General features: G+C 50.5%; 108 protein-coding genes, 2 tRNA genes and 1 other RNA gene (2 of these 111 cut by a window edge). 50 read left to right on the top strand and 61 right to left on the bottom strand.

Features of this window, described 5'->3' with window-relative positions:
- The 5 genes from ACJHW7_RS08795 to ydiK form a co-directional block, all read right to left on the bottom strand.
- Positions 1-1,234, bottom strand: the 5' portion of a protein-coding gene (locus ACJHW7_RS08795; protein WP_001297389.1) for an MFS transporter. The gene continues 32 nt to the left of window position 1, outside the view; only the first 1,234 of its 1,266 coding nucleotides appear in the window; its start codon is at positions 1,232-1,234; its stop codon lies beyond the left edge, outside the window.
- A gap of 226 nt (positions 1,235-1,460) precedes the next feature.
- Positions 1,461-2,675 carry an MFS transporter gene (locus tag ACJHW7_RS08790; protein ID WP_000795599.1) on the bottom strand — a complete coding sequence of 405 codons (1,215 nt, stop codon included), beginning with the start codon at positions 2,673-2,675 and terminating at the stop codon, positions 1,461-1,463.
- A 99-nt stretch (positions 2,676-2,774) separates the two neighbouring features.
- Positions 2,775-3,131: a YdiL family protein gene (locus tag ACJHW7_RS08785; protein ID WP_001310864.1), complete on the bottom strand. Its 357-nt coding sequence runs from the start codon at positions 3,129-3,131 to the stop codon at positions 2,775-2,777.
- Between the two features lie 135 nt (positions 3,132-3,266).
- An RNA gene (gene rprA, locus ACJHW7_RS08780) (antisense sRNA RprA) lies at positions 3,267-3,374 on the bottom strand.
- Between the two features lie 185 nt (positions 3,375-3,559).
- Positions 3,560-4,672 carry an AI-2E family transporter YdiK gene (gene ydiK, locus ACJHW7_RS08775; RefSeq protein WP_000248636.1) on the bottom strand — a complete coding sequence of 371 codons (1,113 nt, stop codon included), beginning with the start codon at positions 4,670-4,672 and terminating at the stop codon, positions 3,560-3,562.
- A gap of 388 nt (positions 4,673-5,060) precedes the next feature.
- Between ydiK and ACJHW7_RS08770 the strand changes: the two genes are divergently transcribed.
- The 10 genes from ACJHW7_RS08770 (at position 5,061) to ldtE (ending at position 16,026) form a co-directional block, all read left to right on the top strand.
- The gene (locus tag ACJHW7_RS08770; protein WP_021556857.1) at positions 5,061-8,117 is read left to right on the top strand and encodes an FAD-binding and (Fe-S)-binding domain-containing protein; all 3,057 of its coding nucleotides are present in this window, start codon (positions 5,061-5,063) and stop codon (positions 8,115-8,117) included.
- On the top strand, positions 8,114-8,524 hold the full coding sequence (gene menI, locus ACJHW7_RS08765; RefSeq protein WP_021556856.1) for a 1,4-dihydroxy-2-naphthoyl-CoA hydrolase: 411 nt from the start codon (positions 8,114-8,116) through the stop codon (positions 8,522-8,524). Before ACJHW7_RS08770 ends, menI begins: the two co-directional genes overlap by 4 nt.
- A gap of 99 nt (positions 8,525-8,623) precedes the next feature.
- Positions 8,624-8,812, top strand: coding sequence for a YdiH family protein (locus ACJHW7_RS08760; RefSeq protein WP_001296104.1), 189 nt, complete (start codon positions 8,624-8,626; stop codon positions 8,810-8,812).
- 548 nt (positions 8,813-9,360) lie between these two features.
- Positions 9,361-9,729 carry a Fe-S cluster assembly scaffold SufA gene (sufA, locus tag ACJHW7_RS08755; protein ID WP_000367160.1) on the top strand — a complete coding sequence of 123 codons (369 nt, stop codon included), beginning with the start codon at positions 9,361-9,363 and terminating at the stop codon, positions 9,727-9,729.
- Between the two features lie 8 nt (positions 9,730-9,737).
- Positions 9,738-11,225 carry a Fe-S cluster assembly protein SufB gene (gene sufB / locus ACJHW7_RS08750; RefSeq protein WP_000089364.1) on the top strand — a complete coding sequence of 496 codons (1,488 nt, stop codon included), beginning with the start codon at positions 9,738-9,740 and terminating at the stop codon, positions 11,223-11,225.
- Positions 11,226-11,234: 9 nt separating this feature from the next.
- Complete coding sequence (sufC, locus tag ACJHW7_RS08745; RefSeq protein ID WP_021556855.1) at positions 11,235-11,981, top strand: Fe-S cluster assembly ATPase SufC; 747 nt, start codon at positions 11,235-11,237, stop codon at positions 11,979-11,981.
- Positions 11,956-13,227: a Fe-S cluster assembly protein SufD gene (sufD, locus tag ACJHW7_RS08740; protein ID WP_021556854.1), complete on the top strand. Its 1,272-nt coding sequence runs from the start codon at positions 11,956-11,958 to the stop codon at positions 13,225-13,227. The genes sufC and sufD overlap by 26 nt, the downstream gene beginning before the upstream one ends.
- Positions 13,224-14,444, top strand: a complete 1,221-nt coding sequence (gene sufS / locus ACJHW7_RS08735; protein ID WP_000144556.1) for a cysteine desulfurase SufS — start codon at positions 13,224-13,226, stop codon at positions 14,442-14,444. The genes sufD and sufS overlap by 4 nt, the downstream gene beginning before the upstream one ends.
- 12 nt (positions 14,445-14,456) lie before the next feature.
- Positions 14,457-14,873, top strand: coding sequence for a cysteine desulfuration protein SufE (gene sufE, locus ACJHW7_RS08730; protein ID WP_000279734.1), 417 nt, complete (start codon positions 14,457-14,459; stop codon positions 14,871-14,873).
- A 148-nt stretch (positions 14,874-15,021) separates the two neighbouring features.
- Complete coding sequence (ldtE, locus tag ACJHW7_RS08725) at positions 15,022-16,026, top strand: L,D-transpeptidase LdtE (RefSeq protein WP_021556853.1); 1,005 nt, start codon at positions 15,022-15,024, stop codon at positions 16,024-16,026.
- A gap of 63 nt (positions 16,027-16,089) precedes the next feature.
- Here the strand turns inward: ldtE and lpp are convergent, their stop codons facing one another.
- The 3 genes from lpp to ACJHW7_RS08710 all read right to left on the bottom strand — a co-directional run bounded on the left by lpp (position 16,090) and on the right by ACJHW7_RS08710 (position 18,251).
- Positions 16,090-16,326, bottom strand: a complete 237-nt coding sequence (lpp, locus tag ACJHW7_RS08720) for a murein lipoprotein Lpp (protein ID WP_000648420.1) — start codon at positions 16,324-16,326, stop codon at positions 16,090-16,092.
- A 310-nt stretch (positions 16,327-16,636) separates the two neighbouring features.
- Positions 16,637-18,049: a pyruvate kinase PykF gene (gene pykF, locus ACJHW7_RS08715; RefSeq protein WP_001295403.1), complete on the bottom strand. Its 1,413-nt coding sequence runs from the start codon at positions 18,047-18,049 to the stop codon at positions 16,637-16,639.
- 7 nt (positions 18,050-18,056) lie between these two features.
- The gene (locus tag ACJHW7_RS08710) at positions 18,057-18,251 is read right to left on the bottom strand and encodes a protein YnhH (RefSeq protein WP_240806354.1); all 195 of its coding nucleotides are present in this window, start codon (positions 18,249-18,251) and stop codon (positions 18,057-18,059) included.
- A 354-nt stretch (positions 18,252-18,605) separates the two neighbouring features.
- On the opposite strand from ACJHW7_RS08710, the gene fumD reads away from it, so the two are divergent.
- The 7 genes from fumD to ydhT all read left to right on the top strand — a co-directional run bounded on the left by fumD (position 18,606) and on the right by ydhT (position 25,001).
- Positions 18,606-18,815, top strand: coding sequence for a fumarate hydratase FumD (gene fumD, locus ACJHW7_RS08705; RefSeq protein WP_000528342.1), 210 nt, complete (start codon positions 18,606-18,608; stop codon positions 18,813-18,815).
- Between the two features lie 455 nt (positions 18,816-19,270).
- A complete protein-coding gene (locus tag ACJHW7_RS08700) occupies positions 19,271-19,897 on the top strand; it encodes a ferredoxin-like protein (RefSeq protein ID WP_001070230.1) in 627 nt (208 codons plus the stop codon).
- 20 nt (positions 19,898-19,917) lie between these two features.
- Entirely contained in the window at positions 19,918-22,020 is a 2,103-nt protein-coding gene (locus ACJHW7_RS08695) for an aldehyde ferredoxin oxidoreductase (protein ID WP_001273527.1), read from the top strand.
- A 12-nt stretch (positions 22,021-22,032) separates the two neighbouring features.
- Complete coding sequence (locus ACJHW7_RS08690; protein WP_021556852.1) at positions 22,033-22,671, top strand: YdhW family putative oxidoreductase system protein; 639 nt, start codon at positions 22,033-22,035, stop codon at positions 22,669-22,671.
- Between the two features lie 63 nt (positions 22,672-22,734).
- Positions 22,735-23,403 carry a 4Fe-4S dicluster domain-containing protein gene (locus tag ACJHW7_RS08685; RefSeq protein ID WP_001349911.1) on the top strand — a complete coding sequence of 223 codons (669 nt, stop codon included), beginning with the start codon at positions 22,735-22,737 and terminating at the stop codon, positions 23,401-23,403.
- The gene (gene phsC, locus ACJHW7_RS08680) at positions 23,400-24,185 is read left to right on the top strand and encodes a thiosulfate reductase cytochrome B subunit (protein ID WP_021556851.1); all 786 of its coding nucleotides are present in this window, start codon (positions 23,400-23,402) and stop codon (positions 24,183-24,185) included. Before ACJHW7_RS08685 ends, phsC begins: the two co-directional genes overlap by 4 nt.
- Positions 24,186-24,188: 3 nt before the next feature.
- Positions 24,189-25,001 carry a protein YdhT gene (ydhT, locus tag ACJHW7_RS08675; RefSeq protein WP_024181999.1) on the top strand — a complete coding sequence of 271 codons (813 nt, stop codon included), beginning with the start codon at positions 24,189-24,191 and terminating at the stop codon, positions 24,999-25,001.
- 11 nt (positions 25,002-25,012) lie between these two features.
- Here the strand turns inward: ydhT and ACJHW7_RS08670 are convergent, their stop codons facing one another.
- The 4 genes from ACJHW7_RS08670 to ACJHW7_RS08655 form a co-directional block, all read right to left on the bottom strand.
- Positions 25,013-26,617: an FAD-NAD(P)-binding protein gene (locus ACJHW7_RS08670; RefSeq protein ID WP_021556849.1), complete on the bottom strand. Its 1,605-nt coding sequence runs from the start codon at positions 26,615-26,617 to the stop codon at positions 25,013-25,015.
- A gap of 125 nt (positions 26,618-26,742) precedes the next feature.
- On the bottom strand, positions 26,743-27,048 hold the full coding sequence (locus tag ACJHW7_RS08665; protein WP_000212657.1) for a monooxygenase: 306 nt from the start codon (positions 27,046-27,048) through the stop codon (positions 26,743-26,745).
- A gap of 107 nt (positions 27,049-27,155) precedes the next feature.
- A tRNA-Val gene (locus ACJHW7_RS08660) sits at positions 27,156-27,232 on the bottom strand.
- A gap of 4 nt (positions 27,233-27,236) precedes the next feature.
- Positions 27,237-27,313, bottom strand: a tRNA-Val gene (locus tag ACJHW7_RS08655).
- Between the two features lie 307 nt (positions 27,314-27,620).
- Here ACJHW7_RS08655 and ACJHW7_RS08650 point away from each other — a divergent pair.
- The gene (locus ACJHW7_RS08650; protein WP_021556848.1) at positions 27,621-28,877 is read left to right on the top strand and encodes an AIDA repeat-containing protein; all 1,257 of its coding nucleotides are present in this window, start codon (positions 27,621-27,623) and stop codon (positions 28,875-28,877) included.
- A gap of 40 nt (positions 28,878-28,917) precedes the next feature.
- Here ACJHW7_RS08650 and mdtK read toward each other — a convergent pair whose 3' ends face one another.
- Entirely contained in the window at positions 28,918-30,291 is a 1,374-nt protein-coding gene (mdtK, locus tag ACJHW7_RS08645) for a multidrug efflux MATE transporter MdtK (RefSeq protein WP_001174943.1), read from the bottom strand.
- A gap of 214 nt (positions 30,292-30,505) precedes the next feature.
- Between mdtK and ribE the strand changes: the two genes are divergently transcribed.
- Positions 30,506-31,147, top strand: a complete 642-nt coding sequence (gene ribE / locus ACJHW7_RS08640) for a riboflavin synthase (RefSeq protein ID WP_000493947.1) — start codon at positions 30,506-30,508, stop codon at positions 31,145-31,147.
- A 39-nt stretch (positions 31,148-31,186) separates the two neighbouring features.
- Here the strand turns inward: ribE and cfa are convergent, their stop codons facing one another.
- Together cfa and punC are read right to left on the bottom strand one after the other, a co-directional pair.
- Positions 31,187-32,335, bottom strand: a complete 1,149-nt coding sequence (cfa, locus tag ACJHW7_RS08635) for a cyclopropane fatty acyl phospholipid synthase (RefSeq protein ID WP_000098896.1) — start codon at positions 32,333-32,335, stop codon at positions 31,187-31,189.
- A 290-nt stretch (positions 32,336-32,625) separates the two neighbouring features.
- Positions 32,626-33,837, bottom strand: a complete 1,212-nt coding sequence (gene punC, locus ACJHW7_RS08630; protein WP_001182346.1) for a purine nucleoside transporter PunC — start codon at positions 33,835-33,837, stop codon at positions 32,626-32,628.
- A gap of 112 nt (positions 33,838-33,949) precedes the next feature.
- On the opposite strand from punC, the gene punR reads away from it, so the two are divergent.
- Positions 33,950-34,882 (top strand): DNA-binding transcriptional activator PunR, encoded by a 933-nt coding sequence (punR, locus tag ACJHW7_RS08625; RefSeq protein ID WP_000269493.1) that lies wholly within the window; start codon positions 33,950-33,952, stop codon positions 34,880-34,882.
- Here the strand turns inward: punR and purR are convergent.
- Positions 34,879-35,904: an HTH-type transcriptional repressor PurR gene (purR, locus tag ACJHW7_RS08620; protein WP_000190982.1), complete on the bottom strand. Its 1,026-nt coding sequence runs from the start codon at positions 35,902-35,904 to the stop codon at positions 34,879-34,881. The genes punR and purR overlap by 4 nt on opposite strands.
- 298 nt (positions 35,905-36,202) lie before the next feature.
- Between purR and cydH the strand changes: the two genes are divergently transcribed.
- Positions 36,203-36,292, top strand: a complete 90-nt coding sequence (cydH, locus tag ACJHW7_RS08615; protein ID WP_000102278.1) for a cytochrome bd-I accessory subunit CydH — start codon at positions 36,203-36,205, stop codon at positions 36,290-36,292.
- Between the two features lie 165 nt (positions 36,293-36,457).
- The gene (locus ACJHW7_RS08610) at positions 36,458-37,627 is read left to right on the top strand and encodes an MFS transporter (protein WP_021556847.1); all 1,170 of its coding nucleotides are present in this window, start codon (positions 36,458-36,460) and stop codon (positions 37,625-37,627) included.
- Between the two features lie 145 nt (positions 37,628-37,772).
- On the opposite strand, the gene sodB is transcribed toward ACJHW7_RS08610, so the two are convergent.
- Positions 37,773-38,354, bottom strand: coding sequence for a superoxide dismutase [Fe] (sodB, locus tag ACJHW7_RS08605; RefSeq protein WP_000007283.1), 582 nt, complete (start codon positions 38,352-38,354; stop codon positions 37,773-37,775).
- A 127-nt stretch (positions 38,355-38,481) separates the two neighbouring features.
- Positions 38,482-39,309 (bottom strand): peptidoglycan DD-endopeptidase MepH, encoded by an 828-nt coding sequence (gene mepH, locus ACJHW7_RS08600; RefSeq protein WP_000101183.1) that lies wholly within the window; start codon positions 39,307-39,309, stop codon positions 38,482-38,484.
- 334 nt (positions 39,310-39,643) lie between these two features.
- Between mepH and grxD the strand changes: the two genes are divergently transcribed.
- Complete coding sequence (gene grxD / locus ACJHW7_RS08595; protein ID WP_000108172.1) at positions 39,644-39,991, top strand: monothiol glutaredoxin 4; 348 nt, start codon at positions 39,644-39,646, stop codon at positions 39,989-39,991.
- Between the two features lie 50 nt (positions 39,992-40,041).
- On the opposite strand, the gene ACJHW7_RS08590 is transcribed toward grxD, so the two are convergent.
- The 5 genes from ACJHW7_RS08590 to nemR all read right to left on the bottom strand — a co-directional run bounded on the left by ACJHW7_RS08590 (position 40,042) and on the right by nemR (position 47,723).
- Positions 40,042-44,658, bottom strand: coding sequence for an ATP-dependent helicase (locus ACJHW7_RS08590; RefSeq protein ID WP_040234726.1), 4,617 nt, complete (start codon positions 44,656-44,658; stop codon positions 40,042-40,044).
- Positions 44,659-44,750: 92 nt separating this feature from the next.
- The gene (rnt, locus tag ACJHW7_RS08585) at positions 44,751-45,398 is read right to left on the bottom strand and encodes a ribonuclease T (protein ID WP_001282281.1); all 648 of its coding nucleotides are present in this window, start codon (positions 45,396-45,398) and stop codon (positions 44,751-44,753) included.
- A gap of 102 nt (positions 45,399-45,500) precedes the next feature.
- Entirely contained in the window at positions 45,501-45,908 is a 408-nt protein-coding gene (gene gloA / locus ACJHW7_RS08580; RefSeq protein ID WP_001237796.1) for a lactoylglutathione lyase, read from the bottom strand.
- Positions 45,909-45,988: 80 nt separating this feature from the next.
- Positions 45,989-47,086 (bottom strand): N-ethylmaleimide reductase, encoded by a 1,098-nt coding sequence (nemA, locus tag ACJHW7_RS08575; RefSeq protein ID WP_001536941.1) that lies wholly within the window; start codon positions 47,084-47,086, stop codon positions 45,989-45,991.
- 37 nt (positions 47,087-47,123) lie between these two features.
- Positions 47,124-47,723 (bottom strand): DNA-binding transcriptional regulator NemR, encoded by a 600-nt coding sequence (gene nemR, locus ACJHW7_RS08570; protein WP_001536940.1) that lies wholly within the window; start codon positions 47,721-47,723, stop codon positions 47,124-47,126.
- Between the two features lie 102 nt (positions 47,724-47,825).
- Between nemR and ACJHW7_RS08565 the strand changes: the two genes are divergently transcribed.
- The 3 genes from ACJHW7_RS08565 to sodC all read left to right on the top strand — a co-directional run bounded on the left by ACJHW7_RS08565 (position 47,826) and on the right by sodC (position 49,612).
- Positions 47,826-48,065 carry a DUF1289 domain-containing protein gene (locus ACJHW7_RS08565; protein WP_000840481.1) on the top strand — a complete coding sequence of 80 codons (240 nt, stop codon included), beginning with the start codon at positions 47,826-47,828 and terminating at the stop codon, positions 48,063-48,065.
- A 48-nt stretch (positions 48,066-48,113) separates the two neighbouring features.
- A complete protein-coding gene (locus tag ACJHW7_RS08560) occupies positions 48,114-49,010 on the top strand; it encodes an aldo/keto reductase family oxidoreductase (protein ID WP_000250656.1) in 897 nt (298 codons plus the stop codon).
- Between the two features lie 80 nt (positions 49,011-49,090).
- Positions 49,091-49,612 (top strand): superoxide dismutase [Cu-Zn] SodC, encoded by a 522-nt coding sequence (gene sodC / locus ACJHW7_RS08555; protein WP_001296937.1) that lies wholly within the window; start codon positions 49,091-49,093, stop codon positions 49,610-49,612.
- Here the strand turns inward: sodC and ACJHW7_RS08550 are convergent, their stop codons facing one another.
- Genes ACJHW7_RS08550 through ACJHW7_RS08540 form a run of 3 tightly spaced genes read right to left on the bottom strand, consistent with a single transcriptional unit; the run spans position 49,613 to position 52,721 of the window.
- A complete protein-coding gene (locus tag ACJHW7_RS08550) occupies positions 49,613-51,625 on the bottom strand; it encodes an FUSC family protein (protein ID WP_000994333.1) in 2,013 nt (670 codons plus the stop codon).
- A complete protein-coding gene (locus tag ACJHW7_RS08545) occupies positions 51,625-52,482 on the bottom strand; it encodes an HlyD family secretion protein (RefSeq protein ID WP_001383209.1) in 858 nt (285 codons plus the stop codon). Before ACJHW7_RS08545 ends, ACJHW7_RS08550 begins: the two co-directional genes overlap by 1 nt.
- Positions 52,483-52,484: 2 nt before the next feature.
- Positions 52,485-52,721 carry a DUF1656 domain-containing protein gene (locus tag ACJHW7_RS08540; RefSeq protein WP_000670998.1) on the bottom strand — a complete coding sequence of 79 codons (237 nt, stop codon included), beginning with the start codon at positions 52,719-52,721 and terminating at the stop codon, positions 52,485-52,487.
- A gap of 200 nt (positions 52,722-52,921) precedes the next feature.
- Here ACJHW7_RS08540 and slyA point away from each other — a divergent pair, with 200 nt between their 5' ends.
- Positions 52,922-53,356, top strand: coding sequence for a transcriptional regulator SlyA (gene slyA / locus ACJHW7_RS08535; protein WP_001296943.1), 435 nt, complete (start codon positions 52,922-52,924; stop codon positions 53,354-53,356).
- Positions 53,357-53,402: 46 nt separating this feature from the next.
- Here slyA and slyB read toward each other — a convergent pair whose 3' ends face one another.
- Positions 53,403-53,870: an outer membrane lipoprotein SlyB gene (gene slyB / locus ACJHW7_RS08530; RefSeq protein ID WP_000597196.1), complete on the bottom strand. Its 468-nt coding sequence runs from the start codon at positions 53,868-53,870 to the stop codon at positions 53,403-53,405.
- A gap of 273 nt (positions 53,871-54,143) precedes the next feature.
- Here slyB and anmK point away from each other — a divergent pair, with 273 nt between their 5' ends.
- The 5 genes from anmK to pdxY all read left to right on the top strand — a co-directional run bounded on the left by anmK (position 54,144) and on the right by pdxY (position 58,720).
- On the top strand, positions 54,144-55,253 hold the full coding sequence (gene anmK, locus ACJHW7_RS08525; protein ID WP_000835077.1) for an anhydro-N-acetylmuramic acid kinase: 1,110 nt from the start codon (positions 54,144-54,146) through the stop codon (positions 55,251-55,253).
- 97 nt (positions 55,254-55,350) lie between these two features.
- Positions 55,351-55,680 carry a C-type lysozyme inhibitor gene (mliC, locus tag ACJHW7_RS08520; protein WP_000061976.1) on the top strand — a complete coding sequence of 110 codons (330 nt, stop codon included), beginning with the start codon at positions 55,351-55,353 and terminating at the stop codon, positions 55,678-55,680.
- 58 nt (positions 55,681-55,738) lie between these two features.
- The gene (pdxH, locus tag ACJHW7_RS08515) at positions 55,739-56,395 is read left to right on the top strand and encodes a pyridoxamine 5'-phosphate oxidase (protein WP_001282319.1); all 657 of its coding nucleotides are present in this window, start codon (positions 55,739-55,741) and stop codon (positions 56,393-56,395) included.
- Between the two features lie 128 nt (positions 56,396-56,523).
- On the top strand, positions 56,524-57,798 hold the full coding sequence (tyrS, locus tag ACJHW7_RS08510; RefSeq protein ID WP_001295400.1) for a tyrosine--tRNA ligase: 1,275 nt from the start codon (positions 56,524-56,526) through the stop codon (positions 57,796-57,798).
- A gap of 58 nt (positions 57,799-57,856) precedes the next feature.
- Entirely contained in the window at positions 57,857-58,720 is an 864-nt protein-coding gene (pdxY, locus tag ACJHW7_RS08505; protein WP_001307229.1) for a pyridoxal kinase, read from the top strand.
- 43 nt (positions 58,721-58,763) lie between these two features.
- Here the strand turns inward: pdxY and gstA are convergent, their stop codons facing one another.
- The 12 genes from gstA to blr form a co-directional block, all read right to left on the bottom strand.
- Positions 58,764-59,369, bottom strand: a complete 606-nt coding sequence (gstA, locus tag ACJHW7_RS08500; protein WP_000765749.1) for a glutathione transferase GstA — start codon at positions 59,367-59,369, stop codon at positions 58,764-58,766.
- Positions 59,370-59,474: 105 nt separating this feature from the next.
- On the bottom strand, positions 59,475-60,977 hold the full coding sequence (gene dtpA, locus ACJHW7_RS08495; RefSeq protein ID WP_000100937.1) for a dipeptide/tripeptide permease DtpA: 1,503 nt from the start codon (positions 60,975-60,977) through the stop codon (positions 59,475-59,477).
- A gap of 609 nt (positions 60,978-61,586) precedes the next feature.
- Positions 61,587-62,222 carry an endonuclease III gene (nth, locus tag ACJHW7_RS08490; protein ID WP_001030339.1) on the bottom strand — a complete coding sequence of 212 codons (636 nt, stop codon included), beginning with the start codon at positions 62,220-62,222 and terminating at the stop codon, positions 61,587-61,589.
- A complete protein-coding gene (gene rsxE / locus ACJHW7_RS08485) occupies positions 62,222-62,917 on the bottom strand; it encodes an electron transport complex subunit RsxE (protein WP_021556845.1) in 696 nt (231 codons plus the stop codon). Before rsxE ends, nth begins: the two co-directional genes overlap by 1 nt.
- Positions 62,918-62,920: 3 nt before the next feature.
- On the bottom strand, positions 62,921-63,541 hold the full coding sequence (gene rsxG, locus ACJHW7_RS08480) for an electron transport complex subunit RsxG (RefSeq protein ID WP_000920784.1): 621 nt from the start codon (positions 63,539-63,541) through the stop codon (positions 62,921-62,923).
- A gap of 3 nt (positions 63,542-63,544) precedes the next feature.
- The gene (gene rsxD / locus ACJHW7_RS08475; protein ID WP_021556844.1) at positions 63,545-64,603 is read right to left on the bottom strand and encodes an electron transport complex subunit RsxD; all 1,059 of its coding nucleotides are present in this window, start codon (positions 64,601-64,603) and stop codon (positions 63,545-63,547) included.
- Positions 64,604-66,922 carry an electron transport complex subunit RsxC gene (gene rsxC, locus ACJHW7_RS08470; protein ID WP_040234724.1) on the bottom strand — a complete coding sequence of 773 codons (2,319 nt, stop codon included), beginning with the start codon at positions 66,920-66,922 and terminating at the stop codon, positions 64,604-64,606.
- A complete protein-coding gene (rsxB, locus tag ACJHW7_RS08465; RefSeq protein WP_000991809.1) occupies positions 66,915-67,493 on the bottom strand; it encodes an electron transport complex subunit RsxB in 579 nt (192 codons plus the stop codon). Before rsxB ends, rsxC begins: the two co-directional genes overlap by 8 nt.
- On the bottom strand, positions 67,493-68,074 hold the full coding sequence (gene rsxA / locus ACJHW7_RS08460; protein WP_000133193.1) for an electron transport complex subunit RsxA: 582 nt from the start codon (positions 68,072-68,074) through the stop codon (positions 67,493-67,495). The genes rsxB and rsxA overlap by 1 nt, the downstream gene beginning before the upstream one ends.
- Positions 68,075-68,150: 76 nt before the next feature.
- Positions 68,151-68,591, bottom strand: coding sequence for a DUF2569 domain-containing protein (locus tag ACJHW7_RS08455; RefSeq protein ID WP_001302052.1), 441 nt, complete (start codon positions 68,589-68,591; stop codon positions 68,151-68,153).
- Between the two features lie 85 nt (positions 68,592-68,676).
- On the bottom strand, positions 68,677-68,892 hold the full coding sequence (gene ydgT / locus ACJHW7_RS08450; RefSeq protein WP_000217950.1) for a transcription modulator YdgT: 216 nt from the start codon (positions 68,890-68,892) through the stop codon (positions 68,677-68,679).
- A gap of 272 nt (positions 68,893-69,164) precedes the next feature.
- Entirely contained in the window at positions 69,165-69,290 is a 126-nt protein-coding gene (blr, locus tag ACJHW7_RS08445; RefSeq protein ID WP_001296096.1) for a division septum protein Blr, read from the bottom strand.
- Between the two features lie 242 nt (positions 69,291-69,532).
- On the opposite strand from blr, the gene ACJHW7_RS08440 reads away from it, so the two are divergent.
- Positions 69,533-70,573 (top strand): oxidoreductase, encoded by a 1,041-nt coding sequence (locus ACJHW7_RS08440; protein WP_001282520.1) that lies wholly within the window; start codon positions 69,533-69,535, stop codon positions 70,571-70,573.
- 34 nt (positions 70,574-70,607) lie between these two features.
- Here the strand turns inward: ACJHW7_RS08440 and add are convergent, their stop codons facing one another.
- From add to malX, 3 genes are all read right to left on the bottom strand, one after another.
- Positions 70,608-71,609: an adenosine deaminase gene (gene add, locus ACJHW7_RS08435; RefSeq protein ID WP_001536923.1), complete on the bottom strand. Its 1,002-nt coding sequence runs from the start codon at positions 71,607-71,609 to the stop codon at positions 70,608-70,610.
- Positions 71,610-71,712: 103 nt separating this feature from the next.
- Complete coding sequence (gene malY / locus ACJHW7_RS08430) at positions 71,713-72,885, bottom strand: bifunctional maltose regulon transcriptional repressor/cystathionine beta-lyase MalY (RefSeq protein ID WP_001536922.1); 1,173 nt, start codon at positions 72,883-72,885, stop codon at positions 71,713-71,715.
- Positions 72,886-72,894: 9 nt separating this feature from the next.
- Positions 72,895-74,487: a PTS maltose transporter subunit IICB gene (gene malX / locus ACJHW7_RS08425; protein WP_021556840.1), complete on the bottom strand. Its 1,593-nt coding sequence runs from the start codon at positions 74,485-74,487 to the stop codon at positions 72,895-72,897.
- A gap of 174 nt (positions 74,488-74,661) precedes the next feature.
- Between malX and malI the strand changes: the two genes are divergently transcribed.
- The 6 genes from malI (at position 74,662) to uidC (ending at position 82,264) form a co-directional block, all read left to right on the top strand.
- The gene (gene malI, locus ACJHW7_RS08420) at positions 74,662-75,690 is read left to right on the top strand and encodes a mal regulon transcriptional regulator MalI (protein ID WP_000179513.1); all 1,029 of its coding nucleotides are present in this window, start codon (positions 74,662-74,664) and stop codon (positions 75,688-75,690) included.
- A gap of 111 nt (positions 75,691-75,801) precedes the next feature.
- Positions 75,802-76,569, top strand: coding sequence for a 7-alpha-hydroxysteroid dehydrogenase (gene hdhA, locus ACJHW7_RS08415; protein ID WP_000483353.1), 768 nt, complete (start codon positions 75,802-75,804; stop codon positions 76,567-76,569).
- A 228-nt stretch (positions 76,570-76,797) separates the two neighbouring features.
- Positions 76,798-77,388: a DNA-binding transcriptional regulator UidR gene (gene uidR / locus ACJHW7_RS08410; protein ID WP_000969092.1), complete on the top strand. Its 591-nt coding sequence runs from the start codon at positions 76,798-76,800 to the stop codon at positions 77,386-77,388.
- Positions 77,389-77,778: 390 nt separating this feature from the next.
- Positions 77,779-79,590, top strand: coding sequence for a beta-glucuronidase (gene uidA / locus ACJHW7_RS08405; protein WP_000945913.1), 1,812 nt, complete (start codon positions 77,779-77,781; stop codon positions 79,588-79,590).
- Positions 79,587-80,960: a glucuronide transporter gene (gene uidB / locus ACJHW7_RS08400; protein ID WP_021556839.1), complete on the top strand. Its 1,374-nt coding sequence runs from the start codon at positions 79,587-79,589 to the stop codon at positions 80,958-80,960. Before uidA ends, uidB begins: the two co-directional genes overlap by 4 nt.
- A 38-nt stretch (positions 80,961-80,998) precedes the next feature.
- The gene (uidC, locus tag ACJHW7_RS08395; protein ID WP_001227017.1) at positions 80,999-82,264 is read left to right on the top strand and encodes a glucuronide uptake porin UidC; all 1,266 of its coding nucleotides are present in this window, start codon (positions 80,999-81,001) and stop codon (positions 82,262-82,264) included.
- Between the two features lie 44 nt (positions 82,265-82,308).
- Here the strand turns inward: uidC and ACJHW7_RS08390 are convergent, their stop codons facing one another.
- The gene (locus tag ACJHW7_RS08390; RefSeq protein ID WP_021556838.1) at positions 82,309-83,817 is read right to left on the bottom strand and encodes a YdgA family protein; all 1,509 of its coding nucleotides are present in this window, start codon (positions 83,815-83,817) and stop codon (positions 82,309-82,311) included.
- A 100-nt stretch (positions 83,818-83,917) separates the two neighbouring features.
- Positions 83,918-85,093, bottom strand: coding sequence for a mannose-6-phosphate isomerase (gene manA, locus ACJHW7_RS08385; protein WP_021556837.1), 1,176 nt, complete (start codon positions 85,091-85,093; stop codon positions 83,918-83,920).
- Between the two features lie 198 nt (positions 85,094-85,291).
- On the opposite strand from manA, the gene fumB reads away from it, so the two are divergent.
- Complete coding sequence (gene fumB, locus ACJHW7_RS08380; protein ID WP_000066628.1) at positions 85,292-86,938, top strand: class I fumarate hydratase; 1,647 nt, start codon at positions 85,292-85,294, stop codon at positions 86,936-86,938.
- A gap of 142 nt (positions 86,939-87,080) precedes the next feature.
- Positions 87,081-88,484, top strand: a complete 1,404-nt coding sequence (fumC, locus tag ACJHW7_RS08375; RefSeq protein WP_001099108.1) for a class II fumarate hydratase — start codon at positions 87,081-87,083, stop codon at positions 88,482-88,484.
- Here the strand turns inward: fumC and tus are convergent.
- From tus to rstA, 3 genes are all read right to left on the bottom strand, one after another.
- The gene (gene tus / locus ACJHW7_RS08370; RefSeq protein WP_000135186.1) at positions 88,481-89,410 is read right to left on the bottom strand and encodes a DNA replication terminus site-binding protein; all 930 of its coding nucleotides are present in this window, start codon (positions 89,408-89,410) and stop codon (positions 88,481-88,483) included. The genes fumC and tus overlap by 4 nt on opposite strands.
- Positions 89,411-89,485: 75 nt before the next feature.
- Positions 89,486-90,787, bottom strand: a complete 1,302-nt coding sequence (gene rstB, locus ACJHW7_RS08365) for a two-component system sensor histidine kinase RstB (RefSeq protein ID WP_040234723.1) — start codon at positions 90,785-90,787, stop codon at positions 89,486-89,488.
- A 3-nt stretch (positions 90,788-90,790) separates the two neighbouring features.
- The gene (gene rstA / locus ACJHW7_RS08360) at positions 90,791-91,510 is read right to left on the bottom strand and encodes a two-component system response regulator RstA (protein ID WP_001092519.1); all 720 of its coding nucleotides are present in this window, start codon (positions 91,508-91,510) and stop codon (positions 90,791-90,793) included.
- A gap of 128 nt (positions 91,511-91,638) precedes the next feature.
- Between rstA and ACJHW7_RS08355 the strand changes: the two genes are divergently transcribed.
- Complete coding sequence (locus tag ACJHW7_RS08355; RefSeq protein ID WP_000524868.1) at positions 91,639-91,974, top strand: GlpM family protein; 336 nt, start codon at positions 91,639-91,641, stop codon at positions 91,972-91,974.
- Here ACJHW7_RS08355 and folM read toward each other — a convergent pair.
- The 3 genes from folM to ydgH all read right to left on the bottom strand — a co-directional run bounded on the left by folM (position 91,971) and on the right by ydgH (position 95,242).
- Complete coding sequence (folM, locus tag ACJHW7_RS08350; protein WP_000513673.1) at positions 91,971-92,693, bottom strand: dihydromonapterin reductase; 723 nt, start codon at positions 92,691-92,693, stop codon at positions 91,971-91,973. The two genes, ACJHW7_RS08355 and folM, sit on opposite strands and share 4 nt — an antisense overlap.
- 36 nt (positions 92,694-92,729) lie before the next feature.
- A complete protein-coding gene (locus ACJHW7_RS08345) occupies positions 92,730-94,112 on the bottom strand; it encodes an amino acid permease (protein WP_000412379.1) in 1,383 nt (460 codons plus the stop codon).
- A 185-nt stretch (positions 94,113-94,297) separates the two neighbouring features.
- A complete protein-coding gene (gene ydgH / locus ACJHW7_RS08340; protein ID WP_000769322.1) occupies positions 94,298-95,242 on the bottom strand; it encodes a DUF1471 family protein YdgH in 945 nt (314 codons plus the stop codon).
- A 523-nt stretch (positions 95,243-95,765) separates the two neighbouring features.
- On the opposite strand from ydgH, the gene pntA reads away from it, so the two are divergent.
- Both pntA and pntB read left to right on the top strand, forming a co-directional pair.
- Positions 95,766-97,298 (top strand): Re/Si-specific NAD(P)(+) transhydrogenase subunit alpha, encoded by a 1,533-nt coding sequence (pntA, locus tag ACJHW7_RS08335; protein ID WP_001295398.1) that lies wholly within the window; start codon positions 95,766-95,768, stop codon positions 97,296-97,298.
- 10 nt (positions 97,299-97,308) lie between these two features.
- The gene (pntB, locus tag ACJHW7_RS08330) at positions 97,309-98,697 is read left to right on the top strand and encodes a Re/Si-specific NAD(P)(+) transhydrogenase subunit beta (RefSeq protein WP_000014036.1); all 1,389 of its coding nucleotides are present in this window, start codon (positions 97,309-97,311) and stop codon (positions 98,695-98,697) included.
- Between the two features lie 24 nt (positions 98,698-98,721).
- Here the strand turns inward: pntB and tqsA are convergent, their stop codons facing one another.
- The gene (gene tqsA, locus ACJHW7_RS08325; protein WP_001118241.1) at positions 98,722-99,756 is read right to left on the bottom strand and encodes an AI-2 transporter TqsA; all 1,035 of its coding nucleotides are present in this window, start codon (positions 99,754-99,756) and stop codon (positions 98,722-98,724) included.
- 411 nt (positions 99,757-100,167) lie between these two features.
- Between tqsA and mdtJ the strand changes: the two genes are divergently transcribed.
- A complete protein-coding gene (gene mdtJ, locus ACJHW7_RS08320; RefSeq protein ID WP_000276149.1) occupies positions 100,168-100,533 on the top strand; it encodes a multidrug/spermidine efflux SMR transporter subunit MdtJ in 366 nt (121 codons plus the stop codon).
- Positions 100,520-100,849 (top strand): multidrug/spermidine efflux SMR transporter subunit MdtI, encoded by a 330-nt coding sequence (mdtI, locus tag ACJHW7_RS08315; protein WP_000046661.1) that lies wholly within the window; start codon positions 100,520-100,522, stop codon positions 100,847-100,849. Before mdtJ ends, mdtI begins: the two co-directional genes overlap by 14 nt.
- Before the next feature lie 38 nt (positions 100,850-100,887).
- On the opposite strand, the gene ACJHW7_RS08310 is transcribed toward mdtI, so the two are convergent.
- The 3 genes from ACJHW7_RS08310 to asr all read right to left on the bottom strand — a co-directional run bounded on the left by ACJHW7_RS08310 (position 100,888) and on the right by asr (position 102,293).
- Positions 100,888-101,709, bottom strand: a complete 822-nt coding sequence (locus ACJHW7_RS08310) for a trypsin-like serine peptidase (RefSeq protein ID WP_001260840.1) — start codon at positions 101,707-101,709, stop codon at positions 100,888-100,890.
- Positions 101,710-101,808: 99 nt separating this feature from the next.
- Positions 101,809-101,892 carry a hypothetical protein gene (locus tag ACJHW7_RS08305; RefSeq protein WP_000233090.1) on the bottom strand — a complete coding sequence of 28 codons (84 nt, stop codon included), beginning with the start codon at positions 101,890-101,892 and terminating at the stop codon, positions 101,809-101,811.
- Between the two features lie 92 nt (positions 101,893-101,984).
- The gene (asr, locus tag ACJHW7_RS08300; RefSeq protein WP_001342195.1) at positions 101,985-102,293 is read right to left on the bottom strand and encodes an acid resistance repetitive basic protein Asr; all 309 of its coding nucleotides are present in this window, start codon (positions 102,291-102,293) and stop codon (positions 101,985-101,987) included.
- A gap of 255 nt (positions 102,294-102,548) precedes the next feature.
- Between asr and ACJHW7_RS08295 the strand changes: the two genes are divergently transcribed.
- Positions 102,549-102,668 (top strand): KPN_01571 family protein, encoded by a 120-nt coding sequence (locus ACJHW7_RS08295; protein ID WP_001299090.1) that lies wholly within the window; start codon positions 102,549-102,551, stop codon positions 102,666-102,668.
- Positions 102,669-102,716: 48 nt separating this feature from the next.
- On the opposite strand, the gene ACJHW7_RS08290 is transcribed toward ACJHW7_RS08295, so the two are convergent.
- Positions 102,717-103,970 (bottom strand): MFS transporter, encoded by a 1,254-nt coding sequence (locus tag ACJHW7_RS08290; protein WP_000091840.1) that lies wholly within the window; start codon positions 103,968-103,970, stop codon positions 102,717-102,719.
- Between the two features lie 106 nt (positions 103,971-104,076).
- Between ACJHW7_RS08290 and ACJHW7_RS08285 the strand changes: the two genes are divergently transcribed.
- The 3 genes from ACJHW7_RS08285 (at position 104,077) to bioD (ending at position 107,145) form a co-directional block, all read left to right on the top strand.
- Complete coding sequence (locus ACJHW7_RS08285; protein ID WP_001019527.1) at positions 104,077-104,970, top strand: LysR family transcriptional regulator; 894 nt, start codon at positions 104,077-104,079, stop codon at positions 104,968-104,970.
- 134 nt (positions 104,971-105,104) lie between these two features.
- Entirely contained in the window at positions 105,105-106,325 is a 1,221-nt protein-coding gene (gene mlc, locus ACJHW7_RS08280) for a sugar metabolism global transcriptional regulator Mlc (RefSeq protein WP_000225276.1), read from the top strand.
- A 124-nt stretch (positions 106,326-106,449) separates the two neighbouring features.
- Positions 106,450-107,145: a dethiobiotin synthase gene (gene bioD, locus ACJHW7_RS08275; protein ID WP_000919231.1), complete on the top strand. Its 696-nt coding sequence runs from the start codon at positions 106,450-106,452 to the stop codon at positions 107,143-107,145.
- Here bioD and clcB read toward each other — a convergent pair.
- The 6 genes from clcB to ynfE form a co-directional block, all read right to left on the bottom strand.
- On the bottom strand, positions 107,098-108,390 hold the full coding sequence (gene clcB, locus ACJHW7_RS08270; protein ID WP_001315626.1) for a voltage-gated ClC-type chloride channel ClcB: 1,293 nt from the start codon (positions 108,388-108,390) through the stop codon (positions 107,098-107,100). The two genes, bioD and clcB, sit on opposite strands and share 48 nt — an antisense overlap.
- Before the next feature lie 159 nt (positions 108,391-108,549).
- Positions 108,550-109,164, bottom strand: a complete 615-nt coding sequence (dmsD, locus tag ACJHW7_RS08265) for a Tat proofreading chaperone DmsD (RefSeq protein WP_000148710.1) — start codon at positions 109,162-109,164, stop codon at positions 108,550-108,552.
- A gap of 42 nt (positions 109,165-109,206) precedes the next feature.
- Positions 109,207-110,061 carry a selenate reductase membrane anchor subunit YnfH gene (gene ynfH / locus ACJHW7_RS08260; protein WP_000526492.1) on the bottom strand — a complete coding sequence of 285 codons (855 nt, stop codon included), beginning with the start codon at positions 110,059-110,061 and terminating at the stop codon, positions 109,207-109,209.
- A gap of 1 nt (position 110,062) precedes the next feature.
- Complete coding sequence (ynfG, locus tag ACJHW7_RS08255; RefSeq protein WP_000213028.1) at positions 110,063-110,680, bottom strand: DMSO reductase like molybdoenzyme iron-sulfur subunit YnfG; 618 nt, start codon at positions 110,678-110,680, stop codon at positions 110,063-110,065.
- 10 nt (positions 110,681-110,690) lie between these two features.
- Positions 110,691-113,114 carry a selenate/tellurate reductase subunit YnfF gene (ynfF, locus tag ACJHW7_RS08250; protein ID WP_001340362.1) on the bottom strand — a complete coding sequence of 808 codons (2,424 nt, stop codon included), beginning with the start codon at positions 113,112-113,114 and terminating at the stop codon, positions 110,691-110,693.
- A gap of 60 nt (positions 113,115-113,174) precedes the next feature.
- A protein-coding gene (gene ynfE / locus ACJHW7_RS08245) for a selenate/tellurate reductase subunit YnfE (protein ID WP_000041534.1) crosses the window boundary here: on the bottom strand, positions 113,175-114,938 show its 3' portion. The gene runs 663 nt beyond the window's last position; 1,764 of the gene's 2,427 nt are visible here — the last part of the coding sequence; its start codon lies off the right edge, out of view; its stop codon occupies positions 113,175-113,177.

Here is a 114,938-nt window from a genome sequence, read left to right as displayed (position 1 = left end):
TGCTAAATTTGCGCTCGCCAAACCGCACATCATTCTCAGGAATAATAAAAACGCGGTAATAGCGGATAAAAACAATAATTGCGGTAATCAGGGCCAGCAGCGCGAAAGTAAAATCGAGAACAATGATATATTGCAGGCCGATGTTCGACAGATAACCGGTAATCAGCGGAATAACAAAGTTAGCCAGTCCACCCATCATCATATAAATACTGGTGACTTTGGCTTTGCTTTTTGGGAAAAACTCTGACATGACCGAAACACCGAGCTGTAAAATGCCGCCAGCTGCTGAGAAACCGATAACAAAGGCGCCGGCATTACACACCAGTGGAGAAGGGTACAGGTAGATAATGGCTGCTGTTATTGTTGCCAGTGCAGAGTTAAATACATTAGCCCAGATGGGCCGGACCATTTTTTTCAGTAGTGCGGCAAAAATAAAGACACAGACCAACGAGCCCATACTGTAATAAGAGATGGTTTTTAATGCCTCAGCTTCTGACATACCAGCAAAAGCCATCGCATATTTGGGCATCCACACCACAATCACATAAAAGGTCGAGAATGCGGCTACACCGAACAGTACCGATGAAACACCTTCCAGCCAGACTAACGGTTTGCTGTTCATTTGCGGTAATTCATTAGCTACGCTGGCGTCCACCAACTGGCTGGGGAATTTGCTTTTCAACAGCATCAGCGTGATCAGTACAAACAGAATACCCGGAATAATCAGCCCATAGCCGTACCAGATATTATTGAGCAACATATAGCTCACCAGCATTGGGTAGAACATTTGCCCAAATGACACCATCGCTTTAACCAGTATGACCGCCGAACCAGAGGCTTTCGGAAAGCATTCCATGAGCGCGGGGTAGCCACCCGTATCCAGCGCTGAGTTAGCGATACCTACGCACACTGCCAGACCGTAGGCGAGAGTTAAATTCGGGCAAGCGGGAATACCAAAGAAGAATAGCAGATACATTATTACTGCCATTAATATCACCGCCCGACGACCAAACTTATCGGAGATCACTCCGAAGAATAAAATACTGATCAATCGCCCCAAACCGATACCGGAAATTAAGTAGGCAATGCCCGCGTTGTCAGTGGAAAACTTTTCCGCCAGAGATGACATATTTTGGGCAAGTGTAATAACACTAATGCCGTGCAGGAAGTAGCTGAAGTAAATACAAAGAACAGCCAGGATAAATGGCGTGCTGAAAGCCTTATTTTGAGACATTTTCACAGCTCCTTGCTGAAAGATAATTTCGTTACCGTACGTATTGTTCTCCGACGGTTTACATAATTACTATACTGAAGATGATTTTCCCTGGGTACATGGCATAAAGTTTATGTTTCCAGGAATATTGCATGTCATAGTTTGTTTTTGATCGCGATTTTCCTTAGTTAGCGCAGAAAGAGTTATTTATCCGAAAGATCTTGCATGACCTGAAAAGAATATTGCATTACCCACCCGGAGCGACATTTTCCTTTAGCGAGTGATGCCGCGTTTTTTTGCGGCTGCGTAAGCCGATAAACAGTGCCAGTAAAAAACCGATGGCAGCGATGGCGGTATCGAACCACATAATATCGGCAATACTTCTTTGGGACAGATGAGCCGTAATCAACGGAATAGTAAAGGTCGCAATACTGCCCGCACTGTAATAGATCCCTGTAGCTTTACCTTTAGCGTAAGGGAAACGTTCAGCCATTAACGTCAAGCCAATTTGCACAACACCTCCAGCAGAGGTAAAACCAATGACAAAAGCAAATATTATCACCACATAAAATGTGGGATGCAGGCAGACGGTAAACAGAGCAATAAATGAGATAAAGGTGTACAGCATCAGTAATGTTGTTGGGCGAACGGTATTACGAATGAGTGGAGCGGTAATAAATACACAAAGCAGCGAACCCACGGTGTAGATACTGAGTAGTTTGATCGACATAGTGTATGACATGCCTGCAACAAATTGTCCGTACTGTGCCAGCCACTGGCTAACCAGATAAAACGTTGCCATTGAGATATAGCCATATAAGGTATAACTGGCTAAATCGATAATTGAACAGCGATGTTCCGTAGAGCTGGTGGTTTTCTTTATGACAGGTAAGCGACGACCCGGATGGGGTGGGAACGTACAACGGTATAAAAACAGAGCGTTAATAAACATAATGCCTGCAGCAATCATAAAGGACCAACCGAACCACAGTTCAGCCCACACTAACAGGCTAATGATTAGCGGTAATAAAAATTGTCCGCTGGAAACAAATGCTTTAATTAAAATATTGGCTGTCCCAGGTGAGCGTGGAAAAGCTTCCATCAAACTGGGATAAGTGCCTGCATCGAGAAAACTGTTTGCCATTCCCGCCAGAAAGCCAAAAACATAAGCGATAATGATGTTATTGGTCTGCAGGATGCCAAAAAAGAAGGCCATATAGCAGCACATCCCGAGCATGATAAAAGGGCGGCGACCAAAGCGATCGGATAATAATCCTGCAAAAAGCAAGACACTTAATCGACCAATGCCCAGCGATGAGATAACTATCGAGACACCCGCGGCATTAGTCTGCCAAAGTGTCTCCAGCGAGGCCATATTCAGGCTCATCAAAATGACGCCCATACCATGCACCAGGTAATTAAAATACAACCCAAGTGCGGTAGGGTAATAGGGATTTTTCATAGGTTCTACTTAGCAAAGGTGCTTTAAAAAGTGTAGCGATGTTGTGTCAGTATCCATTCATTATTGTTGTAACAACGACAATTCCTTTCTGTGGAAAAATTAACAAAGCCGCTCCAGATCGTGTGCATATAATTCAGCGGCTACCGATTGATAGATCTTCCAGTCAATAAAATTGCCATCAGGGTAGACTCGTTGAAATGCGGTTAAGTCGGGGAAAAAACGCATGGTGTTGTTGCCGATGCGGTTATTTATTTTCTCTATGATGGCATGAAGATGTTTTTTTCGTTGCTGACGCATAGCCAACAGTTGCTCGACTACACGATCAGGAATGGCGCATTTGCCATTTTCCCACTGACGCCAGCTTTCACTGTCACCGGTCTGGGCAATCCAGGTCGCGCATTCATCAATAGTCATGGCAAAAATATGGCGGAGTGCCTGGAGTTCATAAGCGTTCATCGTGTAATGGCTGCATGAAATAAACAATAAAATATAAATAACATTATCAGCCTGCTGACGGCTTGAAGAGAGTCACAGTATCTTGTGCAACATTATTGGAAAGAGTGAGGGGCGAGGTAGCGAAGCGGAAAAATGTTAAAAAAAAGCCCATCGTGGGAGATGGGCAAAGACTACACACAGCAATTCGTTGTTTCACTCAGGGGATTTCCATGCTTATAAATCAATATGTTGATTTATAACCGTGAGCTAATAGTAGGCATACGGACTTTTTGCGTCGATCAGATTCGTCTCATTAGTTTAAAAACTGTAAAGAATTTGCGACAGGTACTACCAGCTGAATGGCGGTAAGCAGGAAAATATGGGGAAGAGCAAGCAAATATCAATTAGCGGTGGTTAACAATCAGGCGGCAGAGCCGCCTGATGAGAAATTACTTATTCGGTTTCTCGATTTCGCCAAGTTCTTCGAGAATTTCTTCCGGTTGGTCCGTCGGCGGCGGGACTTCTTCCACCCACGCGGCAAACAGACGCCAGGAAACGGCTAACAGAACCGGACCAATAAACAGACCGATCATCCCGAAAGCAATCAAACCACCAATAACGCCAGAGAGGATCAGGATCAGCGGTAAATCGGCACCCATGCGAATTAACATTGGGCGGATGACGTTATCCAGCGTGCCAACCACACCGCTCCACACTAACAATACCGTTCCCCAGGTGGTATCGCCGGTCCAGTAGAGCCAGATAATCGCCGGAATCAGTACCGGCAACGGGCCAAGCTGGACAAGGCAGGAGAGGATCATTAACACCGTTAGCAACGTTGCATAAGGTACGCCGGATACGGCGAGGCCGATACCGCCAAGCACTGCCTGTACTAACGCCGTCACCACCACACCCAGCGCCACCGCGCGGATAGCCTGTGCCGCCAGCAGTACGGCGGCATCTCCGCGAACGCCTGCCAGACGGGTCGCAAAATGGCGAATGCCTTGTGCCACCTGTTCACCGCGCCAGTACAGCAGGGCACTGAAGAGAAGCATCAGCGCACAATGCACCATAAAGCGCCCGATATGCGCCGCTTGCCCAACGAACCAGGTGGTGGTGGTGCCAATATAAGGGCGGACTTTCGCCATGATCGCCGTCCCCCCCATATCCAGCAAGTTGTGCCAGCCTGCATACAGCTTCGCGCCAATCACCGGAATGGTATTAAGCCACGCCAGATCGGGTAACGTCATGTCACCGCTGGAAATGGCTTTAATTAGCGGGCCGCTGCCGTCGACGATACTGTTAACCAGCAAAGCAATAGGGATGATAAACACCATCACTAATAACAGCGTCATCACCAGAACGGCGAGAGAGCGGCGGCCAAACATGATCTTTTGCAAACGTAACAATACCGGCCAGGTGGCGATAACCACCGTACCGGCCCATGCAAAGCCGAGAATAAAGGGTTGAACAATCCACAGACATGCCACAATCATGATGGCTAAAAACAGCACCGAAAGCAGAATTTGTGCGACATCCCTGGGCTGACGAACATTTACCATAACTACTTTTCACCTTTTTTGTGCGTCAAATCGTCGACGCGACGTGAACACGCGAAACTCACCTGCATAATGATGAGCAATTTCAGCGGTTTTTAACAGGCCGATTCTGCCCTTAATTCTGATGGGCGTGTTAGAAAAAAATGTGGTACAACAACTCAGGCAACACGCAAACGATTTACTCGTCGTATTTCAAGTTGCATATGCTGCGGCTACGTTCGTTCACCCCAGTTACTTACTGTTGTAAGCTCCTGGAGTTCACTCGCTTGCCGCCTTCCTGCAACTCGAAATCCATAGAGTAAATAAACATCACCTTTCTGTGCGCTATTGCAGCCGCCTGAAAGAACAGTGTATCGACCTACATCACAGACCGCAGGAAAGGGTCAATATAATGATTCCACAGATTTCCCAGGCACCCGGCGTCGTTCAACTGGTGCTTAATTTTTTGCAAGAGCTGGAGCAACAAGGTTTTACCGGCGATACGGCGACAAGTTATGCCGATCGTCTGACAATGTCGACCGACAACAGTATTTACCAACTTCTCCCCGATGCGGTGGTATTTCCGCGTTCAACCGCAGATGTGGCGCTGATCGCCCGTCTTGCCGCGCAGGAACGCTATTCATCGCTGATCTTTACCCCCCGCGGCGGCGGCACCGGCACTAACGGTCAGGCGCTCAACCAGGGCATTATTGTTGATATGTCCCGCCATATGAACCGCATCATCGAAATTAACCCTGAAGAGGGCTGGGTGCGCGTTGAGGCCGGGGTGATAAAAGACCAACTCAATCAGTACCTGAAACCGTTCGGCTACTTTTTTGCGCCGGAACTTTCGACCAGCAACCGGGCAACGCTCGGTGGGATGATCAATACCGATGCATCCGGTCAGGGATCGCTGGTCTATGGCAAAACGTCAGATCACGTACTTGGCGTACGCGCGGTGTTGTTGGGGGGCGATATTCTCGATACGCAACCTTTACCCGTCGAGCTGGCGGAAACGCTGGGTAAATCCAATACCACAATCGGGCGAATTTATAACACGGTTTATCAACGTTGCCGTCAGCAACGCCAGTTAATCATCGACAACTTCCCCAAACTTAACCGCTTTCTTACCGGTTACGATCTGCGTCATGTCTTTAACGATGAGATGACCGAGTTCGACCTGACGCGCATTCTGACGGGTTCAGAAGGGACGCTGGCCTTTATTACCGAAGCGCGGCTGGATATTACGCGCTTGCCTAAAGTGCGCCGTCTGGTGAATGTCAAATATGACTCTTTTGACTCTGCGCTGCGTAACGCGCCGTTTATGGTTGAGGCGCGGGCGCTTTCGGTAGAGACGGTGGACTCAAAAGTGCTGAATCTGGCGCGGGAAGATATTGTCTGGCATTCCGTCAGCGAGTTGATTACCGATGTGCCTGACAAAGAGATGCTCGGGCTGAACATTGTGGAATTTGCTGGTGATGATGAGGCGCTGATTGACGAGCGGGTAAATGCACTCTGTGCGCGGTTGGATGAGCTGATCGCCAGTCATCAAGCAGGTGTCATCGGCTGGCAGGTGTGCCGTGAGCTGGCGGGGGTTGAACGTATCTATGCAATGCGCAAAAAAGCCGTTGGTCTGCTTGGCAATGCCAAAGGTGCCGCTAAGCCAATTCCGTTTGCTGAGGATACCTGCGTACCGCCGGAACATCTGGCCGATTATATTGCTGAATTTCGCGCGCTGCTCGACAGCCACGGCTTAAGTTATGGCATGTTTGGTCATGTCGACGCAGGTGTCTTGCACGTCCGTCCGGCACTGGATATGTGCGATCCGCAACAAGAGATTTTGATGAAGCAAATCTCTGATGACGTGGTGGCGCTGACTGCGAAATACGGTGGTTTGTTGTGGGGCGAGCACGGCAAAGGTTTTCGCGCTGAATACAGCCCGGCGTTTTTCGGTGAGGAACTTTTTGCAGAACTGCGCAAAGTGAAAGCGGCATTTGACCCGCATAACCGACTCAACCCAGGGAAGATTTGCCCGCCAGAAGGTCTCGATGCGCCGATGATGAAAGTGGACGCGGTGAAGCGCGGTACATTCGATCGGCAGATCCCCATTGCGGTACGCCAGCAGTGGCGCGGTGCGATGGAGTGTAACGGCAACGGTTTATGCTTCAACTTTGATGCCCGTAGTCCGATGTGTCCGTCGATGAAGATCACCCAGAACCGGATTCATTCACCGAAAGGGCGCGCAACGCTAGTGCGTGAATGGCTGCGTTTGTTGGCGGATCGCGGCGTTGATCCACTCAAACTGGAACAAGAACTGCCTGAATCCGGCGTCAGTTTGCGGACGTTAATTGCCCGCACGCGCAATAGCTGGCATGCGAATAAAGGCGAATATGACTTCTCACACGAAGTCAAAGAGGCGATGTCGGGCTGTCTGGCCTGTAAAGCTTGTTCGACCCAGTGCCCCATCAAAATTGATGTGCCGGAGTTTCGCTCTCGTTTCCTGCAGCTATATCACACCCGTTATTTACGCCCGCTGCGCGACCACCTCGTCGCTACGGTCGAGAGCTACGCGCCGCTGATGGCACGCGCGCCGAAAACCTTTAACTTCTTCATTAACCAGCCGCTGGTGCGCAAACTCTCGGAAAAACATATCGGCATGGTTGATTTGCCGCTGCTGTCGGTCCCCTCGCTACAACAACAAATGGTGGGGCATCGCTCGGCAAACATGACGCTGGAACAGCTTGAATCTCTCAATGCAGAGCAGAAAGCGCGCACAGTGTTGGTGGTGCAGGACCCCTTTACCAGCTATTACGATGCGCAAGTGGTGGCGGATTTTGTCCGTCTGGTCGAAAAATTAGGTTTCCAGCCAGTGTTACTGCCATTTTCGCCAAATGGCAAAGCCCAGCATATTAAAGGTTTTCTTAATCGTTTTGCGAAGACGGCGAAAAAGACGGCGGATTTCCTCAACCGTATGGCGAAGCTGGGTATGCCAATGGTGGGCGTCGATCCGGCGCTGGTACTTTGTTATCGCGATGAATATAAACTGGCGCTGGGCAAGGAGCGTGGCGAGTTTAACGTCTTACTGGCGAATGAATGGCTGGCAAGCGCACTTGAGTCACAGCCAGTGGCTACAGTCAGCGGTGAATCATGGTATTTCTTTGGTCACTGTACCGAAGTTACCGCCTTGCCGGGTGCGCCAGCACAATGGGCCGCGATATTTGCCCGTTTTGGCGCGAAACTGGAAAATGTCAGCGTGGGTTGCTGCGGCATGGCAGGGACTTACGGACATGAAGCGAAAAACCATAAAAATTCGCTCGGGATCTATGAGTTATCCTGGCATCAGGCTATGCAGCGACTGCCGCGTAACCGCTGTCTGGCGACCGGATATTCCTGCCGTAGTCAGGTCAAACGGGTTGAAGGCACGGGGGTACGCCATCCTGTGCAGGCTTTACTGGAGATTATTAAATGATATGGAAACGAAAAATCACCCTGGAAGCACTGAATGCTATGGGTGAAGGAAACATGGTGGGGTTACTGGATATTCGCTTTGAACATATTGGTTATGACACCCTTGAAGCGACAATGCCAGTAGACTCGCGGACAAAGCAGCCTTTCGGGTTGCTACATGGAGGTGCATCCGTGGTACTGGCCGAAAGTATCGGTTCCGTTGCCGGTTATTTATGTACCGAAGGTGAGCAAAAAGTGGTTGGTCTGGAAATCAATGCTAACCACGTCCGCTCGGCACGAGAAGGGCGGGTGCGCGGCGTATGCAAACCGTTGCATCTCGGTTCGCGTCACCAGGTCTGGCAGATTGAAATCTTCGATGAGAAAGGGCGTTTGTGCTGTTCGTCACGATTGACGACCGCCATTTTGTGACGTTGTCACCAGAAAAGTGTGACGCATATTGCTTTTGGTCATTATCTGCACAGTAAACGGTGGTATACTGTGCAGGTCTTGTCTAAAAGCGAGGATGCTATGTCTACTCAACTTGATCCCACCCAGCTGGCCATTGAATTTTTACGCCGTGACCAGAGCAATCTTTCACCTGCCCAATATCTCAAACGTCTGAAACAACTAGAACTTGAATTTGCTGACCTGCTTACTCTCTCTTCTGCTGAATTAAAAGAAGAAATCTACTTTGCCTGGCGTCTGGGCGTGCATTGATCCTGACTTAATGCCGCAAGTTCGCCAAATCGACCTGGATTAACCTCCGTCCAGGTTCGATGACCTTCTTAATACTGCTTATCTACCCGCCTGATATTGTTCAAAAATAATACTAATCGCAGTTTGTGTTAAAACGGCGGGTTAGTTTTATGAGATTATTCTTATCGCCCCTTCAAGAGCTAAGCCACTGAGAGTGCCGGAGATAAGCGCCGGATGGGGTAGAAACCCTTAAGCCTGTGTCGCACAGGCTTAAGGGTTTTCTTATTTCTGAACGCTGCACTTTTTTACCTATCTCTTAAATAGTCATTTTCAATGCAACTTTTTCTTTTTCATCACAGCCTTAATGCTCCTTAGATAATAACCATTATCTAACAATGAGATACCTAATTCTTAGCGTGCCTGTTAACCCACACATCAGGGTCTATGCTTATTAAAAGCAGGCAAAAAGCATGTTTTACGGTAAAGCCCCTGCGTTTGCTGGGTTGAACTGATAATCATTATCACTAACATGCTGTTATACGCTGAAAGCGATGAAGTGAGGTAAATAGATGGACATGCATTCAGGAACCTTTAACCCACAGGATTTCGCCTGGCAAGGCTTAACGCTGACACCCGCAGCGGCGATACACATCCGCGAGCTGGTGGCAAAGCAGCCAGGTATGGTCGGCGTGCGCTTAGGTGTGAAGCAAACGGGCTGCGCGGGCTTTGGCTATGTGCTCGACAGTGTTAGCGAGCCGGACAAAGACGATCTGCTGTTTGAACACGACGGCGCGAAGCTGTTTGTCCCGCTGCAAGCGATGCCGTTTATTGATGGCACGGAAGTCGATTTCGTTCGTGAAGGACTTAATCAGATATTCAAATTTCACAACCCTAAAGCCCAGAATGAATGTGGCTGTGGCGAAAGCTTTGGGGTATAGGCGGTACTATGTCTCGTAATACTGAAGCAACTGACGATGTCAAAACCTGGACCGGCGGCCCGCTGAATTATAAAGAAGGATTCTTCACCCAGTTAGCCACCGATGAGCTGGCAAAGGGGATAAACGAAGAGGTGGTGCGCGCAATTTCGGCGAAGCGTAATGAGCCGGAGTGGATGCTGGAGTTTCGTCTAAACGCCTATCGCGCATGGCTGGAGATGGAAGAACCGCACTGGTTGAAAGCGCACTACGACAAGCTGAATTATCAGGATTACAGCTACTACTCAGCACCATCGTGCGGTAATTGTGACGACACTTGCGCGTCTGAACCTGGCGCGGTGCAGCAAACTGGCGCGAACGCCTTTTTAAGTAAAGAGGTGGAGGCGGCGTTTGAGCAGTTGGGCGTTCCCGTGCGGGAAGGCAAAGAGGTGGCGGTGGATGCCATTTTCGACTCAGTTTCGGTTGCCACTACTTATCGCGAAAAACTGGCGGAGCAGGGAATTATTTTCTGTTCCTTTGGTGAGGCGATCCACGATCACCCGGAACTGGTGCGTAAATATCTCGGCACCGTGGTGCCGGGGAATGACAACTTCTTTGCCGCGCTTAATGCGGCGGTAGCCTCTGACGGTACGTTTATTTATGTGCCTAAAGGCGTGCGCTGCCCGATGGAACTTTCCACCTATTTTCGCATTAACGCGGAAAAAACCGGGCAGTTTGAGCGCACCATTCTGGTGGCCGACGAAGACAGCTACGTCAGCTACATTGAAGGCTGTTCCGCTCCGGTGCGTGACAGCTATCAGTTGCACGCGGCAGTGGTGGAAGTCATCATCCATAAAAACGCCGAGGTGAAATATTCCACGGTACAAAACTGGTTCCCTGGCGATAACAACACCGGCGGTATTCTCAACTTCGTCACCAAGCGTGCTTTGTGCGAAGGCGAAAACAGCAAAATGTCATGGACGCAATCAGAAACCGGGTCAGCGATTACGTGGAAATATCCCAGCTGCATTTTGCGCGGCGATAACTCCATTGGTGAGTTTTACTCAGTGGCGCTGACCAGCGGTCATCAGCAAGCTGATACCGGCACCAAGATGATCCACATCGGTAAAAACACCAAATCGACCATTATCTCGAAAGGGATCTCTGCCGGACATAGTCAGAACAGTTATCGCGGCTTAGTGAAAATCATGCCGACGGCAACCAATGCGCGCAATTTCACTCAGTGCGACTCAATGCTGATTGGCGCTAATTGTGGGGCGCATACCTTCCCGTATGTCGAATGTCGCAATAACAGCGCACAACTGGAGCACGAGGCAACGACATCACGTATTGGTGAAGATCAACTGTTTTACTGCCTGCAACGCGGGATCAGCGAAGAAGACGCCATCTCGATGATTGTTAACGGTTTCTGCAAAGACGTGTTCTCAGAACTGCCGCTGGAATTTGCCGTTGAAGCACAAAAACTCCTCGCCATCAGTCTTGAACACAGCGTCGGATAAGGAATAAACATGTTAAGTATTAAAGATTTACACGTCAGCGTGGAAGATAAAGCTATCCTGCGTGGATTAAGCCTCGACGTTCGTCCCGGCGAAGTTCACGCCATTATGGGGCCAAACGGTTCGGGCAAAAGTACCTTATCGGCAACGCTTGCCGGGCGAGAAGATTATGAAGTGACGGGCGGCACGGTTGAGTTTAAAGGCAAAGATTTGCTTGAGCTGTCGCCGGAAGATCGCGCGGGCGAAGGCATCTTTATGGCCTTCCAGTATCCGGTGGAAATTCCCGGCGTCAGTAACCAGTTTTTCCTGCAAACGGCACTTAATGCGGTGCGCAGCTATCGCGGCCAGGAAACGCTCGACCGCTTTGATTTTCAGGATTTGATGGAAGAGAAAATCGCTCTCCTGAAGATGCCGGAAGATTTATTAACCCGTTCGGTAAACGTTGGTTTTTCCGGCGGCGAGAAAAAGCGCAACGATATTTTGCAAATGGCGGTGCTGGAACCGGAGTTATGCATTCTTGATGAGTCGGACTCCGGGCTGGATATCGACGCATTAAAAGTGGTTGCCGATGGCGTGAACTCGCTGCGTGACGGCAAGCGTTCATTCATCATTGTTACGCACTACCAACGCATTCTCGACTACATCAAGCCTGATTACGTCCATGTGCTATATCAGGGACGAATTGTGAAATCCGGCGATTTCACGTTGGTCAAACAACTGGAGGAGCAGGGTTATGGCTGGCTTACCGAACAGCAGTAACGCACTGCAACAGTGGCATCATTTGTTTGAAGCTGAAGAGGTGAAACGTTCCCCGCAAGCACAACAGCATTTACAACAATTGCTGCGTACCGGACTGCCGACACGTAAACATGAAAACTGGAAATATACGCCGCTGGAAGGGCTGACCAATAGTCAGTTTGTCAGCATTGCGGGAGAGATATCCCCACAGCAGCGAGATGCCTTAGCGTTAACGTTAGACGCTGTGCGACTGGTATTTGTCGATGGACGTTACGTGCCTGCGCTGAGCGATGCGACTGAAGGCAGCGGGTATGAAGTGAGCATTAACGACGACCGTCAGGGGTTACCCGATGCTATTCAGGCGGAAGTGTTTCTGCATTTGACGGAAAGCCTGGCACAAAGCGTGACGCATATCGCCGTGAAGCGCGGTCAACGGCCGGCAAAGCCATTGCTGTTAATGCATATTACCCAAGGCGTGGCAGGTGAAGAGGTCAACACTGCCCATTACCGACATCATCTGGAGCTGGCGGAAGGTGCCGAAGCAACGGTGATCGAACATTTTGTCAGCCTTAATGATGCTCGTCACTTCACCGGCGCACGGTTCACTATCAATGTCGCAGCGAACGCCCACTTGCAGCATATCAAGCTGGCGTTTGAAAACCCGGTCAGTCACCACTTTGCCCATAACGATTTGTTGCTGGCTGACGATGCCACCGCATTTAGCCACAGTTTCCTGCTGGGTGGCGCAGTGTTACGACACAACACCAGTACGCAACTCAATGGCGAAAACAGCATGTTGCGGATCAATAGCCTGGCGATGCCGGTGAAAAACGAGGTGTGTGATACCCGTACCTGGCTGGAACACAATAAAGGTTTTTGTAACAGCCGACAGTTGCACAAAACTATCGTCAGCGACAAAGGCCGCGCGGTATTTAACGGTTTGATCAACGTCGCGCAGCACGCCATCAAAACGGATGGTCAGATGACCAACAATAATCTGCTGATGGGCAAACTGGCGGAAGTGGATACGAAACCGCAGCTGGAAATCTATGCAGATGATGTGAAATGCAGCCACGGCGCGACGGTGGGGCGTATTGATGATGAACAGATGTTCTATCTGCGCTCGCGCGGGATCAATCAGCAGGATGCCCAGCAGATGATCATTTACGCCTTTGCTGCCGAACTGACGGAAGCACTGCGTGATGAGGGGCTTAAACAGCAGGTGCTGGCCCGAATCGGTCAACGGCTGCCAGGAGGTGCAAGATGACTTTTTCCGTCGACAAAGTGCGGGCCGACTTTCCGGTGCTTTCGCGTGAGGTAAACGGTTTGCCGCTGGCTTATCTCGACAGCGCCGCCAGTGCGCAGAAACCGAGCCAGGTGATTGACGCCGAGGCCGAGTTTTATCGTCATGGCTACGCGGCGGTGCATCGCGGTATTCATACCTTAAGCGCCCAGGCGACCGAGAAAATGGAGAACGTGCGCAAGCGGGCATCGCTGTTTATTAATGCCCGTTCGGCGGAAGAGCTGGTGTTCGTCCGCGGCACGACGGAAGGGATCAATCTGGTCGCCAATAGCTGGGGAAACAGCAACGTGCGGGCGGGCGATAACATCATCATAAGTCAGATGGAGCACCACGCTAACATTGTTCCATGGCAGATGCTTTGCGCACGCGTTGGCGCAGAGCTGCGTGTGATCCCGCTCAATCCCGACGGTACGTTGCAACTGGAGATGCTACCTAATCTGTTCGATGAGAAAACTCGCCTGCTGGCAATTACTCATGTCTCCAACGTGCTTGGCACAGAAAATCCACTGGCGGAAATGATCACGCTTGCGCACCAGCATGGCGCAAAAGTGCTGGTGGATGGCGCTCAGGCGGTGATGCATCATCCGGTGGATGTTCAGGCGCTGGATTGCGACTTTTACGTGTTCTCCGGGCATAAACTGTATGGCCCCACCGGAATTGGCATTCTTTATGTGAAAGAAGCCTTGTTGCAGGAGATGCCGCCGTGGGAAGGGGGCGGTTCTATGATCGCCACCGTCAGCCTGAGTGAAGGCACTACCTGGACCAAAGCACCATGGCGGTTTGAAGCCGGTACACCCAATACCGGGGGCATCATTGGTCTTGGCGCGGCGCTGGAGTATGTTTCGGCGCTGGGGCTTAATAACATAGCCGAGTATGAACAGAATCTGATGCACTACGCGCTATCACAGTTGGAATCTGTACCGGATCTCACTCTCTATGGCCCACAAAACAGGCTTGGCGTTATTGCTTTTAATCTCGGTAAACACCACGCCTATGATGTTGGCAGTTTTCTCGATAATTACGGCATTGCTGTGCGTACCGGACATCACTGCGCTATGCCATTAATGGCCTATTACAACGTCCCTGCGATGTGTCGGGCGTCGCTGGCCATGTATAACACCCATGAAGAAGTGGATCGTCTGGTGACCGGATTGCAACGTATTCACCGTCTGCTGGGATAACAGGGAGGCACTATGGCTGTATTGCCGGATAAAGAAAAATTGCTGCGTAATTTTTTACGCTGCGCCAACTGGGAAGAGAAATATCTCTACATTATTGAGCTGGGCCAGCGTCTGCCAGAATTACGCGACGAAGACAGAAGCCCACAAAATAGCATTCAGGGCTGCCAGAGTCAGGTGTGGATTGTCATGCGCCAGAATGCGCAGGGAATTATTGAATTGCAGGGCGACAGCGATGCGGCGATTGTGAAAGGGCTTATTGCGGTCGTCTTTATTCTCTACGATCAGATGACGCCGCAGGATATTGTCAATTTCGATGTGCGTCCGTGGTTTGAAAAAATGGCGCTCACCCAACATCTCACCCCATCTCGTTCACAAGGTCTGGAAGCGATGATTCGCGCAATTCGCGCCAAAGCCGCTGCACTTAGCTAAACTAAAGGGACAGCTTTCATCCGGTTGGCTCACATTGCCGGATGGTCAATGTTTACACTGACCTGCACAGGAGTGTTTCGGTTTCAGGTGAACATAAGCGCCATCCGACGTTTCAGCGTGAGTCTCCGGCAAATACAGGAGGTTTACAATGAAACGCGCGTCTTTGCTTACACTCACGCTTATCGGCGCTTTTAGCGCCATCCAGGCTGCCTGGGCGGTTGATTATCCGCTACCACCAACTGGAAGCCGACTGGTTGGGCAAAATCAAACGTATACGGTGCAGGAAGGGGATAAAAACCTTCAGGCCATCGCCCGACGTTTTGATACTGCGGCAATGTTGATCCTTGAAGCCAATAACACTATCGCCCCGGTGCCAAAACCCGGTACGACGATAACTATTCCTTCGCAACTGTTATTACCTGATGCGCCGCGTCAGGGGATTATCGTTAACCTTGCAGAGCTGCGCCTTTATTATTATCCGCCGGGAGAAAATATCGTGCAGGTTTATCCGATAGGTATTGGCTTGCAGGGGCTGGAAACGCCGGTGATGGAAACGCGTGTGGGGCAGAAAATCCCTAACCCAACCTGGACGCCTACGGCAGGCATTCGTCAACGTTCGCTGGAGCGTGGCATTAAATTACCGCCAGTCGTTCCTGCCGGACCAAATAACCCGCTAGGACGTTACGCACTGCGACTCGCGCATGGTAATGGCGAATACCTCATTCATGGCACCAGTGCGCCGGACAGCGTCGGTTTGCGCGTCAGTTCAGGGTGTATTCGCATGAATGCACCGGATATTAAAGCCTTGTTCTCCAGTGTGCGGACGGGAACGCCGGTGAAAGTGATCAACGAACCGGTGAAATATTCCGTGGAGCTTAACGGGATGCGTTATGTTGAAGTACATCGACCACTATCGGCAGAAGAACAGCAGAACGTTCAGACAATGCCATACACACTGCCAGCAGGCTTTACGCAATTTAAAGACAATAAGGCTGTAGATCAGAAGTTAGTCGATAAAGCGTTGTATCGTCGGGCAGGGTATCCGGTTGCGGTGAGCAGTGGAGCAACTCCCACAGCCAGCAATGCGCCTTCAGTAGAGTCAGCGCAGAATGGTGAACCAGAGCAAGGGAATATGTTACGCGCGACGCAGTAGTGGTAAATAGCAGACAAAAAAAATGGCGCACAATGTGCGCCATTTTTCACTTCACAGGTACTATTACTTGCGGTATTTAGTAGCCATGTTGTCCAGACGCTGGTTAGCACGAGCTGCGTCATCTTTAGCAGCCTGAACGTCGGAACGCATTGCGTTCACGTCGTTGCTCAGCTGGTCAACTTTAGCGTTCAGAGTCTGAACGTCAGAAGACAGCTGATCGATTTTAGCGTTGCTGGAGCAACCTGCCAGCAGAGTAGAACCCAGGATTACCGCGCCCAGTACCAGTTTAGTAGCTTTCATTATTAATACCCTCTAGATTGAGTTAATCTCCATGTAGCGTTACAAGTATTACACAAAGTTTTTTATGTTGAGAATATTTTTTTGATGGGAAGGCACTTATTTTTGATCGTTCGCTCAAAGAAGCATCGAACGCTGGGTTTTAGATAAAAAAATTGAGAGAAAACAGGATGCTTCCATCGGATTCATCTTAGATAAAGTGAGATTATATAGTGAAATCCGATTTGATTTTTTATTGCTTCTGGTTATCGATTAAATAAAAAAAGCGCCCATCAGGGCGCTTCGATATACAAATTAATTCACAAAAGCAATATTACAGGACGTGAACAGATGCGGTGTTAGTAGTGCCGCTCGGTACCAGTGCACCAGAAACCATAACTACAACGTCACCTTTGTGTGCCAGACCGCTCTGCAGAGCCAGTTCTTTACCCAGACGGTAGAAATCATCAGTAGAAGTGATCTCTTTAACCAGCTGCGGCACAACGCCTTTGCTCAGTACCAACTGATGAGCCGTTTTTTCGTTGGTGGTCAGTGCCAGGATGGTGGCATCAGGGAAGTATTTACGTACTGCGCGAGCAGATTTACCGCCCTGGGTAGCAACCACGATCAGCGGAGCATCCAGTTTTTCAGCAGTTTCAACGGCACCACGGCATACCGCTTCGGTAATGCGCAGTTTACGGTTGTCATTGTTGAACTCAAGACGGCTGTTCATCACGCGGTCGGTACGTTCGCAGATGGTCGCCATGATAGAAACCGCTTCCAGCGGGTATTTACCTTTTGCGGATTCACCAGACAGCATCACTGCGTCAGTACCGTCGAGGATGGCGTTTGCAACGTCACCGGCTTCTGCGCGAGTCGGGCGTGGGTTTTTGATCATGGAATCCAGCATCTGGGTCGCAGTGATAACGACTTTACGTGCACGGATACATTTTTCGATCATCATCTTCTGGGCGAAGATAACTTCTTCTACCGGGATTTCTACACCCAGGTCGCCACGCGCAACCATGATGCCGTCAGAGGCTTCGAGGATTTCGTCGAAGTTGTTGAGGCCTTCCTGGTTTTCGATTTTGGAGATGATGTGGATGTTTTCGCCGCCGTGCGCTTTCAGGTGCTCACGGATTTCGATAACGTCAGAACGCTTACGAATAAAGGAAGCAGCAACAAAGTCTACGCCTTGTTCGCAACCAAAGATCAGGTCCTGTTTGTCTTTTTCAGCCAGTGCTGGCAGGGCAATGGAAACGCCAGGCAGGTTCACACCTTTGTTTTCACCCAGGTCGCCGTTGTTCAGCACTTTACAGATAACTTTGTTACCTTCAATGGCAGTAACTTCCATACCGATCAGACCATCGTCAACCAGTACGGTGTTGCCAACAGACAGGTCAGTTGTGAAACCTTCATACGTTACCGCAACCATTTCGCTGTTGCCGATAACAGATTTATCAGTAGTGAAAGTAAAGGTCTGACCAGCTTTCAGAGAAACGTCGTTACCGCCTTCCAGTTTCATGGTGCGGATTTCCGGACCTTTGGTATCAAGCAGGATAGCGGCGGTTTTACCAGTTTTGCTCATCACGTTGCGCAGATTCTGAATGCGCTGACCGTGTTCTGCATAGTCACCATGAGAGAAGTTCAGACGCATAACGTTCATGCCAGCGTCCAGCATTTTAGCTAACATCTCTTCAGATTCGGTTTTCGGTCCGATGGTGCAAACAATTTTGGTCTTTTTCATGACAGTCTTAGTCTTTAAGTTGAGAAGGATGGGAGAAACTTGCTTTCTGGGCGCACTGCCGGAAAGCGAATCCGGTATTACGAAAGTGGTGGTGCCTCGCTCTAAGGATAGGTGACATCGAAAAAGCGTGCAGAGGAATGTGTGCTTGTGTCTCAGCCCAACGTGAGTGCCTGTTTTTGAGTCGTTGAGTTCTACAGTCCAAAGTGCTGAAACCATTCAAGAGTCAATTGGCGCGCATTATACGCTGAAATTAATCCAAAAGGAAAACAAAAACAGCGTTTCAAAAAATATACAACTTGTTAGACAATAAATTGTTATCAAAGATTTAACGTTCCAGGGAAAAGGTTACGCAAAAACTTCGCTGTTTGCGCAACGTCTGGTGCCGGGGTTGTCAGTGTGAGGATAAGCGAAAGTTCATCCGGTGTATAAATACATCATCGCTCAATTGCTACAGTTAAAATAATTTATCGCGTTATTTGTCTGATTTTGTTTGATTTTTGTCTAATTGGTTAGATTGATATATGCTGATAGTTGGCATGATAAATAGGTATAAAGAATGGGAAATCGGACAAAAGAGGATGAACTGTACCGAGAAATGTGCAGAGTTGTCGGTAAAGTTGTGCTGGAAATGCGCGATCTGGGGCAGGAACCAAAGCATATTGTTATCGCAGGCGTATTACGTACAGCATTAGCCAATAAACGCATTCAGCGCAGTGAGCTGGAAAAGCAGGCGATGGAAACCGTCATTAACGCACTGGTAAAATGACCATTCAGGATGAGGCGGTAAGCTTCATCCTGATATTCTTGCTTCAGTTGCGGTCCAGTTAATCATTCTAAATAACAACTGCTGAAATTATACGAATTTCGGTATGTATTTTAATTTATAGCGATAATGTTATTTTTATTTTCTGCAATGAACGTCACAAATAATTGTCGCTTAAGTTAAATTTATTTCAAATGATAATAAATATCAGTTCACTTATAATTTCTTGCTTTGTAATTTTAATTGATAATGATCAATGTTAAGAGCCCAGAATAACCACATTATTTTTTCTCCTAACCATAAAGGATTAGTTTATCGGCGTTAAATCTTTTCTCATACACTATCGGGTTAGGGAAAATATCTGGTGTTGGGGACAGAGTCAGCAGCGTATTAGTTGAATGCTTAATATCAGGCTGCTGAATTGTCAGCACTGTGTTTGCGAAGAGGATGCGAAATAAATGAACCCGGTTGATCGTCCACTATTAGATATTGGCTTAACGCGATTAGAATTCTTGCGTATATCAGGAAAAGGCCTTGCTGGTCTAACAATTGCCCCTGCGTTACTGTCACTTTTGGGTTGCAAACAGGAAGATATTGATAGCGGCACAGTAGGGTTGATAAATACACCCAAAGGGGTGCTGGTGACCCAGCGAGCGCGATGCACGGGTTGCCACCGCTGTGAAATCTCTTGTACCAACTTCAACGATGGCTCAGTAGGGACATTCTTCTCCCGTATCAAAATCCATCGCAATTATTTCTTTGGCGACAACGGGGTTGGCTCTGGCGGCGGCCTGTATGGCGATCTCAACTATACCGCGGACACCTGCCGTCAATGCAAAGAGCCGCAATGCATGAACGTCTGCCCGATTGGTGCGATTACCTGGCAGCAGAAAGAAGGCTGTATTACCGTCGATCATAAACGTTGTATTGGCTGTAGCGCCTGTACTACGGCATGCCCGTGGATGATGGCCACCGTAAATACCGAAAGTAAAAAATCCTCGAAATGTGTGTTATGCGGTGAATGCGCAAACGCCTGCCCAACAGGGGCGTTAAAAATTATCGAGTGGAAAGATATTACTGTGTGAATCTTGCAAAGGAAAAAATCATGGCTAACGGTTGGACAGGTAATATATTAAGAGTCAATCTCACGACAGGAAATATTACCCTCGAAGATTCCAGTAAGTTTAAAAGTTTTGTCGGTGGCATGGGCTTCGGCTACAAAATTATGTATGACGAAGTACCGCCAGGCACGAAACCTTTCGATGAAGCGAATAAATTAGTCTTTGCTACCGGCCCATTAACTGGATCTGGTGCCCCCTGTAGTTCTCGCGTAAATATCACCTCACTTTCTACTTTTACCAAAGGAAATTTAGTCGTCGATGCCCATATGGGTGGCTTTTTTGCAGCGCAAATGAAATTCGCTGGATACGACGTCATTATTATCGAAGGGAAGGCGAAATCACCGGTATGGCTGAAAATTAAAGATGACAAAGTTAGCCTGGAAAAAGCAGATTTCTTATGGGGAAAAGGGACGCGCGCAACGACGGAAGAAATTTGTCGATTGACCAGTCCGGAAACCTGTGTGGCGGCTATTGGTCAGGCTGGGGAAAATCTTGTTCCTCTCTCTGGCATGTTGAATAGCCGTAACCACAGCGGTGGTGCGGGAACTGGCGCAATAATGGGTTCGAAAAACCTGAAAGCGATTGCGGTTGAAGGGACGAAAGGGGTCAACATTGCCGATCGTCAGGAGATGAAGCGTCTCAACGATTACATGATGACTGAACTTATCGGTGCGAATAACAACCATGTCGTGCCAAGTACGCCGCAATCGTGGGCAGAGTATTCAGATCCCAAGTCACGCTGGACAGCACGTAAAGGGCTGTTTTGGGGCGCGGCTGAAGGTGGTCCGATTGAAACGGGTGAGATTCCGCCAGGCAATCAGAACACGGTCGGCTTTCGTACCTATAAATCCGTTTTTGACTTAGGTCCGGCAGCAGAGAAATACACAGTAAAAATGAGCGGCTGCCACTCTTGCCCGATCCGTTGTATGACCCAAATGAATATTCCTCGGGTGAAAGAGTTTGGCGTGCCCAGCACAGGTGGTAACACTTGTGTAGCAAACTTTGTCCATACCACCATCTTCCCGAACGGGCCGAAAGATTTTGAAGATAAAGACGATGGTCGTGTGATTGGTAACCTGGTTGGTCTGAATCTGTTCGATGACTACGGCCTATGGTGTAACTACGGGCAGCTGCATCGCGACTTTACCTACTGTTACAGCAAAGGGGTGTTCAAGCGTGTTCTGCCAGCTGAAGAGTATGCGGAAATTCGCTGGGATCAACTGGAAGCGGGTGACGTTAACTTCATTAAAGATTTTTACTACCGTCTGGCGCATCGTGTGGGTGAGCTGAGCCACCTGGCTGATGGTTCATATGCCATCGCAGAACGCTGGAATTTGGGTGAAGAGTACTGGGGCTACGCGAAAAATAAACTCTGGTCGCCGTTTGGCTATCCGGTTCACCATGCCAATGAAGCGTCAGCGCAGGTCGGTTCCATTGTTAACTGTATGTTCAACCGTGACTGCATGACGCATACCCATATCAACTTTATTGGTTCCGGCTTGCCATTGAAACTGCAACGTGAAGTGGCGAAAGAACTTTTTGGTTCTGAAGATGCTTACGATGAAACCAAAAACTACACGCCAATCAATGACGCAAAAATTAAATATGCTAAGTGGTCGCTGTTGCGGGTCTGTTTGCATAACGCCGTCACCCTGTGCAACTGGGTCTGGCCAATGACCGTTTCGCCGCTGAAAAGCCGTAATTACCGGGGCGATCTGGCGCTTGAAGCCAAATTCTTCAAAGCGATCACTGGCGAAGAGATGACTCAGGAAAAATTAGATTTAGCTGCAGAGCGTATCTTTACATTGCATCGTGCCTACACGGTGAAACTGATGCAAACCAAAGATATGCGTAATGAACACGATCTTATCTGTTCCTGGGTATTCGACAAGGATCCGCAGATCCCGGTCTTTACTGAAGGTACTGACAAAATGGATCGTGACGATATGCATGCTTCGCTCACGATGTTCTACAAAGAAATGGGCTGGGACCCACAGCTTGGTTGCCCAACCCGCGAAACATTGCAGCGTCTGGGGCTGGAAGATATTGCCGCCGATCTGGCAGCACACAATCTACTGCCTGCGTAAGGAATGGGTGAGATGAACCATCGGGATGAATTGCCGTTAGCGAAAGTCAGCGAAGTTGACGAGGCGAAGCGGCAATGGTTACAGGGGATGCGTCACCCCGTTGATATGGTAACGGAACCAGAACCGGCTGAAATCCTGGCAGAGTTCATTCGCCAGCATTCTGCGGCTGGGCAGCTGGTGGCGCGCGCCGTGTTTCTCTCGCCACCCTATTCGGTTGCAGAAGAGGAACTGTCAGTTTTGCTGGAAAGCATTAAGCAGAACGGAGACTACGCGGATATCGCTTGTATGACGGGAAGTCAGGATGATTACTATTACTCAACGCAGGCCATGAGTGAAAACTACGCGGCGATGTCTTTGCAAGTTGTGGAGCAGGACATTTGTCGCGCCATTGCACACGCCGTTCGTTTTGAGTGCCAGACGTATCCTCGTCCTTACAAAGTCGCCATGCTGATGCAAGCGCCATATTACTTCCAGGAAGCGCAGATTGAAGCCGCGATCGCCGCGATGGATGTTGCACCTGAATATGCCGATATACGGCAGGTGGAGTCATCGACGGCGGTGTTGTACTTGTTTAGCGAGAGATTTATGACCTATGGCAAGGCTTATGGCTTATGCGAATGGTTCGAGGTAGAGCAGTTTCAGAACCCCTGAAATTTCAGGGAGATGTCATGGATAGGGTGGACAGTTGCAGCCACTGCATTAGGGGATAATCAGATGTCCTTCACTCGACGCAAATTTGTTCTGGGGATGGGAACAGTAATCTTTTTTACTGGTTCTGCGTCTTCTCTGTTAGCGAACACGAGGCAAGAAAAGGAAGTTCGGTATGCCATGATTCATGACGAGTCACGGTGCAATGGCTGTAATATTTGCGCCCGCGCATGCCGTAAAACTAACCACGTCCCCGCTCAGGGAAGCCGTTTATCGATAGCACACATTCCAGTCACCGATAACGACAACGAAACGCAGTATCACTTTTTTCGCCAGTCATGTCAGCACTGCGAAGATGCTCCGTGCATCGACGTATGCCCGACAGGGGCGTCGTGGCGTGATGAGCAGGGGATCGTGCGGGTAGAAAAATCGCAGTGCATCGGCTGCAGTTATTGCATTGGCGCTTGTCCGTACCAGGTCCGCTACCTTAACCCTGTCACTAAAGTGGCAGATAAATGTGATTTCTGCGCTGAGTCCCGACTGGCAAAAGGCTTTCCGCCCATTTGCGTCAGCGCCTGCCCGGAACACGCATTGATCTTTGGTCGCGAAGATAGCCCAGAAATTCAGGCGTGGTTGCAGGATAATAAATACTATCAATATCAGCTACCTGGTGCCGGGAAACCGCATCTGTATCGCCGGTTCGGTCAACATTTGATTAAAAAGGAAAATGTATGAACCCGTCGCAACATGCTGAACAGTTTCAGAGCCAGTTAGCGAACTATGTGCCACAGTTCACTCCCGAATTTTGGCCGGTGTGGTTGATCATTGCCGGAGTATTGCTGGTTGGGATGTGGTTGGTGCTGGGGCTGCACGCCTTGCTTCGTGCTCGTGGCGTGAAGAAATCAGCCACCGATCATGGTGAGAGGATTTATCTTTACAGCAAAGCGGTCAGATTATGGCACTGGTCGAATGCGTTACTCTTTGTATTGTTGCTGGCAAGTGGGCTGATAAATCACTTTGCGCTGGTGGGCGCAACTGCGGTTAAAAGTCTGGTTGCGGTGCATGAAGTTTGCGGATTTTTGTTACTGGCATGCTGGCTCGGCTTTGTTCTGATCAATGCCGTTGGGGGTAATGGTCACCACTATCGCATTCGTCGTCAGGGGTGGCTGGAGCGAGCGGCAAAACAAACGCGATTTTATTTGTTTGGCATTATGCAGGGGGAAGAACATCCTTTCCCGGCAACAAGCCAGTCTAAATTTAATCCCTTACAGCAGATTGCCTATATTGGTGTCATGTATGGATTGCTGCCGTTGTTACTATTGACGGGGCTGCTGTGTCTCTATCCGCAAGCCGTGGGAGATGTGTTTCCTGGCGTAAGATACTGGTTATTGCAGGCGCATTTTGCTCTGGCATTTATAAGCCTCTTTTTTATCTTCGGTCATCTTTATCTTTGCACCACGGGGCGTACGCCACACGAAACCTTTAAAAGCATGGTCGATGGCTATCACCGGCACTAACGAATGATCATTACACGAGCAGACCTGCGAGAATGGCGTATCGGAGCGGTGATGTATCGCTGGTTCCTGCGCCATTTCCCACGCGGCGGTAGTTATGCCGATATTCATCATGCACTGATTGAGGAAGGATATACGGACTGGGCGGAGAGTCTTGTTGAGTATGCGTGGAAAAAATGGCTGGCGGATGAAAACTTCGCGCATCAGGAAGTTTCCTCTATGCAAAAACTGGCCACAGACCCCGGAGAGATACCATTTTGCAGTCAGTTTGCCCGCAGCGACGATCATGCTCGCATCGGCTGTTGTGAGGATAACGTCCGAATCGCAACCGCTGGGTATGCCGTGCAAATTGCGAGTATGGGTTATAGCGTGCGGATTGGAAGTGTCGGCTTTAACAGTCACATTGGCAGCTCCGGTGAACGCGCACGGGTTGCTGTAACCGGCAATTCTTCGCGGATAAGCAGCGCTGGAGATAGCAGTCGGATTGCGAATACCGGAATGCGAGTACGCGTTTGTACATTGGGTGAACGATGTCATGTCGCCAGTAATGGTGACCTGGTGCAAATCGCCAGCTTTGGCGCAAACGCCAGAATTGCCAACAGCGGCGACAATGTACACATCATTGCCAGCGGTGAAAATTCAACGGTAGTGAGCACGGGCGTGGTCGACTCAATTATTCTCGGGCCAGGAGGAAGCGCCGCACTGGCATATCATGACGGCGAAAGAGTTCGTTTCGCCGTCGCCATTGAAGGTGAAAACAATATTCGAGCCGGAGTCCGCTATCGTCTTAATGAACAGCATCAGTTTGTTGAGTGCTGATAGCTTTACCTTTAATCAAACGAAAGACGCCGACGTGCACGGGAGGCAGGTTTTACGACCGCCCGAGCCATCGCCTCACCAATTTCTGCACATGCCGTAAGTCCCTGAACGAAAGGCTGGTCGTGCATTAACCAGGGCAACGCGCCGAACGCTACGCGCCCACGAATATCTTCGGGTTGCTGTAACGTATAATCTTCACCAACATCAGGGATTTCATCCCCTGTTTTCTGTAATTGTTCGCGTAGTCCAGGGAAAGGAATATCTTTCACTTTAAGCGGACGCTGCCCGCGGGCATCAATAAAAACGTCAAACGAGTAGCTGTTGTCTTCCGTTTTCAGGACGGTGCGCGACTCGTTAATTTCCATTTTGTAGTCTTCACCGAGAGCGAGAATATGAATGATTCCCGCTTCACGTAAGGCCAGCAGCCGACGAATAGACTCTGAAGGGATTGCGGCATAATTATCTATGAAAACCCGGGCAAGGCCTTTACTGAACCGTTTATGGTCGTGTTCATTCAGATGTGGAACAATTTCCTGTACTGCTTCATGCAGGCGCAGAATGACATAACGCCAGGGAACAGTATGTTTTTCTCGTTTATTGTGTTCGACTTCCTGGAGATTTTTTTCTGCCCAGTCAAATGGGTCGCGTTGTTTGCGCTCGGCAAACCAGGCTTGAGCAAAGGAATCGACATTCAGGCTCTCTAAGGCTATGCGTTGGCTCCAGTCTGGATCAGCAAACTTGATTTCCTCTACTATCAATCTAAATACCCGATCCAAAAGGCCATATTCGCCTTTTTGAATCTCAGCATTTAATGCCTGATCGGTGACGATGTGTAAGGGCTCGTAGGGAATAGGGCAATAGAAATCGGCTTCGGGTAAAATACCCGTGCGCGACATCAACGTGATATTTAGCTTTTCACTTGCGTTATCGCGGTGAAAAACGACGTGTTGTTTATCATCTTCAATGAACGAACCATGCTGAATAGCCACTGCCATTGCCGCATCCAGTCCGCTCAAGGATGTTCCCATAATACCCACGTTACACGCATCGACCTTTGCTTCCATCAGGCCTGACCACGGGCTGGGAAAATACGTTCGGGTTGCTTCTTCTTCATCAGGCCAGACGTGACCCGTGGCAATCATCGCTAAATCAAACGTCTCGCTGGGTAAATCCTGATTTGTAGCGAGCATGACGCCAGCATTTGTAATTTGCAGATCGGTAACCTGGCATGATTCATAAACAGCCACTGCAAATTTTTGCTTTCGTGCCTGGTCTACTAATCGTAAAAATTGATCGCGGAAATATTCGCCCAGCAGAATTCGCGGTAAAAACTGACGATCGTGCAAGGTTTCTTTTTTAACGCCATAACGCTGGAGATGGCTGGCTTCTTGCTTTTGTAGCCATTCGAGATACGTACAATAAATCGGTGGTATTTCAATACTGGCAATATTTGCCAGCATCATTTTTGAGTTTTCCTCATCACTGTATGGCATCCCGACACCGGCCTCGTCAGCCTGCTCGAAGATAGAAATAGAAAGTGGAGTTTGTTGCTGTAGAAGCGAGAATAAGGTGTAGATCCCCGTAGGCCCGGCACCCACAATAGCAATTTTTTTCATTGTTACTTACCTGTACGCATTCTTTCGAATTTAGTGTTATCAGATAAGTTTGGTTGAGATTTTTAGAATTTGAGAAATTTCAGACAGGGATGAAAAGGGCGCTAACCGCCCTTGATTAAATTCTGTCAGGCGAGTTTTGCCTGATTGATTTGACTCAGTGGCTCATTGACATCGAAAACTTTGGCGACAACTTCCTCAACGCCGAGATTTTTCAGTCGGGCAGTGTGTTTTTCCAGATAGGCAAGGGCGCTTTTTTCATCAGTGAAAAGGTAGATCCCGCCGGCTTCGTGGTTCTTTTCACTTTCTGTCCATACCTTCCACAGAAAACCAGGTTCCTGATTAATCGACTCAGCAAGTGGTTTAAGCTGCTCAGCCATTGCGTCGCCAAATGGGCCATTAAAAGCAAAATGAAGTTGTAACAAAGTTGCCATAGCGATTCTCCTTCTGATAACGCATACGAAGACAGTGTAAATCTTTTAACGTATTGGATACAGAGAAGAAGCAGAGGGAAAAAGGAGAAGACCAGATTAAGAAAATCTGGTGCGTCCGAGTGGACTCGAACCACCGACCCCCACCATGTCAAGGTGGTGCTCTAACCAACTGAGCTACGGACGCAGGATGGTGCGTTCAATTGGACTCGAACCAACGACCCCCACCATGTCAAGGTGGTGCTCTAACCAACTGAGCTATGAACGCAACGTTGTAGGTGACAACGGGGACGAATATTAGCGGCAGAGTGGGAAGGTGGCAAGAGGCAAAACGTAATTTTCTGCGCTATTTCGACCGTTTGCAGAGCTTTTAAGCAAATTGGCTATATTTTGTTGATTTGCAAGGGCGATTTTTATTCAGGATCGCATTTACATCTGATACAACCCAATAATTCGTGTATCAGAGTTTAAACAGAGTTGTTTGCCACCATCTCAAATCTGTCGTGGATAAATCCTCCGTAGCCTTTACACTTAGGTAGCAATAAAGGCACACAGATGCAGCAAAGGAATAAATCATGGGATCTGATGCGAAAAACTTGATGAGCGACGGGAATGTGCAAATTGTTAAGACCGGCGAGGTCATTGGCGCGACGCAACTTACTGAAGGCGAGTTGATTGTTGAAGCTGGCGGAAGAGCCGAAAATACCGTGGTCACGGGGGCTGGCTGGTTGAAAGTGGCAACCGGTGGGATCGCCAAATGCACACAGTACGGTAACAATGGCACGCTATCGGTCAGCGACGGTGCCATTGCCACAGATATTGTTCAGTCCGAGGGAGGCGCAATTAGTCTCTCTACGCTCGCTACGGTTAATGGCCGCCATCCCGAAGGTGAATTCAGCGTTGATAAAGGTTATGCCTGCGGTTTGTTGCTGGAAAATGGCGGTAACCTGCGTGTACTGGAAGGACATCGCGCGGAAAAAATTATTCTCGATCAAGAAGGCGGCCTGTTGGTCAATGGGACAACCTCAGCGGTCGTGGTAGATGAAGGTGGTGAATTGTTGGTGTATCCAGGTGGGGAAGCCAGCAATTGTGAGATTAATCAGGGCGGCGTTTTTATGCTGGCGGGGAAAGCCAGTGATACGTTGCTTGCTGGTGGCACCATGAATAATCTCGGTGGTGAAGACTCTGACACTATTGTTGAGAATGGAGCCATCTATCGTCTGGGGACAGATGGTCTTCAGCTCTACAGTTCCGGTAAGACGCAAAACCTGTCCGTTAATGTGGGTGGTCGGGCTGAAGTGCATGCCGGTACGCTGGAAAATGCGGTAATACAAGGTGGAACAGTGATCCTGTTGTCACCCACCAGCGCGGACGAAAATTTTGTCGTAGAGGAAGATCGCGCACCGGTTGAACTGACCGGGAGTGTTGCATTACTGGACGGCGCTTCAATGATTATTGGCTATGGCGCAGATCTGCAACAATCAACGATTACTGTACAGCAGGGCGGTGTATTGATTCTCGACGGCAGTACGGTAAAAGGTGACGGTGTCACTTTCAGTATTGGTAACATCAATCTGAATGGCGGAAAACTGTGGCTGATCACTGGTGCGGCAACGCATGTGCAACTGAAAGTGAAACGCCTGCGCGGAGAGGGAGCGATTTGCCTGCAAACCAGTGCGAAAGAAATTTCACCTGACTTCATCAATGTGAAAGGGGAAGTTACCGGGGATATACGCGTTGAGATAACAGATGCCAGTCGGCAAACTCTATGTAATGCACTGAAACTACAGCCAGACGAAGACGGGATTGGCGCAACGCTCCAGCCTGCGTAAAAATACAGGCGCAACCCGCGAAGGTTGCGCCTTGTCTTTATTAGCGGGACGCTCGTTGCAGAATGATGGCTGACGGCATACGTTGCAGGAACCGCATACGCAGCATCATCATAATGGCTGCCGACGTCAGGCCAATAATAAAGCCTATCCAGAAGCCTGCTGGCCCCATAGGTTCAACGACCAGATCGGTCAGTGCCAGAATATAGCCGCTTGGCAAGCCCAGCACCCAGTAAGCCGTAAAGGTGATATAGAAAATGGAACGCGTATCTTTATAACCACGCAAAATCCCACTGCCAATCACCTGGATTGAGTCAGAAATCTGATATACCGCCGCCAGCAACATCAAATGCGCAGCCAGCGTTACAACCTCGGGATTGTCGTTGTACAACAGGGCGATTTGCTCCCGCAGTGAAACCGTGAATATGGCCGTCAGGGTTGCCATACAGACACCCACCATAAGCCCGGTCCGCGCAGCGGTTTGCGCATCCAGCGTTGAGCCCTGACCCAGACGATAACCTACGCGGATAGTTACCGCTGCCGCCAGCGACATTGGAAGCACGAACATTAGTGAACTAAAGTTCAGGGCAATCTGGTGTCCTGCGACATCAACAATACCGAGCGGAGACACTAACAGAGCCACGACGGCAAACAGTGTCACTTCAAAGAATAGTGCCAGCGCAATCGGCAAACCGAGTTGAATCAGTCGTTTCATAACCGCAGGATCGGGTTTCGCGGTGCCTTTTTCGTTACGAATATCGCGCATGGAGCGGGCGCGTTTAATGTAAGAAACCATGGCAAGGAACATGACCCAATACACCGCCGCAGTAGCCACGCCACAACCAACGCCACCGAGCTCAGGCATACCGAAATGACCATAAATAAAGATATAGTTCACCGGGATGTTCACCAGCAGGCCGATAAAGCCCATTACCATACCCGGCTTGGTTTTTGCCAGACCTTCACACTGGTTACGGGCAACCTGGAAGAACAGATATCCCGGCGCGCCCCACAACAACGCACGCAGATAACCCACGGCTTTGTCCGCCAGAGCCGGATCGATGTTTTCCATGGAGCGGATAATGTAACCTGCATTCCACAGCACCAGCATAATGAGAACGGAAACAAAACCTGCCAGCCAGAAACCTTGTCGCACCTGATGCGCAATGCGCTCACGTCGACCGGAACCATTTAATTGCGCGATAACCGGCGTTAATGCCAGCAGCAGTCCGTGACCAAAGAGGATCGCCGGAAGCCAGATAGAAGTACCGATAGCGACCGCCGCCATGTCGGTGGCACTGTAGCCGCCCGCCATCACGGTATCGACAAAACCCATCGCAGTTTGGGCGATTTGCGCGAGAATCACCGGGATTGCTAATGCTAATAACAGACGCGCTTCACTGATATACTTCTGCACGTGAACACCTTTTATTTGTAGTTATATGAGAGACTAAAAAGCCGCCTGAATGGGCAGCAAAAAGAAGAAGCAGGGGAAATTCAGTCTATTGTAGCGAGGATTTATTAATTCTCCAGTGAAAAAATAGTCATTCTTACCCCTTCACTGGTAAGGGCGTTTGCCACCTGCTATTGTGCTGAACAGAATGTCTTAACTGATTTCAGGAGTTGTAAGTATGTTTACGGGGATTGTACAGGGCACCGCAAAACTGGTGTCGATTGACGAGAAACCAAATTTTCGTACGCATGTGGTGGAGTTACCCGACCACATGCTGGACGGCCTGGAAACCGGTGCGTCCGTGGCGCATAACGGTTGCTGCCTGACCGTGACGGAAATTAACGGCAACCATGTCAGTTTTGACCTGATGAAAGAAACGTTACGCATTACCAATCTTGGCGATTTAAAAGTGGGGGATTGGGTAAACGTTGAGCGTGCGGCGAAATTCAGTGATGAAATTGGCGGACACTTAATGTCAGGTCATATTATGACCACCGCTGAAGTGGCGAAAATATTAACCTCGGAAAATAATCGCCAGATCTGGTTTAAAGTCCAGGATAGTCAGTTGATGAAATATATCCTGTACAAAGGATTTATTGGCATCGACGGTATTAGCCTGACCGTCGGCGAAGTCACGCCAACGCGTTTTTGCGTCCATTTAATTCCGGAAACACTGGAACGCACGACTCTTGGGAAGAAAAAACTTGGCGCACGCGTCAACATTGAAATCGATCCACAAACTCAGGCAGTGGTAGATACGGTAGAACGTGTGCTGGCGGCACGAGAAAATGCCATGAATCAACCAGGTACAGAAGCCTGATCTGAAATCGCCCCCGGAGCGGGGGCGATAGAATAGCCTTTAGCGAGCGACTCGAAGGCCGTTTTCAACACCGCGTGAGAACACCACCTGCCAGAGCTGAATATCACGGGCGCGGAAAGCACCTGCGCAGGCATTCAGATAATAGGTAAACATTCGTTTAAAGCGTTCACTGTAGTTATCCGCAATTTCTGGCCATGCGGCGAGGAATCGTTCATACCACGCCATCAACGTAGTATCGTAATCAGCACCGAAGTTATGCCAGTCTTCCATCACAAAGTGGGGTTCGCTGGATTGAGCAATCTGGCGTACAGAGGGCAGGCAACCGTTCGGAAAAATATATTTGTTAATCCAGGGATCAACATTCAGATCGGTTTTTTTCGAACCGATAGTATGGAGCAGGAATATACCTTCCGGTTTCAAATTACGATCCACCACCGCAAAATAGGTATCGTAATTTTTCGGTCCGACGTGCTCGAACATCCCCACAGAAACAATACGATCAAACTGGTCGTTCAGGTCACGATAATCTTGCAGCAAAATGGTGACATCCAGGCCTTCACAGCGTTCCTGAGCCATTTTTTGCTGTTCGGCAGAAATGGTGACGCCAACCACGCTTACGTCATAATTAGACGCCATGTAGTGCGCCAGTCCGCCCCAGCCGCAGCCAATATCCAGTACGCGCATCCCTGGTTTTAACTGCAATTTTTCACAAATCATTTTGAGCTTCGCCTGCTGGGCAGATTCCAGATTATCGGCATCTTTCCAGTAAGCGCAGGAATATTGCATGAAGGGATCAAGCATGCGGCTGAACAAGTCATTACCCAAATCATAATGCTCTTTGCCGACTATCCAGGCACGTTTTTTACTCTGCAGATTGAAGAGACGAGCGCCGGCAATACGCAGCGTGTCTTTGAAATGATGGGGGAGTTGGTTCTCGAGACCTGCGCGTAAGACTTTGCTAAAAAACATATCCAGTCGGTCACATTCCCACCAGCCATCCATATAACTTTCGCCTAACCCCAAAGAGCCTTCTTGCAGAACGCGTTTAAAAAAATCGGGGTTTTTCACACGAATATCCGCCGGGGCAGAACCGTTAATGGCTATACCGGCACGGCTAAGTAATTCGTTGGCGATACGGTACCAGTTGTCATCCGGTACACTGACTTCTTCTATACACGATGAACTCATAGTTTCTCCATCACTGGTCGGTGATCAGAACCTTAAAACAGCGTAGACGCTTTTTGGGCTTTGTGAGAAATCTCGCAGAAAAAACCGCGAGTCTATAATCCGACGTAGAACAGAGGGAAAGGAGGAACCCTTGCCGAAATGACCATCCATAGTGAGTAGGGAACGATCCTGTCCCCGTAAAAACATAATATTTATCGTAGCTTTAACAACTCGAAATTAGTATAGGCCGCTAATTTCAATCATACAACAAAATTTTGTTAGCAGCCTAAGTATAAGTATATCGATATAGATCAGTGTGATTCGCTATGAGCGACTTCGGCATTGCCATGATTCTGGCAGCCAACTTCTTCACAACGTTGCATCATGTAACCCAGCGCGACCAGCACTACTGTTGATAACATCACGCTGGTGGTGGTGAGCAATGGCGTGCTGATACTGATCAGCCAGGAAACTACCAGACTTGCGAGGAAGCACAGACCCAGTTGTAGAGTGTTCTGCAACGCTGCGGCGCGACCAGTTGCGTGTGGGAAGGGACGCAGCGCCTGGGCGACAACAATAGGGTAGATCGCGCCATTGGCAATCGCCATCACACAGAATGGGATCAGGATTTCGACCAGCGACACATGGCTAATGAAGCCCGCAGCCCAGGTCGCAATGACGCTGACAGCAAACAGCACCAGCAACCACGGTAATAACTGCTTGCCTTGCCATTTCTGCAGCGCGGCGCGACAGCCATAACCACCAATCAGAAACGCGATAGTTTGCGGGACATAACTTAAACCAATAACTGCCGGGCTGTAGCCCATTTCACTAAGGATGAACGGTGAACCGGTCAGCCATGCAAAAAAACTGGCTGAACAGGCCGCGTATATCAGCACGTTGCCGCGATAGGTTTTAGAACGTAGCAGGTCGGTAAAGGTCAGACCATCCTGACTATTGTTACGGGCCTTCGTCGTGGGTTTGAGCCAGAAAATAGGCAGAATCAGCACCACGGTAATGGCAAAAAGGGTGGCGAAAATCGCCTGCCAGGAAAAATGGACCAGCAGCCAGCTTCCTAACAGAGGAGCCAGGGCCGGAGATAGACCCACCAGCGGCATGATGGTCGCAAAAATTCGGTTAACTTTCTGTGAAGGATAATAATCCGTCACTAACGCTTGCCAGATAACCGCCGCGGCGCAGACACCCACAGCTTGTACAAAACGCAATACCAGCAGCATAGCGGCGTTTTCTACCCACAGCATCCCCAGACTACCTAACGCAAAAATTGTCAGGCCGATTAATAATACCGGTTTACGACCATAACGGTCGGAAAGCGGCCCCCACAGAAGCTGGGCTGCGGCAAAACCGGCAAGGAACAGACTAAGGCTGGCACTAACAGCAGACGCAGGCGTTTGCAGATCGGCCTGTATGGCGGCGAAAGCAGGCAGGTACATATCGGTTGCCAGAAAACCGAGTACGCTCAAACCCGCCAGCCAGACTAAAAATCTTTTCCCAGGTTGCATGTATATTCTCTAAATCTCTCAATTAAACACCGCCGCAAAGTGTAGGGAGTGAAATTAGTGTTGTGAAACGGTAATATTTGATGACTGGTTTCAAAAATTTTGCAGGCAGACTATGTGGTCAGAATATTCACTCGAAGTTGTTGATGCGGTAGCGCGTAATGGTAGTTTTAGTGCCGCAGCCCAGGAGTTGCATCGCGTTCCTTCTGCGGTCAGCTATACCGTACGTCAGCTGGAAGAGTGGCTGGCGGTGCCGCTGTTTGAACGACGTCACCGTGATGTGGAACTGACCGCTGCCGGGGCGTGGTTTCTCAAAGAAGGTCGCTCTGTTGTCAAAAAAATGCAGATCACCCGCCAGCAATGTCAGCAGATAGCGAACGGCTGGCGTGGTCAGTTAGCTATTGCAGTGGATAATATTGTCAGGCCAGAACGTACACGGCAGATGATCGTTGATTTTTATCGCCATTTTGATGATGTCGAACTTCTTGTCTTTCAGGAAGTGTTCAACGGTGTCTGGGATGCGCTTTCCGACGGGCGCGTGGAACTGGCGATTGGCGCAACACGCGCGATTCCGGTAGGCGGTCGTTATGCCTTCCGGGATATGGGGATGCTAAGCTGGAGTTGCGTTGTTGCCAGCCATCACCCGCTGGCGTTGATGGATGGCCCGTTCAGCGATGATACGTTGCGCAACTGGCCGTCGTTGGTGCGCGAAGACACCTCGCGAACGCTACCTAAGCGTATTACCTGGTTGCTGGATAACCAAAAAAGACTTGTCGTGCCTGACTGGGAATCATCGGCAACCTGTATCTCGGCAGGATTATGCATAGGGATGGTGCCAACACATTTCGCCAAACCGTGGCTTAATGAGGGGAAGTGGGTAGCATTAGAACTGGAAAACCCCTTTCCGGATTCGGCATGTTGTCTGACATGGCAGCAAAATGATATGTCGCCTGCGTTAACCTGGTTGCTTGAGTATCTCGGCGATAGTGAGACGCTGAATAAGGAGTGGCTGCGGGAGCCGGAAGAGACTCCCGCAACGGGTGATTAACGACGATAGTCGCGGAACGGGCCGTCAGCCACGGAGCGGCGTTCAATCAAGCGCGGATGCACTTCAATGGACTGCGGTTCTTCACGTTTGTTGACGATACGATCCAACAGCATGTTGAACGCTGTTTCACCCAGCGAGTCTTTTGGCTGATGGATCGTGGTCAGCGCCGGCGTAAAATAGCGGGCGTTGCGCACGTTATCATAACCGATCAGCGAAACATCCTGCGGGACGCGCAGCCCCATTTCATCAGCAGCACAAAGTGCGCCCATTGCCATGATATCGCCACCACAGAAGACGGCAGTAGGGCGATGCGGCTGCGACAGGATTTGCTGCATGGCGCGATAACCGGATTCAGGTTCAAAATCACCCTGCACAATCCAGCTTTCCGGCACCTTGATCATCGCTTCTTCCATCGCCTTCATAAAACCGGCAAGGCGGCCTGCGCCGGTGTTACGTTCCAGCGGGCCGGGGATAACGCCGATTTCGCGATGGCCGCGTTCTATCAGATAACGCCCGGCCATGTAGCCGCCTTCGAACGCGTTATCAATGACCGCATCGGTGAAGTCAGCTTTTGCTTCACCCCAGTCCATCACCACCATTGGGATATGGCGATACTCTTCCAGCATCGCCAGCAACGGCTCTGGGTACTCAGAACACATTACCAGCAGACCATCGACGCGTTTTTGCGCCATCATCGACAGATAAGCCCGCTGTTTCTCAAGATTATTCCACGCATTGCCCAGAATCAGGGTGTAACCTTTCTGGAAGCAATTTTTTTCAACTGCTTCAATGATCTCGGCAAAATAGGCCGCTTCGCTGCTGGTCGCCAGCAAACCGATAGACTTGGTGTGGTTAACCTTCAGGCTACGCGCCACCGCGCTAGGGGAGTAGTGTAATTCTTTAATCGCTGCCCACACGGCGTTGCGCGTTTCTTCAGCGACGAAACGTGTTTTGTTGATCACGTGTGACACAGTTGTAGTGGAAACGTTTGCTCGTTTCGCTACATCTTTTATTGTTGCCATTCCATTTCACTCCAGACCCTAACTTCAGCTCCTGCAAAATCGCAAGGTAAACGTTTGCCTTTACACACCTTACGCACAACAAAAGTGTTGCGGTACGCCGGAAAAACGACACGGAGCGTCAGGAAGGGGTCAATGGCCAGTACGCAAATAGTGTAAGCGTGGAATTTTGGCCGATCTTGACGAAAAGGGGAAGTGGTAAAAACACTTATCATTATAAATGACGGGAGATTTTTTCATCACAGTGTGTAAAAATGCGTAATATCACTTTTTGTGTGGTAATAAAAAAGGAGAAAACTTGATGAGCACCGACCTTAAATTTTCACTGGTAACAACGATTATCGTCCTCGGTTTGATCGTAGCCGTGGGTTTGACTGCCGCGCTGCACTGATTTCCTCTCGAGGGAGCGCGTTCTCCCTCGCATCTCCTTCCTGTTTGTTAGCAAAATGGCAAAAGTGTTTTCTCTTTTTGTTATTTTCATTTTTTTGTGATTGCTGTCATGCTTTCGCCACTTTAATGAATATCGCGTAATGACGCGAAGAGGTGGAGATAAGGCATGAAAATTAACTATCCGTTGCTGGCGCTGGCGATTGGCGCGTTTGGTATCGGGACAACGGAGTTCTCGCCAATGGGCTTGTTGCCCGTCATTGCGCGCGGTGTGGATGTCTCGATTCCCGCTGCCGGAATGTTAATCAGTGCCTATGCAGTTGGCGTAATGGTTGGCGCGCCGCTGATGACGCTTCTACTTTCTCATCGTGCCCGCCGCAGTGCGTTGATTTTCCTGATGGCAATTTTCACGCTCGGCAACGTACTTTCCGCCATCGCGCCGGATTATATGACCCTGATGCTTTCATGCATTTTGACCAGCCTGAATCATGGAGCATTTTTTGGTTTGGGTTCAGTCGTGGCTGCAAGCGTGGTGCCAAAACATAAACAGGCCAGCGCAGTTGCCACTATGTTTATGGGGTTAACCCTGGCAAATATCGGTGGCGTGCCGGCGGCGACCTGGTTGGGTGAAACCATCGGCTGGCGGATGTCATTTCTGGCAACGGCGGGGCTGGGAGTGATTTCAATGGTAAGTCTGTTCTTCTCATTACCTAAAGGTGGTGCAGGGGCACGACCTGAAGTGAAAAAAGAGCTGGCGGTATTAATGCGTCCGCAGGTGCTGTCTGCATTGCTGACGACGGTACTGGGAGCTGGTGCAATGTTTACTCTCTACACCTATATCTCTCCGGTACTGCAAAGTATTACCCACGCAACACCGGTGTTCGTCACGGCAATGCTGGTGCTGATTGGTGTCGGATTCTCTATCGGTAACTATCTCGGCGGCAAACTGGCAGATCGTTCAGTTAACGGCACGTTGAAAGGCTTTTTGTTGCTGCTGATGGTGATTATGCTGGCAATCCCGTTCCTGGCCCGCAATGAGTTCGGCGCAGCTATTAGCATGGTGGTGTGGGGCGCTGCAACCTTTGCGGTCGTACCGCCGTTACAGATGCGCGTGATGCGTGTCGCCAGTGAAGCGCCAGGTCTGTCTTCATCAGTCAATATTGGTGCCTTTAATCTTGGAAATGCGCTGGGAGCAGCCGCTGGTGGTGCGGTAATTTCCGCTGGGCTGGGATACAGCTTTGTGCCGGTGATGGGGGCGATTGTCGCGGGACTGGCATTATTGCTGGTGTTTATGTCAGCCAGAAAACAACCTGAAACAGTTTGCGTTGCTAACAGCTAATTAAACAAAAGCGCAGAAGGATAACCTTCTGCGTTACAGTTGCTGACAACGTGCGATTTATCTTGCCGAATGCGCTGTTAACGCCTCATCCGCGTTGGCATGGTAAGCGAAGCGCATCAGGCAATGCTGCATTTGCCATCAGTTATTATGCAGCGAGATTTTTCGCTACGAATTCCCAGTTCACCAGCGCCCAGAAGTGCTCCAGATAGCCAGGACGTGCATTGCGATAATCGATGTAATATGCGTGTTCCCAGACATCAACGGTCAGCAGCGGAGTCGCATCGGTGGTCAGTGGAGTACCCGCGTTAGAGGTTGAAACGATAGCCAGTTTGCCATCGCTGTTTTTCACCAGCCAGGTCCAGCCAGAACCAAAGTTTTTGATCGCTGCATCAGTAAACTGAGCTTTGAAATCGGCAAAGCTGCCAAAAGATGCGGCGATAGCTTCAGCGACTTTTCCAGTCGGTTCGCCACCGGCGTTCGGTGCCAGGCAGTTCCAGTAGAAAGTATGGTTCCAGACCTGAGCTGCGTTGTTGAATACGCCACCTTCAGAGCTGCGAATAATCTCTTCCAGTGATTTACCTTCAAACGCGGTACCTTTAATCAGGTTGTTCAGGTTAGTGACATAAGTCTGATGATGCTTGCCGTAGTGATACTCGATAGTTTCCGCAGAAATGTGCGGTGCCAGAGCATCTTTAGCATATGGTAGTGCAGGTAATTCGAATGACATTGCTACTCTCCTTTATTATTAATTTGCATACGTACAATAGCCTTATTGTGCGTATGGATAGGGTAGCAAATTAAAAGGTGAGACAAAAGATGAACTTACCCTGTTGCCGTAACAACAGGGTAAAGTTTTAGCGAAGTGTTTTTGGGGTCATTACCCGACGAGCGCCAACATAGTGGCGCTGCCAGTAGTCTTCACTGAGAGAAGTGATTTGAATTTCCTGACCCGTACGCGGTGACTGAATAAATTTGCCGTTGCCGACATACACACCGACATGATCGGCTGTACCGCGTCCCTGAGTACGGAAAAAGACCAGGTCGCCGTTTTTCAGTTCACTACGTTCGATTGGCGCTGCATCGCGCAGGTGATACATTTCATTCGCCGTACGCGGAATACGAATTTTTACCAAATCTTTATAAGCGTAATAAACCAGGCCGCTGCAATCAAAACCGGTACGCGGTGAGCTGCCACCCCAACGATATGGCTTACCAATTTGCTGCATCAGTTTATTCATTGCCACTTTCGTAGCTTTTTGCACCTTCGCTTTGTGCGCGTCGGCAAGAGTTCCTGACGCGGCATTTTTGACTTTCACACAATGCGATTTATAGCCCTTACGTTTGGTACACTTTTCGGTAAAGCTGGCTGAGGCCGTTTTATTGACGGCGTGTTTGCTGCGAGTTTTGGCGTTTTTAGAAGCGGTAATGGAAGATTTTTTAACGGAAGAAGCGGTTTTGCTTTTGGTCGTACTTTTACTGGCGGCTTTTTTCGCTGTTTTCTGGCTGGCTTTCTGGGTCTTTTTGGTGGTTGCCGTGCTTTTCTTTTTATCTGCTTTTTTGGTGATATGAGTGGTAGCAGAACTCTCCCTGGCTTGCTTTGAAGCATGGGCCATAGGCGTTAAAGGCAGGGTGGTAAAAAGTAAAGCACAGAGCGTGATCGAAATACGGTTTATCCGCGCCACTGAGCGTCCCTCTGTTAAGGCAGGTCTATCATGCCTGCGTCTGATTTACAAAACTTGATGATTCTAATGCATAGAAGAAGAGAAAGTTAATAGCTTTTATTGTTAAAAAATACGTTTCGTTGGCGAGCGCAAAAAAATGCAGCAGTGAAAGCTAAAAATGGTTATAAATACGCCAGTTTGCCGCGCATCAGAGAAGAAACGAATATTTGAAATGCAACAAATAGAGCAAAGGGATAAAATAGCTAAAGCGTGATGAAAATGTTATTTTCCGATGCTGCACTGACCCGCTACAATGTCAGATTACTGCCGTAAAGAAGTTTGAGGAAGCAAGACAATGAGCACCACTATCGAAAAAATCCAACGCCAGATTGCTGAAAACCCGATCCTGCTGTACATGAAAGGTTCACCGAAACTGCCGAGCTGCGGTTTCTCTGCCCAGGCAGTCCAGGCGCTTGCCGCATGTGGCGAACGTTTTGCCTATGTTGATATTCTGCAGAATCCGGACATTCGTGCGGAACTGCCGAAATATGCTAACTGGCCGACCTTCCCGCAACTGTGGGTTGACGGCGAGCTGGTCGGCGGTTGTGATATCGTGATCGAAATGTATCAGCGTGGCGAACTGCAGCAGCTGATCAAAGAAACTGCCGCTAAATACAAGTCTGAAGAGCCGGACGCGGAATAATCCGTCCTGCAATACTGACGGATGCGAACGGGCATCCGTCAGTCCTTTCTCTATCCCCAATCCAGCCCTTGTGGCGAACTTGAAAATCCCGCCTCACGCAGCAGCGTAAACATCGGCGTTTGCCGGACCGGTAGATCATTCACTTCTGTTAGCGTAAAGCGCAGCCGTGGTTCGCGACGCAGTGCGGTAGTCAGCGCGTGGAAAACCTCTGGGGCGAGTAATTCCTCTTTTTCCTGCCAGACCAGCATTTTTTTGCCACCTTGCGCCAGATAGAGTAACAATTTGCCGCCAGAAACGACCACCAGCGCACCCGCCCGACGCGTTGGTACCAGCGTTGCCGGATGTGCAGGCCAGGGCAGAAGATTTCCCCACACATTAGCCGGATCGTTGGCGGAGAGCGCCACTGGTGTATAGTGGCGCGTTTGCGCGGCTTGTGTCGCCAGGTCGCGCAAGCGGTCAATAGTCAGACGTTCAGCGAATTGCGCGCCACCCAGACCTTCTACAAAACGACCTCGCATAATTCGCCCGGAATCTTCCATACTTCGACAAAGCGTTTGCATCGATGGAAACCCGCCAGGGATATTTTCGGCTATCACCGCCTGACGACTGATGATGCCGTAGCGGTCGAGCATATTTTCCGCCAGCGCCAGCATCCTTTCGGTATCGTTTAGTGGCTCCACCTGCAATAACGACCAGCGTCCAGCCAGATTTGGTGTGTTGTAAGATACCCGCGGCGAGACGGGTTGTGCATAGACAGGACGCCCACGACGAGCCCGGTGACTGCGGCGAGTTGAGGTGCGTGCGTTGGAACTGCTGCGGGTGAGGGCGCGTAACGGTGCCCAAATATCGCTGGTGATGACGCCTTGCCAGACCAGCGCCCATAACGCCTCTTGCAGTGCCGAGGGATCAACCGATTCGCCGATTTTGTCGCGTATCCGTTGGCTGATTTGTTGTGCAAACCAGGCTCCTCCGTCAGCCAGAACAGCGACTATCGCTTGTTGCAGCGCCGAACGATTCGCCTGATCCGCTTCAGCGGGAGTGAACGATTCTGCAGCATATTCCTGTAGATGCAGTGCCACCAGGCCGTCATCTTCACCCAGTTTTTTTTGCCCCGACCAGATAACCGCACCGGTTGCCAGTAATTCATCGAGCATTTCTGGCGAATAGTCGCGTACGCGGGCAGGCAGGATCTGGCTTTCCCAGAGTGAGGCGGGTAAACCGACTCCGGCAAGCTGTTCGATCACCCGCATCACGCCATCCACGCCCTCATAAACGCCTGGCGATGTTGAGGCAAAGAGCGCCGGGCTACCATCGGTGGCGGGTAATACGCCCTGACGTTCCAGCAGCAATCGCGCATAGGTCGTGGCCGCAACGGGACGCGTCGCTTCTCTGGCGGCTTGCAGCGAGCGCAAACGCAGACGACGAAATACTTCATCGCTCACCCAGATGTCTTGTTGCAGATTCATCACCAGACCCTGTTCGCGCAGTTGCTGAAGCTGCTCTTCGACAATGGCAATACCGAGACTAAACTCATGAGCCAGTTGTTCAGCCGTGACCAGAGCATGAGCCCGGAGATAGCGCAGAAAGAGGTCGCGAAGCGGGTAACTGACTCTATGCAAATAAATCTCTGGCAGAGACTCTGGTAGTTGTACGCCGAGGGCATCGCGCAGCCTGGCGGCATCATCCATACAGGCAAGACGCTCCTGTCCGCTAATCATCGCCGGGAAGATGCGTTTTACTGTAAGAAGATTTTCCAGATACGACGCAATCTCTTCACTGCTGCCTGTATGCCGTTGCGCCAGGTCTTCAACGGTCATTGGCCCCAGTTCGCGCAGCAGGTCGAACAATCCTTCTTCACCTTTCGCTCTTCTGCCAGGAGCCAGTCGTTGCAACTCTTCTTCCACCTGGCGAATGACCTGCGGGTCGAGTAATTCCCCCGGATCGACCTGCCCGAGTAGATTGCGCAGTAACTCGCTGTCCAGTGACAGTACGGATGCCCGGCGCTCTGCCAGCGGGGCGTCGCTCTGGTACATAAATTCCGCGACATAGCCGAACAATAAACTGGTGGCGAAAGGCGAGGGCGTAGTAGTCGTTACATCGGATATTTGAATTTCGCCACCGTTCAGGCGACGCATCAAACGTTCCAGTGCGGGAAGATCATAAACATCTTGCAGACATTCGCGTAGGGTTTCGAGAATGACCGGAAAATCCGGATATCCCTGAGCGATTTCCAGCAACTGACTGGCGCGCAGCCGTTGTTGCCAGAGCGGGGTGCGATGGCCCGGCGTGCGGCCCGGCATTAATAACGCCCGCGCGGCGCATTCGCGAAAACGGGCGGCGAAAAGTGCTGAGCTGCCTACCGCCTCGCGGGCAATTTGCAGCAACTTTTCTGGTTCAAACAAAAGAATCGCGGCGTCGGGCAATTTACCATCAGTGTCAGGAATGCGCGCAACAATGCCGTCATCACTGGCGACCACAGACGCGTCAGCGCCCCATAGCGCATGTATTCGCCCGGCAATCGCCAGCGCCCAGGGTTCATGCACCCGTCTTCCATAGGGAGAGTGCAAAATAATACGCCAGTCGCCAATTTCATCACGGCACCGTTCGAGGACCAGATGACGACTCCCCGGAACAATACCCGTCGCGTTGCGCTGCTCGTCAATCAACCCCTGAATATTGGCGATCGTATTTTCTTCTGCCAGCCACGGGGGAATAGTCCCGGAAAAGAACGCGCCATCCGCCAGTAAATGAAGAAAATCGCCGATCATCTCGCCTAATTCAGCCGGACGTCCGTTACCTTCACCACGCCAAAAGGGAAGCCGGGCAGAACGACCCGGAGCAGGAGTCACAATCACCTGATCGCGGGTGATTTGCTGGATCCGCCATGAGGTAGCGCCGAGAGTGATAATATCGTTCACCCGCGACTCATATACCATCTCCTCATCCAGTTCACCCACCCGCCGCGAACCGGCCTGTTCTTCACCTTCGGGTAATAACACGCTATACATGCCACGATCCGGAATGGTGCCACCGCTGGTAACCGCCAACAGCTGAGCGCCAGGTCGGGCGGACAATATCCCGGTCTCCCGGTTCCAGACCAGTTTTGGTCGAAAAGCAGAAAAATCGCCAGAGGGATAGCGCCCGGAAAGCATATCCAGCGTGGCGTCAAAAACACGTCTTGGCAGATCTTTCCACGGTGTGGCACGGCGTACGCGGGAGTACCATTCGTCTACCTGTAATGCATCCATCGCCGCGGCGGCAACGGTGTGCTGCGCAAGGACGTCGAGTGGATTATGCGGTGGTGTCAGGTTTTCCAGCCTGCCTGCGAACATACACTCTACAATGACTGCGGAATCGACTAAGTCACGCCGGGTTCGGGGGAAAAACAGCCCTTTAGATACACCGCCAACCTGATGTCCGGCGCGACCAATGCGTTGTAACCCACTGGCAACAGAAAGCGGCGTTGCCACTTGAATCACCAGATCCACAGCGCCCATATCAATCCCCAGTTCGAGACTGGAGGTTGCGACTACGCAGCGTAATTCACCCGATTTCAGCGCCTGTTCGGTGATTGCTCGTTGTTCTTTAGAGACGGAGCCGTGGTGTGAGCGGGCAATAAAAATGTCGCTACTTTGCACACGGTTAGAGGTTGCGCCGGAGGTCGACTCGAAATGGGCCACATCAACGGCGATAGAAGGGGAACGCTGTAAGCGTGCGGCGTAAAGCTCATTTAATCGTGCCGTCAGTTTTTCCGCCAGCCCCCGCGAATTAGTAAAGACAATGGTCGAGCGATGGCGCAACACTTCATCAAGGATACCCGTTTCAATATATGGCCAGATGGAGCCTTCCCGGCCGGCATGGCTGTCTTCGCCAGTGCCGCTGGCGACCGATGAGACATCATCCATATTGGCGACCGGTACGACAATCCGTATCTGCGGATGGCGCATTGCGGGCGGGTTGACTACCGTAACCGGGCGATCGCCGCCAAGAAATGCTGCCACATCGCTGGCTGAGCGCACAGTGGCAGAAAGGCCAATTCGCTGTGCTGAGGTGTGGAGCAGCGCATCGAGCCGCTCCAGACTTAACGCCAGATGCGCACCACGTTTACTGCCCGCTACCGCGTGGACTTCATCAATAATTACCGTTTCGACGCCGCGTAGCGTTTCGCGCGCGCGGGAGGTCAGCATCAGATAGAGTGATTCGGGTGTGGTGATCAGAATATCCGGTGGATTACGGGTGAGTTTGCTGCGTTCCTGTGCAGGCGTATCGCCAGTACGGATCCCCACGCGAAGATTGACTTCCGTTTCGCCGCGCCGCCGCCGTTCATCGGCAATACCCTTCAACGGGATCTGCAAGTTGCGCTGAACGTCGGTGCCCAGGGCTTTTATCGGTGAAATATAGAGAATGCGTGAGGTTTTACGCTTATGCGCCTCGCGGGTATCTTCGCCGCCTTCGCGGAAGAGCCGATCGAGGGCGTAGAGAAATGCTGCCAGCGTTTTCCCGGAGCCGGTCGGTGCAATCACCAGCGCATGTTCGCCTCGCGCCGCCACATGCCAGGTTTGCGACTGGACAGCGGTCGGCTGTTTAAAGGCGCTAAGAAACCAGTCGCGGGTCGCCGGTGAAAACACGTCCGGCAGGGGCGATGAAAGGTTTGGATTATCTGCCATTAACGCTATTCCCCGTGAATATCATGCATGATGCGTGGAATAGCCTCACTATAGATGCCTGAATCATTGCATGTCATCAGGCATCGACTCGATTACACCTCTTCGGCGGCAGGTAGCGGCCAGCCTCCCAGACGTTTCCAGCGGTTGACGATTTCACAAAACAGCACCGCAGTGCGTTCGGTGTCGTACAGCGCGGAGTGAGCTTGGGTGCTGTCGAAGTCCATGCCAGCGGTCTGGCAAGCCTTTGACAATACGGTTTGTCCGAGTGCCAGCCCGGCCAGTGCAGCAGTGTCAAAAGTGGCGAAAGGGTGGAACGGGTTACGTTTCAGTGAGGCGCGTTCAGCGGCGGCCATCATAAAGCTGTGATCGAAATTGGCGTTGTGCGCCACCATAATGGCGCGGTTACAGCCGCTCGCTTTAATACCTTTACGTACAACTTTAAAAATTTCGTGCAGCGCCTCGTATTCGCTGACCGCGCCGCGATCGGGATCGTTCGGGTCAATGCCGTTGAAGGCAAGGGCTTCTGGTTGCAAATTTGCGCCGACAAATGGTTCGACGTGGAAATGTAATGTGGTGTCCGGCATCAGCCAGCCTTGTTCATCCATTTTCAGGGTGATGGCGGCAATCTCAAGCAGCGCATCGGTTTTGGCGTTAAATCCGGCTGTTTCAACATCGATCACAACAGGATAAAAACCACGAAAACGGTCGCACAGACCGGTAAGTTGAGCGTTATCGGACATCTGATTCTCTTAATACGGATAAATTGCAGCGCGCATTATGACAAATATTACTTGTCGATGCAGTAAAGATGCGGGCGCGATGAGTTCGCGCCCGGCAGGAGATTAGTTGCCCAGACCGCGACCGGCGTCTTTCTCTTCGATTAACTCAATTTTGTAACCGTCCGGATCTTCCACAAACGCGATAACCGTAGTACCGCCTTTTACCGGACCCGCTTCACGGGTCACGTTACCCCCGTTTTGACGGATTTTTTCGCACGCTTCAGCGGCATTATCTACGCTAAGCGCGATGTGACCATAAGCAGTGCCGAGTTCGTATTTATCCACGCCCCAGTTGTAGGTCAGTTCAATCACCGCTTCTTCGGTTTCCGGGCCGTAGCCAACAAACGCCAGTGAGTATTTGTATTCCGGGTTTTCGCTGGTACGCAGCAGTTTCATGCCCAGAACTTTGGTATAAAAATCGATGGAGCGTTGCAAATCGCCAACGCGTAGCATGGTATGAAGAAGACGCATCTTTATATCCTCAAAATGGCTAACAGATTCAAAATGTTGTTTTAGTATAGCGGCGGCTTTGCGCCGCTCGCAATGTTGGATTACAGCGTCGGGTAATCAGTGTAGCCTTCCGCACCACCGCCATAGAAGCTTTCAGCACGCTGTGGGTTAAGTCCGGCTTTGCGCTGCAAGCGGGTAACCAGATCAGGGTTCGCAATCCAGTCACGACCAAATGCCACCGCATCAATTAACCCTTTGCCGATCAGCGTTTCAGCTTTTTCTACTGTGTATGCACCTGCGCCGATAATCGGACCGTGGAAACGGGTGCGTACTTTTTCGCGGAACGCATCAGTATACGGTTCACCTCCCGCCCAATCCGGTTCTGACATATGCAGATAAGCAATGCCGCGTTTACCCAGTTGTTCAATCAGGTACAGCGCATCGGCTTCTTCATTTGGGCCATTATCCGTGTTCTGGAAAGTACCGATTGGCGAAACGCGAATGCCAATGCGATCGGCACCCCATTCTTCAATGCCTGCATCGACCACTTCCAGCACCAGACGTGCGCGATTTTCCACGCTACCGCCGTACTGATCGGTACGATGGTTCGAAGAAGGCGAAAGAAACTGATGCAGCAAATAACCGTGAGCAGAGTGGAGCTCGACCAGATCAAAACCGGCTTCGCGGGCGTTGGCTATGGCCTGGCGGAAATCGTTGACGATACCAGGAATCTCTTCCAGTTCAAGCGCACGCGGCATGGATGTTTCAACACGGATCGCCTGACCATTTTCATCGCGCAGAGAAGTGCGTGTTCCCGCGCTAAGTGCTGAAGGTGCTACCGGTGCCTGACCGCCAGGTTGCAGGCTGGCGTGAGAAATACGTCCGGTATGCCACAGTTGCACGGCAATATGACCATTTTCAGCATGAACGCCAGCGGTGATTTTTTTCCACGCGGCAATTTGCTCCTGGCTATGGATGCCAGGCGCACCAGCATACCCTTTTGCCTGGGCAGAAATTTGCGTGGCTTCGCTAATAATCAAACCAGCACTGGCACGTTGGCGATAGTATTCCGCCATCAACGGGGTAGGGATGTCACCCGGTTCAATACTGCGCAGACGCGTCAGCGGTGCCATAAAAATACGGTTTGCCGCCGTGATCGCGCCCACTTGCAGTGGGGAATACAGTTTTTCAGATGACATAAAGGCTCCCGGTCGTCTGGTGATAAAAAAATGCCTGCTAAACGGCAGACGTCGCAATAATGGTTTTTACATGTGCCAGCGCGTTTTCAAGTGGCTCGAAACTGCGCGAAATTTTGGCTTGCAGATTCGCACCCAGCCACAGCGCGTAAAGCACTTGCGCCTGTTGTAGCGGTTCGCCGCAAAAGGTTAAACAATGGCTATTACGACCATTTTCCAGCGCCTGAGAGAGCAGGGCGATCACGCCGCGAGCACCTTTATCCATTGCGCTGCGCATATCTTCTGACAGATCGCACACTTCGGCAGAGAGTTTTACTGTCAGGCAACCACTGATGGTTCCATGTTGGCAAAACTGGTTCAGTGTTTGCTGGTAATAAGCCAGTATGCGGTCGCGGTAGTTACCTTCTCCGGATTGCAGCAACTCCGTCAGTCGCTGGTGATATGCGGCGTAATGGCGCTCAAGCATGGCAACGCCAAACGCTTCTTTAGAGCGAAAGTAGTGATAGAAGGACCCTTTCGGCACTTCAGCGGTTTTTAGTAATTCGCTTAGCCCCATCCCGGTGAATCCACGTTGCAGGCAAAGTTGCTCGCCCGTCGCCAGGAGATGTTCACGAGTATCATGTTCGGTGTGTTTGTTCATGTGTTGGAGTGTAGTAGACCAGTCGGTCTAGCGCAAGCAAAGTTGCTACTTTGGACATTAACAGCTTCAATAATGGTAATAATCTTATCTGAGGAGGGCGAAGTGGCGGAGCAATTAGAGTTCTTTCCCGTCCAGAGCCCGTGCCGGGGAATTTGCCAGTCTGACGAACGCGGGTTTTGTCGCGGCTGTTTTCGAAGCCGGGATGAGCGTTTTAACTGGAATAAAATGAGCGATGGCGAAAAACAAGAGGTGCTGCGCCTTTGTCGGCAGCGATTAATGCGCAAATTACGTGCAAATAAGCCAGCGTCATCAGACGAACCGGAGCAACCATCACTCTTTTGAGCCTAATCTTGCGTATACTCCTCTCATATCTGATAAGAGGAAGCGAATATGGTTCAGCGTATTACTATTGCGCCGCAAGGCCCGGAGTTTTCCCGTTTTGTGATGGGCTACTGGCGATTGATGGACTGGAATATGTCCGCCCGCCAGCTGGTCAGTTTTATTGAAGAGCATCTGGATCTCGGCGTGACCACCGTGGACCATGCTGATATTTATGGTGGCTATCAGTGCGAAGCGGCGTTTGGCGAGGCGCTGAAACTGGCCCCACATCTGCGTGAACGGATGGAAATCGTCAGCAAATGTGGCATTGCTACGACTGCGCGTGAAGAAAACGTCATTGGCCATTACATCACTGACCGCGACCATATTATTAAAAGCGCCGAACAGTCGCTGATTAATCTCGCGACCGATCATCTGGATCTGCTGTTAATCCACCGCCCGGACCCGTTAATGGATGCCGATGAAGTGGCGGACGCGTTCAAACATCTGCATCAGAGCGGCAAAGTGCGTCATTTTGGCGTATCCAACTTCACGCCCGCGCAATTTGCCCTGTTGCAATCACGCCTGCCGTTTACCCTTGCCACTAATCAGGTGGAAATATCCCCGGTACATCAGCCGTTACTGCTGGATGGCACGCTCGACCAACTGCAACAACTGCGTGTTCGTCCGATGGCGTGGTCCTGCCTTGGTGGTGGTCGTCTGTTTAATGATGATTATTTCCAGCCGCTACGTGATGAACTGGCTGTGGTGGCGGAGGAGTTAAACGCGGGCTCGATTGAACAGGTGGTTTACGCCTGGGTATTACGTTTACCGTCGCAGCCGCTGCCAATTATCGGCTCAGGTAAAATTGAGCGCGTACGGGCAGCTGTCGAAGCAGAAACACTGAAAATGACCCGTCAACAATGGTTTCGTATCCGTAAAGCGGCACTGGGGTACGACGTACCGTAAGCACTTTTAGGAATAGCCGCCGTTCAAAAATGTGTCACTGGTTTACACTTATTCAGGAATGCACAATGAACGGAGGTCCTATGAAACGTTTTAGTCTGGCTATTCTGGCGCTGGTTGTTGCAACCGGCGCACAAGCTGCCAGTGAAAAAGTCGAGATGAACCTCGTCACGTCGCAAGGGGTTGGGCAGTCAATTGGTAGCGTCACCATTACTGAAACCGATAAAGGTCTGGAGTTTTCGCCCGATCTGAAAGCATTACCCCCCGGTGAACATGGCTTCCATATTCATGCCAAAGGAAGCTGCCAGCCAGCCACCAAAGATGGCAAAGCCAGCGCCGCGGAATCCGCAGGCGGGCATCTTGATCCACAAAATACCGGCAAACATGAAGGGCCAGAAGGTGCCGGGCATTTAGGCGATCTGCCTGCACTGGTAGTCAATAATGACGGCAAAGCTACCGATGCCGTCATCGCGCCTCGTCTGAAATCACTGGATGAAATCAAAGACAAAGCGCTGATGGTCCACGTTGGCGGCGATAATATGTCCGATCAACCTAAACCGCTGGGCGGTGGCGGTGAACGCTATGCCTGTGGTGTAATTAAGTAATTAAGAGGCCAGCGTACCTTGCGGTGGTGCTTGCTCAAGTTGCGAAAGCGAGCAGTACAGCCGCCAGACAATTGCCGCCAGCTCACGGGCGGCAGGTTGATGATGACGGGCAAGGCTGTCGCAAATCCGCTGTAATTCTTCAAGTGTGGCCGCCAGTGATTTTTGCTGAACGCCACGCTCACTCATCACTCCCCGCAACAGTGAAATACAGTTATCCCGTACTCGCGATAACGGATCGGAACGCGATTCCCAGTCGCGTAATTGCCAGACAACATGAGAACAGTTCAGCAGCACTACACCCCAGCGTAATAACCAACGGCGAGCCAGCGCATCCTGGCTGTTACTCAACTGACTGACGTGATGATAAGTGAGCGATTCAAATTCGCTTTCACTCAGTGTTGGATGGCGGCTTAGTTGATCGACAAAATCCCGACGCAGCGCGCGAATATGGCGACGGCTTTTACGAGCATCCGATCCTGGACGCAGAATGGCGAACGCTAACCACGCCAACGCGACGCCAACGATTTTCGCCAGATTATCGTTAAGAAAATCAGCAAAATCATACACCGGGGGATTAGTGACAGCGATAAACGAACCCATAAAAACAATCAGTTGCCCCCACAGTGCGGCAAATTTTGGCATCTGCAATTTAAGAAGCTGCATCGTCGCCAGCAGTGGAAAGAGAAACAGCAAAAATTGCCACAGATCACTAATCTGGACCATCAGGCCAAATTTGACCACAAAGCTGAATAGCGAAAGTAACACCAGCGTGCGCATCAGCAGTGACAACGACTTAAACGGTGCTGCGACGGCGGAGTAGAGTACGCAGCTAATTGCTGCCAGCGTTAATGCATTGGCACCGGCATCCCATTGCGAAGCAATACTCCATGCGCCAATCATCATCAACGTACAAAATGTACGCAGCCCGCTCCACATAGCTTCGGCGTTATCGGTATGACGAGCCAGGCCGGATGTCCGTGGGAGTCTGGTATGATCATCTACACCGCTTTGCAGACGATGTAATTCCTGACTACTTTGCAGATAAAGGCGGCAAAAATAACGTAGTCGCTGCCAGAAGGCGACGTGCCGATAGTCGGCGACGTTGGTCGGGCGTAGCGGGGCGATAATACGTGCGACGGTGTAAACATCTGTTTGCGAACTGGCGAGCGCCGTCAGCAACTGTTCGAGAATTTCTCGTGTGGCACCTGGCGGTGAGGGCCAGTTGAGCAACATACGTCGCAGGCTGGAGATGACACTGGTCATACGTAATTGCTGGTGGAGCAGCGCATTAAGGCGCGCGTTTTGCTGGCGAAAACGATAGTGGCTCCAGAAAGCCTGGATACGCAGCAAATTCATGGTCAGTATCTGCCCAATCACCCCTTCATGTGCTGCACGAATGGCATCGGTTGTTTCAGGCTGCCAGAGTAAACTGGCATGTTCCAGTAATCGGGCGTGCATGTTTTTCAATGCGGTTAAAAGGGCAGTAGCATCGGAACTGCTCGGCAGGATCATCATCATCATGCCGCCGCACAAAATACCGACAATCACCTCGCAAACGCGCGCCTGAGCGATATCCCACAGCTGGCTGGCCTCAGTAATATTAACCATCGGAAAGGCGATGATGGCAGCCGTGTAGCCCGCCAGTTGAAATGCATACGCGACGTTATTCGTGAAGTGCGCACAGGCCCAGGTACAAAAGCCAAGCCACGCCGACATGCTCAATAGAAAAAACCACGGCTCATTGAGCGTATGTCCGGCAAGAAGCAGTGCCGCAATGGCTCCCAGTAAACTGCCAGCGATGCGTCCGAGGCTTTTGCTGATGACACCGCCAACGGTGGGAAAGCTAACCACTGCAGCCGAGGTCATCGCCCAATAGGGTTCATCCAGATTCAAATAATAGGCAACCGTCAGCGCCAGACACATAGCAATGGTATTGCGTAACGCATAACGCCATTGCGCCAGCGTGGCCCTGAACCAGGGCAAATTGCGCAAGGACCATGACGATGCGTTCATTATTGACCTACGGCAATGCTACAGGTGGTGCCCGACACCAGCGTGACATCGCCTGGAACTTTATCCAGCGCAAAGCGGACGGGAACGCGTTGGGCGAGACGAACCCAGGGGACGTTAGGTTTCACATCCGGAATAAGGCTTGAGTCACTTTCAACGCTCTGATCATAAATCGCCCGACCGATACTGAAAACGTGACCCTGTAACGTTTTGTTATCACTATAGAGGGTAATTTGTGCTGGTGCACCTTCGCGGATATGGCGCAACTTGGTTTCTTCAAAATAACCAATGACGTAAAACGAGTGGCTGTCGACAAGGGCAAACAGCGGTTTCCCGGTGTCAGCGTAATCGCCGATGCGGGTAGTGAGGTTAGTCACCCATCCACTCACCGGGGCGCGAATTTCCGTTTGCGCCAGTTGCCATTGTGTCTGTTTCAGCGTCGCCTGTGCGGCATCAACACTGGCCTGCATCGCTTTAACATTGAGGTTAGCGGTATCGAGTTCTTCGGCAGAAATAAAATTTTGTGAGAGATGACGACGACGATTCGCTTCGTTATTGGCTTTTGCGAGGTCAGATTGCGCTTTCGCCAGCTGTGCCTGTGCGTTCAGCTCGGCGATCTGAAAGGGCGTTTTATCGATCGTGAGCAGAAGATCCCCCGCGTTAACCAGCTGGTTGTCTTTTATATTCAGCTCAACAATACGTCCCGACACCTGTGGGGTGATAGAAACCTGTTCTGCGCGTATTTTCCCGTCGCGTGTCCACGGAGATTGCATGTAATAATTCCACAGCCACCATCCGGCAAGAACCGCAACTACCGCTACAATGATTGTTGAGAAATACTTAATTGTTTTAATTGACATAGTTACCACGCAATCAGTATTGCCAGAGCAAGGCAAACGCAAATCGCAAACAGCGATAAATCCATTAACAAGGGATGCCAGATGTCACCGGCGTAGATCCAGCCACGAAGCAGGCGGTGTACGACAAGCCAGATGACGAATCCAAACGCGAATGCTTTGAAAAACGGAGGAAAGTAGACGGACGCACCGAACACCAGATCTTGTAAGGGCAATCCTGTTGCATTGAGCATAAACTTCACAAAGTAGATTCCTTTACGACCGAATATATTGCGTTAGATTAATAAATATTCTTTAAGTGCGAAAAATTTACGCGCAATTTCTGAAAAATATGTCTGACGGTAACCAAATGCAGCAATACATTTGTTTTAGCAATACAATTGCTGCACACTATTCTAAAAGCCGCATAATATCTTAGCAAGCTAATTATAAGGAGATGAAATTGGAATCGCCACTAGGTTCTGATCTGGCACGGTTGGTGCGCATATGGCGTGCTCTGATAGACCATCGCCTGAAACCGCTGGAGTTAACACAAACCCATTGGGTTACGTTACACAATATCCATCAGTTACCTCCAGACCAGTCGCAAATTCAACTGGCAAAAGCGATTGGCATCGAGCAGCCATCACTGGTCCGTACTCTGGACCAACTGGAAGAAAAAGGGTTAATTTCGCGTCAAACTTGTGCCAGCGATCGTCGGGCTAAACGTATTAAACTGACGGAAAAGGCAGAGCCGCTGATCAGCGAAATGGAAGCTGTTATTAACAAAACCCGCGCGGAAATCTTACATGGCATCTCCGCAGAGGAACTGGAACAACTGATTACGCTCATCGCAAAACTTGAGCATAATATCATTGAGTTACAGGCCAAAGGGTGAAATGAAGGGGGCGTGTGGTCAGTAACCTGACCACACGCAAACTTATTTAGCGCGGAGAAACGGTCACCTGACTGCCATTGCTGGCCAGTACGACACGTTGGCCCGGAGAGAAACGAGTGTTGCCTTGTTTCTGTACCACCATGATGGTATTACCATCGTCTTTACGAATTTCCAGCTCGACACCTTGCGTTTTGTTCATTGCACTCTGTACGCCCTGACCAGCTACGCCACCTGCAACAGCGCCTGCTGCAGTAGCCAGAGAACGCCCGGTTCCGCCACCAACAGTATTTCCCAGGAAACCACCAAGAACAGCACCGCCAATTGCACCGATAACGTTGGAATCATCACCGCCCTGAATCTGTACCGGACGTACGTTAACGATGGTTCCATAGCTGACATTCTGTACTTGTTTCGCTTCAGAAGCGGTATAAACATCCCCTGACAGGGTGTCGTTATTAACACAACCGACAAGAGACAGACCTACCATTGAAACAACCAATACGCGTTTAATCATTGAAAAATCTCCTGTTCACCATGAAACGCCACGCAAGCATCCCTCATGGTCAAAGTATATGGCATATGTGAATCCATGGTTACATGTTCTACCAAATATGAGCAAATCATAATGAAAGTAGGATCAACCAATTATAAACAAAACATTCATGATGATTATTGATTTGAAGATAATGTTTTACTACCAACGGTAAAAATCGGTCATTCCGCATGGTATTCACGAAAAGTTTATGTTTGAGTGGTGCGCAAACGTCAGATTGAAAAAGGATGAACTATGAAATCGGGCCGCTTTATTGGCGTTATGTCAGGCACCAGCCTTGATGGTGTTGATGTTGTGTTGGCGACAATTGATGAACACCGGGTCGCACAGCTGGCAAGTTTGAGCTGGCCGATCCCGGTGTCTCTGAAACAGGCTGTACTGGATATTTGCCAGGGCCAGCAGCTTACACTTTCGCAGTTTGGACAGCTTGATACTCAACTCGGGCGACTTTTTGCTGATGCGGTCAATGCCTTGCTTAAGGAACAAAACCTGCAGGCGAGAGATATAGTTGCGATCGGCTGTCACGGTCAAACCGTCTGGCATGAACCGACGGGCGTGGCACCACACACTTTACAGATTGGCGATAACAATCAAATTGTGGCACGCACCGGAATTACGGTTGTCGGTGATTTTCGCCGTCGCGATATTGCCTTGGGAGGACAAGGCGCACCGCTGGTACCTGCGTTCCATCATGCCTTGCTGGCTCACCCAACCGAGCGACGAATGGTGCTCAATATTGGCGGCATCGCCAATCTGTCACTGCTCATTCCTGGGCAGCCGGTTGGCGGCTACGATACCGGTCCTGGTAACATGCTGATGGATGCCTGGATCTGGCGTCAGGCCGGTAAACCTTACGATAAAGATGCCGAGTGGGCACGGGCGGGTAAAGTTATTCTCCCACTGCTGCAAAATATGCTCAGCGACCCATATTTCTCGCAACCTGCACCGAAAAGCACCGGACGCGAATACTTTAACTACGGCTGGCTGGAGCGCCATTTACGCCATTTTCCGGGTGTTGATCCCCGTGATGTTCAGGCCACACTGGCAGAACTCACCGCCGTGACCATTTCTGAACAAGTTTTGTTGAGCGGTGGCTGCGAACGATTGATGGTATGTGGTGGAGGTAGTCGTAATCCGCTACTCATGGCGCGTCTGGCGGCATTACTGCCAGGCACAGAAGTCACCACCACCGATGCCGTTGGCATTAGTGGCGATGACATGGAAGCATTGGCTTTCGCCTGGCTTGCCTGGCGGACGCTGGCGGGATTACCAGGAAATCTGCCTTCCGTCACTGGCGCAAGCCAGGAGACGGTACTGGGGGCTATTTTCCCGGCTAACCCGTGATATCAGAGTTAACTGAATTTTTCTTACCGCGTCTGCCGTTACACTTGGAACGTTAGGGAGGGCGTATTGCCCTCCAGACCAGGAAAGTCTTCGGGAAATGTCTATGAAAAAACTGTTACTGATCTGTTTGCCGGTGCTTCTCACCGGCTGTAGCGCGTTCAATCAACTGGTTGAGCGCATGCAAACCGATACGCTGGAATACCAGTGTGATGAAAAACCGTTGACGGTCAAACTGAATAATCCGCGCCAGGAAGTCAGTTTTGTTTACGATAATCAACTACTGCATCTCAAACAGGGCATTTCAGCCTCTGGTGCACGTTACACTGACGGAATCTATGTTTTCTGGTCGAAAGGCGAGGAAGCGACTGTCTATAAACGCGACCGCATCGTCTTGAATAACTGTCAGTTACAAAATTCACGGCGTTGAGATTTTTCCAGGGGCGGCGCACAATAGCGTCACCCACTGACAATCCGTAAAGAAAACCATGTCTGATAACGACGAATTGCAGCAAATCGCGCATCTGCGCCGTGAATACACCAAAGGCGGGTTACGCCGCCGCGATCTTCCCGCCGATCCATTAACCCTTTTTGAACGTTGGCTCTCTCAGGCTTGTGAAGCCAAACTGGCGGACCCTACCGCGATGGTGGTCGCTACCGTGGATGAACATGGTCAGCCTTATCAGCGCATCGTTTTACTCAAACATTACGACGAAAAAGGCATGGTGTTTTACACCAACCTCGGTAGCCGTAAAGCACATCAAATTGAAAATAATCCGCGCGTTAGCCTGCTGTTCCCGTGGCATACCCTTGAACGCCAGGTGATGGTGATCGGTAAAGCAGAACGACTTTCGACTCTCGAAGTGATGAAATATTTTCATAGCCGCCCGCGTGATAGCCAGATTGGTGCATGGGTTTCGAAGCAGTCCAGTCGCATTTCTGCCCGCGGTATCCTTGAAAGTAAATTCCTGGAGCTGAAGCAGAAGTTTCAACAGGGCGAAGTGCCATTGCCGAGCTTTTGGGGCGGTTTTCGCGTCAGCCTTGAACAGATTGAGTTCTGGCAGGGCGGTGAGCATCGCCTGCATGACCGCTTTTTGTACCAGCGTGAAAATGATGCGTGGAAGATTGATCGTCTTGCACCCTGAAAAGATGCAAAAATCTTGCTTTAATCGCTGGTACTCCTGATTCTGGCACTTTATTCTATGTCTCTTTCGCATCTGGCGAAAAGTCGTGTACCGGCAAAGGTGCAGTCGTTATATACATGGAGATTTTGATGGCAAGCAGTAACTTGATTAAACAATTGCAAGAGCGGGGGCTGGTAGCCCAGGTGACGGACGAGGAAGCGTTAGCAGAGCGACTGGCGCAAGGCCCGATCGCGCTCTATTGCGGCTTCGATCCTACCGCTGACAGCTTGCATTTGGGGCATCTTGTTCCATTGTTATGCCTGAAACGCTTCCAGCAGGCGGGCCACAAGCCGGTTGCGCTGGTAGGCGGCGCGACGGGTCTGATTGGCGACCCGAGCTTCAAAGCTGCCGAGCGTAAGCTGAACACCGAAGAAACTGTTCAGGAGTGGGTGGACAAAATCCGCAAGCAGGTTGCCCCGTTCCTCGATTTCGACTGTGGAGAAAACTCTGCTATCGCGGCGAACAACTATGACTGGTTCGGCAATATGAATGTGCTGACCTTCCTGCGCGATATTGGCAAACACTTCTCCGTTAACCAGATGATCAACAAAGAAGCGGTTAAGCAGCGTCTCAACCGTGAAGATCAGGGGATTTCGTTCACTGAGTTTTCCTACAACCTGTTGCAGGGTTATGACTTCGCCTGTCTGAACAAACAGTACGGTGTGGTGCTGCAAATTGGTGGTTCTGACCAGTGGGGTAACATCACTTCTGGTATCGACCTGACCCGTCGTCTGCATCAGAATCAGGTGTTTGGCCTGACCGTTCCGCTGATCACCAAAGCAGATGGCACCAAATTTGGTAAAACTGAAGGCGGCGCAGTCTGGTTGGATCCGAAGAAAACCAGCCCGTACAAATTCTACCAGTTCTGGATCAACACTGCGGATGCCGACGTTTACCGCTTCCTGAAGTTCTTCACCTTTATGAGCATTGAAGAGATCAACGCCCTGGAAGAAGAAGATAAAAACAGCGGTAAAGCACCGCGCGCCCAGTATGTACTGGCGGAGCAGGTGACCCGTCTGGTTCACGGTGAAGAAGGTTTGCAGGCGGCAAAACGTATTACCGAATGCCTGTTCAGCGGTTCCTTGAGTGCGCTGAGTGAAGCGGACTTCGAACAGCTGGCGCAGGACGGCGTACCGATGGTTGAGATGGAAAAGGGCGCAGACCTGATGCAGGCGCTGGTCGATTCTGAACTGCAACCTTCCCGTGGTCAGGCGCGTAAAACTATCGCCTCCAATGCCATCACCATTAACGGTGAAAAACAGTCCGATCCTGAATACTTCTTTAAAGAAGAAGATCGTCTGTTTGGTCGTTTTACCTTATTGCGTCGCGGCAAAAAGAATTACTGTCTGATTTGCTGGAAATAATGCATTAAGTGGAAAGGGGGAGTGAGAAATCACTCCCCCTGGTTTTTATACAGGGAACATGATGAAAAATATTCTCGCTATCCAGTCTCACGTTGTTTATGGTCATGCGGGTAACAGTGCGGCAGAGTTTCCGATGCGCCGCCTGGGCGCGAACGTCTGGCCGCTGAACACCGTTCAATTTTCTAATCACACCCAATACGGCAAATGGACTGGCTGCGTGATGCCGCCCAGCCATTTAACCGAAATTGTGCAAGGCATTGCCGCCATTGATAAATTACACACCTGTGATGCCGTATTAAGTGGCTATCTGGGATCGGCGGAGCAGGGTGAACATATCCTCGGTATCGTCCGTCAGGTGAAAGCCGCGAATCCGCAGGCGAAATATTTTTGCGATCCGGTAATGGGTCATCCGGAAAAAGGCTGTATCGTTGCACCGGGTGTCGCAGAGTTTCATGTGCGGCACGGTTTGCCTGCCAGCGATATCATTGCGCCGAATCTTGTTGAGCTGGAAATACTCTGTGAGCATGCGGTAAATAACGTCGAAGAAGCGGTTCTGGCAGCGCGCGAACTCATTGCGCAAGGGCCACAAATTGTGTTGGTTAAACACCTGGCGCGAGCTGGCTACAGCCGTGACCGTTTTGAAATGCTGCTGGTCACCGCCGATGAAGCCTGGCATATCAGCCGTCCACTGGTGGATTTTGGTATGCGCCAGCCGGTAGGTGTTGGTGATGTGACGAGCGGTTTACTGCTGGTGAAACTGCTTCAGGGGGCAACGCTGCAGGAGGCCCTGGAACATGTGACCGCTGCAGTATACGAAATCATGGTGACCACCAAAGCAATGCAGGAATATGAGTTGCAAGTGGTTGCTGCTCAGGATCGTATTGCCAAACCAGAACATTACTTCAGCGCAACAAAGCTCTGAAATATCTCATTTCGGCCCACAACGAACTGTGGGCCGACGGCTATTACTTTAAGCCTTCCGCTGACAGCGCGTCTTGTACTTCCGGACGTTCAGCCATACGTTGCATAAATGCCGCAATGTGCTCTAACCCTTCCAGATTCAGTTTCACCGCGTATGCCCAGCGCAGTACCGTAAACAGATAGGCATCAGCAATTGTAAATCTTTGCCCGCAGATCCAGTGCTCATCCTTCAGTGCCTCGTTCACATATTGCAGCTTCTTCTCCAGCTGCGCGCGAACTGTCGGTTTGTACTCTTCCGGTGTATCAGGGCGAAACAGAGGTGTGAAACCTTTATGCAGCTCGGTGGCGATGTAATTCAGCCATTCGATGGTTTTATAGCGGGAAATACTGTTTACCGGTGCCAGCAACTGGCGGTCGGGGACGCTGTCGGCAAGATACTGCATAATCGCTACACCTTCCGTCAGCAAAGTACCGTCATCCAGCAGCAATGCAGGTACCTGTCCCTTAGGGTTAACGGCAAAGTAATCGTCACCGTTTTCGAGACGTTTTTTCATTAAATCCACACTGACGAGCGTAAAATCCTTTCCGCTCTCACGCAGGGTGATATGGGAAGCGAGAGAGCAGGCGCCCGGTTTGTAGAACAATTTCATCGGTAACTCCTTTTGTCTGTGGTTTAAAGTATGGTAGTGCGTTGCTGAACAAAAAAAAAGCCGCTAACGAAAAGTTAGCGGCTTGTAAAAGAGTTTCCCTGAATTTTACGCTACAGCAGCTTTCGCCGCTTTGTCAGCAGCGTCATCCTGCGTCATGCGGTGCAGTTTCGGCGCGGTAAACAGCATCAGTACTGCAATAACGGCAGTAGCGACACCAATCTGCAAGAATACGCGACCATAGACTTCCAGTGACATCAGCGGATCGGTAACGTTATCCGGCACAGCCATCATACCCGCAACATAACCACCAATCAGGTTTGCACCGGCAGTGGTCAGGAACCAGCTACCCATAATGAAGCCCATCAGACGCTGCGGAACGAGTTGAGCAACCATTGCCAGACCCAGACCAGAGATCATAAGTTCCCCGATACTCTGCAGGCCATAGCTTGCGACCAGCCAGCTTACAGACACGATACCTGCGTCAGACGCGAATTTTGCACCCAGCGGCAGAATCAGGAACGCACCAGAACACATCACCATACCGATTGCAAACTTAGTTGGCATCGGCAGGGTATCGCCCATCTTGTTATAGATAGCGGCCAGAATCGGGCTACCAATGATGATCCAGAACGGGTTCAGTGCCTGATACTGCTCAGGTTCTACGGCCAGGCCCAGAATGGTGTGTTCAACGTTACGAATCGCAAAGAAGTTCAGTGACGTTGGCATCTGGCTGTACAGCACGAAGAAGATAATGGCTTCGAGCATCAGGATGAAGGCAACGATCATTTTACGACGCGCAGCACCTTTCATCGCGAAGGCTTCTTTACCGAAGATAACCACGATACCAAAGGCAACAACGCCCAGCGCCATACGCGCAACTTCCTGATTGTGCAGCAGCCAGGTGGCGATAGCGATCAGTGCCACAACACCAATAATGGTCAGCAGCAGGTTACGGTAGTTGATAGGCTCGAAGTCTGGTTTTGAACCGTACTGTTTAACCCAGCGTTGGCAGAAGGCGAAGTTAACAATAGTGATCAGCAGGCCTACAACGCTCAACGCAAACGCAACACTCCAGCCGTATTTCGCGGCCAGCCACGGGGTAGCGATCATAGAGAAGAAAGAGCCGATGTTGACGGACATGTAGTACATGGTGAATGCACCGTCCAGACGCGGGTCGTTTTTCTCATAGCATGTAGAAAGCAGAGAAGACGGGTTAGCTTTAAACAGGCCGTTACCGACCGCAATAGCCGCCATACCCATATAAACGATACCGGCGTCGTGACCAGACCAGGCAACCAGAGCATAACCAATCGCCAGCACAATAGCGCCGAGCATAATTACGCGTTTAGTACCCAGTACCTTGTCACCTAACCAGCCGCCGATAGCGACCAGACCATAAACCAGGGCACTAAAGGAAGAGAAAAGGGTGATTGAATCCGCTTCAGACATACCCAGTTGTTTAACCAGGTAAACAGCCATAATTCCTTGTAGGCCGTAATAACCAAAACGTTCCCATAACTCAATCGAGAAGATGAGATAGAACGCCTTCGGTTGTTTGAAAGCGTTCAAACTGACGCTTTCAGTTGGTTTTTGGTTTGCAGTGGACACTTTTACCTCTTTTTTTACATCCCATATTAACGGGGGTGCTTTCTCGCGTTATGCCTAAAAACATACGCGCAATTGTTATAGTGGGAGGGGAAACGGCAGGTAATGTTCACTATCTTGCACTTTCAGACAAGTCCTTTGTAATAATCTGTTACATATAACTGAGGCGGGGAATTCAACCATTCCGGGAAATGTTATCCAGCGTTAAATTTTTCAAAAAACGTAACGGCAGATTTTTTCACTGCATTGAGAGGGGGATGATGGCTTGACGGCGATATGTTCTGCTATTTAGCGTTTTTCCTAGTGAGATAGTCCAGTTTCTGAAAAATAGCCAGTGTAATGTTTTGTAGGTCAATATTTGTTGCGTGTGTAAATTTAAATGATTTTAACCTGATTCTTGCAATGTTTTTACATTGCCACAGCATCGTGATCTTGATCACGAATGAATAGAAAATTTCGCTATTAAAAAAACAATTAACCTGCATTTTTGGTTATCCGCAAACGGATTACCTGATGATAACGCTAAGCAATGGCATCATTGACGTTAAAAAGATGTTTTAAAAGAGGATAAAGAAAGGTTATCAATGGGGTAATCGGTGTTACCCCTTTTCTTCAGATGTCAACTTTCTCTTTGTATTCACAAAGATCTTCAATAATACAAGAGCCACAGCGGGGCTTGCGGGCAATGCAGGTATAACGCCCGTGCAGGATCAACCAATGGTGGCAGTCGACTTTAAACTCTGCCGGAACCACTTTCAGTAGCTTTTCTTCTACCTGTTCGACGTTTTTCCCCGGCGCAAATTGAGTACGATTACAAACGCGGAAAATGTGCGTGTCGACAGCAATAGTCGGCCAGCCGAATGCAGTGTTTAATACGACGTTGGCTGTTTTACGACCTACGCCGGGCAGGGCTTCAAGCGCAGCACGATCTTCCGGAACCTCGCCATTATGCTGCTCCAGTAAGATACGGCAGGTTTTGATGATATTTTCTGCTTTGCTGTTATAAAGCCCAATCGTTTTGATATAGGTTTTCACCCCTTCAACGCCCAGTTCAAGCATCGCTGCAGGCGTATTCGCCACCGGGTAGAGTTTCGCCGTCGCCTTATTAACACTGACATCGGTTGCCTGAGCGGAAAGCAGTACGGCAATCAGCAATTCAAAAGGCGAACTGAAATTAAGCTCGGTGGTGGGATGAGGATTGTTCTCACGCAGGCGAGTGAGGATCTCCAGGCGTTTTGCTTTGTTCATCAGACATTCCCTGTTTCACCGTTTGGCAATGCACGTTCGGCAGCTGCTTCAGTACGGCGCTTTTTCATTCTTTCATCAATCAGGTATTTTCCTGCCAGCATCAGTCCCAGGCCAATAAATGCACCTGGTGGCAGCATCGCCAGCAGGAAAGGGGAGTCGGTGTGGAAAATCTCCACGCGTAATACTTTTGCCCAGCTACCTAACAGCGAATCTGCACCGTCAAACAACGTGCCATTGCCGATAATTTCGCGTAGTGAACCCAGCACGAACATGGCGCAGGTTGCGCCCATACCAATTGAAAAGCCGTCCAGTGCCGAAAGCGCCGGACCTTTTTTGGCGGCGAAGGCTTCAGCGCGGCCCACAACGATACAGTTAGTGACAATCAGCGGAATAAAAATCCCTAATGATTGATACAGGCCAAAAGCGTAGGCGTTGATCAGCATCTGTACAGCGCTGACCACCGAGGCGATGATCATCACGTAAATGGGAATGCGGATCTCGGCTGGCGTCCAGTGACGCAGCGTCGAAATGGTCAGGTTGGTCAGCGTCAGTACCAGCGTAGTCGCAAGTCCTAAACCCAGAGCGTTAGTGGCAGTGGACGTGACCGCCAACAGAGGACAAAGGCCGAGCAACTGGACCAGCGCAGAGTTGTTTTTCCACAACCCCTGAACAATAACGTCTTTAATTTCGCTCACGCTTTATTCTCCACAGGCAGGAAGTTGAGAAAGTTGTGCCGGTAACGTCTGAGCGTACAATCCGGCGCGTTTTACCGCATTAACCACCGCGCGGGGAGTAATCGTCGCGCCGGTGAACTGGTCGAAATCACCACCATCTTTCTTCACCGCCCAGTGCGCATCATCCGCACCACTGATTTTTTTACCCGCAAAATGGGTGATCCAGTCAGAAAGGCGCAGTTCGATTTTATCGCCAAGCCCTGGCGTTTCGTGGTGCTCTGTCACGCGCGTGCCAAGTACCGTGCCGTTAAAATCGGCTCCCACCAGCAGCTGAATCGCACCGGAATAGCCATCTGGCGCGGTTGCTTCCAGAACGGCGGCTACCGGTTTGTCATCCTGTTTGGCGATGTAAACCCGATGCTCACCTTTACCTAACTCTGGCGCAGTTACCAGATAGCAACTCTGTGCCAGCGCATTGTTATAGCGTTCGGCTGGCAGCACCTGATCAAATAACGCCTTTTGTTGCAGACTGGCCTGTTCAGCAATCGTCGTTTTGGTCATCTGGTTGATGGCCGCAGTTAACCCTGTTGAACCCGCTGCAAATAGCGCCAACGTAATGCCGTGTTTTCGGATAGTTTTCAGCATGGTTTACCCTTTGCGATGGCCGTAGACGCGCGGACGGGTGTAGTAATCGATCAGAGGAACCGTGATGTTCGCCAGCAGGACGGCAAAAGCCACGCCGTCAGGATAGCCGCCGAAACTGCGGATCAACCAGACTAATAAGCCCGCAAGCGCGCCGAAAATAAGACGACCACGATTGGTCGTAGAAGCGGTAACCGGGTCAGTCAAAATAAAGAATGCGCCGAGCATGGTCGCTCCAGACAGCAGATGAATTTGCGGTGCGGCCAGTGTTTCTGGTGAGAACAACCAGCCCAACGTTGCGCATAACGTCAGCGTTACTAAGAAGCTGAGGGGAATATGCCAGCGAATCGCTTTCTGCCATAGCAACCACACGCCGCCAGCCAGCCAGGCGAGATTTACCCATTGCCAACCAGCGCCCGCCAGCATACCGCTGTAGATCGGATATTGCATAATCTGTTCAACCGAATGACCGGCACGGACAGAGGTTTTAAATGTATCCAGCGGTGTCGCCTGACTAATGCCATCAATACCTAAGCGTAGTGTGTTCATATCACCACCACTGGCGGTATGCCCGCTGAAAATAACCTGTATGGCGTCGATAAAACCAGGGATGTTGACCGCAATTTCATGTGGCGGTAACCAGCTGGTCATCTGCACCGGGAAGGAGATCAGTAAGACCACATAACCAATCATTGCCGGATTAAACGGGTTTTGCCCCAGACCGCCATACAACTGTTTAGCGATGATAACCGCAAACACCGTACCCAGCACAACCATCCACCATGGCGCGAGGGGGGGAATACTTACCGCCAGCAATAAGCCTGTCAGCAATGCTGAGTTATCTTTCAACGTGGCGGCTACCGACTGCTTGCGTAGTTTGAGTACGAGAGCTTCGGCTAACAGAGCACTAACCGATGCCAACAGGATCTGAACGAGAGTACCCCAACCAAAAAACCACAGTTGCGCTGCGATTCCTGGCACGGCTGCGAGCAACACTAACAGCATAATGCGCGATGTCTGGCGCTGGTTATGGGTATAAGGGGAGCTAGCTATTCTGAATACCATTTAGTCCTCGTTTACAACCTTTTGCTGGGCGGCTTTTTTGGCCTGAACGCGGGCAATAGCCGCGGCAACTGCCGCTTTGCGCGGATCAACCTGTTCTTCTGGTACCGCATTAGCCTGTTGCTGTTCCAGCTTGCGTGCTTTGGCGCGTGCAATAGCCGCTTCGACGGCAGCTTTGCGCGGATCAACCTGTTCTTCTGGCTCCGCATTAGCCGGTTGCTGTTCCAGCTTGCGTGCTTTGGCGCGGGCAATAGCGGCTTCGACGGCGGCTTTGCGCGGATCGACCTGTTCTTCTGGTTCCGCATTAGCCTGTTGCTGTTCCAGCTTGCGTGCTTTGGCGCGGGCAATAGCGGCTTCGACGGCAGCTTTGCGCGGATCGACCTGTTCTTCTGGCTCCGCATTAGCCTGTTGCTGTTCCAGTTTGCGCGCTTTGGCACGGGCAATAGCGGCTTCGACGGCGGCTTTGCGCGGATCGACCGGTTCTTCTGGTTCCGCATTAGCCTGTTGCTGTTCCAGCTTGCGTGCTTTGGCACGGGCAATAGCGGCTTCGACGGCAGCTTTGCGCGGATCGACCTGTTGTTCTGGTTCCGCATTTGCCTGTTGCTGTTCCAGCTTGCGCGCTTTGGCGCGGGAGATAGCTGCTTCGACGGCAGTTTTACGTGGATCAGTAACGGTTGCTGCGTCGTTAGTTTGCTGCAGTTCTGCCTGTTTCGCTCTGGCTTGCGCTTTACGGGCTTCCCGTGCTGCAATAATTGCACTGTTATCCGGGCGTTCGCCCGCTTTAATCACAATAGGCTGTGTAGCCTGGGCCTGTTTCTCTTTCACCCGCGCCAGAGCGGCAGCAATCGCATCTTTATCTTTGGCTGCAGGTTGAACGGCTGCGCTCTTATGTCGTTCAAGGCGAGCCGCTTTTTCGCGCTCCAGACGAGCCTGGCGCGCTTCGAAACGCGCTTTGGCTTCTGCGGCGCGCTTTTCTTCCTGACGAATAGCCGCAATTTCAGCTTTTTCCTGACGGAAATATTGCACCAGGGGAATATTGCTCGGGCAAACCCACGCGCAAGCACCACATTCAATGCAGTCGGCAATGTTATGCGTGGTAGCTTTATCGTGTTGCTGACCTTTGCTGAACCAGTACAACTGTTGCGGCAAAAGATCCGCAGGGCAGGCGTCAGCACAGGCGCTACACCGGATGCAGCTTTGTTCTTCCTGTGGTTCGCCAAGCTCATTGGCAGAGGGAGCCAACAGACAGTTGGTAATCTTTACGACCGGGACATCCAGCCATGGCAAGGTAAAGCCCATTAGCGGGCCGCCCATAATCACCATTTGATCGGCAGAGGGGCAGAATCCGGCGTCATTCAATAAATGACGCACTGGCGTCCCCAGCCGTGCCCAGACGTTGCCCGGGCGAGCGATTGCTTCGCCAGTCAGGGTTACGACACGCTCGGTAATCGGCTCGCCATCAATAACGGCACGTTTCACTGCATAAGCAGTGCCGACGTTTTGCATTAATACGCCGATATCAGATGAACGCCCGCCATGTGGAACCTGCTTCCCGGTCAGAATGTAGGTTAATTGTTTAGCACCGCCAGAAGGATATTTGGTTGGAATCACCCGCAGAGAAATATCGTGAGAGTCCGCCAGCACCGCGCGCAGCATGGAAATCGCCTGCGGTTTGTTATCTTCAATGCCGATAAGAATTTCGCGTGGCTGCAGAATATGCGCAAGAATGCGAATACCCTCTACGACCTGAGCCGCGCAATCCTGCATCAAACGGTCATCGGCGGTAATGTACGGCTCGCACTCAGCAGCGTTGATAATCAACGTTTCAATCTTATCTCCGCCGCCCTGCAATTTAACGCCTGTCGGGAATCCCGCACCACCCAGCCCGGCAACACCAAACTGATGAATGCGCTCGATTAACTCTTCGCGACTGCGAGAGCGATAATCGGCCCAGCCGTCTCGTGGGATCCAGCAGTCTTCACCATCGGCATCAATAATCACGCTTAATTCAGCTAAAGCTGAAGGATGAGCCGTAGAGTGGGGCGCAATAGCCGTAACGGTACCCGAGGTGGGCGCGTGAACAGGCAGCATTTTGCCGCGACCACGGGTAAGCGGCTGGCCGCGCAATACTTTATCGCCGACGCTAACGCACAACTCACCTTCAGCGCCAATATGCTGTTTCAGTGGAATGACAAAACGCTGCGCCAGGGGTACCTGGCGCAGGGGTGTACCGTTGGACTGGGTTTTCATCTCCGGTGGATGGATGCCGCCGTTGAAATCCCAGATTTTATTTTTTCTGAATGCAGAGAATAACTTAAGCATGGTGTTCCACGGGAATGATACGCACGGGAATGGTGTTCAGATCCCATTTCCAGGAGTCAGGTGTTTCTGCGACCGGTTGCAACGAGATGCAGTGCGTCGGGCACGGATCAACACATAAATTGCAGCCCGTACAGAGATCACTCATTACCGTATGCATGGCACGGGTAGCGCCAACGATGGCGTCTACCGGACACGCCTGAATACATTTAGTGCAGCCAATACAGTTATTTTCATCAATAACCGCCACCATCCGCGCAGGCGTTAGCTCTTGCGCTTCGCCATCCAGCGGCTGCGGCTCGACATTAAGCAACTCGGCAATTTTTAGCATCACAGCTTCGCCACCTGGGGCGCAACGGTTGATTTTTTCACCGTTACAGCTGATGGCTTCCGCGTAGGGGCGACAGCCGGGATAACCGCACTGACCACACTGGCTCTGCGGTAAGATTTCGTCAATTTTCTCAACGACCGGATCGTCTTCCACCGCAAAACGGCGGGAGGCATAACCCAGAATGGCGCCAAACGCCAGGCCCAGCAGGCTCACGGCGGCAACGGCAATCCAGATAGCATTCATTACAACTTCACCAAACCACTAAAGCCCATAAAGGCCAGAGACATAAGACCTGCGGTAATTAACGCAATGGCATTACCGCGAAAAGGTGCCGGGACATCAGCCACAGCAAGGCGTTCGCGGATGGCTGCGAAGAGAACCATCACCAGCGAAAAACCGACAGCGGCGGAAAAACCGTACAGCGCCGACTGCAAGAAATTGTGCCCGAGATTGATATTCAGCAACGCCACGCCGAGCACGGCACAGTTGGTGGTGATAAGCGGCAAAAAAATCCCCAGCAAACGGTAAAGCACCGGGCTGGTTTTGCGCACCACCATCTCGGTGAACTGCACGACCACAGCAATCACCAGAATAAATGCCAGGGTGCGCAGGTAAATCAGATTAAGTGGGATCAAAATCCACGTATCGATAAGCCAGGCGCAAATAGACGCCAGCGTCATCACAAACGTTGTTGCCAGCCCCATGCCCATCGCGGTTTCCAGCTTTTTGGAAACTCCCATAAACGGACAGAGACCGAGAAACTTGACCAGTACAAAGTTATTGACCAGTACAGTTCCAACAAACAGTAACAGGTAGTCAGTCATTTTTCGGCCTGAAATAAAAAAGCCGCCTATTATCCGTTAATCCAGAGCAGGCGACAACAGGTTAACTGTAAGGTTATTACGGATTCACAAACGTCGCTTTCACCCGCGACGAGCGTTTGAAATAGGGGACGATCAATGCGGTTGCCAACAAAGTAAACAGCAACTGGCGAACGGCTATGCCATCTTCCACGGGTGAAAAAGCGAACGCTTTTACTGCCAGCAATACGGAAATAAGCAGCCAGATAATATAGTGTTTAGGAACACAACGCCGACGTTTAAAGAAAGCGATGGTCAACCACAGTGTGTAATACCACATGGCGATAGCAGTAATAAAAGAAACGCCCCATAAGATTTGTGTCGTCAGTGCTTGTGCGCCGAGCGTTTGAAATGTTTGCGGAGAAGATAACGCAGCGGTATACAGCAACAACGCCAGCGTCGTACTTAACAGAGCGACTAAAAGCCAGGCCAACGGGCCAAGCAACCAGCCTCCAATACGTTGTGGCGTTGTGGTGGTCATAGGTTCTCCAGAATAGCGACGCAAACAGGCAAATCTAATTTTAGGGGCGTTATTATAAGGCTTTTATAACCGATCGCTACTTTCTTTATTGGACATAGTGCCAGACGGACTTCGGTACCTGGCCGAGGTCAAACAAACGCCCGCCAGAAACCAGCTCTGCGCGACGGTGATCGGCAGCACGATACATATTGATCAGTTCCTGATCGTCCGTCAGGGTGTAATTAAGATGGTCGTAAAGTTTTTCCAGACTTTCGAGTGAACTGATTTTGCGAAATTTTAATAAGTAGTCCTGAACAGTCATAAAAGGTCCATAAAATAATTAATACCAAAGGGGTAGGTATTATTAGTGATGATAAAATTTCACCAAAAGTGAACGCTTGTGTTATTACAATAATAAGAATGCGCTGATGGCAAATATTCAGGGATGAAAAACTGCTATGAAAAGAGTAACGCGCTTTACTATCCCTGACAATCACCAACAACACCGAACAAGATAATAAATTCCTGGTTTAATATCCGACAAGTGAAAACATGCACCCTGACGGGCAGCATGTCGCTCTACAAGCGCAGAGCTTACTTGTGTTGTACCGTAGTACTCTGTTCAGGTGGCTGATAGTTGTCAATGTGACTCGCCACGCCAAGAAGAATGACTGAAACGACAAGAACGATCCAACCTGTTAATTCAATAAGACGATTCATTACAACTCACATCTCTGTTGATTGATCCATTAACTTCAGGGGGTAAATGTTACTTAGCAATAATAGCTCCAGCAAGATTTTTACTGAGGTTTTTGCGATATTTAGCTTTTGTCGTTGGAAAAATCGCTATTTTTTTGACTTAAGTTAAACAACATCCCTTATTGCTGGCAGGTTATTAAACTGTTGAGCGAGGGTAAAGGATAGTGTCAAATAGCCATCATACTTCAATGAGAGGCAATGACATGAGCGACAACATCCGTGTTGGGTTGATTGGGTATGGTTATGCGAGCAAAACCTTCCATGCGCCCCTGATTGCGGGCACGCCCGGGCTGGAACTGGCGGTAATCTCCAGCAGTGATGAAACAAAAGTAAAAGCCGACTGGCCAACGGTTACGGTTGTCTCTGAGCCGAAGCATCTGTTTAACGATCCCAACATAGACCTGATTGTCATTCCTACACCCAACGATACCCATTTCCCGTTAGCCAAAGCAGCGCTTGAGGCGGGTAAACATGTGGTCGTTGATAAACCCTTTACCGTGACACTGTCACAAGCGCGAGAGCTGGATGCGCTGGCAAAAAGCCTGGGGCGTGTGCTGTCTGTATTCCATAACCGTCGCTGGGATAGCGATTTCTTGACGCTAAAAGGTTTACTCGCGGAAGGCGTGCTGGGTGAAGTCGCTTACTTTGAGTCTCATTTTGACCGCTTCCGTCCGCAGGTGCGCGATCGTTGGCGTGAACAGGGTGGCCCAGGCAGTGGTATCTGGTACGATTTAGCACCGCATCTTCTTGATCAGGCTATTACATTATTTGGTTTACCGGTCAGCATGACGGTGGACTTGGCACAGTTACGGCCTGGAGCGCAGTCGACCGATTATTTCCACGCCATCTTGTCCTATCCACAGCGGCGAGTCATTTTACACGGTACCATGCTGGCAGCCGCTGAGTCAGCACGGTATATCGTGCATGGATCCCGAGGCAGTTATGTGAAATATGGCCTCGATCCACAGGAAGAACGTCTGAAAAGTGGCGAGCGTCTGCCGCAGGAAGACTGGGGCTACGATATGCGTGATGGCGTACTTACCCGCGTGGAAGGTGAGGAACGTGTCGAAGAAACGCTGTTGACGGTGCCTGGGAATTATCCGGCTTACTATGCGGCTATTCGTGATGCGTTAAATGGCGATGGTGAAAATCCGGTTCCGGCAAGCCAGGCAATCCAGGTAATGGAGTTGATTGAGCTGGGCATCGAATCCGCCAAACATCGCGCGACTTTGTGCCTTGCGTGAAAATGGATGGTGCAATTTGCACCATCCATTTTTGTTACTTCGCTGCGACTTTTTCTCGCAGTGCGCGTTTTTCCTCAGCGCTGAGGAAAGCCATTTCCAGACCATTAATCTGTGCCTGGCGGATTTGCTCGCGGGATAACCCAGCAGCTGGCGCGGCAACGTTATATTCGTGAATGATATCCACTCCCTGTACGCCGGGATCGTCAGTGTTAATGCTGGCACGAATGCCATGATCAAGGAACGTTTTCAGCGGATGTGCAGCCAGCTCAGCCACGGTGCTGGTCTGAATATTGGAGGTCAGACAGGATTCAATACCAATTTGTTGCTCGGCGAGAAAATCCATCAGCGCCCGATCTTCAATGGCTTTTACGCCATGTCCAATACGCTCCGCACCCAGTTCACGAATCGCCTGCCAGATGCTTTCCGGCCCGGCAGCTTCGCCTGCATGGACGGTAATATGCCAGCCCGCATCACGCGCGCGGTTGAAGTGAGAAAGAAACAGACTTCCCGGGAAACCAAGTTCATCACCGGCTAAATCAAGTGCGGTAATCTGGTCACGGTGGGCTAAAAAGGCCTCCAGCTCTTGCTGACAGGCGGCTTCGCCGAAGGTTCGGCTCATAATGCCGATAAGCTTCGCCTGCACACCAAAGGTGCGGCAACCTTCACGTACGCCATCGATCACCGCTTCAACAACACCTGCAACAGGCAGCTGATGTGCCATTGCCATGTAGCCTGGAGAAAAACGCAGCTCGACATAGTGCAGGCCGTGACGGGCTGCATCTTCAATGTTTTCAAATGCCACGCGGCGACAAGCATCAAGAGAGGCGAGAACTTTAACGCCCCAGTCAAGTTTGGTCAGAAAGCTCACCAGATCGGGTTCGTTGGCAATGACCTGAACGTGGGGAATCAGTGTTTCCAGGGATTGTGCAGGAAGCGAGATATTATACTGGCGGCCAAGTTCAAGAATGGTCTGGGGACGAATGTTGCCATCAAGGTGGCGATGAATATCAGTTAATGGCAGGGTGGTATCAATCATGGTCGCACTCTTTTTCTGGATATAAAAGTGCGCACCATTATAAAAACAAAGCAGGGTAAAAATCCACGATTGCGCAACGATTTTTTACGTTGCGCAATTGGGGTTAGCGAACAGCGCGGATGGCGTTAATTAATCCAGCCACACCTTTTTCCAGTTTCGAACGTGGGCAGCCGGCATTGAGTCGGACAAAACCACGACCTTCTTCACCGTAGGTATACCCCGGCATGATCGCGACTTTTTCTTGTTCGATAAGTGCTTTTTGCAAGGCGTTGTCGTCAATATTCAACGGACGTAAATCAAGCCAGGCCAGATAAGTGGATTGCGGGATCTGCCAGTTGAGTTCAGGAAACGTGGCGTTCATTTTATCTGCGATATACGTCAGGTTATCTTTCAGATAGACGCGTAAGGCATCCAGCCACGGTGCACCTTGCTGATAGGCGGCGATATGGGCAGTTAACGCCAGTACCGAAGGGGAAGAAAGCCCATCACGTCCTTTCAGTGCCGATAAATAGGCATCACGGCTGCTGCTATTTTCTATAATCCCGTAAGCACCGGTCAGCGCGGGAATATTGAAACTTTTCGATCCCGACGTCAGCAACGCCCAGTCTCCCCGCGCCACATTACTCCAGGGAATATGCGGCTGCTCGCCCCAAACCATATCCATATGGATTTCATCGGAAATAACCCTCACACCATGACGCTCGCACAGGTCAGCCATGATCTCCAGCTCATCGCACGTCCACACTTTTCCGGTAGGATTCTGTGGGCTACACAGGAGCATAATTTTACATTCTGGTTTCGCCAACACGGCTTCCAGCTTGCCCATATCGCAAAACCAGCCGTCAGCCTGCTTCTCTAAAGCAACGGGCATTACTGTGCGCTGATTACCTTCAATGGCCTTGTAAAATGCGTCATAGGCGGGTGTGTGGATCACCACGCCTTCACCTGTTTCAGACCACTGACGAATCAGTTCTGAGACCATATAGATAACAGAAGGGCCATACACCACCGACTGAGGATCGATGGCGGTGTAATGCTGGGTGGAAAACCAGTGGGCAATAGCCGCGAGAAACTCATCGTTCTTCCAGCGGCTGTAGCCAAACACGCCGTGCATCAGGCGCTGATTCAGCGCCTCGATAATGCAGGGGGCAGTGGCAAAATCCATGTCTGAAATCGTGAACGGTAACAGGTCAGCAGTGCCGAAACGGTCAGCGACATAATCCCACTGCGTACACCATGTGCCATGACGATCCACGACCTTTGAAAAATCGAACATATCTTATCCTTATGCCTGGACAGTATGCATCAGACCGGCCATTTCATCTTTTACTGACTGAACTTGTGGCCCGATAACAACCTGCAGGTTATGTTGATTAAGTTGTACTACGCCAATTGCCCGATTGTCCTTCAGTGCTTGCACATTAACAAGAGACATATCTTTCACAGACAAACGCAGACGGGTAATGCAGTTATCGAGGCTGACAATATTGTCGGCACCGCCTAATGCTTCGAGGATTGCAGGAACGTTGTAACCTGATTTACCCGGCGCACCGGCAACGGCTTTTTCGATTGAACTGGCAACTTCGCTATCGCGTCCCGGGGTTTTCAGATTGAAGCGGGTGATAGCGAAACGGAAGATGACGTAGTAAACGACAAACCAGATTGCCGCCACCACTGGCACCATGTACCACTTGGTTGACAGACCATGCAAAATACCGAACACCACAAAGTCGATGATATTGCCGTCGGTATTACCGATGGTGACGCCGAGCACAGACATGACGGTGAAGCCGAGGCCGGTTAACAGCGCGTGGATGACATACAGAACTGGCGCTACGAACAGGAACAGGAATTCCAGCGGTTCGGTCGTGCCGCCAACGACACAGGCGATCAGGCCAGAAATCAGCAGCCCTTTAATTTTATGGCGATTTTCCGGGCGCGCGCAGTGATACATAGCTAACGCTGCACCTGGCAGACCGCCGAGAAACGCAGGCATTTTGCCTTGCGAAAGGAAACGCGTGGCGCTTTCAGAAAAACCGTGAGTGGTCGGGCAACTCAATTGCGCCTGGAAGATGGTCAGTGCACCGCTGACGGTTTGACCGCAGACTTCCTGCGTGCCGCCTGCGTCGGTAAAGCGAATTAATGCCACCAGAATGTGATGCAGACCAAACGGCAACAGCAGACGTTCACCGGTACCAAACAGCATCGGTCCGAAATCACCCGCGCTATTGATCATATGGCCTAAGCCGCTAATACCCATGGCGAAAATTGGCCAGACTAATGGAATCACCAGACCGACAATGCCCATCACCAGCGAGGAGATGATTGGTACGAAGCGCGTACCGCCGAAGAATGCCAGCGCATCCGGCAGGCGGATATTATGGAATCGCTCATGCAGCATCCAGACGATAATACCGGCGATCACCGCACCGAGGATCCCGGTGTCGATCGACTGGATCCCAAGAATGCTCTGGATGTTATTGGCTTTCAGAACGGCGGCGTCTGTGGTTGGCAGAATGCCTTTATTGGTCAACCAGAAGTTTACCGCGAGGTTCATTACCGCATATCCGACGAAGCCAGCGAATGCCGCTACGCCTTTGTTTTCGCGTGCCAGGCCCAGCGGGATGGCGATACAGAACATGACAGGCAGGAAACTAAAAGCAAACGAGCCAATCTTACTCATCCAGGTAAAGATAGCCTGCAACACGGGGTTGCCCAGGACCGGGATCAGGGTTATGACATCATGGCTGCTAAGAGAACTACCAATGCCGAGCATAATGCCGCAGAACGACAATAATGCCACGGGTAACATGAAGGTTTTGCCTAACTGCTGGAAGAACTCCCACAGCGTGACTTTCGGTGCTGTTTTCGCCGTCATAAAACGACTCCTCGTAGAGAACAATCTGGATTCAGTAAATTGCGCGAGAAGATAAAACGTTTTATCAAATTTTAGTGAGGCATAAATCACATTACGCAACGATAATAGCGGGTATAAGATAAATAAAAGGTAAAACGTTTTATCTGTCACATAATCAGGGAGTAGGTCATCTGCATGGCTACCGCCAAAAAAATAACCATTCATGATGTTGCGCTGGCTGCGGGCGTGTCGGTAAGTACCGTTTCGCTGGTGCTTAGTGGCAAAGGGCGAATCTCTACCGCCACAGGAGAACGCGTTAACGCCGCCATTGAAGAGCTGGGATTTGTGCGCAATCGCCAGGCGTCGGCGCTGCGCGGCGGGCAAAGCGGCGTCATTGGTTTGATCGTCCGTGATTTATCTGCGCCGTTTTACGCCGAATTGACGGCCGGATTGACGGAAGCTCTGGAAGCGCAGGGACGGATGGTTTTTTTGCTTCACGGCGGTAAAGACGGCGAGCAGCTGGCACAGCGGTTTTCACTGTTACTGAATCAGGGTGTCGATGGTGTGGTAATTGCCGGGGCTGCAGGAAGCAGCGATGACCTGCGACGGATGGCAGAAGAAAAAGCTATCCCGGTGATTTTCGCTTCCCGTGCCAGTTATCTTGATGATGTTGATACGGTTCGCCCGGACAACATGCAGGCTGCACAGTTGTTGACGGAGCATCTCATTCGCAATGGGCATCAGCGGATCGCCTGGCTGGGAGGGCAAAGTTCCTCATTAACCCGTGCAGAACGGGTGGGGGGCTATTGTGCAACTCTACTAAAATTTGGCCTGCCGTTTCACAGCGATTGGGTGTTGGAGTGCACTTCCAGCCAGAAGCAAGCCGCGGAAGCTATCACGGCGCTTTTACGTCATAACCCGACCATCAGTGCCGTGGTTTGCTATAACGAAACTATTGCGATGGGGGCATGGTTTGGTTTGCTGAAAGCAGGGCGGCAAAGCGGGGAAAGCGGAGTCGATCGTTACTTTGAGCAACAGGTTTCGCTGGCGGCATTTACCGATGCGACACCAACCACACTTGATGATATACCCGTTACCTGGGCCAGCACGCCTGCGCGGGAACTTGGTACCACACTTGCGGATCGCATGATGCAAAAAATCACCCATGAAGAGACGCATTCACGCAATCTTATTATTCCCGCCCGGCTCATTGCGGCGAAATAATCCTCTCTTTATCTGCTATACCTGGTAGTGTCCTTTCCTCAAGGTTAATGATAAAAAATGTGGCACACAGGCGGTGCCTTTTATTTTTACTGAAGTTCACAGGAGGTTTATGTGTTTAATTCTGACAACCTGAGACTCGACGGAAAATGCGCCATCATCACAGGTGCGGGTGCAGGTATTGGTAAAGAAATCGCCATTACATTCGCGACAGCTGGCGCATCTGTGGTGGTCAGTGATATTAACGCCGACGCAGCTAACCATGTTGTAGACGAAATTCAACAACTGGGTGGTCAGGCATTTGCCTGCCGTTGTGATATTACTTCCGAACAGGAACTCTCTGCACTGGCAGACTTTGCTATCAGTAAGCTGGGTAAAGTTGATATTCTGGTTAACAACGCCGGTGGCGGTGGACCTAAACCGTTTGATATGCCAATGGCGGATTTTCGCCGTGCTTATGAACTGAATGTGTTTTCTTTTTTCCATCTGTCACAACTTGTTGCGCCAGAAATGGAAAAAAATGGCGGTGGCGTTATTCTGACCATCACTTCTATGGCGGCAGAAAATAAAAATATAAACATGACTTCCTATGCATCATCTAAAGCTGCGGCCAGTCATCTGGTCAGAAATATGGCGTTTGACCTGGGTGAAAAAAATATTCGGGTAAATGGCATTGCGCCGGGGGCAATATTAACCGATGCCCTGAAATCCGTTATTACACCAGAAATTGAACAAAAAATGTTACAGCACACGCCGATTAGACGTCTGGGCCAACCGCAAGATATTGCTAACGCAGCTCTGTTCCTTTGCTCGCCTGCAGCCAGCTGGGTAAGCGGACAAATTCTCACCGTCTCCGGTGGTGGGGTACAGGAGCTCAATTAATACACTAACGAACCGGTAAACAGCCGTATGTGTTGTTTACCGGGATAGCGTGTGCAATTCGTCAACGTCTCTGCTAAACAACTGGCAGCCAAATCACGGCTATTGGTTAACCAATTGCTGGGTGAAAAGTAAACGAATAGAGTGTGCCTTCGCACTATTCAACAGCAATGATAGGCGCTCACCTGACAACGCGGTAAACTAGTTATTCACGCTAACTATAATGGTTTAATGATGGATAACATGCAGACTGAAGCACAACCGACACGGACCCGGATCCTCAATGCTGCCAGAGAGATTTTTTCAGAAAATGGATTTCACAGTGCCTCGATGAAAGCCATCTGTAAATCCTGCGCCATTAGTCCCGGGACGCTCTATCACCATTTCATCTCCAAAGAAGCCTTGATTCAGGCGATTATCTTACAGGACCAGGAGAGGGCGCTGGCCCGTTTCCGGGAACCGATTGAAGGGATTCATTTTGTTGACTATATGGTCGAGTCTATTGTCTCTCTCACCCATGAAGCCTTTGGGCAACGGGCGCTGGTGGTCGAAATTATGGCGGAAGGGATGCGTAACCCACAGGTCGCCGCCATGCTTAAAAATAAGCATATGACGATCACTGAATTTGTTGCTCAGCGGATGCGTGATGCCCAGCAAAAAGGCGAGATAAGCCCAGACATCAACACGGCAATGACTTCACGTTTACTGCTGGATCTGACCTACGGTGTACTGGCCGATATCGAAGCGGAAGACCTGGCGCGTGAAGCGTCGTTTGCTCAGGGATTACGCGCGATGATTGGCGGTATCTTAACCGCATCCTGATTCTCTCTCTCTTTCCGCGGGCTGGTGACAACTGAGCCCGCGTTTCATACTTTAATTTCCCTGTACAAAATACAATCTCGCCGGAGCGGGGAATTCCTCCCTAAAATATTCACTGTAGCCATATGTCATGAGAGTTTATCGTTCCCAACATGCTCGAACGAACGTTCGATTGCTTATTTTATGGCTTCTGTCAACGCCGTTTTAAAGATTAATGCGATCTATATCACGCTGTGGGTATTGCAGTTTTTGGTTTTTTGATCGCGGTGTCAGTTCTTTTTATTTCCATTTCTCTTCCATGGGTTTCTCACAGATAACTGTGTGCAACACAGAATTGGTTAACTAATCGGATTAAAGGTTGACCAGTATTTTTATCTTAATGAGGAGTCCCTTATGTTACGTCCTGTAGAAACCCCAACCCGTGAAATCAAAAAACTCGACGGCCTGTGGGCATTCAGTCTGGATCGCGAAAACTGTGGAATTGATCAGCGTTGGTGGGAAAGCGCGTTACAAGAAAGCCGGGCAATTGCTGTGCCAGGCAGTTTTAACGATCAGTTCGCCGATGCAGATATTCGTAATTATGTGGGCAACGTCTGGTATCAGCGCGAAGTCTTTATACCGAAAGGTTGGGCAGGCCAGCGTATCGTGCTGCGTTTCGATGCGGTCACTCATTACGGCAAAGTGTGGGTCAATAATCAGGAAGTGATGGAGCATCAGGGCGGCTATACGCCATTTGAAGCCGATGTCACGCCGTATGTTATTGCCGGGAAAAGTGTACGTATCACCGTTTGTGTGAACAACGAACTGAACTGGCAGACTATCCCGCCGGGAATGGTGATTACCGACGAAAACGGCAAGAAAAAGCAGTCTTACTTCCATGATTTCTTTAACTACGCCGGGATCCATCGCAGCGTAATGCTCTACACCACGCCGAACACCTGGGTGGACGATATCACCGTGGTGACGCATGTCGCGCAAGACTGTAACCACGCGTCTGTTGACTGGCAGGTGGTGGCCAATGGTGATGTCAGCGTTGAACTGCGTGATGCGGATCAACAGGTGGTTGCAACTGGACAAGGCACCAGCGGGACTTTGCAAGTGGTGAATCCGCACCTCTGGCAACCGGGTGAAGGTTATCTCTATGAACTGTGCGTCACAGCCAAAAGCCAGACAGAGTGTGATATCTACCCGCTGCGCGTCGGCATCCGGTCAGTGGCAGTGAAGGGCGAACAGTTCCTGATCAACCACAAACCGTTCTACTTTACTGGCTTTGGCCGTCATGAAGATGCGGATTTGCGCGGCAAAGGATTCGATAACGTGCTGATGGTGCACGATCACGCATTAATGGACTGGATTGGGGCCAACTCCTACCGTACCTCGCATTACCCTTATGCCGAAGAGATGCTCGACTGGGCAGATGAACATGGCATCGTGGTGATTGATGAAACTGCAGCTGTTGGCTTTAACCTCTCTTTAGGCATTGGTTTCGAAGCGGGCAACAAGCCGAAAGAACTGTACAGCGAAGAGGCAGTCAACGGGGAAACTCAGCAGGCGCACTTACAGGCGATTAAAGAGCTGATAGCGCGTGACAAAAACCACCCAAGCGTGGTGATGTGGAGTATTGCCAACGAACCGGATACCCGTCCGCAAGGTGCACGGGAATATTTCGCGCCACTGGCGGAAGCAACGCGTAAACTCGACCCGACGCGTCCGATCACCTGCGTCAATGTAATGTTCTGCGACGCTCACACCGATACCATCAGCGATCTCTTTGATGTGCTGTGCCTGAACCGTTATTACGGATGGTATGTCCAAAGCGGCGATTTGGAAACGGCAGAGAAGGTACTGGAAAAAGAACTTCTGGCCTGGCAGGAGAAACTGCATCAGCCGATTATCATCACCGAATACGGCGTGGATACGTTAGCCGGGCTGCACTCAATGTACACCGACATGTGGAGTGAAGAGTATCAGTGTGCATGGCTGGATATGTATCACCGCGTCTTTGATCGCGTCAGCGCCGTCGTCGGTGAACAGGTATGGAATTTCGCCGATTTTGCGACCTCGCAAGGCATATTGCGCGTTGGCGGTAACAAGAAGGGCATCTTCACCCGCGACCGCAAACCGAAGTCGGCGGCTTTTCTGCTGCAAAAACGCTGGACTGGCATGAACTTCGGTGAAAAACCGCAGCAGGGAGGCAAACAATGAATCAACAACTCTCCTGGCGCACCATCGTTGGCTACAGCCTCGGTGACGTCGCCAATAACTTCGCCTTCGCTATGGGGGCGCTCTTCCTGCTAAGTTACTACACCGACGTCGCTGGCGTCGGTGCCGCTGCGGCGGGCACCATGCTGTTACTGGTGCGGGTATTCGATGCTTTCGCCGACATCTTTGCCGGACGAGTGGTGGACAGTGTGAATACCCGCTGGGGAAAATTCCGCCCGTTTTTACTCTTCGGTACTGCGCCGTTAATGATCTTCAGCGTGCTGGTATTCTGGGGGCCGACCGACTGGAGCCATAGCAGCAAAGTAGTGTATGCATATTTGACCTACATGGGCCTCGGGCTTTGCTACAGCCTGGTGAATATTCCTTATGGTTCACTTGCTACCGCGATGACCCAACAACCACAATCCCGCGCCCGTCTGGGCGCGGCTCGCGGGATTGCCGCTTCATTAACCTTTGTCTGCCTGGCATTTCTGATAGGACCGAGCATTAAGAACTCCAGCCCGGAAGAGATGGTGTCGGTATACCATTTCTGGACGATTGTGCTGGCGATTGCCGGAATGGTGCTTTACTTCATCTGCTTCAAATCGACGCGTGAGAATGTGGTACGTATCGTGGCGCAGCCGTCATTGAAGATCAGTCTGCAAACCCTGAAACGGAATCGCCCGCTGTTTATGTTGTGCATCGGTGCGCTGTGTGTGCTGATTTCGACCTTCGCGGTCAGCGCCTCGTCGTTGTTCTACGTGCGCTATGTGTTAAATGATACCGGGCTGTTCACTGTGCTGGTACTGGTGCAAAACCTGGTCGGTACTGTGGCATCGGCACCGCTGGTGCCGGGGATGGTCGCGAGGATCGGTAAAAAGAATACCTTCCTGATTGGCGCTTTACTGGGAACCTGCGGTTATCTGCTATTCTTCTGGGTTTCCGTCTGGTCACTGCCGGTGGCGTTGGTTGCGTTGGCCATCGCTTCAATTGGTCAGGGCGTTACCATGACCGTGATGTGGGCGCTGGAAGCTGATACCGTAGAATACGGTGAATACCTGACCGGCGTGCGAATTGAAGGGCTCACCTATTCACTATTCTCATTTACCCGTAAATGCGGTCAGGCAATCGGAGGTTCAATTCCTGCCTTTATTTTGGGGTTAAGCGGATATATCGCCAATCAGGTGCAAACGCCGGAAGTTATTATGGGCATCCGCACATCAATTGCCTTAGTACCTTGCGGATTTATGCTACTGGCATTCGTCATTATCTGGTTTTATCCGCTCACGGATAAAAAATTCAAAGAAATCGTGGTTGAAATTGATAATCGTAAAAAAGTGCAGCAGCAATTAATCAGCGATATCACTAATTAATATTCAATAAAAATAATCAGAACATCAAAGGTGCAACTATGAGAAAAATAGTGGCCATGGCCGTTATTTGCCTGACGGCTGCCTCTGGCCTTACCTCTGCTTACGCGGCGCAACTGGCTGACGATGAAGCGGGACTACGCATCAGACTGAAAAACGAATTGCGCAGGGCTGATAAGCCCAGTGCTGGCGCGGGAAGAGATATTTACGCATGGGTACAGGGAGGATTGCTCGATTTCAATAGTGGTTATTATTCCAATATTATTGGCGTTGAAGGCGGAGCGTATTATGTTTATAAATTAGGTGCTCGTGCTGATATGAGTACCCGGTGGTATCTTGATGGTGATAAAAGTTTTGGCTTTGCCCTGGGGGCAGTAAAAATAAAACCCAGTGAAAATAGCCTGCTTAAATTAGGTCGCTTCGGGACGGATTATAGTTACGGTAGCTTACCTTATCGTATTCCGTTAATGGCTGGCAGTTCGCAACGTACATTACCGACAGTTTCTGAAGGAGCATTAGGTTATTGGGCTTTAACGCCAAATATTGATCTGTGGGGAATGTGGCGTTCACGAGTATTTTTATGGACTGATTCAACAACCGGTATTCGTGATGAAGGGGTGTATAACAGCCAGACGGGAAAATACGATAAACATCGCGCACGTTCTTTTTTAGCCGCCAGTTGGCATGATGATACCAGTCGCTATTCTCTGGGGGCATCGGTACAGAAAGATGTTTCCAATCAGATACAAAGTATTCTCGAGAAAAGCATACCGCTTGACCCGAATTATACGTTGAAAGGGGAGTTGCTCGGCTTTTACGCGCAGCTCGAAGGTTTAAGTCGTAATACCAGCCAGCCCAATGAAACGGCGTTGGTTAGTGGACAATTGACCTGGAATGCGCCGTGGGGAAGCGTATTTGGCAGTGGTGGTTATTTGCGCCATGCAATGAATGGTGCCGTGGTGGATACCGACATTGGCTATCCCTTTTCATTAAGTCTTGATCGTAACCGTGAAGGAATGCAGTCCTGGCAATTGGGCGTCAACTATCGTTTAACCCCGCAATTTACGCTGACATTTGCACCGATTGTGACTCGCGGCTATGAATCCAGTAAACGAGATGTGCGGATTGAAGGCGCGGGTATCTTAGGTGGTATGAACTATCGGGTCAGCGAAGGGCCGTTACAGGGGATGAATTTCTTTCTTGCTGCCGATAAAGGGCGGGAAAAGCGCGATGGCAGTACGCTGGGCGATCGCCTGAATTACTGGGATGTGAAAATGAGTATTCAGTATGACTTTATGCTGAAGTAAGAAATAACGCCGGAGAGAAAAACCTCCGGCGTTTTGGCTGTGAATTACTGCTGCGGAATAGCGGGTACGACCGGAACGTTTAATGCCGGCATTGCAAACATACCAACGAAATCTTCCAGTGGCATTTTCTGCCCATTTAACGTTATCTGACCGTTAGCATATTGCAGGCTGGTGGTGATGGTATTGTCCTGCAAGGTGGTCAGACGGAACATCTGCCCCATTGCTGATGCACCTTCAACTTGCTGTTTCGCCAGTTTTTTCGCTTGATCTTCCTGATAACCTTCCAGCTTCGCTACCTGAGTCATCAACTCAGTTGCCATATCCACCGGAATGGTCAGTTTCGCATCCAGAGATTTAACCGAACGATCTACTTCCTGCGCCAGCGTTTGCGGCGCTTCTTTAGTCGTTGCCGGGTCTTTCAGGAACAGCGACAGATTCAGCGCACTTTCACCCTGACTGTTTTTCCAGCTTAGCGGCGCGATAGTAATCACCGGATCGCCTTTCAACATCAGCGGCAGGGCGCTAAAGAAGGCTTCCGTCACTTTCTCCTGATAAAGTTCGGGATTGTTGGCAATTTCTGGCTGTGCCAGCAGCGCCTGAGTTTGCGCGTTATATTGCTGGCTAAACTGATGCCAGGCTTCACCATCAATCTGGCCGACTTTTAAAGTCAGCTTGCCGCTGCCCAGATCCTGATTCTGTACCTTCAGGCTGTTTAGCGAGTAATCCAGTTGGCTATTGATCGTTTTACCGTCATTGACCAGATCCGATTTACCGCTGATCTCCATGCCTTCCAGCAGTGCCAGTTCTTTGCCTTCCACTGAAATGGTCATTTTTTCCAGTGACAGTTTTTGGTTTCCTACGCGCTCACCAAAACTTGCCAGCGTGCTGGAACCGTCGGTTTTCAGATTATTAAAGGTCAACTGTACTTTCTGGTTGTATTCGTTAACCGCGTCTATCCGACCACTTTGCGCCTCCCCGGAAAGGGAGATAGCTTTGCCGTCTCTGTCCGCATTTAACTGGAACTCGCCGCCGCTAAAGGCGACTTTTTCATCCTTTTGCTCGTAATTCAGCGGCTTGAGCGAAATATCGGAACTGGAATCACCGCTGTAACCAATGCGCGAGTTAATCTCAAAAGGCGTTTCACCTTTTGCCATATCAAACAGTGGTTTGCTTACTTCGTTATTAACCAGCGTGGTTTGAATTGATGCCATCGATGGGATCAGGTTCAGTTTTTTAAGCTGGGCAAGGGGGAAGGGACCATGATCAACCGATTCGTTGAAGATGACGCTCTGACCGCTTTTAATCCACGGATTTTCTTTCCCGGCAATGGGTTTCACCAACAGTTGCAACTGGCTGCTGAATACGCCGCGATGATAGTTTTGATAACTCACTTCCAGGTTGGATTCAGGAGCTGTCAGTTTGAGTTGCGCGTTCGCCTGCGCGACCATCTCTTCGAGATGGGTTTCAATCTTCTTGCCTGTATACCATGCGCCGCCTGTCCAGACTACGCCTAGCGCAACAATGACGCCTACCGCTACCAGCGATTTATTCATAATGATTATCCATAAAATGAAATCAGGCGGACTGGCCGCCTGAAGGTGTTATAAGCCTTTAATAAGCTTAGCAAGAGATGTTAATTTTTTCAGTAAGCTCTTACAGCTTGTTGTAAACACGCGCTAAACGGCCGTGGCCTTTGACAGTCACCGGTGATTCGTTGGCGGCAATAAACGCTGATTCACCCGGTTTAAGCTGTAACTGCTGAGAACCTTTCCACAACGTTGCATCGCCTTCGACGCAGAACAAAATGGCGGCACTCTGCTGGCTAATGGTGGTTTCTTTATCACTAAGGTCATGCAGCGAGAAGGCAAAATCATCAACAGGAATCGGGAAGTCCAGTTCTGCACCTTGTTTCACCGGCTGGGTCAACAACTGGTTAGCCGGTTTGGCTTCGAACTTCACATTGGCAACCAGTTCCGGAATATCAATGTATTTAGGCGTCAGACCCGCACGCAGCACGTTATCGGAGTTTGCCATCACTTCCAGCGCCACGCCTTGCAGGTAAGCGTGCGGTGTTTCAGCGAACAGGAACATCGCTTCGCCAGGATTCAATTTCACCACATTCAGCAACAGCGGAGAGAACAGGCCGCTGTCATCCGGGTAAAATTCAGAAATTAAAAGAATCGTTTGCCACGGTTCACCCTGCTGACTGTCGAGCGCCGATTTTAAAATCGCCAGCGCGCGGGATTTTTCTTCACCCTGCATATTCAACAGGCTGGCGAACAGTTCGCTTAAACGTTCGGCATTAGGCTGTTGTAAAAAGTGAGCAATTGCCGGATGTGCACCTGCGACTGGCTGGAGTAGGGAGACAATCTCGGAAAACTCACGAAACGCGTTCATCGCAAGGAAAGGCGTCAGCGCAAAAACCAGCTCCGGCTTGTGGTTAGGATCTTTATAGTTACGCTCGGCGGCATCCATCGGGATACCTGCGGCATTTTCTTTGGCAAAACCGATTTCAGAATTGCGTTTGTTTGGATGAACCTGAATGGAGAGCGGCTGTGCTGCGCATAATACTTTGAACAGGAAAGGCAGTTCGCCAAAGCGTTTGGCAACGGCCTCTCCGAGCAGAGTCGATTTATTACTCTCAATCACATCACGCAGTGAAACGATATCTCCGGCGGCATTCTGCACCCGTGAACTGCTTTTCGGATGTGCGCCCATCCACAGCTCGGCCATCGGCTGGCTGGACGGATTTTCCATACCATAAAGTTCAGTCAACGCCGTTTTGCTGCCCCAGGCATAGTTTTGCACTGAGTTAATGAGTTTTTGCATGATCAATCCCTGTTTTAATGTGGAAATTAATCCCGCTATTAAAGCAAGAATCCTACGGGAAGTAACCTGGAGCCGCAAAAAGTCGTACTAGTCTCAGTTTTTGTTAAAAAAGTGTGTAGGATATTGTTACTCGCTTTTAACAGGGCAACGGAACACCCGCCCAGAGCATAACCAAACCAGGCAGTAAGTGAGAGAACAATGTCAAACAAACCCTTTCATTATCAGGCTCCTTTTCCACTCAAAAAAGATGATACTGAGTATTACCTGCTAACCAGCGAACACGTTAGCGTATCTGAATTTGAAGGGCAGGAGATTTTGAAAGTCGCACCCGAAGCGTTAACTCTGTTGGCGCGTCAGGCATTTCATGATGCGTCATTTATGCTGCGTCCGGCTCACCAACAACAGGTGGCCGACATTCTGCGTGACCCGGAAGCCAGCGAAAATGATAAATATGTGGCGCTGCAATTCCTGCGCAACTCCGACATCGCGGCGAAAGGTGTTCTGCCAACCTGTCAGGATACCGGCACTGCGATTATTGTTGGTAAAAAAGGGCAGCGTGTATGGACCGGTGGCTGTGATGAAGCGGCGCTGGCGCGCGGTGTCTATAACACTTATATCGAAGATAATTTGCGCTACTCGCAAAACGCGCCGCTGGATATGTATAAAGAAGTGAATACCGGCACCAATCTGCCAGCGCAGATCGATCTTTATGCCGTTGATGGCGACGAGTACAAATTCCTCTGTATCGCCAAAGGTGGCGGTTCGGCAAACAAGACGTATCTCTATCAGGAAACCAAAGCGTTACTAACGCCGGGGAAACTGAAAAATTACCTGGTTGAGAAGATGCGCACGCTGGGTACGGCGGCCTGTCCTCCGTATCATATTGCGTTCGTTATTGGTGGAACTTCTGCAGAAACGAACCTTAAAACGGTGAAACTGGCTTCCGCGAAATACTATGATGAACTGCCAACGGAAGGGAATGAGCACGGTCAGGCGTTCCGCGATGTGGAATTGGAAAAAGAATTGCTGATCGAAGCGCAAAATCTTGGTCTGGGTGCGCAGTTTGGCGGTAAATACTTCGCTCACGACATCCGCGTGATTCGCCTGCCACGTCACGGCGCATCCTGCCCGGTCGGTATGGGCGTCTCCTGTTCTGCTGACCGTAATATCAAAGCGAAGATCAACCGTCAGGGGATCTGGATCGAAAAACTGGAACATAATCCAGGCAAATATATCCCGGAAGAGCTGCGCAAAGCGGGAGAAGGCGAAGCGGTGCGCGTTGACCTTAACCGTCCGATGAAAGAGATCCTCGCACAGTTGTCGCAGTATCCCGTTTCTACACGCTTATCGCTTAACGGCACGATTATCGTCGGTCGTGATATTGCTCACGCCAAACTGAAAGAGCGGATGGATAACGGTGAAGGGCTGCCGCAGTACATCAAAGATCATCCGATTTACTACGCGGGTCCGGCCAAAACGCCGGAAGGTTATGCCTCCGGTTCTCTTGGCCCAACGACCGCCGGACGGATGGATTCTTATGTCGATCAACTGCAAGCGCAGGGCGGAAGTATGATCATGCTGGCGAAAGGCAACCGCAGCCAGCAGGTGACGGATGCCTGTAAAAAACACGGCGGCTTCTACCTTGGCAGTATCGGTGGTCCGGCCGCTGTATTGGCGCAGGGAAGTATTAAGAGCCTGGAATGTGTTGAATATCCGGAACTGGGAATGGAAGCCATCTGGAAAATTGAAGTGGAAGATTTCCCGGCGTTTATCCTTGTGGATGATAAAGGAAATGACTTCTTCCAGCAGATACAACTCACACAATGCACCCGCTGTGTGAAATAAACAGAGCCGCCCTTCGGGGCGGTTTTTTTACATGGCACGAAAGACCAAACATTTGTTATCAAATAGTAAATAATGAGTGAGCTAAAAGTTACTTAACGAAAGCAAAACAGAAAGAAAAAATTAATCAGGTGAGGAGCAGGCCATGAATACAGTACGCAGCGAAAAAGATTCGATGGGGGCGATTGATGTCCCGGCAGATAAGCTGTGGGGCGCACAAACTCAACGCTCGCTGGAGCATTTCCGCATTTCGACGGAGAAAATGCCCACCTCACTGATTCATGCGCTGGCGCTAACCAAGCGCGCAGCGGCAAAAGTTAATGAAGATTTAGGCTTGTTGTCTGAAGAGAAAGCGAGCGCCATTCGGCAGGCGGCGGATGAAGTACTGGCAGGACAGCATGACGACGAATTCCCGCTGGCTATCTGGCAGACCGGCTCCGGCACGCAAAGTAACATGAACATGAACGAAGTGCTGGCTAACCGGGCCAGTGAATTACTCGGCGGCGTGCGCGGGATGGAACGTAAAGTTCACCCTAACGACGACGTGAACAAAAGCCAAAGTTCCAACGATGTCTTTCCGACGGCGATGCACGTTGCGGCGCTGCTGGCGCTGCGCAAGCAACTCATTCCGCAGCTTAAAACCCTGACACAGACACTGAGTGAAAAATCGCGTGCATTTGCCGATATCGTCAAAATCGGTCGAACCCACTTGCAGGACGCCACGCCGCTAACACTAGGGCAGGAGATTTCCGGCTGGGTAGCGATGCTCGAGCATAATCTCAAACATATCGAATACAGCCTGCCTCACGTAGCGGAACTGGCTCTTGGCGGTACAGCGGTGGGTACTGGACTAAATACCCATCCGGAGTATGCGCGTCGCGTAGCAGATGAACTGGCAGTCATTACCTGTGCACCGTTTGTTACCGCGCCGAACAAATTTGAAGCGCTGGCGACCTGTGATGCCCTGGTTCAGGCGCACGGCGCGTTGAAAGGGTTGGCTGTGTCACTGATGAAAATCGCCAATGATGTCCGCTGGCTGGCCTCTGGCCCGCGCTGCGGAATTGGTGAAATCTCAATCCCGGAAAATGAGCCGGGCAGCTCAATCATGCCGGGGAAAGTGAATCCAACACAGTGTGAGGCATTAACCATGCTCTGCTGTCAGGTGATGGGGAACGACGTGGCGATCAACATGGGGGGCGCTTCCGGTAACTTTGAACTGAACGTCTTCCGTCCAATGGTGATCCACAATTTCCTGCAATCGGTGCGCTTGCTGGCAGATGGCATGGAAAGTTTTAACAAACACTGCGCAGTGGGTATTGAACCGAATCGTGAGCGAATCAATCAATTACTCAATGAATCGCTGATGCTGGTGACTGCGCTTAACACCCACATTGGTTATGACAAAGCCGCGGAGATCGCCAAAAAAGCGCATAAAGAAGGGCTGACCTTAAAAGCTGCGGCCCTTGCGCTGGGGTATCTTAGCGAAGCCGAGTTTGACAGCTGGGTACGGCCAGAACAGATGGTCGGCAGTATGAAAGCCGGGCGTTAATCTGCAACATACAGGTGCAGCCGTGGAATGATCAAACGAAGCGGCTGCGCCTGTGGTTTATAACGGTGCTGCACATTGTCGGCATCGTAATTTAACAACTCACCAACGTCCGGCACGCCCGCGCCATTATCCCGATTAATCAGTGCAATCAGTGGTGTAGGGCAGGCGTGTTGGACTTGTTTTTGATCTCCTTTGTACCAGACGCGGGCAATCGGCTGCACCTTCACCGGACGTTTGATTTTTAACTTCGCGTTCTGTGGCAGGGCAGCGATATCCTGATACTCTCGCTCCAGTTTTCTTTGCCACTCCTCGCGCGTCCACGGTGCGACACTGCGTGGTGATTTCAGGCTTTTTTCCAGCTGTGCCAGGACTTCATCACGATGCAAATTCTTAATGATATGTTTATTAGCCCAACCAAAGCGTAAAGTGGCGGGGTCGTGCAGAACGGTGAGCGTGCGGTAAGCATTAAGGGTGATCAGCCCCGGCAAATGACGATGCACCCATTCAAAACGTGCCGCGGTGGGGAGTTCTGATTCAACCGTGACGATATGCTCGAACGTGGTCTTGAGTTTATTGATGTGCTGAATATGACTGACCAACGCTGCTTGCGAAAGGTTATCGACCTGGTAACACAACACGCCAGGCAGACGGACAGCGGCCTTGCTGCTGCGATTTTCGGACTGTTGTTGAATAAATAAATGGCGGAAATGACGCAACGCCAGCGACTGCGCGTCGTTGCCGAGATGTTGTTTTACCTCAATACGATTAAGCGGATTATGCTCATCCTCTTTTTTTACCTCCGGCAAAGAGAACACGCGGGCAACCAATAGCTTGTGTTGCTCAAGATGAGCGGCAAATGTAGCCAGCTCTTGTTCCATCTGGCGAAAGGTAGTGTTGAGTCGGTCTACGAGATCGTAACGCGCCATAATATTAACCACTTTAGTTACAACATACTTATTTTATAGCACAGTCGTGGTGACTTGACCATCGTGCGCGTAGTGTCAGGCAGAGGTAAATTGCGGGATGTTATGCCATAACGGCCAGCTAAACGAGAAGCGAGCACCACCCAGTTCGCTGGTGTCACAATTAACCGTACCGCCCATTGCCAGTGCTATAGAGTGGACAATTGCCAGCCCCAGCCCGCAGCCGCCGGTTGAGCGATCCCGGCTGGGATCGAGGCGAACAAAAGGTTCAAAGATATGTTCGCGGTTTTCTGGGGCAATCCCTGGGCCATCATCCTCAACAATTAATGTCGCTCTATTCCCCGACAGTAGCAGGCTGGTTTCAACCGTTGAATGGCAGTACCGCAGGGCGTTATTGAGCAAATTATCCAGCACGCGCTCCATTAAGCGCATATCCAACGCCGCATAATGGCCTTGCGCGAGCGTTTTAATCCGTACCGTTTTATCGGGCGTTACTGCCTGAATGTCTGCCAGATGCGTTGACAGCCACAACGGCAGGTCTGGTTCGCTAAGATGAAGCTCGTTTTGTGGGCGATCGAGTCGGGCATAAGTCAGCAGCTCTTCAATTAAAGCTTCAAGTTGACTGATATCACGATTCAACGCCTGGGATTCGGCGGCGCTCAGGTTATCGCTCATCTCCAGTCGATAACGCAGGCGCACTAACGGTGTTCGCAGTTCGTGAGCGATACCGTCAATAAGCTGTTTTTTGCTAGCAATCAAGGCGTTGATATTGTCCGCCATCTGGTTAAATGCGATACCAAGTCGTTCAAAGCTCGAACCCTCATCAAAGTGGATACGTTCATTGAGATGCCCATCGCCAAATCGTTGCGCCGCTGCTTCCAGTTTTAACATATCCTGCCAGTGCGGACGCATCCAGATAAACACCGGAAAGGCGAGGGAAATAGCAATAAAAGTGATCAGGGCGATATCCAGCAATCGCATCTGATGGAGATAATAAAGATAAGGAACAGGACCAACTGCCAGCACGTAGTGGCTGCGCGGGATACGCTGCAAAAACGTGTACTGATCGTCCAGGGCGACAATTTCGCCGCCACGCAGTCGGTGCATGGAAATATCATCAAGATGGTATTTACTCAGTGGCTCGACACGCAGATCGAAAGAGAGATTTAAATCCATCTCTTTCAGCGTCTTACCCCAGTCGTTTGGGGGGATCTCACGCAATTCGCTGCGCATCAGATACAGTGAACTGTTCATCAAATCATCCAGCGACTGTTTGCCCGCGCGTTCGGCGGTAAATTTGTACACCAGCCCAACCAGCAGAGACATCACAAGGAAGCAGACAAACAATAACAGGTAAAACTGGATAAACAGTTTTTTCATCGCTTATTCCCATGCATGAGGCGCAAAAAGATAGCCTTTGTTACGCACAGTTTTAATGCGATAAGGTTCTGCGGCGTTATCGAGCAGTTTTTTTCTTAACCGCGAAATAGCCACGTCCACGCTACGATCCAGTCCGTCATAACTGACGCCGCGTAAATTTTTCAGCAATGCATCGCGGTCCATGATTTGCCCGGCATGGGTAGCTAATTCCCACAATAATTCGAAATCAGCTGTCGAGAGCGAGATTTCAGTGTTAGCCAGGGTGACTACGCGGTTGATGGGATCGATGGTCAACGTGCCGAAATGCAGGGCTTTGTAGGGAGTCAGAGACGTTTCCTGAAGACCTTTGGTCAGTGTGGCTTGCTCATTCTGACGCAAATGCAAACGTAAACGCGCTAGCAAAACAGCAGGGGGCGTCGTTTTGAGAATATAGTCGCAGGCACCCATTTCCAGTGCCAGGATGTGGTTCATATCGCTATCGAGAGAGGTTAGAAGAACAATCGGTCCAGACCACTTTGCGCGTAAATCACGACAAATGGTCATGCCGTCCTTGCCTGGTAGCATGATGTCGAGTAACACCAAATCCGGACTTTCTCGCAAAATGGTTTCTTCGGCCTGGTCGCCGCGCGGTTCTACGGTAACCTGCATATCATGTTTTGCCAGGTACGCGGCAATCAGTGAACCGACTTCCGCATCATCTTCCACAAATACGATAGTGTTCATAACATTCACGGTAGATATAAAAACGTCACAATACACCGCGCTGTTTTTACTTACTATCAATCGTTTCTAAACAAGTTTTCATCAGGTATTCTACTGATGACTTGTTATGGAAGTGTTAAGGTAAAAAGATGGGGCTGGTAATCAAAGCCGCGCTCGGTGCGCTGGTAGTGCTGTTGATTGGTGTTTTAGCAAAAACGAAAAATTATTATATCGCCGGGCTGATTCCACTTTTCCCGACCTTTGCGCTTATCGCGCATTATATTGTTGCCAGCGAACGCGGCATTGAAGCCTTACGCGCAACCATCATTTTTAGTATGTGGTCGATTATTCCCTATTTTGTTTACCTGGTGTCGCTGTGGTATTTCACCGGAATGATGCGCTTGCCCGCCGCTTTTGTTGGTTCTGTTGCGTGTTGGGGGATAAGCGCATGGGTGTTGATTATATGCTGGATAAAGCTGCATTAACGCAGATGACGACCGCCATCAAGTGGGAAACTGCGTCCGGTGACAAAGCAGCTGGTAAGTAAGTAATCGACCAGGTCGATCACTTCTTTCTCGCCAGGCGCGGTTTTCATCAGTGATTTATTCAGCGCCTGTTGTCGATATTCGGCATCATCATGTTCATTAAACAGGATCAGCGATGGCGCAATAGAATTCACTTTCACTTCCGGTGCCAGCTTGCGGGCAAACGAGCGGGTCATATTATCCAGTGCCGCTTTGCTTGCAGCATACGCAACATGTTTGTCGCTACCGCGCTCCACCACATAATCGGTAAAGTGAATGATATCGCTGGCGGCGTGTCCGTGCCCACGCAGTAATCTTTCCAGCGCATGGTTGAGCAGGTATGGGGTATTAACGTGGATCTGCATCATGCAAGCCAGTACGTCGGCCAGTGGTGTACCTGGTTTTTCCGCCATCCACGCACTGGCGTTATGCAAAATAGCACGCAGACCATGGGTGCTTTTTAGTACTTCATCGGCAAACGCCATCACACCGTCGTTGGTCGAAAAATCAGCCTGAATACACTGCGCACCTGCCTTAATCAGTCCATCAATGGCTGGATAGTGCGTCCGATAGCTGACAATCACCGGTTGCTTTTGATTAATGAAATGCCAGGCGAGGGCGAGGCCGATGCGACGACCTCCGCCAGTAATTAATATTGGCAAGGGCTGGGCTTTACCCATCGTTATCTCCTTTGCTATCCAACGATGGGATGAACGTTATCCCACCAGCATCCAGGTCGCCGGAACTGAGGCAATTAACAGCATGCCAATCAGCACCATTTCCTGACGGTTCAGTACATTATCATGTGTATGCGTTTTGCGCGCATACAGGAAAACCAGCAGCCCCGGCGCATACAGAACAACGGATAACAGCAAGTGCATTGGACCAGAGGCATACAATAACCATAAGCCATAAATGCAGGCACCGACACCTACCGCTTTATGCAGTGGACGGGTTGCGATTTTCAGCAAGAACGCGCCGACCAGGAAATAGGGCACCAGAATCATTTCTGAGGCGATGGTCAGCAACGTGTTGTAATCGGAACCGGTCAGCCAGATGAGTACCAGACAAATTTGCACGCAGATGTTGGTCAACCACAGCGAGGCGGATGGCGCAGCTTGTGCGTTCTGGCGCGCAAAAATGCGTGGGAATGCTTTATGAGTGGCAGCCAGGAACGGAACTTCTGCCGCCATGATGGTCCAGCTTAAGTACGCGCCGCAAACGGAAACGATCAAACCGGCAGCGATGATGATTTCGCCCCATGGTCCCATCATTTCCACCATCAGACCGGCCATTGACGGGTTACGAATTTCAGCCAGTTCAGGACGTGCCACCACGCCCAGCGAAAGCAGCGTTACCAGCAAGTAAACGCCCAGAGCGGAGAGAACCGCCAGCAGTGTCGCTTTGCCAACATCACGTTTATTACGCGCACGCGCAGAAACAACCACGGCACCTTCCACACCAATGAAAACCCACAGGGTGATCAGCATGGTGTTTTTCACCTGTTCCCACACGGGTACGCCAAGTGCAAGTCCGGTGAAGTCGAGCTTGAAGGTATCCAGTTTGAACATCATCATCGCCAGCACAACAAACAGACCCAGCGGCAACAATTTTGCCAGTGTCGCCACCAGGTTAATGCTGGCAGCGGTTTGCACCCCGCGCAGGATCAAAAAGTGAACAATCCACAATAAAGCCGATGCACCGACTATCGATTGCCAGGTATTACCATCGCCGAACAGGCGCAATTCCGGCGTGTCCGTAAAAAAGCTTAACGCGGAAAAAACGATCACCAGATAGGAGACGTTGGCGATGACTGCGCACAGCCAGTATCCCCATGCGGAACAAAAGCCGATTAGCTCGCCAAACCCTTCGCGGGCATAGGTAAAGATACCGCCGTCAAGTTCGGGACGAATGCGCGTGAGGATCAGCATGGCAAAGGCCAGCAATAAAATGCCAGCGCCAGTAATACCCCAGCCGATGAGCAGTGCTGCCGGGCTGGCAACTGCCGCCATATTTTGCGGCAGACTGAAAACACCCGCGCCCAGCATTGAGCTTAATACCAGCGCGGTGAGTGCGCTCAGTCCCAGTTTCTTTTCCATCGATATCCAGTGATTAAAACGTGATAAGAAGAATAAATATTAGGGCAAAACGCATAAAAATGGAGTTTGCCACTGAAGCGCGGGATTTTACGAAGAGATGTGTCTGCATGCAATGGTCGCGGGGAAATTTGTGACTAAAAATGCGAAAGGCGGCATCAAGCCGCCTTATAGGAGTAACTGAATAGTTATTTATACAGATCTGCGCTGACGGTCAGGTTATTACCACGTTCCTGCCACTGGCGGGTGATGTGGTAATACTTAGCACCTTTCTTCGCGGCACGTTTCGCAACCTGATAGGAGACTTCGGTCATGTTGCCGTAGTTGCCAGAGAATTTGATGCTGTCGAACGGGACCATCATCGCTGCTGTCGCTTTGTTCAGTTCTTCGACTTTAGTGCCGTCAGGAAGCGTGACAGTGTAACGTCCGCCTTTTGATGACTGGGTTTCAAAGAAACGACCGACTTCAGAACTTGGTGATGCGGTAGTCGCAACACCTGGGATCTCAACTTTCTTCGCGGCTTCGCCACCGGCAGCCAGAGCTGCACGTCCTGCTTCGGAATCTGCCGGGATCACATCCGGGCTCTGGACGATACGTTTCTTAGCATCTTTTTTATAGATGAATGCAGTAATACGCTGGTTGCCGCCCTGGTTGGCATCGATTTGACGAACAATGTAGAAAGAGTAGGCACCTTTCGCTTTTGCTGCTTTGGTGATGGCATCATTGACTTCTGGCTGGCTACGATAGAAGCCCTGGACGGTGACCGTGTCAAACGGTTCAATCAGAACAGCCTGATCTTTCGGCAGTTCGACAACACCGTTAATTACGCGATTACTTGTTTCTTCTGCTTTTTCAGCATCGGCTTTATAGAGGTCAGCGACCACACGCCAGTTACCGCTGTTACCAAAATCAGAAGTGTCGACAACATAAAAAGAGGCGGCACCTTCTTTATCTGCGCGACGAGAAACGGCTTTCACCGCTTCGCCAATAGCATTAAAACGACCGGTAACCACTACACGGTCAAAAGGTTTAACCGCTGCCGCTTGCTCCGGTGTCAGTTCTGTTGCTGCGTTAACGGAGAATGCCGTAGCAGAAAGCAGTGCCGACGCCAGGAGGGTGTTCTTAAGCTTCATAAAAATAATCCTTCGCCTTGCGCAAACCAGGTACTGGTATTGTTATTAACGAGAAACGTGGCTGATTATTGCATTTAAACGGTGTAACTGTCTGCGTCATTTTTCATATCACATTCCTTAAGCCAATTTTAATCCTGCTCAAATGACCGTCTATGCTTAAAAAACAGCCGTATCAGCATCATTACTACTGAAGCAACTGAATTGTATAAGTTAATTTAATGTTAAGTAGTGATTCGTGCCGGGGCGATGTCTCGTTTTACCCGACCGTCGAAGACAATTATCAGTCTTTATCCGGCGTTCTAAGGTGTTTATCCCACTATCACGGCTGAATCGTTAATATTTTGCGAGTTCACGCCGAAATACTGATTTTTGGCGCTAGATCACAGGCATAATTTTCAGTACGTTATAGGGCGTTTGTTACTAATTTATTTTAACGGAGTAACATTTAGCTCGTACATGAGCGGCTTGTGTGGCTCCTGACACAGGCAAACCATCATCAATAAAACCGATGGAAGGGAATATCATGCGAATTGGCATACCAAGAGAACGGTTAACCAATGAAACCCGTGTTGCAGCAACGCCAAAAACAGTGGAACAGCTGCTGAAACTGGGTTTTACCGTCGCGGTAGAGAGCGGCGCGGGTCAACTGGCAAGTTTTGACGATAAAGCGTTTGTGCAAGCGGGCGCTGAAATTGTAGAAGGGAATAGCGTCTGGCAGTCAGAGATCATTCTGAAGGTCAATGCGCCGTTAGATGATGAAATTGCGTTACTGAATCCTGGGACAACGCTGGTGAGTTTTATCTGGCCTGCGCAGAATCCGGAATTAATGCAAAAACTTGCGGAACGTAACGTGACCGTGATGGCGATGGACTCTGTGCCGCGTATCTCACGCGCACAATCGCTGGACGCACTAAGCTCGATGGCGAACATCGCCGGTTATCGCGCCATTGTTGAAGCGGCACATGAATTTGGGCGCTTCTTTACCGGGCAAATTACTGCGGCCGGGAAAGTGCCACCGGCAAAAGTGATGGTGATTGGTGCGGGTGTTGCAGGTCTGGCCGCCATTGGCGCAGCAAACAGTCTCGGCGCGATTGTGCGTGCATTCGACACCCGCCCGGAAGTGAAAGAACAAGTTCAAAGTATGGGCGCGGAATTCCTCGAGCTGGATTTTAAAGAGGAAGCGGGCAGCGGCGATGGCTATGCCAAAGTGATGTCGGACGCGTTCATCAAAGCGGAAATGGAACTCTTTGCCGCCCAGGCAAAAGAGGTCGATATCATTGTCACCACCGCGCTTATTCCAGGCAAACCAGCGCCGAAGCTAATTACCCGTGAAATGGTTGACTCCATGAAGGCGGGCAGTGTGATTGTCGACCTGGCAGCCCAAAACGGTGGCAACTGTGAATACACCGTGCCGGGTGAAATCTTCACTACGGAAAATGGTGTCAAAGTGATTGGTTATACCGATCTTCCGGGCCGTCTGCCTACGCAATCCTCACAGCTTTACGGTACTAACCTCGTTAATCTGCTGAAACTGTTGTGCAAAGAGAAAGACGGCAATATCACTGTTGATTTTGATGATGTGGTGATTCGCGGCGTGACCGTGATCCGTGCGGGCGAAATTACCTGGCCGGCACCGCCGATTCAGGTATCAGCTCAGCCGCAGGCGGCACAAAAAGCGGCACCGGAAGTGAAAACTGAGGAAAAATGTGCCTGCTCACCGTGGCGTAAATACGCATTGATGGCGCTGGCAATCATCCTTTTCGGTTGGCTGGCAAGCGTTGCGCCGAAAGAGTTTCTTGGGCACTTCACCGTTTTCGCGCTGGCCTGCGTTGTCGGTTATTACGTGGTGTGGAATGTATCGCATGCGCTGCATACACCGTTGATGTCGGTCACCAACGCGATTTCAGGGATTATTGTTGTCGGAGCACTGTTGCAGATTGGCCAGGGCGGCTGGGTTAGCTTCCTTAGTTTTATCGCGGTGCTTATAGCCAGCATTAATATTTTCGGTGGCTTCACCGTGACTCAGCGCATGCTGAAAATGTTCCGCAAAAATTAAGGGGTAACATATGTCTGGAGGATTAGTTACAGCTGCATACATTGTTGCCGCGATCCTGTTTATCTTCAGTCTGGCCGGTCTTTCGAAACATGAAACGTCTCGCCAGGGTAACAACTTCGGTATCGCCGGGATGGCGATTGCGTTAATCGCAACCATTTTTGGACCGGATACGGGTAATGTTGGCTGGATCTTGCTGGCGATGGTCATTGGTGGGGCAATTGGTATCCGTCTGGCGAAGAAAGTTGAAATGACCGAAATGCCAGAACTGGTGGCGATCCTGCATAGCTTCGTGGGTCTGGCGGCAGTGCTGGTTGGCTTTAACAGTTATCTGCATCATGACGCGGGAATGGCACCGATTCTGGTCAATATTCACCTGACGGAAGTGTTCCTCGGTATCTTCATCGGGGCGGTAACGTTCACGGGTTCGGTGGTGGCGTTCGGCAAACTGTGTGGCAAGATTTCGTCTAAACCGTTGATGCTGCCAAACCGTCACAAAATGAACCTGGCGGCTCTGGTCGTTTCCTTCCTGCTGCTGATTGTATTTGTTCGCACGGATAGCGTCGGCCTGCAAGTGCTGGCATTGCTGATAATGACCGCCATTGCGCTGGTATTCGGCTGGCATTTAGTCGCCTCCATCGGTGGTGCAGATATGCCAGTGGTGGTGTCGATGCTGAACTCGTACTCCGGCTGGGCGGCTGCGGCTGCGGGCTTTATGCTCAGCAACGACCTGCTGATTGTGACCGGTGCGCTGGTCGGTTCTTCGGGCGCTATCCTTTCTTACATTATGTGTAAGGCGATGAACCGTTCCTTTATCAGCGTTATTGCGGGTGGTTTCGGCACCGACGGCTCTTCTACTGGCGATGATCAGGAAGTGGGCGAGCACCGCGAAATCACCGCAGAAGAGACAGCGGAACTGCTGAAAAACTCCCATTCAGTGATCATTACTCCGGGGTACGGCATGGCAGTCGCGCAGGCGCAATATCCTGTCGCTGAAATTACCGAGAAACTGCGCGCTCGTGGTATCAACGTGCGTTTCGGTATCCACCCGGTTGCGGGGCGTTTGCCTGGACATATGAACGTATTGCTGGCTGAAGCAAAAGTACCGTATGACATCGTGCTGGAAATGGACGAGATCAACGATGACTTTGCTGATACCGATACCGTACTGGTGATTGGTGCTAACGATACGGTTAACCCGGCGGCGCAGGATGATCCGAAGAGTCCTATTGCTGGTATGCCTGTTCTGGAAGTGTGGAAAGCGCAGAACGTGATTGTCTTTAAACGTTCGATGAACACTGGCTATGCTGGTGTGCAAAACCCGCTGTTCTTCAAGGAAAACACCCACATGCTGTTTGGTGACGCCAAAGCCAGCGTGGATGCAATCCTGAAAGCTCTGTAACCCTGACGGCCTCTGCGGAGGCCGTCACTCTTTATTGAGATCGCTTAACAGAACGGCGATGCTTTGACCTCCCGCTGTTTGTTCAAGCGCAATTTTGACAATAATTGTTAACGGCACGGAAAGCAGCATACCCACCGGTCCTAACAACCATCCCCAAAAAATCAACGACAAAAATACCACCAATGTGGAAAGCCCCAGCCCACGTCCCATGATGCGCGGCTCCAGAATATTGCCGAAGACCAGATTAATCAGCAGATATCCCGCCAGCACCAGCAACGCTTCGTAGAAGCCATTAAACACCAGTACCTGAGCGATAGGGGGGATTGCCGCGAGAACTGAACCAATATTAGGGATGTAATTAAGCGCAAAGGCCAGCAATCCCCAGACAAAAGCGAAGCGAACATCGAGTGCGGCGAGCATCGCCCAGGCGACCAGGCCGGTGATGATGCTGATGGCTGTTTTTAGCACCAGATAATGAGAAACACTGTCAATTGCACGTTGAATCGCCGCCATCCCTTCAACCGGACGCGCCATCATTTGCTGAAATTTTCCGGGCAATTGTGGCACTTCGAGCAGCATAAACAGCACCGTCAGCAGCAATAAAAATATTGATGACATGGCATTAGATAACTGCGTCAATAAGTTGGTGAGCAACGTCATCGCCGCGTTCGGATCAATGTAATGCGCCAGCTGGTCAACTGAGACGTCAATCCCTACGCGTTGCAACAACGGCTCAAGAGCTTGCAGCGGCGTCATAATAGAGTTGCGATATTGCGGTAACGTCCGCGTCAACTCGTTGAGCGCGGAACCCAGATAAGCTAATAGCAACACCATCGCCATCACGATGATGGTCATCAAAATCGACACCGCCAGTACACGCGGCACTCGCCAGCGGACCATGTGTTGCACCAGCGGGTTAAGAATAACAGCAATAAATAATGCGAGAATAAACGGCACGATGATCTCGGCGGCAAAACGGATACCGCAGAGAATAATGACCAGCATTCCCAACATAATGACGATTTTTAGGCCATTGAGCGTGATGATCGGCTTTGCCATGCTTGTCCCCGTTTTTTCTTCCTTTGCTAATAATAATGTCTTTTTCGCTCCGTCATCATAACGAAAATCAAACCGCTCAGGTAAAGAAGTGAAAATATTTTGAGTTAATTCTTAAGCTATGATACAAATCAGGCGTGTTCAACTACCGAGGACAATTATCATCCGCGATGACGAGAAGCAACACTGCGGATAATTGTAATATTATGGACAATTTGTTCAGGACGTTATTTTCAACATTTACCCATCTTCGTACCTCATCCACTATCTTGCTCGTAGGTGAGCAGCACTGGCGCAACGCGCTTTAGTCCTTTCTTCTGCCTAAGCTTGCCCTATGCGCGGGGCTTGACCACTTTACTTTGGTTTCGCTGAATTAAGCGAAAATTAAAATAATTCTCTTGCAGGAGAAGGACAATGTATATTTATTGGATTTTATTAGGCCTGGCTATTGCTACAGAAATTACCGGTACGCTGTCAATGAAATGGGCGAGCGTCAGTGAGGGAAATGGCGGCTTTATTTTAATGCTGGTGATGATTTCTCTGTCGTATATATTTCTCTCTTTCGCCGTTAAAAAGATCGCCTTAGGCGTAGCTTATGCGCTGTGGGAAGGTATCGGTATTTTATTTATTACCTTGTTTAGCGTTTTGTTATTCGACGAAAGTTTATCGCTGATGAAAATTGCCGGGTTAACCACCCTGGTCGCCGGGATTGTGTTGATCAAATCAGGTACCCGTAAAGCGCGTAAACCTGAACTGGAGGTGAACCATGGCGCAGTTTGAATGGGTTCACGCCGCCTGGCTGGCATTGGCAATCGTGCTGGAAATCGTTGCTAACGTCTTTTTGAAATTTTCTGACGGCTTTCGTCGCAAAATATTTGGCTTGCTCTCCCTGGCGGCGGTGCTGGCTGCCTTTAGTGCGCTTTCTCAGGCCGTAAAAGGGATCGACTTGTCTGTCGCTTATGCATTGTGGGGCGGGTTTGGTATTGCCGCCACGTTAGCCGCAGGTTGGATCTTGTTTGGTCAACGGTTAAATCGTAAAGGCTGGATTGGCCTGGTCTTGCTGTTGGCTGGAATGATCATGGTGAAACTTGCCTGATGAACACGCTGCCCGCACTGTCGGGCAGCGTTTGAACATTATTTTTGCGACAGTTGATCCAGCTTGTCGCGAAAACCGGTAACAGAAATGGCCCGGTTATCGGCGCGCCAGCGATCTTTCGCGGCAGGAGCCGAACTTTGCACCCCAATTAATTGCCAGCCGTCATCGGTATGCAACATCAGAGGCGAACCGCTGTCACCCGGCAAGGTATCGCACTGATGTGACATCACCGACGTTTGCGCCCAGCCAGTCACTTCACAGTTTTGATGACTGTATAACGTATCGAGATGATCTTCAGGATATCCCGCCTGAGTCACTTTACGACCAGCCGATTTTAATGCGGCAGTAAGCGCGGCTTTATCTCCCTCAAATAACGGCAACGGTGTAATGCCAGAAGGGGGATTACGCAGCACAATCAAGCCGAAGTCCCATGGTGCAGCTGCGGGAGGAACAATCCAACCATCCCCATCTGCTTTTAACCGCTTTCCCAGTGTCGGATCAACGCGGCCTTCTATGTCGTGGATGTCATAGCGCCAAAGACCTTTATTTGACACAAAACGCAGCGCTACCGCCTTATCCGCTTTACCCTTAGGCGGCGTCAATAAACAGTGTCCTGCCGTTAATGCCAGATTGGGTGCAATCAGCGTCGCCGTACATAAATTGCCGCTGGCCGTTTCCAGTTGCCCAACCGCATCCCACGGTGATTGGGTCGTGTCATTCACTGGCACACGATCATCATGACCAAAAAACAGGGTGCTGACCTCATCGTTTGCCGATTTGGCAACGTCTGGTTTATCTGCAAACACAAAAGCAGACGTCAAACTAATTGCACCCAACACTACAGCAATGGTTGTACGCATATCACACTCTGGTGGGTAATTATGATTATTAAAAGCAAACCCTCATAAATACTATAGACGGGACGGGATGAAAGTGGGAGTAAAATCAGATAACTACAGTCAGGAAAGATAAAAACGGGCGGCAATCAGTGCGCATAAAATAAGGATGATAAGAATGAACTCAAAGCGATAACGGCCCACCATACTACCCTCCGCTAAAGGCGGTGCTAAACGTTACCCGCTTAGCACCGTAATTTTCAGGCGCGAGGGGGCGCGCCAGCATTACTGTTGAAAACTTACGCTGCGGGTTGTGCAGCAGGTTTTGCCGGTTGCTGATGGCTGTGTTTCCCGGCGTGTTTCTTCGCTGCCTGCGCTTTTTGTTCAGGGGCTTTCTGTTCAGCTTTCGTATTTTTATGATGCTTTTTAGCCGCCTGCGCTTTCTGGGCAGGTGCTGCTTTATGCTGTTTTTTATGATGTGTCGTTTTCGCCGGTGCTGCTTTGGTGGTCGTCGCAGTCGGAGCAGGTGTGGTCGCAGTCTCTGCAGCAAAGGCGGCAGAAGACAGACCCATAGCAGCGGCAACAACCAGAGCTAATACTTTTTTCATTGTCATACCCTCAATTTGTTTTTTCATTTAACCCCACTGCGGGGCCGTTGAAATAACTATATCCCTGGGAATGGCAGACTTCCGTGAGTGGTTGGTTTCAGCGTGTAACGATATGTACAAACGCTGAATAAATTACAGCGTTGATAATAACGTATTGTGACTTAAGGGAAATTTAGCTACCAATAATAGTAGTCTTGATCGGGTTAACTATTTTACTACTTACAAAGCGGTAGAATAACTGCGCATCAGTAATAAATGACACACAGCAAAATGAATCCGTTTATTTGGGTACTTATAATCCTGATGACGCTAGACGCGCTGCGGGAATTGGCTGGCGCTTCGTCTATTTTAGGATGGCTATTAACGTTGGTTTGAGCAAGCAATAAGTCCGGACGTGTAGTTACCGCAGTCCGGGCTTATTTTTCAGGCGTGCAGACGACGATGCAAACGCGTCCCGACCAGCAGAGCAATGACCAGCATCAGAGCAATAAATGCGCCGACGCCGTTCCAGCCATAGTTATGCCAGAAAACACCACCCAGCGTCCCGGCAATACTCGACCCCAGATAGTAACTGAACAGATACAGCGAGGAGGCCTGGCCTTTAGCGCGTTTTGCGCGGGGGCCAATCCAGCTGCTGGCAACTGAGTGGGCTGCGAAGAATCCTGCTGAGAAGAGTAACATTCCGGCAAAGATCAGCCACAGCGAGCTGAATAAGGTCATCAGTAAACCAAACAGCATAACCCCCGTCGAAAACAACATCACCGGACCGCGCCCGTAGCGGGTGGTCATGGTTCCGGCTTTGGGTGAGCTCCATGTACCGGTCAAATAAGCCAGCGATAATAAGCCAACCACGGCCTGACTGACATGCCAGGGGGAAAGCATCAACCGATAGCCGATGTAATTAAACAGCGTGACGAACGACCCCATCAGCAAAAAGCCTTCTGCGAACAATAACGGTAATCCCCGGTCACGCCAGTGCAGACGAAAGTTGATAAATAACGTCTTAGGGCGCAGCGAAGTCGGGCGAAAATGGCGTGATTCCGGAAGGATTTTCCAGAACATCAACGCCGAGGCCAGCGCGAAACAACCGATTGCCGCCAGAGCAATTCGCCAGTTGAAAAAGTCCGTGAAGACACCACTAATTAAGCGTCCGCTCATGCCGCCAATTGAGTTGCCGCTGATATACAACCCCATCGAAAAGGCCACGAAACTGGGGTGGATTTCCTCGCTAAGATAAGTCATGCCAACAGCTGCCACGCCACTTAACGAAAGCCCAATCAAGGCGCGCATAATCAAAATGCCGTGCCAGCTGGTCATCATTGTCGAAAGTAACGTACAAATGGAGGCCAACAGTAGCGCCGTGACCATCACTGGTTTGCGACCAATGGCATCGGATAGGGGGCCAGTAAACAGCAAACCAATAGCCAACATCGCCGTGGAAATGGACAGTGAAATACTACTGTTCGCGGGCGTTAAGCCAAACTCCTGCGAAAGCACCGGAAGGATAGGCTGCACACAATAGAGAAGTGCAAATGTTGCCAGTCCGGCAGAGAACAGCGCCAGGGTGACGCGCATAAATTGCGGCGTACCGCGTTTAATAAATTGATTTGGCTGAGAAATGCTTTGCTTGTCAGTGTCGCTTGCCGGAGCGCCATCAACAGTTGTAGTACGGCTCACTTGAAATCCTTGCTAAATATGCCTGTGGATCAGGCTTATACATAGGTTAGGAAAATCGAATTGTTCTGTCTAATATATTAATAATCTCAAATAAGATGTTTTAAATATGAATATTGAACTTCGTCATCTGCGTTACTTTGTTGCTGTTGCGGAAGAGCTGCATTTCGGGCGCGCCGCTGCCCGCCTGAATATTTCGCAACCACCGCTAAGTCAGCAGATTCAGGCACTGGAGCAACAAATTGGTGCCCGACTGCTGGCACGAACTAATCGCAGTGTATTGCTGACGGCAGCAGGAAAACAGTTTCTTGCAGATAGTCGGCAAATCCTGTCTATGGTAGATGACGCTGCCGCTCGCGCTGAAAGACTGCATCAGGGGGAAGCGGGGGAGTTGCGCATTGGTTTTACTTCGTCCGCTCCTTTTATTCGGGCGGTGTCCGATACGTTATCGCTGTTTCGCCGTGATTATCCCGATGTCCATTTACAAACCCGCGAAATGAACACTCGTGAGCAAATCGCTCCGCTCATTGAAGGAACGCTGGATATGGGATTGCTGCGTAACACAGCGTTACCGGAGACGCTTGAACACGCAGTCATCGTCCATGAACCGCTTATGGCGATGATCCCGCACGATCATCCCTTGGCAAATAACCCGAATGTAACGCTGGCTGAACTGGCGAAAGAACCCTTCATCTTTTTTGATCCGCACGTCGGGACAGGGCTGTATGACGATATTCTCGGGCTGATGCGACGTTACCATTTGACGCCCGTCATCACTCAGGAGGTGGGCGAGGCAATGACCATCATCGGTCTGGTTTCCGCCGGTCTGGGTGTTTCAATTTTGCCTGCTTCATTTAAACGTGTTCAGCTCAACGAAATGCGCTGGGTGCCGATTGCTGAAGAGGATGCGGTTTCTGAAATGTGGTTGGTCTGGCCGAAACATCATGAACAAAGTCCGGCTGCGCGTAACTTTCGTATTCATCTGCTGAATGCTCTCAGGTGAGGGAAATTTCAGCGAAAAAGCCCGAAAAATGTGCTGTTAATCACATGCCTAAGTAAAAATTTGACGACACGTATTGAAGTGCTTCACCATAGCCTACAGATTATTTCGGAGCGCGAAAATATAGGGAGTATGCGGTGGTTGCTGAAAACCAGCCTGGGCACATTGATCAAATAAAGCAGACCAACGCGGGCGCGGTTTATCGCCTGATTGATCAGCTTGGTCCAGTCTCGCGTATCGATCTTTCCCGTCTGGCGCAGCTGGCTCCTGCCAGTATCACTAAAATTGTCCGTGAGATGCTCGAAGCACACCTGGTGCAAGAGCTGGAAATCAAAGAAGCGGGGAACCGTGGCCGTCCGGCGGTGGGGCTGGTGGTTGAAACTGAAGCCTGGCACTATCTTTCTCTGCGCATTAGTCGCGGGGAGATTTTCCTTGCTCTGCGCGATCTGAGCAGCAAACTGGTGGTGGAAGAGTCGCAGGAACTGGCGTTAAAAGATGACTCGCCATTGCTGGATCGTATCATTTCCCATATCGATCAGTTTTTTATCCGCCACCAGAAAAAACTTGAGCGTCTAACTTCGATTGCCATAACCCTGCCGGGAATTATTGATACGGAAAATGGTATTGTACATCGCATGCCGTTCTACGAGGATGTAAAAGAGATGCCGCTCGGCGAGGCGCTGGAGCAGCATACCGGCGTACCGGTTTATATTCAGCATGATATTAGCGCATGGACGATGGCAGAGGCCTTGTTTGGTGCCTCACGCGGGGCGCGCGATGTGATTCAGGTGGTTATCGATCACAACGTGGGGGCGGGCGTCATTACCGATGGTCATCTGCTACACGCAGGCAGCAGTAGTCTCGTGGAAATAGGCCACACACAGGTCGACCCGTATGGGAAACGCTGTTATTGCGGGAATCACGGCTGCCTCGAAACCATCGCCAGTGTGGACAGTATTCTTGAGCTGGCACAGCTGCGTCTTAATCAATCCATGAGCTCGATGTTACATGGACAACCGTTAACCGTGGACTCATTGTGTCAGGCGGCATTGCGCGGCGATCTGCTGGCAAAAGACATCATTACCGGGGTGGGCGCGCATGTAGGGCGCATTCTTGCCATCATGGTGAATTTATTTAACCCACAAAAAATACTGATTGGCTCACCGTTAAGTAAAGCGGCAGATATCCTCTTCCCGGTCATCTCAGACAGCATCCGTCAGCAGGCCCTTCCTGCGTATAGTCAGCACATCAGCGTTGAGAGTACTCAGTTTTCTAACCAGGGTACGATGGCAGGGGCTGCGCTGGTAAAAGACGCGATGTATAACGGTTCTTTGTTGATTCGTCTGTTGCAGGGTTAACATTTTTTAACTGTTCTACCAAAATTTGCGCTATCTCAATTTGGGCCAGGAAAGCATAACTTAGACTTTCAAGGTTAATTATTTTCCTGGTTTATATTTGTGAAGCATAACGGTGGAGTTAGTGATGCTGAAGCGTTTCTTTATTACCGGTACAGACACTTCTGTAGGGAAAACGGTGGTTTCCCGCGCATTGCTACAAGCGTTAGCCTCCCAGGGAAAAACGGTTGCGGGATATAAACCCGTAGCGAAGGGGAGCAAAGAGACACCCGAAGGGCTGCGTAATAAAGATGCCCTGGTGTTGCAGAGTGTTTCAACCATCGAACTGCCTTATGAAGCAGTTAATCCTATCGCGTTAAGCGAAGAAGAAAGTAGCGTGGCGCACAGTTGCCCAATCAATTACACCCTCATTTCAAACGGCCTGGCAAACCTGACCGAAAAAGTCGATCATGTCGTGGTAGAAGGGACTGGCGGCTGGCGCAGTCTGATGAATGATTTGCGTCCACTCTCTGAATGGGTAGTGCAGGAACAACTGCCGGTGTTGATGGTTGTCGGTATTCAGGAAGGTTGCATTAACCATGCACTGCTAACAGCTCAGGCGATCGCCAACGACGGGCTGCCGCTCATTGGCTGGGTGGCTAACCGAATCAACCCAGGACTGGCGCATTATGCGGAAATCATTGATGTGCTGGGTAAAAAACTTCCGGCACCGCTCATTGGTGAACTGCCTTATCTGCCGCGCGCCGAACAGCGTGAACTGGGGCAATACATCCGCTTAGCTATGCTGCGCAGTGTGCTGGCGGTAGATAGAGTCACGGTGTAACGTCCGCGAAATTACCGACGCAATTACGCAGGCAATCAATAAACCGGGGAGTAGCTGATACTCCCCGGTCATTTCACATATCATCAACGTCGACATAATCGGCGCGTGCGTGGTCGCCGCCAACAGTGTCGCCATCCCGGTCAATCCGAGTAAAAGTGTAATTTCTTCGCCATCAGGGAACCATAATCCCAGGCTACGACCATACAACATGCCAATGGCAAGACCGATAAATAGCGTCGGTGTAAAGACCCCACCGGGTGCGCCGGAACCGCTACTCGCCAGCACGGCACACAGTTTACAAAGGAAGATCCCGGCAATGATCATTAACAGTGGTGGGGCGGTTAAAAAGGATTGTACGGTGCTATAGCCGTTGCCCCACACTGCAGGTGTGAACAGGGAAAGCAGACCCACGATCAACCCGCCTAGTGCCAGTTGCCAGGGCGGCGCAAGTTTGAGACTCACAAATCCACGATGACAGGCGTTCATTAACGTTAACAACAGTGGTCCGCACAGACCTGCCAGCACACCTGTACTGATAATCAGCGCATAGTCACGAGCCTGAACCGTCACTGAGAGTTGTACGTTGTAGAGTAACGCGTCGCTATGATTAATCAGATTGCTAACCAGCAATGCCACGACGGCGGAAATAATCACCGGGCCGAGAGAGGCCAACATCATAGTGCCAAACAGCACTTCGGCTATAAATAAACTGCCAGCAAGCGGGGCACGATAGGCCGCAGCCATTCCCGCCGCGGCCCCACAGGCGATCCATAATTTCCACTCCTGGCGTGGCGTAAAACGTTGGGCAAAACAGGAGGCGGCAAGGGCAGCTAAAAGAATCATCGCACCTTCGCGACCAATTGCACTGCCGCTGGTTACTACCAGCAGAGAGGCAAGCGATTTAACCAGGCTTGCTGCGTAATCGAACTGTCCATCGGTTTGCAACGCTTCCATGTAATCGGTCGGCGCATGAGGGCGTTGTTGGGTAAATTTCTGCCAGCCCATCAGCAACAAACCCGCCGCCAGTCCGCCGAGCGCCGGAGTTAGCAACCGTCGCCAGGGGGAAAGGTTTGTCGCTGCATTGACCAGACTGCCGGAGTCATTATTGAGGAACAACCACTCCAGTAGCAGCATCGCATGACGAAACCCGGCAACGGCAAAGGCCGCGAGAATACCGACGACTGTTGCGATAAGCAGACGGCGGAACATAGTGCGCAGATCCGGATAGATGTGTAGATGATGCATGAGCAGAAATGGGCAATGAAACACGGGCGACTATTTTGCGGCAAAAGAGGCCAGCCGCAAAAGCAGTGCGTGCTTTAAGAGATAAAAAAAACGTGACACTGTAACCTATTATTGCCGGATTGCGCGTAATCGTCACCATCCGGCAATATTACGGTGATCCTATCGAAACAGCGGTTTAACCGCGACAGGAATTAACAGTTGTGATTGCCATTGCGCCAGCGTTAAGCGAGCCAGTTCACCCAGTGCACGGTAGAAAGGGTGTTCTGCTTTTTCGATAAAAACATCAAGAAAACGTGTTGACCACGGAAAAAGGTGCCATGCCAGCAATTCTTCGCATTCTGTCTGGCGACCATTTTCCGCCAACCACGCAGCCATCAACAGCAGTGAACCAAAATGATCTTCCGGTTCGTTTTGCTTCATTTCAAACTGAATGCCTTTCTCGCGCATCCACTGACGAAGTGCCAATGTTGAATCGCCAAACAGCACAGATTCGCGATCCAGCCAGACCGACCCCCACGGCGGAGACGGCAGTGCCCACGGGCCGACAAACAAACGCTGCCAGGCCTGGGCGTGAGTCTCTTCACACTGTGTCTGAAAAGCCGTCACCAGCGGCGCTAATGACGCTTCTGGTAGAGGCCACTGAGTTTCCCAGCCGTCACTGGTGAGTACCGCAACCAGAGGTGCGGCTTCCGCACTCTCTGGAGCGTAATAAAACAGCGCGCCCAACACGCGCGCCGCGACAGAAAAATTATCTTGCTGTGAAAAATGGGTCATTCCTAACATCCTGAAATGTGCGGGTTGCCCCGCACCAATTTGTTAACCTGCAATAGCCATTCCTACTGTCATGTGCAGGCCATAAAAGAGCACACGCCCGATCATCTCACCGCCAAGTATGAGGATTAGCCCCAGAATAAGTCCGGCAACGTGAGGTTCACGGCGACGAATGAGCGGGCAAAGCCAGCATCCAAGACCTGCGCATAACAATACCACACGCCAGACCTGTAAGGAGGCGTAATCTGGTACCAGTGCGCTGGCTTGTTGCACGGATGAGTGAATAGACGCCAGAGACAAACCTTGCAGCACAATCACCCCGGCACAAGCGATCAGCGCCAGAACGCTAATGATGGCAAATGGTGTGGTATTAAATGTAACGCGGGCTGCCCGCAGAATTGCGGCAGCAAGTATTGGACCGCTCAACAATACCGTCAGGAAGAAAGCCAGCGTAGTGTAACCGTTATGCCAGGTTGGCACAGTGTCGATTTGATACACGCAGGTCATCATCCAGACGAAAATGACGCCGAGCGCCATGCTGACAAGTAACCAGAGTTTCCCCAACGCTTGCGGCATTTTACCGATGACCGCCACCAGCCACCATAGTCCGCCAACGGCAAAAAATATGGAACCGGCAGCAATCTCGTTACTCAGACCAGAAGCTCCGATTCGATTCAGCGAGTTAAACGCCCGCAGTGGCGATCCCAGGTGCATGACAGAGGCAATAAACCCGATGCCCATCAACAGCCAGAGGAAAAACATGCCACGGACAATACGCTGACGGTCTGCGTCATTTTTGGCGGCGAACCAGCCAATTCCGCTAACAATCAGCGCGCCTACTACGCATTGACCCAATACGGTAAAGATAACCAGTGGCCACTCATGCCATCCATTTCCCATTTTACACTTCCTCCGGATTAGCCAGATAACCAGTGGTATCGCCGGTCGGGCGGCTGTTGGCGTTAGGTTTGATAACGATATTGGGTTTTGTGAAATGCGCGCGCGGCAGTGGCGCGACGGCAGCCAGAGTGCCGTGCTTCTGGCGCAGCTCTTCAATTGGACCGAACTCAAGTGCACGCAGCGGGCAGGATTCGACACATATGGGTTGTTTCCCCTCGGCGACGCGCGAATAACAACCATCGCACTTCGTCATGTGCCCTTTTTCAGCATTGTACTGTGGCGCGCCGTACGGACAAGCCATGTGGCAGTAGCGGCAGCCGATACAAACATCTTCATCAACCACCACAAAGCCATCTTCACGCTTATGCATTGCGCCGCTGGGGCAGACTTTTGTACATGCGGGGTCATCGCAATGGTTACAGGAGATGGAGAGATAATAAGCGAACACGTTCTGGTGCCAGACGCCATTATCTTCCTGCCAGTCGCCGCCAGCGTATTCATAAATACGGCGGAAACTGACTTCCGGGCCAAGATCTTTAAAATCTTTGCACGCCAGTTCGCAGGTTTTACAGCCAGTACAGCGGCTGGAATCGATAAAAAATCCATATTGTGTGGTCATGGGCTACTCCTTAAACCTTTTCGATCTGGACAAGATTGCTGTGCGACGGGTTTCCCTTTGCCAGCGGTGAAGGGCGGTGAGAGGTCAGAATATTGATACTGCCGCCGTGATCGACCCGGTCACCAAACATATCCGCTTTAAGCCACGCACCTTGCCCGATGGCGGTAACGCCAGGCAGAATACGCGGAGTCACTTTTGCGGCAATCAGCATTTCTCCATTATTGTTAAATACCCGCACGGTATCGCCATGACGGATACCGCGTGCCTGAGCATCAATGGGGTTGATCCACACCTCTTGTGGGCAGGCCTGCTGTAACACATCAATATTGCCGTAGCTGGAGTGGGTACGCGCTTTGTAGTGGAAGCCCGTTAACTGCAGTGGATAGGTTTTCCGCAGGGGATCGTCCCAGCCATCAAAACCTGGGGTATACGCAGGAAGGGGATGAATAATTTCATCTTTTTTCAATTCCCAGGTATCTGCAATCTTCGCCAGTCGTTCCGAATAAATTTCGATTTTCCCCGAAGGTGTTTTCAACGGGTTTGCCTGTGGATCTTCACGGAATGCGCGGAAAGCGACGTAGTGTTCTTCCGGGCATTTTTTCTTAAAGATCCCGGTCGTTTTCATCTCCTCGTAGTCGGGCATCTCAGGGTTACGTTCCTTCGTTTTCGCATGGAGATATTTGATCCATTCATGCTGACTGCGACCTTCAGTAAAGGTTTGATAAACGTCTGGTCCTAAGCGTTTGGCGACTTCACTCAGCATCCAGTAGATGGGTTTGCGTTCAAATTTTGCTGAGGTTGCGGGTTGGGCGAGGATCACATAGCCCATATTCCCTGCAGATTCATGAGAGATAAGGTCTTCTTGCTCTGTTGGCATCAGGTCGGGCAACAGGATATCGCAATACTTAGCCGAGGCCGTCATGAAGTGGTCAATGCCAACAATCATCTCGCACTTGCTGTCATCCTGAAGCACCTCATGGGTGTGATTGATGTCGCCATGTTGATTGATCAATGTGTTACTGGCGTAGCACCATAAAAACTTGATGGGGACATCCAGTTTTTCTTTTCCACGAACACCATCACGGGTCGCGGTCATTTCCGTACCATGGTCGATGGCATCTGTCCATGTAAAGACGGAAATCTGCGTTTTAACAGGATTCTCAAGCATCGGGAACCATTCTACCCCCAGATCCCAGCTACCTTCGCGTACACCTGAGTTGCCGCCGTTTATGCCGACGTTACCGGTGAGAACGGAAAGCATGGCAATAGCGCGGGACGTTTGCTCGCCGTTGGAATGTCGTTGTGGCCCCCAACCCTGACAAATATAAGCAGGTTTTGCTGAACCGATCTCTCGTGCCAACTGGATAATTTTTTCTGCCGGGATGCTGGTGATTTTTGCTGCCCATTCCGGCGTTTTAGCTATGCCGTCAGGCCCTTCGCCCAGAATATAGGCTTTATAATGCGCGTTACGTGGTGCGTTGGCGGGCAGCGTTTTTTCATCGTAACCAACACAATATTTGTCGAGAAATGGCTGATCGACCATGTTTTCAGTAATCAGTACCCAGGCAATCGCACAGGCCAGTGCGCCATCGGTGCCAGGGCGAATGGGCAGCCATTCATCTTCACGCCCGGCAGCAGTGTCGTTATAACGTGGATCGATGACGATCATGCGTGCGTTTGAACGTTCGCGGGCTTGCTCGACGTAGTAAGTGACACCACCGCCGCTCATCCGCGTTTCTGCCGGGTTATTTCCGAACATAACGACCAGTTTCGTATTGGCGATATCATCCGGGCTGTTGCCATCATTGGCACCGAACATATAACTCATTGCGGCACTGATCTGTGCGGTACTGTAGCTGCCATAGCGACTGAGAAAACCACCGCAAGAGTTCATCAGACGGTACGGGACGTTTGAGTTGGTGATGTTTCCGCCATCTACGCCTGTTCCGTACAGGACATGTACAGCCTCATTGCCGTAATCTTTCAGGATCCGCCGAAGATTATCACTGATGGTATCCAGGGCTTCGTCCCAACTTATCCGTTCAAATTTACCTTCACCGCGCTTGCCGACGCGCTTCATGGGATATTTCAACCTATCAGGATGATTCATCCGTCGGCGGATAGAGCGCCCGCGTAAACACGCTCGAACCTGATGGTTACCGTAGACGTCGTCACCTGTCGTATCAGACTCCACCCAGTACACGGTGTCATCTTTCACATGCAAACGTAACAGACAGCGGCTCCCGCAGTTAACGGTGCAGGAACTCCAGACCGCTTTCTCTTCTACCGGAGCCTCTGCCGCCCGGACCATTTGGGAAAATGGCAGAGTGAAAGCACTGCTTGCCAGCGCAAGACTGCCAAGTGCGGAGGTTTTCATCAGACTTCTACGGCTGATTTCAGCCTTCATGAGCGCCTCTGTGGTATGGATTTTCATCATTACTCACTTATTGCTTTTCAAACAAAATGTCATGCCAGAATTTATGGTTGTCGTGGGTTATATTTTTTCGATCTCGACCAGATTAGTGTGCTGCGGGTTTCCCTTCGCCAGTGGTGAAGGGCGCAGAGTGGTTAGCGTATTCACACAGCCGCCATGGTCGATTTTATCGCCAGACATATTGGCCTCGTGCCAGGCTCCCTGGCCCATAGCGCTAACTCCAGGGAGAATACGTGGTGTTACTTTGGCTGGTAGCCGAACTTCGCCACGATGGTTAAACACCCGCACCATATCGCCGTTGGCAATCCCACGTTTCTGCGCATCTATAGGGTTGATCCACACCTCCTGACGGCAGGCAGCCTTCAGGAGATCAATATTGCCGTAGGTCGAGTGAGTACGGGATTTGTAATGGAAACCAAACAGTTGCAGTGGGAAGGTTCTACGTTCAGGGGAGTTCCAGCCTTCAAAGGTTGAGGCATAAACTGGCAATGGGCTTATCACTTCATCTTTTTCCAGTTCCCAGGTACGGGCAATTTCCGCCAGCCTGCTGGAATAAATTTCAATCTTACCGGAAGGCGTTTTAAGTGGATTTGCCTCGGGGTCGTCACGAAATGCTTTGTAGGCGACAAAATGGCCATTGGGATCTTTACGCTTATAGATACCCATTTTTTTCAGTTCGTCGTAAGACGGTAACGCCGGATCTTTGGCAAGCATTTTGGCGTACAGATGTTGTAACCATTGTTCCTGCGTGCGACCTTCTGTGAACTTTTGATAGACGTCAGGTCCAAGACGTTTCGCGACTTCACTCAGGATCCAGTAAATCGGTTTGCGTTCGAATTTTTCGCTGGTGACAGGCTGGAGGAAAATGAGATATCCCATGTTACCGGCGTAGTCGTTAGGAATAATATCTTCCTGCTCAACGGTCATCAGGTCTGGCAGCAGAATGTCGGCATATTTTGCCGATGAGGTCATAAAGTTTTCGATGATCACAATCATTTCGCATTTCGATTCGTCCTGCAGAATTTCATGCGTTTTGTTGATGTCAGAATGCTGATTAACGAGGGTATTTCCCGCGTAGTTCCAGATGAACTTAATGGGCACATCCAGTTTATCTTTGCCGCGGACGCCGTCGCGGATTGCCGTCATTTGCGGACCATGATCGATAGCATCTGTCCAGCTGAAGCAGGAGATTGACGTTTTGACCGGATTATCCAGCACCGGCAGGCGTTCTATGGTAATGGTATAGGTCGATTCACGCGCGCCACTATTTCCGCCGCTGATGCCGACATTGCCCGTCAAAATAGGTAACATAGCAATAGCGCGTGCAGTCAGTTCGCCGTTTGCCTGGCGTTGCGGCCCCCAGCCCTGGCAGATATAAGCGGGTTTTGCTGTGCCAATTTCACGCGCCAGTTTGATGATACGGTCTACCGGGATACCGGTAATTTGCGAAGCCCACTGCGGCGTTTTCGCTGTGTTATCATCACCTTCACCAAGAATATAGGCTTTATAGTGACCATTTTTGGGTGCATCTGCGGGTAAGGTTTTTTCGTCATAGCCGACGCAGTATTTATCGAGAAAAGGTTGATCAACGAGATTTTCGTTAATCAATACCCAGGCAATACCCGCAACCAGCGCGGCATCGGTGCCCGGGCGAATAGGGAGCCATTCATCTTCACGACCAGCAGCCGTATCGGTATATCGCGGATCGATAACAATCATTTTGGCGTTCGATTTCTCGCGCGCTTTTTCAAGAAGATAAGTGATGCCACCGCCGCTCATGCGGGTTTCTGCCGGGTTGTTACCAAACATCACGACCAGCTTGCT

This window comes from Escherichia sp. WS1152 (assembly GCF_046487665.1).
GTDB classification, from domain to species: domain Bacteria; phylum Pseudomonadota; class Gammaproteobacteria; order Enterobacterales; family Enterobacteriaceae; genus Escherichia; species Escherichia coli.
Note: the sequence above shows the minus strand (reverse complement) of the source record. Positions and strands in the feature narration are given on the sequence as shown.

Excerpts from the sequence above, each read along its gene's own strand:
- tyrS (WP_001295400.1), top strand. The coding sequence starts at position 56,524 with ATGGCAAGCAGTAACTTGATTAAACAATTGCAAGAGCGGGGGCTGGTA.
- grxD (WP_000108172.1), top strand. The coding sequence starts at position 39,644 with ATGAGCACCACTATCGAAAAAATCCAACGCCAGATTGCTGAAAACCCG.
- pykF (WP_001295403.1), bottom strand. The coding sequence starts at position 18,049 with ATGAAAAAGACCAAAATTGTTTGCACCATCGGACCGAAAACCGAATCT.
- uidR (WP_000969092.1), top strand. The coding sequence starts at position 76,798 with ATGATGGATAACATGCAGACTGAAGCACAACCGACACGGACCCGGATC.
- mdtI (WP_000046661.1), top strand. The coding sequence starts at position 100,520 with ATGGCGCAGTTTGAATGGGTTCACGCCGCCTGGCTGGCATTGGCAATC.
- ACJHW7_RS08285 (WP_001019527.1), top strand. The coding sequence starts at position 104,077 with ATGAATATTGAACTTCGTCATCTGCGTTACTTTGTTGCTGTTGCGGAA.
- gstA (WP_000765749.1), bottom strand. The coding sequence starts at position 59,369 with ATGAAATTGTTCTACAAACCGGGCGCCTGCTCTCTCGCTTCCCATATC.
- nemR (WP_001536940.1), bottom strand. The coding sequence starts at position 47,723 with ATGAACAAACACACCGAACATGATACTCGTGAACATCTCCTGGCGACG.
- sufE (WP_000279734.1), top strand. The coding sequence starts at position 14,457 with ATGGCTGTATTGCCGGATAAAGAAAAATTGCTGCGTAATTTTTTACGC.
- anmK (WP_000835077.1), top strand. The coding sequence starts at position 54,144 with ATGAAATCGGGCCGCTTTATTGGCGTTATGTCAGGCACCAGCCTTGAT.
- ACJHW7_RS08785 (WP_001310864.1), bottom strand. The coding sequence starts at position 3,131 with ATGAACGCTTATGAACTCCAGGCACTCCGCCATATTTTTGCCATGACT.
- ACJHW7_RS08695 (WP_001273527.1), top strand. The coding sequence starts at position 19,918 with ATGGCTAACGGTTGGACAGGTAATATATTAAGAGTCAATCTCACGACA.
- folM (WP_000513673.1), bottom strand. The coding sequence starts at position 92,693 with ATGGGTAAAGCCCAGCCCTTGCCAATATTAATTACTGGCGGAGGTCGT.
- ynfH (WP_000526492.1), bottom strand. The coding sequence starts at position 110,061 with ATGGGAAATGGATGGCATGAGTGGCCACTGGTTATCTTTACCGTATTG.
- asr (WP_001342195.1), bottom strand. The coding sequence starts at position 102,293 with ATGAAAAAAGTATTAGCTCTGGTTGTTGCCGCTGCTATGGGTCTGTCT.
- ydgT (WP_000217950.1), bottom strand. The coding sequence starts at position 68,892 with ATGACTGTTCAGGACTACTTATTAAAATTTCGCAAAATCAGTTCACTC.
- add (WP_001536923.1), bottom strand. The coding sequence starts at position 71,609 with ATGATTGATACCACCCTGCCATTAACTGATATTCATCGCCACCTTGAT.
- ynfF (WP_001340362.1), bottom strand. The coding sequence starts at position 113,114 with ATGAAAATCCATACCACAGAGGCGCTCATGAAGGCTGAAATCAGCCGT.
- pntB (WP_000014036.1), top strand. The coding sequence starts at position 97,309 with ATGTCTGGAGGATTAGTTACAGCTGCATACATTGTTGCCGCGATCCTG.
- ACJHW7_RS08650 (WP_021556848.1), top strand. The coding sequence starts at position 27,621 with ATGGGATCTGATGCGAAAAACTTGATGAGCGACGGGAATGTGCAAATT.
- manA (WP_021556837.1), bottom strand. The coding sequence starts at position 85,093 with ATGCAAAAACTCATTAACTCAGTGCAAAACTATGCCTGGGGCAGCAAA.
- ACJHW7_RS08355 (WP_000524868.1), top strand. The coding sequence starts at position 91,639 with ATGGGGCTGGTAATCAAAGCCGCGCTCGGTGCGCTGGTAGTGCTGTTG.
- ACJHW7_RS08440 (WP_001282520.1), top strand. The coding sequence starts at position 69,533 with ATGAGCGACAACATCCGTGTTGGGTTGATTGGGTATGGTTATGCGAGC.
- mliC (WP_000061976.1), top strand. The coding sequence starts at position 55,351 with ATGTCTATGAAAAAACTGTTACTGATCTGTTTGCCGGTGCTTCTCACC.
- ACJHW7_RS08310 (WP_001260840.1), bottom strand. The coding sequence starts at position 101,709 with ATGCGTACAACCATTGCTGTAGTGTTGGGTGCAATTAGTTTGACGTCT.
- bioD (WP_000919231.1), top strand. The coding sequence starts at position 106,450 with ATGCTGAAGCGTTTCTTTATTACCGGTACAGACACTTCTGTAGGGAAA.
- ydgH (WP_000769322.1), bottom strand. The coding sequence starts at position 95,242 with ATGAAGCTTAAGAACACCCTCCTGGCGTCGGCACTGCTTTCTGCTACG.
- ACJHW7_RS08590 (WP_040234726.1), bottom strand. The coding sequence starts at position 44,658 with ATGGCAGATAATCCAAACCTTTCATCGCCCCTGCCGGACGTGTTTTCA.
- tus (WP_000135186.1), bottom strand. The coding sequence starts at position 89,410 with ATGGCGCGTTACGATCTCGTAGACCGACTCAACACTACCTTTCGCCAG.
- uidA (WP_000945913.1), top strand. The coding sequence starts at position 77,779 with ATGTTACGTCCTGTAGAAACCCCAACCCGTGAAATCAAAAAACTCGAC.
- ACJHW7_RS08560 (WP_000250656.1), top strand. The coding sequence starts at position 48,114 with ATGGTTCAGCGTATTACTATTGCGCCGCAAGGCCCGGAGTTTTCCCGT.
- dmsD (WP_000148710.1), bottom strand. The coding sequence starts at position 109,164 with ATGACCCATTTTTCACAGCAAGATAATTTTTCTGTCGCGGCGCGCGTG.
- rsxG (WP_000920784.1), bottom strand. The coding sequence starts at position 63,541 with ATGCTGAAAACTATCCGAAAACACGGCATTACGTTGGCGCTATTTGCA.
- ACJHW7_RS08305 (WP_000233090.1), bottom strand. The coding sequence starts at position 101,892 with ATGGTGGGCCGTTATCGCTTTGAGTTCATTCTTATCATCCTTATTTTA.
- sodB (WP_000007283.1), bottom strand. The coding sequence starts at position 38,354 with ATGTCATTCGAATTACCTGCACTACCATATGCTAAAGATGCTCTGGCA.
- rsxC (WP_040234724.1), bottom strand. The coding sequence starts at position 66,922 with ATGCTTAAGTTATTCTCTGCATTCAGAAAAAATAAAATCTGGGATTTC.
- sufD (WP_021556854.1), top strand. The coding sequence starts at position 11,956 with ATGGCTGGCTTACCGAACAGCAGTAACGCACTGCAACAGTGGCATCAT.
- rstB (WP_040234723.1), bottom strand. The coding sequence starts at position 90,787 with ATGAAAAAACTGTTTATCCAGTTTTACCTGTTATTGTTTGTCTGCTTC.
- nemA (WP_001536941.1), bottom strand. The coding sequence starts at position 47,086 with ATGTCATCTGAAAAACTGTATTCCCCACTGCAAGTGGGCGCGATCACG.
- ACJHW7_RS08345 (WP_000412379.1), bottom strand. The coding sequence starts at position 94,112 with ATGGAAAAGAAACTGGGACTGAGCGCACTCACCGCGCTGGTATTAAGC.
- ACJHW7_RS08455 (WP_001302052.1), bottom strand. The coding sequence starts at position 68,591 with ATGACCACCACAACGCCACAACGTATTGGAGGCTGGTTGCTTGGCCCG.
- ldtE (WP_021556853.1), top strand. The coding sequence starts at position 15,022 with ATGAAACGCGCGTCTTTGCTTACACTCACGCTTATCGGCGCTTTTAGC.
- malX (WP_021556840.1), bottom strand. The coding sequence starts at position 74,487 with ATGACGGCGAAAACAGCACCGAAAGTCACGCTGTGGGAGTTCTTCCAG.
- ACJHW7_RS08685 (WP_001349911.1), top strand. The coding sequence starts at position 22,735 with ATGTCCTTCACTCGACGCAAATTTGTTCTGGGGATGGGAACAGTAATC.
- tqsA (WP_001118241.1), bottom strand. The coding sequence starts at position 99,756 with ATGGCAAAGCCGATCATCACGCTCAATGGCCTAAAAATCGTCATTATG.
- ACJHW7_RS08770 (WP_021556857.1), top strand. The coding sequence starts at position 5,061 with ATGATTCCACAGATTTCCCAGGCACCCGGCGTCGTTCAACTGGTGCTT.
- ACJHW7_RS08295 (WP_001299090.1), top strand. The coding sequence starts at position 102,549 with ATGACACACAGCAAAATGAATCCGTTTATTTGGGTACTTATAATCCTG.
- pntA (WP_001295398.1), top strand. The coding sequence starts at position 95,766 with ATGCGAATTGGCATACCAAGAGAACGGTTAACCAATGAAACCCGTGTT.
- uidC (WP_001227017.1), top strand. The coding sequence starts at position 80,999 with ATGAGAAAAATAGTGGCCATGGCCGTTATTTGCCTGACGGCTGCCTCT.
- menI (WP_021556856.1), top strand. The coding sequence starts at position 8,114 with ATGATATGGAAACGAAAAATCACCCTGGAAGCACTGAATGCTATGGGT.
- ACJHW7_RS08550 (WP_000994333.1), bottom strand. The coding sequence starts at position 51,625 with ATGAACGCATCGTCATGGTCCTTGCGCAATTTGCCCTGGTTCAGGGCC.
- phsC (WP_021556851.1), top strand. The coding sequence starts at position 23,400 with ATGAACCCGTCGCAACATGCTGAACAGTTTCAGAGCCAGTTAGCGAAC.
- clcB (WP_001315626.1), bottom strand. The coding sequence starts at position 108,390 with ATGCATCATCTACACATCTATCCGGATCTGCGCACTATGTTCCGCCGT.
- ydhT (WP_024181999.1), top strand. The coding sequence starts at position 24,189 with ATGATCATTACACGAGCAGACCTGCGAGAATGGCGTATCGGAGCGGTG.
- sodC (WP_001296937.1), top strand. The coding sequence starts at position 49,091 with ATGAAACGTTTTAGTCTGGCTATTCTGGCGCTGGTTGTTGCAACCGGC.
- ACJHW7_RS08670 (WP_021556849.1), bottom strand. The coding sequence starts at position 26,617 with ATGAAAAAAATTGCTATTGTGGGTGCCGGGCCTACGGGGATCTACACC.
- sufS (WP_000144556.1), top strand. The coding sequence starts at position 13,224 with ATGACTTTTTCCGTCGACAAAGTGCGGGCCGACTTTCCGGTGCTTTCG.
- punC (WP_001182346.1), bottom strand. The coding sequence starts at position 33,837 with ATGCAACCTGGGAAAAGATTTTTAGTCTGGCTGGCGGGTTTGAGCGTA.
- ACJHW7_RS08690 (WP_021556852.1), top strand. The coding sequence starts at position 22,033 with ATGAACCATCGGGATGAATTGCCGTTAGCGAAAGTCAGCGAAGTTGAC.
- malI (WP_000179513.1), top strand. The coding sequence starts at position 74,662 with ATGGCTACCGCCAAAAAAATAACCATTCATGATGTTGCGCTGGCTGCG.
- slyB (WP_000597196.1), bottom strand. The coding sequence starts at position 53,870 with ATGATTAAACGCGTATTGGTTGTTTCAATGGTAGGTCTGTCTCTTGTC.
- ACJHW7_RS08665 (WP_000212657.1), bottom strand. The coding sequence starts at position 27,048 with ATGGCAACTTTGTTACAACTTCATTTTGCTTTTAATGGCCCATTTGGC.
- ACJHW7_RS08760 (WP_001296104.1), top strand. The coding sequence starts at position 8,624 with ATGTCTACTCAACTTGATCCCACCCAGCTGGCCATTGAATTTTTACGC.
- sufB (WP_000089364.1), top strand. The coding sequence starts at position 9,738 with ATGTCTCGTAATACTGAAGCAACTGACGATGTCAAAACCTGGACCGGC.
- fumD (WP_000528342.1), top strand. The coding sequence starts at position 18,606 with ATGGGAAATCGGACAAAAGAGGATGAACTGTACCGAGAAATGTGCAGA.
- pdxH (WP_001282319.1), top strand. The coding sequence starts at position 55,739 with ATGTCTGATAACGACGAATTGCAGCAAATCGCGCATCTGCGCCGTGAA.
- ACJHW7_RS08390 (WP_021556838.1), bottom strand. The coding sequence starts at position 83,817 with ATGAATAAATCGCTGGTAGCGGTAGGCGTCATTGTTGCGCTAGGCGTA.
- ACJHW7_RS08610 (WP_021556847.1), top strand. The coding sequence starts at position 36,458 with ATGAAAATTAACTATCCGTTGCTGGCGCTGGCGATTGGCGCGTTTGGT.
- rsxD (WP_021556844.1), bottom strand. The coding sequence starts at position 64,603 with ATGGTATTCAGAATAGCTAGCTCCCCTTATACCCATAACCAGCGCCAG.
- cydH (WP_000102278.1), top strand. The coding sequence starts at position 36,203 with ATGAGCACCGACCTTAAATTTTCACTGGTAACAACGATTATCGTCCTC.
- ynfG (WP_000213028.1), bottom strand. The coding sequence starts at position 110,680 with ATGACCACACAATATGGATTTTTTATCGATTCCAGCCGCTGTACTGGC.
- blr (WP_001296096.1), bottom strand. The coding sequence starts at position 69,290 with ATGAATCGTCTTATTGAATTAACAGGTTGGATCGTTCTTGTCGTTTCA.
- cfa (WP_000098896.1), bottom strand. The coding sequence starts at position 32,335 with ATGAGTTCATCGTGTATAGAAGAAGTCAGTGTACCGGATGACAACTGG.
- sufA (WP_000367160.1), top strand. The coding sequence starts at position 9,361 with ATGGACATGCATTCAGGAACCTTTAACCCACAGGATTTCGCCTGGCAA.
- gloA (WP_001237796.1), bottom strand. The coding sequence starts at position 45,908 with ATGCGTCTTCTTCATACCATGCTACGCGTTGGCGATTTGCAACGCTCC.
- fumB (WP_000066628.1), top strand. The coding sequence starts at position 85,292 with ATGTCAAACAAACCCTTTCATTATCAGGCTCCTTTTCCACTCAAAAAA.
- uidB (WP_021556839.1), top strand. The coding sequence starts at position 79,587 with ATGAATCAACAACTCTCCTGGCGCACCATCGTTGGCTACAGCCTCGGT.
- lpp (WP_000648420.1), bottom strand. The coding sequence starts at position 16,326 with ATGAAAGCTACTAAACTGGTACTGGGCGCGGTAATCCTGGGTTCTACT.
- rnt (WP_001282281.1), bottom strand. The coding sequence starts at position 45,398 with ATGTCCGATAACGCTCAACTTACCGGTCTGTGCGACCGTTTTCGTGGT.
- rsxA (WP_000133193.1), bottom strand. The coding sequence starts at position 68,074 with ATGACTGACTACCTGTTACTGTTTGTTGGAACTGTACTGGTCAATAAC.
- malY (WP_001536922.1), bottom strand. The coding sequence starts at position 72,885 with ATGTTCGATTTTTCAAAGGTCGTGGATCGTCATGGCACATGGTGTACG.
- pdxY (WP_001307229.1), top strand. The coding sequence starts at position 57,857 with ATGATGAAAAATATTCTCGCTATCCAGTCTCACGTTGTTTATGGTCAT.
- ACJHW7_RS08700 (WP_001070230.1), top strand. The coding sequence starts at position 19,271 with ATGAACCCGGTTGATCGTCCACTATTAGATATTGGCTTAACGCGATTA.
- rstA (WP_001092519.1), bottom strand. The coding sequence starts at position 91,510 with ATGAACACTATCGTATTTGTGGAAGATGATGCGGAAGTCGGTTCACTG.
- fumC (WP_001099108.1), top strand. The coding sequence starts at position 87,081 with ATGAATACAGTACGCAGCGAAAAAGATTCGATGGGGGCGATTGATGTC.
- nth (WP_001030339.1), bottom strand. The coding sequence starts at position 62,222 with ATGAACAAAGCAAAACGCCTGGAGATCCTCACTCGCCTGCGTGAGAAC.
- ydiK (WP_000248636.1), bottom strand. The coding sequence starts at position 4,672 with ATGGTAAATGTTCGTCAGCCCAGGGATGTCGCACAAATTCTGCTTTCG.
- sufC (WP_021556855.1), top strand. The coding sequence starts at position 11,235 with ATGTTAAGTATTAAAGATTTACACGTCAGCGTGGAAGATAAAGCTATC.
- rsxB (WP_000991809.1), bottom strand. The coding sequence starts at position 67,493 with ATGAATGCTATCTGGATTGCCGTTGCCGCCGTGAGCCTGCTGGGCCTG.
- purR (WP_000190982.1), bottom strand. The coding sequence starts at position 35,904 with ATGGCAACAATAAAAGATGTAGCGAAACGAGCAAACGTTTCCACTACA.
- mdtJ (WP_000276149.1), top strand. The coding sequence starts at position 100,168 with ATGTATATTTATTGGATTTTATTAGGCCTGGCTATTGCTACAGAAATT.
- ACJHW7_RS08790 (WP_000795599.1), bottom strand. The coding sequence starts at position 2,675 with ATGAAAAATCCCTATTACCCTACCGCACTTGGGTTGTATTTTAATTAC.
- punR (WP_000269493.1), top strand. The coding sequence starts at position 33,950 with ATGTGGTCAGAATATTCACTCGAAGTTGTTGATGCGGTAGCGCGTAAT.
- ribE (WP_000493947.1), top strand. The coding sequence starts at position 30,506 with ATGTTTACGGGGATTGTACAGGGCACCGCAAAACTGGTGTCGATTGAC.
- ACJHW7_RS08545 (WP_001383209.1), bottom strand. The coding sequence starts at position 52,482 with ATGTCAATTAAAACAATTAAGTATTTCTCAACAATCATTGTAGCGGTA.